Origin of the sequence: Streptomyces nymphaeiformis (genome assembly GCF_014203895.1) — a bacterium.
GTDB lineage: Bacteria > Actinomycetota > Actinomycetes > Streptomycetales > Streptomycetaceae > Streptomyces > Streptomyces nymphaeiformis.
The window spans coordinates 334078-447979 of the sequence record NZ_JACHJY010000007.1 but is presented as its reverse complement, the minus strand read 5'-3'; the positions used below and the strand labels follow the sequence as shown (position 1 = coordinate 447979).

At 69.7% G+C, this 113902-nt stretch carries 114 protein-coding genes and 6 pseudogenes (2 of these 120 running past the window's edge); 40 read left to right on the top strand and 80 right to left on the bottom strand.

All coding sequences use genetic code 11. From position 1 onward, the window contains the following. Nucleotides 1-45: pseudogene (locus tag GGE06_RS25510) on the top strand (IS5/IS1182 family transposase); its annotated part reaches 112 nt to the left of the window's first position; the annotation flags it as partial. Here the strand turns inward: GGE06_RS25510 and GGE06_RS25505 are convergent. From GGE06_RS25505 to GGE06_RS25485, 5 genes are all read right to left on the bottom strand, one after another. After that, a complete protein-coding gene (locus GGE06_RS25505) occupies nt 43-1233 on the bottom strand; it encodes an IS110 family RNA-guided transposase (RefSeq protein ID WP_312883290.1) in 1191 nt (396 codons plus the stop codon). The pseudogene GGE06_RS25510 and the gene GGE06_RS25505 sit on opposite strands and share 3 nt — an antisense overlap. A 491-nt stretch (nt 1234-1724) precedes the next feature. Beyond that, nucleotides 1725-2789: a Wadjet anti-phage system protein JetD domain-containing protein gene (locus GGE06_RS25500; protein WP_221518485.1), complete on the bottom strand. Its 1065-nt coding sequence runs from the start codon at nt 2787-2789 to the stop codon at nt 1725-1727. Then, entirely contained in the window at nt 2786-7243 is a 4458-nt protein-coding gene (locus tag GGE06_RS25495; RefSeq protein ID WP_184931860.1) for a coiled-coil domain-containing protein, read from the bottom strand. Before GGE06_RS25495 ends, GGE06_RS25500 begins: the two co-directional genes overlap by 4 nt. 28 nt (nt 7244-7271) lie before the next feature. Next, nucleotides 7272-8087, bottom strand: coding sequence for a hypothetical protein (locus tag GGE06_RS25490; RefSeq protein ID WP_184931859.1), 816 nt, complete (start codon nt 8085-8087; stop codon nt 7272-7274). Further along, nucleotides 8084-9637: a CBS domain-containing protein gene (locus tag GGE06_RS25485; RefSeq protein ID WP_184931858.1), complete on the bottom strand. Its 1554-nt coding sequence runs from the start codon at nt 9635-9637 to the stop codon at nt 8084-8086. Before GGE06_RS25485 ends, GGE06_RS25490 begins: the two co-directional genes overlap by 4 nt. 451 nt (nt 9638-10088) lie before the next feature. Here GGE06_RS25485 and GGE06_RS25480 point away from each other — a divergent pair, with 451 nt between their 5' ends. Next, a complete protein-coding gene (locus tag GGE06_RS25480) occupies nt 10089-10973 on the top strand; it encodes a DUF5655 domain-containing protein (protein WP_184931857.1) in 885 nt (294 codons plus the stop codon). A 412-nt stretch (nt 10974-11385) separates the two neighbouring features. Here GGE06_RS25480 and GGE06_RS25475 read toward each other — a convergent pair whose 3' ends face one another. Next, entirely contained in the window at nt 11386-12492 is a 1107-nt protein-coding gene (locus tag GGE06_RS25475; RefSeq protein ID WP_184931856.1) for a DUF3800 domain-containing protein, read from the bottom strand. Between the two features lie 525 nt (nt 12493-13017). Between GGE06_RS25475 and GGE06_RS25470 the strand changes: the two genes are divergently transcribed. Next, complete coding sequence (locus GGE06_RS25470) at nt 13018-15540, top strand: hypothetical protein (RefSeq protein WP_184931855.1); 2523 nt, start codon at nt 13018-13020, stop codon at nt 15538-15540. Between the two features lie 140 nt (nt 15541-15680). Here GGE06_RS25470 and GGE06_RS42760 read toward each other — a convergent pair. Then, nucleotides 15681-15875: pseudogene (locus GGE06_RS42760) on the bottom strand (DnaB-like helicase N-terminal domain-containing protein); the annotation flags it as partial. A gap of 62 nt (nt 15876-15937) precedes the next feature. On the opposite strand from GGE06_RS42760, the gene GGE06_RS25460 reads away from it, so the two are divergent. Continuing rightward, nucleotides 15938-16318 (top strand): hypothetical protein, encoded by a 381-nt coding sequence (locus GGE06_RS25460; protein ID WP_184931853.1) that lies wholly within the window; start codon nt 15938-15940, stop codon nt 16316-16318. Nucleotides 16319-16339: 21 nt separating this feature from the next. On the opposite strand, the gene GGE06_RS25455 is transcribed toward GGE06_RS25460, so the two are convergent. The 29 genes and pseudogenes from GGE06_RS25455 to GGE06_RS25320 all read right to left on the bottom strand — a co-directional run bounded on the left by GGE06_RS25455 (nt 16340) and on the right by GGE06_RS25320 (nt 40604). Beyond that, the gene (locus tag GGE06_RS25455) at nt 16340-16660 is read right to left on the bottom strand and encodes a hypothetical protein (RefSeq protein ID WP_184931852.1); all 321 of its coding nucleotides are present in this window, start codon (nt 16658-16660) and stop codon (nt 16340-16342) included. 104 nt (nt 16661-16764) lie between these two features. Further along, nucleotides 16765-17091: a DUF6087 family protein gene (locus tag GGE06_RS25450; protein ID WP_184931851.1), complete on the bottom strand. Its 327-nt coding sequence runs from the start codon at nt 17089-17091 to the stop codon at nt 16765-16767. 772 nt (nt 17092-17863) lie between these two features. Further along, nucleotides 17864-19156, bottom strand: a complete 1293-nt coding sequence (locus GGE06_RS25445; protein WP_184931850.1) for a DUF317 domain-containing protein — start codon at nt 19154-19156, stop codon at nt 17864-17866. 14 nt (nt 19157-19170) lie between these two features. Further along, nucleotides 19171-20303, bottom strand: a pseudogene (locus GGE06_RS25440) (DnaB-like helicase N-terminal domain-containing protein). Next, a complete protein-coding gene (locus GGE06_RS25435; protein ID WP_184931849.1) occupies nt 20303-21592 on the bottom strand; it encodes a DNA cytosine methyltransferase in 1290 nt (429 codons plus the stop codon). The pseudogene GGE06_RS25440 and the gene GGE06_RS25435 overlap by 1 nt, the downstream one beginning before the upstream one ends. After that, a complete protein-coding gene (locus tag GGE06_RS25430; protein ID WP_246532737.1) occupies nt 21589-21930 on the bottom strand; it encodes a hypothetical protein in 342 nt (113 codons plus the stop codon). Before GGE06_RS25430 ends, GGE06_RS25435 begins: the two co-directional genes overlap by 4 nt. Before the next feature lie 504 nt (nt 21931-22434). Continuing rightward, a complete protein-coding gene (locus GGE06_RS25425) occupies nt 22435-23247 on the bottom strand; it encodes a hypothetical protein (RefSeq protein ID WP_184931848.1) in 813 nt (270 codons plus the stop codon). A 98-nt stretch (nt 23248-23345) separates the two neighbouring features. Further along, nucleotides 23346-24128, bottom strand: a complete 783-nt coding sequence (locus GGE06_RS25420) for a hypothetical protein (RefSeq protein WP_184931847.1) — start codon at nt 24126-24128, stop codon at nt 23346-23348. Between the two features lie 50 nt (nt 24129-24178). After that, nucleotides 24179-24412: a hypothetical protein gene (locus GGE06_RS25415; RefSeq protein WP_184931846.1), complete on the bottom strand. Its 234-nt coding sequence runs from the start codon at nt 24410-24412 to the stop codon at nt 24179-24181. Between the two features lie 176 nt (nt 24413-24588). Then, on the bottom strand, nt 24589-26382 hold the full coding sequence (locus GGE06_RS25410) for a type IV secretory system conjugative DNA transfer family protein (protein ID WP_184931845.1): 1794 nt from the start codon (nt 26380-26382) through the stop codon (nt 24589-24591). 46 nt (nt 26383-26428) lie between these two features. Next, nucleotides 26429-27181 carry an SPDY domain-containing protein gene (locus GGE06_RS25405; protein WP_312883289.1) on the bottom strand — a complete coding sequence of 251 codons (753 nt, stop codon included), beginning with the start codon at nt 27179-27181 and terminating at the stop codon, nt 26429-26431. Then, a complete protein-coding gene (locus GGE06_RS42755; RefSeq protein ID WP_246532736.1) occupies nt 27178-27708 on the bottom strand; it encodes a hypothetical protein in 531 nt (176 codons plus the stop codon). The genes GGE06_RS25405 and GGE06_RS42755 overlap by 4 nt, the downstream gene beginning before the upstream one ends. A 90-nt stretch (nt 27709-27798) precedes the next feature. Continuing rightward, nucleotides 27799-28626: an SPDY domain-containing protein gene (locus GGE06_RS25400; RefSeq protein WP_184931843.1), complete on the bottom strand. Its 828-nt coding sequence runs from the start codon at nt 28624-28626 to the stop codon at nt 27799-27801. Nucleotides 28627-28655: 29 nt separating this feature from the next. Further along, entirely contained in the window at nt 28656-29456 is an 801-nt protein-coding gene (locus tag GGE06_RS25395) for an SPDY domain-containing protein (RefSeq protein ID WP_184931842.1), read from the bottom strand. Continuing rightward, nucleotides 29453-29836 (bottom strand): hypothetical protein, encoded by a 384-nt coding sequence (locus GGE06_RS25390; protein WP_184931841.1) that lies wholly within the window; start codon nt 29834-29836, stop codon nt 29453-29455. The genes GGE06_RS25395 and GGE06_RS25390 overlap by 4 nt, the downstream gene beginning before the upstream one ends. A gap of 275 nt (nt 29837-30111) precedes the next feature. Then, nucleotides 30112-30519, bottom strand: coding sequence for a hypothetical protein (locus tag GGE06_RS25385; protein ID WP_184931840.1), 408 nt, complete (start codon nt 30517-30519; stop codon nt 30112-30114). Between the two features lie 16 nt (nt 30520-30535). Next, complete coding sequence (locus GGE06_RS25380; RefSeq protein ID WP_184931839.1) at nt 30536-31177, bottom strand: hypothetical protein; 642 nt, start codon at nt 31175-31177, stop codon at nt 30536-30538. Next, entirely contained in the window at nt 31174-31932 is a 759-nt protein-coding gene (locus GGE06_RS25375; protein WP_184931957.1) for a hypothetical protein, read from the bottom strand. Before GGE06_RS25375 ends, GGE06_RS25380 begins: the two co-directional genes overlap by 4 nt. A gap of 23 nt (nt 31933-31955) precedes the next feature. After that, complete coding sequence (locus GGE06_RS25370) at nt 31956-32651, bottom strand: hypothetical protein (RefSeq protein WP_184931838.1); 696 nt, start codon at nt 32649-32651, stop codon at nt 31956-31958. A 13-nt stretch (nt 32652-32664) separates the two neighbouring features. Next, nucleotides 32665-33507 (bottom strand): relaxase/mobilization nuclease, encoded by an 843-nt coding sequence (locus GGE06_RS25365; RefSeq protein ID WP_184931837.1) that lies wholly within the window; start codon nt 33505-33507, stop codon nt 32665-32667. Further along, entirely contained in the window at nt 33504-33929 is a 426-nt protein-coding gene (locus GGE06_RS25360) for a hypothetical protein (protein ID WP_184931836.1), read from the bottom strand. Before GGE06_RS25360 ends, GGE06_RS25365 begins: the two co-directional genes overlap by 4 nt. 99 nt (nt 33930-34028) lie before the next feature. Beyond that, the gene (locus GGE06_RS25355) at nt 34029-34526 is read right to left on the bottom strand and encodes a hypothetical protein (protein WP_184931835.1); all 498 of its coding nucleotides are present in this window, start codon (nt 34524-34526) and stop codon (nt 34029-34031) included. Nucleotides 34527-34570: 44 nt separating this feature from the next. Then, nucleotides 34571-35842, bottom strand: coding sequence for an MFS transporter (locus tag GGE06_RS25350; protein WP_246532735.1), 1272 nt, complete (start codon nt 35840-35842; stop codon nt 34571-34573). A gap of 30 nt (nt 35843-35872) precedes the next feature. Further along, on the bottom strand, nt 35873-36976 hold the full coding sequence (locus GGE06_RS25345) for a hypothetical protein (protein WP_184931834.1): 1104 nt from the start codon (nt 36974-36976) through the stop codon (nt 35873-35875). A gap of 89 nt (nt 36977-37065) precedes the next feature. Then, the gene (locus tag GGE06_RS25340; RefSeq protein ID WP_184931833.1) at nt 37066-37410 is read right to left on the bottom strand and encodes a hypothetical protein; all 345 of its coding nucleotides are present in this window, start codon (nt 37408-37410) and stop codon (nt 37066-37068) included. Next, nucleotides 37407-37784: a hypothetical protein gene (locus tag GGE06_RS25335; protein WP_312883299.1), complete on the bottom strand. Its 378-nt coding sequence runs from the start codon at nt 37782-37784 to the stop codon at nt 37407-37409. Before GGE06_RS25335 ends, GGE06_RS25340 begins: the two co-directional genes overlap by 4 nt. Further along, on the bottom strand, nt 37715-39004 hold the full coding sequence (locus GGE06_RS43800; RefSeq protein WP_312883300.1) for a hypothetical protein: 1290 nt from the start codon (nt 39002-39004) through the stop codon (nt 37715-37717). Before GGE06_RS43800 ends, GGE06_RS25335 begins: the two co-directional genes overlap by 70 nt. Further along, nucleotides 38997-39740 carry a glycosyltransferase family 2 protein gene (locus tag GGE06_RS25325; protein WP_184931955.1) on the bottom strand — a complete coding sequence of 248 codons (744 nt, stop codon included), beginning with the start codon at nt 39738-39740 and terminating at the stop codon, nt 38997-38999. The genes GGE06_RS43800 and GGE06_RS25325 overlap by 8 nt, the downstream gene beginning before the upstream one ends. 84 nt (nt 39741-39824) lie before the next feature. Then, entirely contained in the window at nt 39825-40604 is a 780-nt protein-coding gene (locus GGE06_RS25320) for a hypothetical protein (protein WP_184931831.1), read from the bottom strand. Nucleotides 40605-40935: 331 nt separating this feature from the next. On the opposite strand from GGE06_RS25320, the pseudogene GGE06_RS42750 reads away from it, so the two are divergent. Together GGE06_RS42750 and GGE06_RS25315 are read left to right on the top strand one after the other, a co-directional pair. Next, nucleotides 40936-41305: pseudogene (locus GGE06_RS42750) on the top strand (transposase); the annotation flags it as partial. 318 nt (nt 41306-41623) lie between these two features. Continuing rightward, complete coding sequence (locus tag GGE06_RS25315) at nt 41624-43981, top strand: hypothetical protein (RefSeq protein ID WP_184931830.1); 2358 nt, start codon at nt 41624-41626, stop codon at nt 43979-43981. 4 nt (nt 43982-43985) lie between these two features. Here GGE06_RS25315 and GGE06_RS42745 read toward each other — a convergent pair. The 9 genes and pseudogenes from GGE06_RS42745 to GGE06_RS25275 form a co-directional block, all read right to left on the bottom strand. Then, a pseudogene (locus GGE06_RS42745) lies at nt 43986-44448 on the bottom strand (transposase); the annotation flags it as partial. A 328-nt stretch (nt 44449-44776) separates the two neighbouring features. Then, nucleotides 44777-45265, bottom strand: coding sequence for a hypothetical protein (locus GGE06_RS25310; RefSeq protein WP_184931829.1), 489 nt, complete (start codon nt 45263-45265; stop codon nt 44777-44779). 114 nt (nt 45266-45379) lie between these two features. Then, nucleotides 45380-46894 carry a VirB4 family type IV secretion system protein gene (locus GGE06_RS25305; protein WP_184931828.1) on the bottom strand — a complete coding sequence of 505 codons (1515 nt, stop codon included), beginning with the start codon at nt 46892-46894 and terminating at the stop codon, nt 45380-45382. A 28-nt stretch (nt 46895-46922) separates the two neighbouring features. Continuing rightward, a complete protein-coding gene (locus GGE06_RS25300) occupies nt 46923-47384 on the bottom strand; it encodes a DUF6238 family protein (protein ID WP_184931827.1) in 462 nt (153 codons plus the stop codon). Between the two features lie 94 nt (nt 47385-47478). Then, nucleotides 47479-48951 carry an SCO6880 family protein gene (locus GGE06_RS25295; RefSeq protein ID WP_184931826.1) on the bottom strand — a complete coding sequence of 491 codons (1473 nt, stop codon included), beginning with the start codon at nt 48949-48951 and terminating at the stop codon, nt 47479-47481. A gap of 81 nt (nt 48952-49032) precedes the next feature. Beyond that, on the bottom strand, nt 49033-50412 hold the full coding sequence (locus GGE06_RS25290) for an SCO6881 family protein (RefSeq protein ID WP_184931825.1): 1380 nt from the start codon (nt 50410-50412) through the stop codon (nt 49033-49035). A gap of 36 nt (nt 50413-50448) precedes the next feature. Next, nucleotides 50449-51141, bottom strand: coding sequence for a hypothetical protein (locus tag GGE06_RS25285; protein ID WP_184931824.1), 693 nt, complete (start codon nt 51139-51141; stop codon nt 50449-50451). Continuing rightward, a complete protein-coding gene (locus tag GGE06_RS25280; RefSeq protein ID WP_184931823.1) occupies nt 51141-51455 on the bottom strand; it encodes a DUF6112 family protein in 315 nt (104 codons plus the stop codon). Before GGE06_RS25280 ends, GGE06_RS25285 begins: the two co-directional genes overlap by 1 nt. Before the next feature lie 102 nt (nt 51456-51557). Then, a complete protein-coding gene (locus GGE06_RS25275; protein ID WP_184931822.1) occupies nt 51558-52670 on the bottom strand; it encodes a C40 family peptidase in 1113 nt (370 codons plus the stop codon). Between the two features lie 514 nt (nt 52671-53184). Between GGE06_RS25275 and GGE06_RS25270 the strand changes: the two genes are divergently transcribed. The 19 genes from GGE06_RS25270 to GGE06_RS25180 all read left to right on the top strand — a co-directional run bounded on the left by GGE06_RS25270 (nt 53185) and on the right by GGE06_RS25180 (nt 67910). Next, nucleotides 53185-53940, top strand: coding sequence for a DNA-methyltransferase (locus GGE06_RS25270; protein ID WP_184931821.1), 756 nt, complete (start codon nt 53185-53187; stop codon nt 53938-53940). A gap of 234 nt (nt 53941-54174) precedes the next feature. Then, entirely contained in the window at nt 54175-54726 is a 552-nt protein-coding gene (locus tag GGE06_RS25265) for a DUF4913 domain-containing protein (RefSeq protein ID WP_246532771.1), read from the top strand. Further along, on the top strand, nt 54723-55202 hold the full coding sequence (locus GGE06_RS25260) for a hypothetical protein (RefSeq protein WP_184931819.1): 480 nt from the start codon (nt 54723-54725) through the stop codon (nt 55200-55202). Before GGE06_RS25265 ends, GGE06_RS25260 begins: the two co-directional genes overlap by 4 nt. 18 nt (nt 55203-55220) lie before the next feature. Continuing rightward, nucleotides 55221-55922 carry a hypothetical protein gene (locus GGE06_RS25255; RefSeq protein WP_184931818.1) on the top strand — a complete coding sequence of 234 codons (702 nt, stop codon included), beginning with the start codon at nt 55221-55223 and terminating at the stop codon, nt 55920-55922. A gap of 17 nt (nt 55923-55939) precedes the next feature. Next, complete coding sequence (locus tag GGE06_RS25250; protein ID WP_184931817.1) at nt 55940-56689, top strand: hypothetical protein; 750 nt, start codon at nt 55940-55942, stop codon at nt 56687-56689. A gap of 182 nt (nt 56690-56871) precedes the next feature. Continuing rightward, nucleotides 56872-57186 (top strand): SH3 domain-containing protein, encoded by a 315-nt coding sequence (locus GGE06_RS25245; protein ID WP_184931954.1) that lies wholly within the window; start codon nt 56872-56874, stop codon nt 57184-57186. Nucleotides 57187-57291: 105 nt separating this feature from the next. Further along, on the top strand, nt 57292-57771 hold the full coding sequence (locus GGE06_RS25240) for a hypothetical protein (RefSeq protein ID WP_184931816.1): 480 nt from the start codon (nt 57292-57294) through the stop codon (nt 57769-57771). A gap of 23 nt (nt 57772-57794) precedes the next feature. Beyond that, a complete protein-coding gene (locus GGE06_RS25235) occupies nt 57795-58214 on the top strand; it encodes a hypothetical protein (protein WP_184931953.1) in 420 nt (139 codons plus the stop codon). Nucleotides 58215-58224: 10 nt separating this feature from the next. Continuing rightward, nucleotides 58225-58638 carry a hypothetical protein gene (locus GGE06_RS25230; RefSeq protein WP_184931815.1) on the top strand — a complete coding sequence of 138 codons (414 nt, stop codon included), beginning with the start codon at nt 58225-58227 and terminating at the stop codon, nt 58636-58638. A gap of 41 nt (nt 58639-58679) precedes the next feature. Beyond that, entirely contained in the window at nt 58680-59477 is a 798-nt protein-coding gene (locus tag GGE06_RS25225; RefSeq protein ID WP_184931814.1) for a winged helix-turn-helix transcriptional regulator, read from the top strand. After that, nucleotides 59474-59992, top strand: coding sequence for a regulator (locus GGE06_RS25220; RefSeq protein ID WP_184931813.1), 519 nt, complete (start codon nt 59474-59476; stop codon nt 59990-59992). Before GGE06_RS25225 ends, GGE06_RS25220 begins: the two co-directional genes overlap by 4 nt. Further along, entirely contained in the window at nt 59989-61224 is a 1236-nt protein-coding gene (locus GGE06_RS25215; protein WP_184931812.1) for an MFS transporter, read from the top strand. The genes GGE06_RS25220 and GGE06_RS25215 overlap by 4 nt, the downstream gene beginning before the upstream one ends. A 35-nt stretch (nt 61225-61259) precedes the next feature. After that, nucleotides 61260-61562 (top strand): hypothetical protein, encoded by a 303-nt coding sequence (locus tag GGE06_RS25210; protein WP_184931811.1) that lies wholly within the window; start codon nt 61260-61262, stop codon nt 61560-61562. Between the two features lie 42 nt (nt 61563-61604). Continuing rightward, nucleotides 61605-62834, top strand: a complete 1230-nt coding sequence (locus GGE06_RS25205) for an ATP-grasp domain-containing protein (protein WP_184931810.1) — start codon at nt 61605-61607, stop codon at nt 62832-62834. Continuing rightward, complete coding sequence (locus GGE06_RS25200) at nt 62831-63703, top strand: SPDY domain-containing protein (protein ID WP_184931809.1); 873 nt, start codon at nt 62831-62833, stop codon at nt 63701-63703. The genes GGE06_RS25205 and GGE06_RS25200 overlap by 4 nt, the downstream gene beginning before the upstream one ends. A 30-nt stretch (nt 63704-63733) precedes the next feature. Further along, a complete protein-coding gene (locus tag GGE06_RS25195; RefSeq protein WP_184931808.1) occupies nt 63734-64222 on the top strand; it encodes a hypothetical protein in 489 nt (162 codons plus the stop codon). A 55-nt stretch (nt 64223-64277) separates the two neighbouring features. After that, the gene (locus tag GGE06_RS25190) at nt 64278-65069 is read left to right on the top strand and encodes an SPDY domain-containing protein (RefSeq protein WP_184931807.1); all 792 of its coding nucleotides are present in this window, start codon (nt 64278-64280) and stop codon (nt 65067-65069) included. Between the two features lie 77 nt (nt 65070-65146). After that, nucleotides 65147-66817, top strand: coding sequence for an MSCRAMM family protein (locus GGE06_RS25185; RefSeq protein WP_312883287.1), 1671 nt, complete (start codon nt 65147-65149; stop codon nt 66815-66817). Nucleotides 66818-66866: 49 nt separating this feature from the next. Next, entirely contained in the window at nt 66867-67910 is a 1044-nt protein-coding gene (locus tag GGE06_RS25180) for an MSCRAMM family protein (RefSeq protein WP_184931805.1), read from the top strand. A gap of 220 nt (nt 67911-68130) precedes the next feature. On the opposite strand, the gene GGE06_RS25175 is transcribed toward GGE06_RS25180, so the two are convergent. Beyond that, nucleotides 68131-68517 (bottom strand): hypothetical protein, encoded by a 387-nt coding sequence (locus GGE06_RS25175; protein ID WP_184931804.1) that lies wholly within the window; start codon nt 68515-68517, stop codon nt 68131-68133. A gap of 270 nt (nt 68518-68787) precedes the next feature. Here GGE06_RS25175 and GGE06_RS25170 point away from each other — a divergent pair, with 270 nt between their 5' ends. Then, complete coding sequence (locus tag GGE06_RS25170; protein WP_184931803.1) at nt 68788-70494, top strand: hypothetical protein; 1707 nt, start codon at nt 68788-68790, stop codon at nt 70492-70494. Nucleotides 70495-70923: 429 nt separating this feature from the next. Here GGE06_RS25170 and GGE06_RS25165 read toward each other — a convergent pair whose 3' ends face one another. The 6 genes and pseudogenes from GGE06_RS25165 to GGE06_RS25145 all read right to left on the bottom strand — a co-directional run bounded on the left by GGE06_RS25165 (nt 70924) and on the right by GGE06_RS25145 (nt 74212). Further along, nucleotides 70924-71070, bottom strand: a complete 147-nt coding sequence (locus GGE06_RS25165; RefSeq protein WP_184931802.1) for a hypothetical protein — start codon at nt 71068-71070, stop codon at nt 70924-70926. Nucleotides 71071-71100: 30 nt separating this feature from the next. Next, entirely contained in the window at nt 71101-71718 is a 618-nt protein-coding gene (locus GGE06_RS25160) for a hypothetical protein (protein WP_184931801.1), read from the bottom strand. A gap of 141 nt (nt 71719-71859) precedes the next feature. Then, nucleotides 71860-72228 (bottom strand): hypothetical protein, encoded by a 369-nt coding sequence (locus GGE06_RS25155; RefSeq protein ID WP_184931800.1) that lies wholly within the window; start codon nt 72226-72228, stop codon nt 71860-71862. A 64-nt stretch (nt 72229-72292) separates the two neighbouring features. After that, on the bottom strand, nt 72293-73015 hold the full coding sequence (locus GGE06_RS25150) for a hypothetical protein (protein WP_184931799.1): 723 nt from the start codon (nt 73013-73015) through the stop codon (nt 72293-72295). Between the two features lie 162 nt (nt 73016-73177). After that, a pseudogene (locus tag GGE06_RS44260) lies at nt 73178-73330 on the bottom strand (zinc finger domain-containing protein); the annotation flags it as partial. Nucleotides 73331-73471: 141 nt separating this feature from the next. Then, a complete protein-coding gene (locus GGE06_RS25145) occupies nt 73472-74212 on the bottom strand; it encodes a hypothetical protein (protein WP_184931798.1) in 741 nt (246 codons plus the stop codon). A 487-nt stretch (nt 74213-74699) separates the two neighbouring features. Here GGE06_RS25145 and GGE06_RS25140 point away from each other — a divergent pair, with 487 nt between their 5' ends. From GGE06_RS25140 to GGE06_RS25130, 3 genes are all read left to right on the top strand, one after another. Beyond that, a complete protein-coding gene (locus tag GGE06_RS25140) occupies nt 74700-75047 on the top strand; it encodes an SPDY domain-containing protein (protein ID WP_184931952.1) in 348 nt (115 codons plus the stop codon). Nucleotides 75048-75146: 99 nt separating this feature from the next. Further along, nucleotides 75147-75437: a hypothetical protein gene (locus tag GGE06_RS25135; RefSeq protein ID WP_184931797.1), complete on the top strand. Its 291-nt coding sequence runs from the start codon at nt 75147-75149 to the stop codon at nt 75435-75437. Between the two features lie 15 nt (nt 75438-75452). Next, the gene (locus GGE06_RS25130; RefSeq protein WP_184931796.1) at nt 75453-76265 is read left to right on the top strand and encodes an SPDY domain-containing protein; all 813 of its coding nucleotides are present in this window, start codon (nt 75453-75455) and stop codon (nt 76263-76265) included. A 231-nt stretch (nt 76266-76496) separates the two neighbouring features. On the opposite strand, the gene GGE06_RS25125 is transcribed toward GGE06_RS25130, so the two are convergent. The 3 genes from GGE06_RS25125 to GGE06_RS25115 all read right to left on the bottom strand — a co-directional run bounded on the left by GGE06_RS25125 (nt 76497) and on the right by GGE06_RS25115 (nt 79624). Continuing rightward, on the bottom strand, nt 76497-77192 hold the full coding sequence (locus GGE06_RS25125) for a hypothetical protein (RefSeq protein ID WP_184931795.1): 696 nt from the start codon (nt 77190-77192) through the stop codon (nt 76497-76499). Between the two features lie 79 nt (nt 77193-77271). After that, nucleotides 77272-77715 carry a hypothetical protein gene (locus GGE06_RS25120; RefSeq protein WP_184931794.1) on the bottom strand — a complete coding sequence of 148 codons (444 nt, stop codon included), beginning with the start codon at nt 77713-77715 and terminating at the stop codon, nt 77272-77274. 166 nt (nt 77716-77881) lie between these two features. Continuing rightward, nucleotides 77882-79624, bottom strand: coding sequence for a relaxase/mobilization nuclease domain-containing protein (locus GGE06_RS25115; protein WP_184931793.1), 1743 nt, complete (start codon nt 79622-79624; stop codon nt 77882-77884). Here GGE06_RS25115 and GGE06_RS25110 point away from each other — a divergent pair. Continuing rightward, nucleotides 79592-80194 carry a hypothetical protein gene (locus GGE06_RS25110; protein ID WP_184931792.1) on the top strand — a complete coding sequence of 201 codons (603 nt, stop codon included), beginning with the start codon at nt 79592-79594 and terminating at the stop codon, nt 80192-80194. The two genes, GGE06_RS25115 and GGE06_RS25110, sit on opposite strands and share 33 nt — an antisense overlap. A gap of 9 nt (nt 80195-80203) precedes the next feature. Here the strand turns inward: GGE06_RS25110 and GGE06_RS25105 are convergent, their stop codons facing one another. Then, entirely contained in the window at nt 80204-80629 is a 426-nt protein-coding gene (locus tag GGE06_RS25105; protein ID WP_312883286.1) for a plasmid mobilization protein, read from the bottom strand. Between the two features lie 236 nt (nt 80630-80865). Here GGE06_RS25105 and GGE06_RS43795 point away from each other — a divergent pair, with 236 nt between their 5' ends. After that, complete coding sequence (locus GGE06_RS43795; RefSeq protein ID WP_184931790.1) at nt 80866-81048, top strand: hypothetical protein; 183 nt, start codon at nt 80866-80868, stop codon at nt 81046-81048. Nucleotides 81049-81156: 108 nt separating this feature from the next. Here the strand turns inward: GGE06_RS43795 and GGE06_RS25095 are convergent, their stop codons facing one another. From GGE06_RS25095 to GGE06_RS25075, 5 genes are all read right to left on the bottom strand, one after another. After that, nucleotides 81157-81348: a hypothetical protein gene (locus GGE06_RS25095; protein WP_184931789.1), complete on the bottom strand. Its 192-nt coding sequence runs from the start codon at nt 81346-81348 to the stop codon at nt 81157-81159. Next, complete coding sequence (locus tag GGE06_RS25090; protein ID WP_184931788.1) at nt 81345-83063, bottom strand: hypothetical protein; 1719 nt, start codon at nt 83061-83063, stop codon at nt 81345-81347. Before GGE06_RS25090 ends, GGE06_RS25095 begins: the two co-directional genes overlap by 4 nt. After that, nucleotides 83060-83701, bottom strand: coding sequence for a WhiB family transcriptional regulator (locus tag GGE06_RS25085; protein ID WP_184931787.1), 642 nt, complete (start codon nt 83699-83701; stop codon nt 83060-83062). The genes GGE06_RS25090 and GGE06_RS25085 overlap by 4 nt, the downstream gene beginning before the upstream one ends. Nucleotides 83702-83853: 152 nt before the next feature. Beyond that, nucleotides 83854-84561, bottom strand: coding sequence for a zinc finger domain-containing protein (locus GGE06_RS25080; RefSeq protein ID WP_184931786.1), 708 nt, complete (start codon nt 84559-84561; stop codon nt 83854-83856). A gap of 2 nt (nt 84562-84563) precedes the next feature. After that, on the bottom strand, nt 84564-85448 hold the full coding sequence (locus GGE06_RS25075) for a helix-turn-helix domain-containing protein (protein ID WP_184931785.1): 885 nt from the start codon (nt 85446-85448) through the stop codon (nt 84564-84566). An 836-nt stretch (nt 85449-86284) separates the two neighbouring features. Here GGE06_RS25075 and GGE06_RS25070 point away from each other — a divergent pair. Beyond that, on the top strand, nt 86285-87226 hold the full coding sequence (locus tag GGE06_RS25070; RefSeq protein ID WP_312883285.1) for a quinone oxidoreductase family protein: 942 nt from the start codon (nt 86285-86287) through the stop codon (nt 87224-87226). 86 nt (nt 87227-87312) lie between these two features. Here GGE06_RS25070 and GGE06_RS25065 read toward each other — a convergent pair whose 3' ends face one another. Then, entirely contained in the window at nt 87313-88590 is a 1278-nt protein-coding gene (locus GGE06_RS25065) for a helix-turn-helix transcriptional regulator (protein ID WP_184931784.1), read from the bottom strand. A gap of 270 nt (nt 88591-88860) precedes the next feature. Here GGE06_RS25065 and GGE06_RS25060 point away from each other — a divergent pair, with 270 nt between their 5' ends. Together GGE06_RS25060 and GGE06_RS25055 are read left to right on the top strand one after the other, a co-directional pair. Continuing rightward, a complete protein-coding gene (locus GGE06_RS25060; protein ID WP_184931783.1) occupies nt 88861-89667 on the top strand; it encodes a helix-turn-helix domain-containing protein in 807 nt (268 codons plus the stop codon). 21 nt (nt 89668-89688) lie between these two features. Next, entirely contained in the window at nt 89689-90036 is a 348-nt protein-coding gene (locus GGE06_RS25055; protein ID WP_184931782.1) for a hypothetical protein, read from the top strand. Here the strand turns inward: GGE06_RS25055 and GGE06_RS25050 are convergent. The 16 genes from GGE06_RS25050 to GGE06_RS24975 all read right to left on the bottom strand — a co-directional run bounded on the left by GGE06_RS25050 (nt 90022) and on the right by GGE06_RS24975 (nt 105733). After that, entirely contained in the window at nt 90022-90387 is a 366-nt protein-coding gene (locus GGE06_RS25050; protein WP_184931781.1) for a MazG-like family protein, read from the bottom strand. The genes GGE06_RS25055 and GGE06_RS25050 overlap by 15 nt on opposite strands. Nucleotides 90388-90458: 71 nt before the next feature. Continuing rightward, the gene (locus tag GGE06_RS25045) at nt 90459-91145 is read right to left on the bottom strand and encodes a class I SAM-dependent methyltransferase (protein ID WP_246532732.1); all 687 of its coding nucleotides are present in this window, start codon (nt 91143-91145) and stop codon (nt 90459-90461) included. A gap of 94 nt (nt 91146-91239) precedes the next feature. After that, complete coding sequence (locus tag GGE06_RS25040; RefSeq protein ID WP_376773590.1) at nt 91240-92928, bottom strand: ATP-binding cassette domain-containing protein; 1689 nt, start codon at nt 92926-92928, stop codon at nt 91240-91242. A 417-nt stretch (nt 92929-93345) separates the two neighbouring features. Next, on the bottom strand, nt 93346-94116 hold the full coding sequence (locus tag GGE06_RS25035; protein WP_184931778.1) for a 3-deoxy-manno-octulosonate cytidylyltransferase: 771 nt from the start codon (nt 94114-94116) through the stop codon (nt 93346-93348). 22 nt (nt 94117-94138) lie between these two features. Further along, complete coding sequence (locus GGE06_RS25030) at nt 94139-95224, bottom strand: NAD-dependent epimerase/dehydratase family protein (protein WP_312883283.1); 1086 nt, start codon at nt 95222-95224, stop codon at nt 94139-94141. Nucleotides 95225-95256: 32 nt separating this feature from the next. Then, a complete protein-coding gene (locus tag GGE06_RS25025; RefSeq protein WP_184931777.1) occupies nt 95257-96093 on the bottom strand; it encodes a phosphotransferase in 837 nt (278 codons plus the stop codon). Beyond that, nucleotides 96090-96746 carry a histidine phosphatase family protein gene (locus GGE06_RS25020; protein ID WP_184931776.1) on the bottom strand — a complete coding sequence of 219 codons (657 nt, stop codon included), beginning with the start codon at nt 96744-96746 and terminating at the stop codon, nt 96090-96092. Before GGE06_RS25020 ends, GGE06_RS25025 begins: the two co-directional genes overlap by 4 nt. Then, nucleotides 96743-97504 (bottom strand): phosphotransferase, encoded by a 762-nt coding sequence (locus GGE06_RS25015; RefSeq protein WP_184931775.1) that lies wholly within the window; start codon nt 97502-97504, stop codon nt 96743-96745. The genes GGE06_RS25020 and GGE06_RS25015 overlap by 4 nt, the downstream gene beginning before the upstream one ends. Further along, nucleotides 97501-98346 (bottom strand): class I SAM-dependent methyltransferase, encoded by an 846-nt coding sequence (locus GGE06_RS25010; protein WP_184931774.1) that lies wholly within the window; start codon nt 98344-98346, stop codon nt 97501-97503. The genes GGE06_RS25015 and GGE06_RS25010 overlap by 4 nt, the downstream gene beginning before the upstream one ends. A 31-nt stretch (nt 98347-98377) precedes the next feature. Further along, nucleotides 98378-98890, bottom strand: coding sequence for a P-loop NTPase family protein (locus GGE06_RS25005; protein WP_184931773.1), 513 nt, complete (start codon nt 98888-98890; stop codon nt 98378-98380). 96 nt (nt 98891-98986) lie between these two features. Beyond that, nucleotides 98987-100039: a glycosyltransferase family protein gene (locus GGE06_RS25000; protein ID WP_184931772.1), complete on the bottom strand. Its 1053-nt coding sequence runs from the start codon at nt 100037-100039 to the stop codon at nt 98987-98989. Then, a complete protein-coding gene (locus GGE06_RS24995; protein WP_184931771.1) occupies nt 100036-101754 on the bottom strand; it encodes a carbamoyltransferase family protein in 1719 nt (572 codons plus the stop codon). The genes GGE06_RS25000 and GGE06_RS24995 overlap by 4 nt, the downstream gene beginning before the upstream one ends. A gap of 8 nt (nt 101755-101762) precedes the next feature. Beyond that, nucleotides 101763-102719, bottom strand: coding sequence for a thymidylate synthase (locus GGE06_RS24990; RefSeq protein ID WP_184931770.1), 957 nt, complete (start codon nt 102717-102719; stop codon nt 101763-101765). Next, the gene (locus GGE06_RS24985; protein WP_184931769.1) at nt 102716-104527 is read right to left on the bottom strand and encodes a glycosyltransferase family protein; all 1812 of its coding nucleotides are present in this window, start codon (nt 104525-104527) and stop codon (nt 102716-102718) included. Before GGE06_RS24985 ends, GGE06_RS24990 begins: the two co-directional genes overlap by 4 nt. Next, entirely contained in the window at nt 104524-105192 is a 669-nt protein-coding gene (locus GGE06_RS24980) for an HAD family hydrolase (RefSeq protein ID WP_184931768.1), read from the bottom strand. Before GGE06_RS24980 ends, GGE06_RS24985 begins: the two co-directional genes overlap by 4 nt. Nucleotides 105193-105214: 22 nt before the next feature. Next, on the bottom strand, nt 105215-105733 hold the full coding sequence (locus tag GGE06_RS24975; protein ID WP_184931767.1) for an ATP-binding protein: 519 nt from the start codon (nt 105731-105733) through the stop codon (nt 105215-105217). 542 nt (nt 105734-106275) lie between these two features. On the opposite strand from GGE06_RS24975, the gene GGE06_RS24970 reads away from it, so the two are divergent. The 4 genes from GGE06_RS24970 (at nt 106276) to GGE06_RS44255 (ending at nt 109953) form a co-directional block, all read left to right on the top strand. Then, nucleotides 106276-107391: a helix-turn-helix domain-containing protein gene (locus GGE06_RS24970; RefSeq protein ID WP_184931766.1), complete on the top strand. Its 1116-nt coding sequence runs from the start codon at nt 106276-106278 to the stop codon at nt 107389-107391. Between the two features lie 16 nt (nt 107392-107407). Further along, on the top strand, nt 107408-108076 hold the full coding sequence (locus tag GGE06_RS24965; protein WP_184931765.1) for a YdcF family protein: 669 nt from the start codon (nt 107408-107410) through the stop codon (nt 108074-108076). 16 nt (nt 108077-108092) lie between these two features. Further along, nucleotides 108093-108809: a WbqC family protein gene (locus GGE06_RS24960; RefSeq protein WP_246532731.1), complete on the top strand. Its 717-nt coding sequence runs from the start codon at nt 108093-108095 to the stop codon at nt 108807-108809. A gap of 80 nt (nt 108810-108889) precedes the next feature. Beyond that, a protein-coding gene (locus GGE06_RS44255; protein WP_446696915.1) for an IS630 family transposase occupies nt 108890-109953 on the top strand; the annotation gives its coding sequence in 2 pieces (ribosomal slippage) (nt 108890-109337 and nt 109337-109953; 1065 coding nt in all). Between the two features lie 17 nt (nt 109954-109970). On the opposite strand, the gene GGE06_RS24945 is transcribed toward GGE06_RS44255, so the two are convergent. Both GGE06_RS24945 and GGE06_RS24940 read right to left on the bottom strand, forming a co-directional pair. Continuing rightward, on the bottom strand, nt 109971-110384 hold the full coding sequence (locus GGE06_RS24945) for a hypothetical protein (RefSeq protein ID WP_184931761.1): 414 nt from the start codon (nt 110382-110384) through the stop codon (nt 109971-109973). A 246-nt stretch (nt 110385-110630) separates the two neighbouring features. Next, entirely contained in the window at nt 110631-111992 is a 1362-nt protein-coding gene (locus GGE06_RS24940) for a hypothetical protein (RefSeq protein WP_184931760.1), read from the bottom strand. Between the two features lie 758 nt (nt 111993-112750). Between GGE06_RS24940 and GGE06_RS42735 the strand changes: the two genes are divergently transcribed. Together GGE06_RS42735 and GGE06_RS24935 are read left to right on the top strand one after the other, a co-directional pair. Beyond that, nucleotides 112751-112948, top strand: coding sequence for a helix-turn-helix transcriptional regulator (locus tag GGE06_RS42735; RefSeq protein WP_246532729.1), 198 nt, complete (start codon nt 112751-112753; stop codon nt 112946-112948). Continuing rightward, a protein-coding gene (locus GGE06_RS24935) for a site-specific integrase (RefSeq protein WP_184931759.1) crosses the window boundary here: on the top strand, nt 112939-113902 show its 5' portion. The gene runs 431 nt beyond the window's last position; only the first 964 of its 1395 coding nucleotides appear in the window; the start codon lies at nt 112939-112941; the stop codon falls past the right edge of the window. The genes GGE06_RS42735 and GGE06_RS24935 overlap by 10 nt, the downstream gene beginning before the upstream one ends.

Genomic DNA, 113902 nt, shown 5'->3' with positions numbered 1-113902 from the left:
TTCCGAGGATCGCGCAGCAGCCCCAACCTCCTAATGATGTTGTCAAGCCGCAGCAGTGACGGGGAGGTCGCTTTGGTAGCACTGTCCGTCACGGATGAGGGCCCACAGGACGTTCACGCGTCGGCGGGCCAGGGCGAGCACGGCCTGGATGTGCCGCGTACCTTCGGCGCGTTTGCGTTCGTAGAACCGGCGCGACGCGTCGCAGTTGCGGATGCTGATGAGTGCGGAGGTGTAGAAGACGCGCTGCAGTCCGCGGTGGTAGCGCCTGGGCCGGTGAAGGTTGCCGCTGATGTTGCCGGAGTCCCGGGGAACCGGGGCGACTCCGGCAAGGCTGGCCAGGCGGTCGGCGGTGCCGTAGCGGGTCATGTCACCGGCGGTGGCGGCGAGGAACTCGGCGCCCAGCAGGGGGCCGATGCCGGGCATGCTGGAGATCACTTCGGCGAGTCCGTGGTCGCGAAACCGGGCCGCAATGAGCTTGTCGATCTCGGCGATCTGCTCGTTGAGGCTCATCACCTCCCTGGCCAGGGTGTGGATCACCTGCGCGGTGATCTTCTCCCCGGGGACGGCGGTGTGCTGTCGCTCGGCCGCTTCGAGGGCGGCCTCGGCCAGGGCTTCGGGGTTGCGGACCTTGCGGTTGCGCAGCCAGGTCACCAGCCGTTTCCCGCCGGTCCGGCGCAGGGCGGCGGGGGTCTGGTAACCGCTCAGCAGGATCAGCGGCCCTGCGTTGCCCAGGTCGAGAGTCCGTTCCAAGGCCGGGAAGATGCCGGCGAGTTGGCCGCGGAGGCGGTTGATCCGGCGGGTGCGGTCGGCGTTCAGGTCGCTCCGGCGGCTGGTGAGGACCCGCAGCTCAATGGCGTGCTCGTCGTCCGGCCGCAGGACCGTCAGGTCCCGGCGCATCCGGGCCTGGTCGGCGATGACGGTGGCGTCCTTGGCGTCGGTCTTGCCCATGCCCCGGTAGCCGGCCGAAGCCCGATTGACCGCCAGGCCGGGTATGTAGACGAGGTGCTGGCCGTGGTTGAGCAGCACGCTGATCCACAGTGCGGCCATGCCGTCGGCGACATCGACCGCCCAGACCACGTCCTCGTCGAGGGCCAGCACATCGGTGAGCAGGCCCAGGAGCTCCGGCTCGTCGTTCAGGACACGCCGCGACAGCAGTCGTTCGCCCTCGGTGTTCAGGACCACGCAGTGGTGATGGGTCTTTCCAATGTCCGTACCTGCCCAGATCTGGGCCACCAGTTCCTCCGGTCGTTCGATGACGCTCTGTCCTCCCGGACGACCTCGCCGGCGTGGTCCTACTCAGCGATCCGCCTGCAGGCGTTCGCAGCTCCTAATCAGCGGCCGAGTCGTCGTGAGACACCGGGCGGCCAGGTTAGGGGAACCATCGAGGGCAACCGCATGAAAGCCATACCTGGTGTCTCTGGGCCTCTGGACCTTACGACGGCCCGTCCAACCCACGAACAAGGTAGGACCGCATGACCGTCATCACCAAAGCTGTCCTCACCTTGGAGAGGCAGCGCTGAAAACGCTCACTGATCGTTTCAGAATGAGTTCGGTGCAGGGTCTTGGCGGCGGCGTAGTGTTGCGTCTCGGATGATCTTGTGCTTGATGGCCTGTGGGAATGCACCGTTCCCGCTGCTGCCGCCTCGCCCGCCGAGGCGTCACCCGTGCCCCGGACGCCTGCCGGCGGACGCCTGCCTGGAGATACTCGCGGTCTCCCGATGAACTCAAGGGCACCACGTGGCGTCGCTGGCCAACTGGTTACGGTTGGTGGCTTCCTGTGCAATGCGGCGGCCCGACAGCAGTACCTCATGAGTCCTCTGTCGCAGTCTGGGCGGCAGCCACGCCGTAAGCGTGTGGGCCCGCTCATCGGAAACCATCTGACCCGGGGCTGAGGCGTGGCTCAGGAGGAGGTCGTACAACGCGGAGGCGGGTTCGACCGAGGGCAGCCCGCACTGCGTGGCTGTTACTGAGGCACGGGCGGGAATCGACAGCCCTTCAGCGTCCAGGTCGCCGTAGTAGACGATCCGTTGGATTCCACGGATCTCTTTGACCGTTTCGATGGAGGCTTCGAAGGCTCGTCCGGAGCCGAAGGCCACGGCTTTGGCGCGCCCGGGATTCCGGGTGAGCAGGTCTCGGAGCGTGGAGTAGGTGTCGCTGTTCTCGGCGACCAGGAGGGTGTCTCCGTCGCCGAGAAGTCGGTAGGCGAGGGGCGGTGGTTCGCGAAAGGTGCCGAGCTGTTCCAGGGTAAGGCGGCCGGGGGCGAAGAGCGCACCGGAGAGGAGACCATCGAGGCGCTTCTCGTCCTGGAAGATTTCGTACGAGCGCTCGCGCAGGGGGATCGGTACGCGATGTTCCGGACGATTGCTGGTGTCGCGGAACCATCGGTTGATGAGGGCCAGGTCTTCGTGGTGAGCGGACGTGAGGTACGCCGTGTGGGCCCAGTCGAGTTCAGGGCGGTAGGAGCGCCGTGTGGCGGAAGAAGCGGGCCTGCGGGGGGCGACTGCGGGCAACCGGATCTGCTCGGGCAGGGCGGGACGGCCTGCGTCCCATTTGTGCCTCTGGCCGTGCGGGAGTCGCAGGGTGCCGGCGTCGGAGAGTTCTTCGAGCAGGGTGGCCAATGCGGTGCGGGAGTCCTCACCGCGGGCGGTGCCGGGGAGGGCCGCGGTGAAGGCTTCCATCACCATGGCGCGCGGCACGATGGCCTTCTCGGCGCGAGCGTGCAGTGCAGCACTGAGGCGGGCGGCGCCTGGTGAGAGGCGAGGCAGCTGCTCGGGGGTGGGCGTCGTCATCGGTCCGTATCCCCCTTGGTGTACAGGCGTGCGGAGCTGAGGTATCCGTTTGCTTCGGGCCCGTGGGTGTCCGGGGCGGTCCGAGGGGTGGGGATGAGGGCGTTACGGACGCGGTCGTCGAGGCGGATGCGGGAGAGGCCGGTGCGGGCTTCGGCGTCGTTGCGCAGCTGGATGGTGGCGGGGAATCGGGCCGTGACGGATTCGTCGCTCAGGCCGGTGGTGTAGATGAGCTGGATGCCGAGGGCTGCCGCCATCTGGGTCTGGATGTCGACAAGGTAAGGGGCGTTGGCGCGGCCGATGGGATTGTCCAGGAGGAGCAGTCCGCCGTGGCGGGTGCGGCTGCGGGGGCCGGGGGAAGTGCGCAGCGCGGCGAGGGCGCAGTAGAGCAGGATGGCGCCAGTTAGTTCCTGGCCACCGGAGAAGATCTTGCTCATCTTCTCGACGGGCACGCGTTCGATCCGTTGGGTGGCGTTCGGTTTCATGACCTCGGCGGTGAAGCGGGGAACGGCTGCGTGCAGGCAGCGCATAACCACCTCAGTGCCTTTGAGTTTGCGGGTGCGCGGGTTGGCGGCGAGGTTGTCGATGGTTTCGCGCATATGGGCGGTGAGCACGGACGGTTCGGGCTTCCTGTAGCGGATGGTGAGGAAGCGCTGCCCTGCCCAGGGCGTGGGACCGTCGGGGAAGAGGGAGAACCGGCTTGCTTGGTCCACTTGCTGGAGAAGTTCGGTGACGAAGCCGCTGAGCTGGGACACAAGGGCCTCGCGCGCCTTGCTCATGCCTTCGAGCTGGGTTGTCAGGGCTGCGGCAGCGTGGTGCAAAGCCGTAGTCCACTCTCGGGCGGCGGCGGGGATGTGCCGCCGGTCGAGAGCCGAGATCTGGTTGCGCAGAGGGATGTCGAGTTGTTCGAAGCGGACGTCGCCAGCCTGGTCCTTGAGCAAGGACACGCTGTCTTCGACGCGGCGCTCGGTGCTAGTGAGCTTGCTCCGGGCGTCTTCGTAGCGGGCGGTGGCTTGCCGTACGGCGGGTTCGGCCGCATCGGCGGTGCCTTCGTAGGGGTCCGCCGCGGGTTGAATGCCGAGCTGTTCGATCGTGGCATCCAAGCGTGCTAGGACGTGACCGAAGGCGTCGAGTTCGAGAGTGTGCTGGCTCTGCTGCCTGCGGGCCGCGTTGTACTCCTCGCCGACGCCGCGTTCGGCCTGCTGGGCCTCCGCCTGGGCGTGTTCGGCGCGGGCGGTCAGGTCGTAAGCCTCTACGAGGGAGCGTGGGGTCCACTCGGCGAGGTCTTGAGCGCTGATGGCTTGTGCTGCGGTGGCGAGCGTGCGGTGTCGTTCCTTGAGACGGCTCTCCTTGTCCCGAAGGCGCCGTAGCTGGTCCTGGAGGCTGATGATCTGTTGGCCTAGATCGCGCTGTACGGCGTCGCGCTGGACGTCATCCGCCGCGGCGGGAGAACGGCTGTATTCCTGGGCGAAGGGCTTGACCCGGTCAGGGACCTGCGCCCATTCGTCCTGGCAGGCGCGCAGGGCGTCATCTGCTTCCTTGGCACGCTGACGCTGGTCTTCTCCGATGTCCACACTGCGCAGGTCCTCGACTGCCTGCTCGTAGCGGTGCTGGAGGACGGTGAGCGCTTCGCAGGGCGCTCCCTTGGTGTGCTGAGCCTGCTCGGCCTCGGGCGTGGCGGTGACCTTCTTTCGCGCCTGGGCGTGGCTCTGGGCCTGCTGGACGGCGGCTTCCACCGCCTGGGTCATGCGTGCGATGTCGCTGTGGGCGGTCTCCTCTTTCTCGCCCAGCTCCTCGAGTTCGCGCTGACGCTGCTGAGCTTCTTCCTCGAGCGCAGTGATCCGGTCGCGCGCCTGGCTGGCTTTTGCCTCGGCTTCTGTGAGGCGGCGCATCGCCTGCGCGGCCTCAGCGGCCTCGCGGTGAGCCGTTTCCTGTTGTGTGTAGACTTCCTCGGCAGCGGTGACGGCATCGTCATGCTGTGCGGCGCTGGCACGCGCGACCTCAAGGCTGGCCTGGGATGCCTGCGCTGCCGTCCGGAGCTCCTGGAGCTGTTCGAGCCGGACCTCTACGCTCACGGGGCCGATCTCGTCCAGCCAGTACGTGATCTTGTTGCCCAGGTCGCGGGTTACACCGATGCGTTCACCGAGCTCATCCAGTGCCTGCGCGGAGGCCGCCAGGCGTGCTTCAACCTCGGCTCGTTCGAGTGCCGCAGCCTGTTCGTCATGCAGGGCCGGGGTCGGCTCGGGCACCATCCGGCCGCCTGTGTCGGGTACCGGCGTCAGCATCCGTTCCCCGGTTCCTACCGCGACGGCCGCCGCGGGCAGGGGACGGCTGTGCTCCAGATGACGCTGCGCCTGATCCAGCGCTGCGGGGCCGCCGCCTACGATGATGCCGCCGACCAGGTCCGGGTGGTCGTTGATGAGGCGCTGGTGATCGTCCGGCGGGACGTTGTCGCGCAGCCACTGCCAGCCGGGGACGGCGTCGATGCCCTGGGCACAGAGGTCGGCACACAGGGTGCGGACCTCCTTGGTGGCGGGCAGGAGGCCGTCGCTGGTGTCCAGGGCGGCGAGGAGTTCTTCATCGGCGCTGTGCTGGAGCTGTGTCCGCCTGAGCGCACCGTCCAGAGCGGAGATCTTCCGCTCGATCAAGCTCTGCAGGGCTGCGCAGTGGTCGGCGAGCCAGGTCAGGGCATCGCCGTCTTGTAGGTCTTCGAGGCCGAGCTCAAGCAGTTCCGCAGTCACGGGGTGGCGGCGCACGGACTCGGAGCGGAGGCGTAGCCGGTCGGTCTCAGCTTCGGCCGCTTCTGCTGCGCGGCGGTCATCGAGAGCCCGCTCCTGCAGTGCAGGCAGCTGCTGATATGCCTGTGTCTGGCGGCTGCGGGCCTCATCCTGTGCCTTCTTGGCCTCTACACGGAGCTGGCCGTGGTGATCAGCTTCGCCGTCCATCCGGGAGGCGGCGTCCGCGGCGCTTTCGCCGGGTTGCACCTGTTCTTCGTCCCGTGCGGTGCGCAGCTGCTTTTCGAAGTCCTGCACCTGACGGCGCAACTGGCGCTGCTCTCCCTCAGCCGTACCGGCATGCCTGTGGAGCGAGTCGCTTCGCTCGCGCCACTGCTGGATCTTGCTGCGAGACTCGGAGATCTCCCTCTCCAGATTGCCGGCCACGGCGCGCGCCTGCGTTTCAGCCGCCGCATAGCCAGCCCGCAGCACTGCCGCGGCGGTATCACACGCCTGCACATAGGGGGCGGCTGTTTCCTCGGCTTCGGAGAGGGACCGCTGCATGCGGCTGTGGCGCTCCTGAGCAGCCGCGTGACGCACAGCGACCGGGACACTGCGCCAGCCCGCAAGGCGGTCTTCCAGCCGTTGCGTTGTCGCGGTGCCTCGCTTCTGTTCCTCAGCTGATTCGTCCAGCTCGATACCGCAAGTGGCCCAACGCACATGCGCCATACGTGCATTGGTGAAGTCCAGTTCATTCTTGGCTGCTTCATGTGCCTGGTACGCAGCATTAACGGTGCCTGTGGTGGCCTGTGCCGCGGCGGTGAGGATCTGATGCCGACGCATCAGCCCTGCGGCAAGTGCGGTGAGGCTGACCTTGGCCTGCCCAGCCTCGCGCTGCTGGTTGGTGTGTTCGTGGTACCGCTCGGCCACACGGGCGCAGATCTCCTCCATGGTCAGCGCGAACTCCCGCTCCTTGACCAGTTTCTCGCGCTGGTCGTGGGCGCTGGCATAGGTCTCGAAGGTACTGCCGAGGCTGGTGTACTTGTCGTCGTCGTTGGCCTTCTCCAGGAGCCACTGGACGAACGCTGCCGCACTGGAGGTGGTGAACGCCTCGGCCGCCCCGCTCTCGGTGGCATTCATCTTGCGCTGGACGTCGAAGAGGCCAGGTTCGAGACCCAGACCGGCCTGATGTTTCTCCCACTTCTCCTGCCCGTCCACGATCTGAAGTTCCAACGCCTCGACCGTGGCCTGCAGTTCGCTCAGCTCGTTGTAGTAGTGGTCGAACGGCAGCCAGTGACCATCACGGTGGAAAGGGAGATCGTCCGCGGACAGGGCGGCACCTGGGTGGAAGCTGTAGAAGCGGCGCTTGAGCTTGCCATCGCCCTCGGGCGCGAGGATCTGCGCGGTGACCAAGAGCCTCCCAGTCCGGGCATCAGCCCACTCCAGGACGATATGGGAGGGCTGAGCCGGAGAAACGACGAAGCTCCGCAGCTCCTCCGGGTCATGGTGACGCAGCGGGATTGTGGTGCAGGTGATGCCGGTCAGCAGCACACCCTTGCCGCCGCCGTTCTGGAGCATGACCAGACTGGCCGGCGAGGGCCGCTGCGTGACGTGTCCGGGCGTCGGCATCAGGGATGCTGTCTCAACCAGGGGGCCCACGCCAGAGAAGTCCAGGTTCACGTCTTCGTAGCGGGCATCGAGCGGCCCGAAGTTGCGCAGGAGGATGCGGTTCAACTCGTACATGGAGAGGGGTCCTTACATCGCGATGGCGTCAGGTGGCTGGGGCGGAGTCCAGGAGCATGCCGTGGTCGGTAGCGTCAGGCTGCTTCGGAGCCTCGGATGGGAGTGGCGCATCGTGATGCGGCAAGGCAGCCATGCCCAGGGCGGCCAATTCCTGGAGCATTTCCCGGGCTGCCTGGTCACGAATGTGCAGCCTGTACAGGACGTTGGTGGCGTAGGTGCCGCCCTCTTCCTCACTGGTCGCGCGGACGAATCCGCGCTGCTCGAGATGCGCGAACGCCCTCCTCACCAGCGCGTAGGTCGCCGAGCGAGGAGTCCTGTCCTTGTCCGTACGACCGGTGGGGTTTCGACGCAGGTAGGCCCGCCACAATCCCTCCAGCCCGGGGCTGCCGGCTGGCGGGTCAGTGTCCTCGTCGGCGGCTGCAGCACGGCGCTCAAGGACGGTCGCATAGGCCCTGACGTCTTCGTCGACCTTCTGCATCGATACCCGGGCGACGTGCTCGTCGTCGTCCAAGTCCTCCGGACGAGGGAAGGCTCGCGACGCGATGGCCAGGTGGGCGAGCAGGTATAGCGGCCGGTTCTCCGCATTCGGCACGAGGTCGCTGATCGAGACGGCGAAGGCCGTCTCGGTCGTGGTTGCCAGGACCAGCCCCGCCTGCGGGTGCACCTCCCGGACCGTGAGGTCAAAACCCTGCGCGACCTTCCGCACCAGCTGGGCGAAGTCCGGTTCCGTTTCGAACCGCCGCACGAGGTGGGCGTACTCTCCAGAACGTGCTGGGGACTTGCCGCGTGTCATAGCCAGAGCCACCATCCGGGCTGCTGCGGCAACATCGTCGTACTGCGTCATGCACTCGGCTCCAGATCGTCGCTCGTGGTGCGGGGAACAAACTCTGGTGAATGGGGCGGTTGCGTGTTCGGGGCCGCATCAACGCTGTCGGAGACCGGTTTACCCACGGCCGGCAACAGCAGGAAGTCGCTTCCACCGAAAACCGGGTCGTCCAACTCAGTCCCGTCATCCACGACAACGACGGCTTCCCTACCGCGCGCCAGCTCGGCGACGGGGATATGCCGAAAACGATGCGCGGTCTCCATAGCCAGCAGATGGTCAGTGTCGTCACCTGGCCCTCTGCCGTCGCCCCACTGACGGGCACGCTCGAGCAGCCGAGACAGCCGCACGCCCTCCCCGGGGACACCCGAAAGCAGCCTGTCCACCCATGCATGCTGCGCGTCGTCGAACCTCGGTGGATCGGACGTGTTTTCCCAGTCGTCCGATGCACCCACTGCGACCAGCTCAACCTCGGCCGGTTCCGGCATCCGCGTGAGGGCCTCGAAGTAGTCCGGCAGGTACATAACCCTCGGGCGGACGGGACCCAGCACCCCGCGCACGAACGTCTCCAGGGGCCGCTCGCTGTCCTCGATGCTGAGCTCGAGCGTCGGCTCCAGGAGCTGGCTGCGCAGATGCACCCGTGTATGGACCACGGGTGGTACGAAGATCTGCCGGTCCTGCTGGCGCCGGAACTCAGGAACCACCCTGAGCAGCATGTCGATGAGCATCAAGTGCCGCTGTAGACAATCCTCGATCAGCGCATCCAGTGCTTCTAGCTGTTGCCGCTTGTGTTCCTCTTCCGTGACCTCGAGCAGTTGCGCCACCTGTGCCTTCAGCTGAGTCTCCGCCCGAGACCTCTCCTCAACGTGCTCTTGCGCCTCCTCCAGCGGGCCCTCAAGATCCGCTTCCCAGTCGACGGCCCGAACGTTGCGTTTCATCTCCTCCATGCGGTCCAGCAGCTCCTTCGCGTACCGGATGCTCTGGACATGGGCGGCGCGGGCGGCCTGCCATGCCTCACCGATCCGCGCGCGCTTTAGCAACGCGGCTAACTTGGCCTCCGCCGCGATCTGCTCGGACGCGATGTCCACATCGACCGCATGGACGAGCACCGTGATGGCCGCATCAGTAACGGTCAGCGCAGCCTGCCCGGCTTCGTCCGGCACGTCTTTGAGGATCTGGAACGGAAACTCCCTGACGACGAAGCCGTCGCCCGTCACGCTGCCGATCTTGTGCCGAAAGCACCGGTCGTGTCTCTCGGTGTTGATCAGGCGTTCCACCAGCCAGCGCGCGACTTCCCGATACTCGGTACCCGCCCGCCCGGGAACCTGGAGCGCCGCAGACTCAGCTACCCGTTCCACGACGGCTTCCTGTCGAACTGCCGTCCGCGCCCCTATCCGCAGCGTCACGAAGTCAATCGCCGCCAGGGCGAGTTCGGCCAGCCGGTACCCCTCCCAGCCTCGCTCCCGCTTCGCCGGACTGTCGTCGAGCGCCAATAGCGGCCGCACCACGGCCAGCGCCTTCATCCGCGACGTGATGCTCTCGTACGCCGCAGATGACTCGCCAAAGAACACTGAGAGCCCTCCCAACACCATTCCCTCGACAGGGAATTCACGCTAGGACACGGCACTGACAATGCCTCGAAATCGAACGTGAAAGCGATCTATTTCGGCCGGAGGTCCGGCATCCTTCCTTTCCGTGTCGGATTCACTCGGCAACGGCTTGCTGTGGGGTGGGTGCGGTAACTGGCTCTCGGAGTTGTGCGAGGTGCGCCAAGTACTTAGAAGGCGCCTGCTCTATCCACTGAGCTACGGGAGCTGACCTGCGAAAACCCAGGGCTCAGGCGCTCGTCCCGGCGGCCTGTGGGGCGTATGTGGAGGCAGCAGACCCCTGGGGAGCCGTGGGACGCGAGCGCCCCGCCGGGCCGTACGTAGGGTCTCACGGAATCTTCACGGCTCCGAAGGCCCATACGGAAACAATTCGATCACCGTCCGGCGTTGCATCCCCGTAATCGGAGAGAGGACGGTGTCGGGGCTGAGGCTGTTCAACACGAAAGACGAAGTGACCGAGGTCATGTCGCGCCTGGCTGAGGTCGAGGCAGATGTGCAGGGTCTCGTCGAGGCTCACATGGAGACGCTGCTGGGGGTCCGGTTCCTGGCGAGCGAGTACACCACCGGGCCGGTGCACGGTGGCCGGATCGACTCGCTGGGACTGGACGAGAACGGATCGCCGGTCATCGTCGAGTACAAGCGAGGGGTCGACGCCGGCGTCATCAACCAGGGCCTGTTCTATCTCAGCTGGCTGGTGGACCACCGAGCCGAGTTCGAGCACCTGGTCCGCGACCGGCTCGGGGCTACGGCCGCGTCCCAGGTGCTCTGGAGCGGCCCGCGCCTGATCTGCATCGCTGGCGACTTCACCCGCTACGACGTGCACGCCGTGCGCGAGCACCGGCGTTCGATCGACCTGGTCCGCTACCGAATCTTCGGCAGCGAACTGGTCGGGCTTGAGACCGTGGCGTCAGTCAGCGGCGGCGTGCCGGTGGCCCGCCGAGCGCGTCGGCAGGCGGTTGCCCAAGCGGTCAACGTCCAGGGTACGTCGATGATGGAGCTGGTGAGCGCGGTCGACGAGGCACTGCTCGGGCTCGGGGACGGGGTGAACCGCGTCGAGCGCAAGACGTATCGGGCGTACCAGCGGCTGCGAAACTTCGCCTGCGTGTGTCCGCCGCAGCGGAGCAAGCTCCTGGTCTACCTGAAGGTCGACCCGAAGGAGATCGACCTTGTGCCGGGCTTCACGCGGGATGTCTCCGGTCTCGGTCACCACGGGACGGGTGACCTGGAGGTGCAACTGCGTACGCCGAAGGACGTGGAGCGGGCACAGGATCTGTTCCACGCGAGCTACGCGGCTGCGTGATCGCAAGCCGGCCTCCGGGACGTGTGCGATTCGCGGTTGCTCTGTGATCGTCGGGAGATGCCTTTCGATGGGCGGGCAGGGCGTGGCGGTGGACTATCAATGGTGCGCGGGATCGCCGGTTTGGGTAACCGGCGATCCCGCGCTATGTTGCGCCGCTTAGAACCTGCTGACCACCGCCGGCCTCTACTGGCTCACTCGCACCGGCCCTGCGGCCGTGGACTTCTACTGGGAACAGGCGCACGCCGAGAACACCGGCTGGGCAGGAGCCTCCGACGGCCGCAGGGCTCGTCCCTCTTCTACCGCAACCCCCTGGGCCGCAAGGTCCTCGGACCCCCGTCCGGCGCCGACACCGTCTCCTTCCACGAGCACGCCGAAGGCGGCAACCTTCTCGCCCGGAGTTGCCCTGCTGGTGCTACCTGGCCCGCCGCATGCGACGGGCTTCGAGCCTGGCGAGTTGGAGGCCCGGGTTGTCGTAGGGCATCAACGAACTCTGTTCGACCAAGGGCACGATGACCGGCCACAGCCCCTCGGCGGCGGGGGAGGGGTTGCCTACGTGGCGTTCGGTCACGGCCGCTGCGGCCCCCGCCAGCAGGTCGGCCAGCTGTAGGGACGGGTGGTCGGCGGAAGAGCCGCGGAGCACGGTCTTCACAGGAGCACCCCTCTCGCGGGTCAGGAGGGTCATGCCTATTGGACTGGTGGCGTACTGCAGCACGGTGCGCAGGGCGTCGTCGGTAAATACGCGCTGTTCATCGGTGAGGACACTGACGAGCCCGAGGTGGTTTCCCCATCGGCGGGCTGTCTGAGTCACCGCTGGGATAAGCATTTCCAGCGACGGGAACGGGGAGTCCTCTTGGTGGAGGGCCGCCGCGTACGGCCGGGTGGAGCGCACCTGGGCCAGCACCTCAGTTACCGGCCGCCGCCGCGAGGCGCCCCATGCCTGGTCGACCGCTGCGAAGAACGCCTCCAGTGCGGCTTCCTCCCGTCCCAGGGCGCGCTGGGAAGCCAGGGCCACGAACGCGGACATCAGCGCATCGAACAGCGCGTCCGGAAGGGCACGCGGTCCCTGGAGCGCCAGTGTCCGAGCCATGGCGCGTGCCTTGCCTCCGGCGTACAGGTTCCGCCCTTCGGCGTGCGCCTTCTCCTCCAGCAGCAGATCGATCGCCTTCGCTGCCACGGCGTACTCCTTGTCGACCACGTACACCGAGCAGCGGTCGTGCAGTGCACCGGCCGGACCCCACAGATTCTTCAGCAGGGACCACCGCTCCTCACGGCCCTTGAACAGGTGGAACTTCAGCTCCCGGGCCTGCTGGATCCGCGCCTGCTCCCGGAGGGCGCTGATCACTGGGGCCGCCTCGGCGTCGTCGATGGCGACGGACGCGAAGACAAGGAAGCGGCGCTGCCGACCGACGAGCTGCTCACCATCCCACCCGGACTCGTCGCAGGCGATCCAGCGCCCTCCGCCGGCGCTGTCCGAGGTCGGCTCGTTCTGGTTGAGCTGGGTGTACTTCTCTCCGGTCAAGGTCACGACGTCATTGTCCCTGCGCCACTCCGGACACCGGAGTGGCCCCGCACACGTACTGCGTGGTCGGCGGGGAGACGGCAGCCCGGCAGGAGACGTGCGCCCCTGACGGTCCTGCCCCTCGATACCCAGCCAATACCTCAACTCGGTCTGCGCTGGGGCTTCATGCGGGTAGGCCCACCCGATCTGGTGAACCCTGCCGTTTCGGTTCGCCGGGCCGCCGATGCCGGTGCCAGATTTCGTGGTGCACGTCGGTGGCCCATCACCGGTGTCCGCCTCATGCCGCTTCCGGCGGAGCAGGAGCAAGCTGCGAGATTCCCAAGCGCCCCCATGGCGCTGTCGGGTTGATCGTTCTTCGGGCGTTGGCAGGTGGACCGTACGGGGCAGGGAGTTCCGCGCACCTCAGTTCACGGGTGCCGGTTCACACCTTGCCGGCACGAGGCTTCGGCGCTCGGGCGCGTGTCACGCTCCCGAGACGCGGGGGCTTTGTGCTCGCCCGGCACGGCCGGGTGGAAGGACGACACCATGGCCACGAAACGGCCTGACGGCATCTACCCCTACATCGGCACCCCCATCTGGGGTGAGCGCCTTGCGGACGCCGTCGAGAACACCTGCGCGGACCTGGAGGTAGTACCGCCTCCCCGGCAGGCGATCACCGAGGGTCTCGCCACCGCTCTCCCGGACACCGAGATCAAGAACCTGATCTCCACCCAGCGCGGCAGGAAGGTTCTCAAGCCGACAGCCCACCGGCTCGTGCAGGCCGGCGCCGACCAGGTGCTGTTGCTGATGTGCGACGTCCACGGCGCCGCGGTTGCCCCGTGGCACCTCAACGACCGCACCGTCCCCGCCTGGTCGCCGCCCGTCCCGGAGGCCAACCAGCGCGTCGAGGACCTCGTCGCCGCCGAGGTGGCGCTGGAAGAGGCCCAGAAGGCCGCGAAGTCCGCCGAGAAGGAGGTGGAGGCTTGCCGTCGCGCGCCGGGAGACGAGTCGTACACCGCGCAGGCGCTGGCGGCGGCCACGCAGAAGCACCAGGAGGCCCTTCGCCTCGTGAACGAGCTTGAGGACAGGCGTCAGGTCCTCCTCGCCGCCCTGGGCAACCGAAGGCCGCGCCCGGTGGTCCGCTCCGCGGAGGAGGAGGGGGAGCCGAAGGCGGCGCTCGTCCTGGCGGAGCAGCCGTACGCGGTGGCCGTCCACCTGCAGCGCTACGCCGCCGCGAGCCTGGAGCGTGCCGGCAGGACCCGCGGGTACGACCTGGTGGAGTCCCTGGTGGACGCGGGCCAGCTCTCCAAGGGCATGAACGTCCTTCAGCAGTGGCAGATCACCAACTCCGACGGCACGGTGTCGAAGCCGTGGCGGCTGGCCGCCGTGACCGGCAACAACCGGGCGCTGGCTCGTCTGGACGTCTTCCGCGTACGTCCGGAGCACCTGGTGACGGGAATGCCCCAGTCCCTGGTGTCCCTGCCGAAGGAGAAGACCGACCCCGGGCTGCTGCTGCTGAGTCTGCGGGAAATCCTGAACCGGATCTCCACCCGGCTCAACCAGGACGCTGCCAAGCCGGAAACGGAGCTGACCGACCCGTCGCTGCGGGCGGGGAAGATCGCCACGGTGTCCGCGGAGATCGTGATCGGCTGCAGCAGGCCGGAGGCGCTGGAACACGTCCTGCGGACGCTGAACGTCAACGACCACCTGCGCGGCATCCAGCCCTACGACGAGGACGCGCGTCTGATCGCCCTGTTCGCGACGCTCGTCGACTCCTATGCCAAGGAGTCGGTCCTGGACGCGGCCCTCGCCGAGGCGTTCCCCAACGCCCGCGGTGCGGACCTTCTCGACCTGGCCGGGGTGCGCGACGCGCTGACCGCCAACGGGCCGCTCGATCCGCTCGAACCGCTCGTCCCCGCAGGCGAGGAGGTCTCCCCCGTCGTGCTGCGCGACATCGCGGTGCGGGCCATCACCGCGCTCGTGTTTCCCGAGATCCCGCCCGAGAACACGCCGAAGTCGAGCAGGCGGACCGTCCGCGACACGGGGCGGTTCTGGCCGATCGTGCGGGGAGCACTGCAGGAGCCGGCGTGGAGCCAGATCCGGGCGAAGACGGCCGAGGCGCGCACGCGGCTGTGGTCCGCGGCTGTCGCGCAGCTGTTCCTGCACCGGGGCAACATCCTCTCCGCGCTGGGCTTCTTCGGTACGTCGGAGACCCAGAAGGGCGCCGGGCCGGACCCCCGGCCGCTCAAGGAGCTGTTCCTCGGGGCGGAGGCCGGTGACGCCGGTGCCTGGGCCGCCCTGGTCCAGCGGATGGCGCCTGTGCTGATCCACGCGCCGCAGCCGTTCATCACGCCTGGCCAGGGCAGTGAGGCGAACGACGGGCGCAAGGGCGTGCGCCGCACCCCCAGCAGTGCCCTCGCCGCCCTCACCCTGGCGTACACGCAGAACAACGTCCCGGGCATCAGCCGGGCCCTTCTCCTGGCGTTCGCGAAGGCCGTGCTGAAGCACCCGGACGCGACGCAGCCCCCCGAGGCGCAGGACGGCACGCCCCTGGTCTGCTACGGCGAGCAGCACTGGAGCGAGGAGGACCGGACGCCGATCACCGCGGGCATGGTGATCGCCCCGGACGTCGAGGGCCGGCCCACCGGCTACGTCGCCGACAAGGCGTGGTTCGACGGGATGTTCCCCGTGGAGCTCGGCCGCCCGGCTCCGGCCGGAGGGGACGCCGGCACCTCCACGGGCGCCGGGAACAGTGCGGGTGCCGGCGACGGCAGCACCTCGCGCGAGGAGGTGCCGGTCGACCCCCGCGACCAGCTGGCCGCCCTGCGGCAGCAGCTGTCCGCCCGCGTGGAACTCGTCGAGGGGAGCTACCAGCGGGCCGTGGACTCCGCCCACACGCTGATGACGGACTTCGAGGAGGCGCGCCGTCTGCGGGCCCAGCTCGGAGAAGGTCGGCTGCCGGCCGAGCAGCGGATCGAGTGGATGGAGAAGCTGTCGAAGGCGCGGGACGCGGCCCGGGCCAGCGTGACGTCGCTCGACCAGGTGGAGACGCTGATCCTGCAGATCTGACCGGCGTGGAAGGTCTGATCTCTTCAGTAAGCGGGCTCGCACGTACTTGGTATGTGCGGGCCCGCTGTTGTTCGAGGCCAGCACCGTCGCGCTGGGAGGCGAGGGCGACCGGTCTGCTCAGCGATGCCGGGACCGCTGAGCGGGTGGGCGGTGGCGGTCGCGAGCAGCAACTGCTTCTCCTCCGCCGCCTCGGTGTGGTCGGGCACGACTGCCGGCGGGGGCGCTGGGGTGCGGGGCAGGACGCCGGCGCGGGGCGGGAAGCGCGCGCCGATGTCGTCCACGGCCACGGCGAGCACTGCCTGGACGGGCTCCGGCAGGGAAGCGTCGTGGACCGTCTGGTCTGACCAGAGCCCCGGCCCCCCGCGGGGGCCGGGGCTCTTCTCGTATGCTCCGGCGCATGCGACGCACCTTCGTACCGCTCGCCCTCGCCGCTCTCGTGCTCGCCGGCTGCACCACAGAGGAAGACAAGACCGCGAGGTACTGGGACGGCTATCGGTTCGGCGAGCAGACGGCGACGGACTACGCGGAGCGCGTCATCGACACCAACTTCACGTACTGCACGACCGGCGGGGAGGTGGCTGCCCGGCAGGACATGTGCACCCGCCCTGGCGGCCCCGACACCCGATATCCCGTCTCCGTGGGACAACGGGAGTGCGCAGACAAGCTGCCCGACGGCCTGGACGGCGACGAGCGCGAAGCCTGGAACAAGGGCTGCATCACCGGCATGATCCTCGGTGTGCCCGACGTCGTGACGTACAGGGCCGACCCTCGGAAGTGACCCTCAGGGCAGCCGAGTTTGCTAGTGGCGGCTGACAGACGGCTGCGGCAAGGCTTCTACAGCAGGCTCCGCTTCCCAGGCGCTCTGGAGTCGCTTGCCCATCTCCTCCTCCAGCTCTTCCAGCCGCGCGAGCAGTGGCTGCTCTTGCTTGGACAAGTTCCCGGTCTTCATCTTCGTCCGCAGCTCGTCTGCGGCTTCAGACAGGACACCCAGGCAGGTCTGGGCGGCATCGTCGAAGCCGAGTTCCCACTCCTTGCGGTAAGTGGCCCGCACGCTCTCCTTGGCCACCATGCCGATCTCGCGCAACACCCGCTTGCCCATCGACATATTGTCCGTCGACATGCTGTTCCGTCCCCTGTCCCCGAATTTCATACCGAACCCCTTGAAGGTACTGCCCGGATGGGCCAGTTCGAGATCAAACCCCCTGCGCCCGGGCGCTGTGCCGCTTACCGATCCCGCTCTTCTGCCGCGGTCGGCTTTCGGTGCCGACCTCGCCCCCTGCCCAGCGCGGGCCGGTCCCACTCGGCAGGCTTCTCCTGTACGGGCGGCGGCGGGTACAAGACGGCTTGCGCGGCGGCAAGGCTCTCGACGACGCCGATCACCGCCCAGTCCGTGCCGGTCCACTCCTCGATCGCTCGTGGTGCGCCGGGGTCGACGTGGGCCCCGCGGTGGGGACCCTCGCCGAGCGGCACCGCGCGCCGCTTGCCCTTCGAGGCGGCCTGGCGTGCGTCGCGTCGGCGAGCCCACTCCTCCAGCGGTTCGTCATCCTGCATCCAGGCATCGTGACTGAGGGACAGGCTGGCCGGCCACCCTGTCCCTCGTACGAGTGATGGCCCCCTTCGGGGCGCCCGGGGGCTGCTACGCTCGGTGCGCCCTGCGAGTTGGCGGGGCGGGCCGTGCGCAGGCCCGCGTGGTCGGCTCCGCTGACGCGCTTGGACAAGGTGCTCGGCACCAGCGCATTCAGACCCCCCTCTGGATGCCCTGGAGCTGCCATGCCTGCCGACCACGCCCGTAAGGGCCCCGTACGCCGCCGCCAGGCGACCACCGGAGAGTCGTACACCGAAGCCGCCAAGGCCCTGCGCCGCTCGTACAACCTCCCCGTCTGGGACCCGTGGGTGGCTCCCCGCTGCGAGGAGGACGACCCGATCCCCGGGCACGACTCGTGGGTCTCAGGCCCCTGCCCGGAGGGATGCCCGGCACGGGAGCGTCCGGACTACATCGCCTACCTGGAGACCCTGCCTCCAGCAGAGCGACTGCCACGTCCAGCGCCTGCGCGGGAGCCGTACGTCTGCCCTGGCCAGCCGTCGTGCATCGACGACATGTGCCCCTGCAACTACATCCACATCGTGATGTGTTCCAGGTGCGAGTGGGTGTACGCCGTGTGGCCCGAGGGCGATGCGGCATGTCCGGGATGTCGCCCGCTACCGGGCTGACAGCGGTACGGGAGCGGCCACTATCGGCGGTCGACGCAGCAGTACCCACACGGCCTCTCGGCTGACGCGAAGATCGTGAACAGCAGCCCCTAGGTGTGTTGCCCGGGGCCGGTTACCGACCGCGGACGCGCTGGGCGGGCGCGGTTGCGGGAAGCCCGCGGGCGGGTGCCGGGAGCGGCTTCGGGCTCAGCCGTGTGGGTGACGGAATCAGGTCGGCGGCGGTGCCGGCGAGCTGGGCCAGAAGGTCGTAGGGAACGCCGGCGGACAGACGGATGGTCCACGCCGCGCGGTCGAGGTCCTCCCCGCCGTACAGCGTCCATCGGTCCGCCACGGCATGCGGGGTGGACTCGAAGACGATGCTCCGGTCAGGTGCGGCCCAGGTGGTGCTGGCGGGGTGGCTCGCCGGGTGCCAGGCGGCGCCGTGGAGGACGTCGTCCGGGTGGCCTGCGGTGGTGAGCGTCGGGGCGTCGAGGTGCTGCAGGATCGTGTGGATGAGGGGGACGGGAGTGCCGGCGGTGAGGGTGGCGTGCCAGAGGCGCTCGCCGACCGGGCCGTCGTACTCGGCGACCGTCCAGGCGACGTCAGTGCGGTGACGTGCTTCGTGGTCGAACTCGACCCGTACGGTCAGGGATTCGTGGGAGGCGATGGTCGTCTCGTCGGAGGGACGGTACCTCTCCCATTGGCGGTCTTCGTAGAAGAGGGCGGCGAGGAACGCCTCGTGCTCGCCGGGTTCCGCGACCGGAGGCTCGGTCGCGGGCGCGGAGGTTGCCTCGGCGGTGGACGGGGTCGTGCCCGTGAGGAGTCGGCGGACGGCCTGTTCGAGGTCGGTGAGCGGGGCGGGGCCGGGGCGGACGGCGACGGAGTACAGCCGGTGGAACTCGGCGACGGCCTCGGCTTCGGTATCGTACGAGGTGGAGATCTGCCGGAGGTGGTCCTCCCCGTGGAGGTGGATGTGCCGGCGCACGCCGGTGGTGTAGGAGCCGACGGCGACGGTGGTGTGGCCGTCGTCGGCGTGCAGGTGAATGGTCAGGTGGCCGGTAGCGATGTCGTCGTGGATGCGCTGGGCCGCGGCGCCGACCTCGCGGATCTCCGCGCGGGAGCACCAGGGCATGGAGTAGTTCGCCCAGGTCCACTCGGTGTCGATCTCCTCCTGGAGGGCGGGGTCGATCTCGGTGATGAACCCGGACAGCCGGAGCTGTTCGGCGGCGCGGGCGGTGTAGTGGGGCTCTTCGAGGTCGATGCGCGCCAGGACCATCGTGGCCGGGCCGGTGCTGCGGAAGCCGTGGTCGTACAGGTGGGAGCGGGCGGCGTCGGCCGTGGGGCCCGTCGTGGTGGCGATGACGGCGGGCTGGTGGTCGGGGTGGAGGGCGAAGTGGACGTGGGCGTTGGCGGAGGCGTACGGCATCGGGCCTTCGGAGGTTAGGGGGTTCGCCCGGTGGTGGGGCGCGCGGACGGCGGCGAGGCGACGGGGGCACGGCGCGTCGAGGGGCCGGGGCGTGTGGTGGGCGCGGCCCGCGCTCGCTCGGGCAGCGGGCGGCCGGTGGCATGCTGCCAGCGGGTACGGACGGCGCCGATGTCGGCGAGGGCCCGGCGGGCACCGGCGACGAGCTGGAAAGGTGTGTTCAGCGGGTCGTCGGAGTACGCCTGTATGCGACGGGCGGCGTGGTCCACCGTGGTCAGGAGCGAGCGTGTGAGGACGCGTTGGCTCCAGTGTTCGACGGAGCCTGCGGGCTCGGCGAGAAGACGCAGTACGTCGCTCGGCTCGCGTCCGTCGTGGAGGAGGCCGCGCTGCTGGCTTCCCACAGGACGGTGACGGGGTCGACGGGCTCGTGGCGGCGGACGAGGGTGGTGAGGCACTGCCACAGGCCGGCGTGCAGGGGCTGGGTGAAGTCTTCGGCCAGAAGCCACCGTACGGACTCGATGTCGGCGGGGCGGGCGGTGGCGGTCGCGAGCAGCAACTGCTCCTCCTCCGTCGCCTCGGTGTGGTCGGGCACGATGGCCGGCGGGGAGGCGGGGGCGCGGGGCAGGGCGCCGGCGCGTGGAGGGAAGCGTGTGGCGATGTCGTCCACGACGGCGGCGAGCACGTCGGCCTCGGCGAGCACTGTCGGGACGGGGTGCGCGAGGGTGTCGTCGTGGGCAGTCTGGAGGAGGTGCTCGGCGGCGGCGCGTAGCCGACGGCGGGCGTGTTCGGCCTCGACCATCCGTGCGTAGGCCGCCGCGTGCCTCGGCCAGAGACAGACCTGGATGAGGGTGTGCAGGTAGGAGGCGGTCAAGCTGCGTGCCTGCTCACGACCCGAGGCGAGCACCTTGTTCAGCCACGTGATGTTCCTCGCGTGCTCGTCCGGGTCGGGAGGCGGCAGGGCGTTGATCGCGGCGAACACGGCGGCGTGCGCGGCGGTGGAGAACGAGTCGGCGCAGATCCCGGTCACGTCGCCGAGACGTCGCGGATCGAGAAGAAGGGCGCCGAGGAGGACTTGCTCGACATGGAACACCGGCTGCGGCGCCGGGATCGTGTCGAGATCGTCCTCGTCTGGATCGAGGTTGTGGGGCATCAAGCGGCCAGGGTGAAGTCGTTGGGGTCGAGGGTGACACCGAGGTGCGGGGCGAGGAGGTGGCCGGCGAGCAAGGGCGGAACCGCGTTGCCGATCTGCGAGAACTGCTGGCCCTTGTTCCCGGCCCACGGGTAGTCGCCGGGGAAGGTCTGCAGCAGGCCGGCCTCGCGAGCGGTGATCCGGATCGGCTCCGGCACCGAGGGCACCTCGCCGTCCTGCGCCGACGTCGGGACCGGTTCGGCGACCCAGGTGCACTCGTTGGCACGGTGCCCGAAGAACAGCGTGCCTGCCGGCTCCTCGATGGACCGGACAGTCGCGTTGGCCTGGTTGTTGCTGCGCAGAGACCACGACCAGCGATGCGCCTCGGAGGTGAACGTCGGCGCCGGGGCGGTGGCGGCACGGTTCTCGCGGGTGCCGTGCCGGGCCGCCCACCCTGCGCCTTCGCGAAGGGAGTTCAGGACCACTCCGTCCGGACGCGGCATCCAGGTGCCGCGCTCCCGCGCGTCGGTGAGGGTCTTGCGGGAGCCCGACGGGAACGGTTCAGGCCCGCCGCCCGGCCCGCCGCCGGCGCAGACCGTCGGGACGGGACGGTCGGTCGCTCCCCAACCGAGGGCCTCGGCCATGGACACCCAGCGGGCGCGACCCGGCCCGAAGAGGCTCTCGGGCTCGGCGACCTGGGCGTGGGTCGGCGCCGGAGGTTCGGCGGTACGGACGCGGGAGGCGAGCAGGATCGCCCGCCGCCGGGTCTGAGGCACCCCGTAGTCCGCAGAGTTGAGGATGCCGCACCACACGGAGAAGCCCCAGGACCTCAGGATCTGCGCGTACTGCTTCCACAGCGGCAGCACGTCAGGGACCTCTTCCATGGCCACCCACTCCGGCTCACCGACGGCGTTCAGGGCATGCAGGTAGCGCATCGGCTCGGCCGCGAGCAGGGAGCGTTCATCGCGACAGGCGACCAGGAGCTTGGTGCGGGTGTCGAGGCCGGCGGCGAGATCGGCAACCGCCTGGTGGACGAGTGGCTGGTCCACCAGGCCGAGGCGCTTGCCCGCCATGGACCATGCCTGACAAGGCGGCGAAGCGATGAACCCCCGGACCCTGCCGGCGAAGATCCACGCCGGGTACGTCGCCACATCCGTGCGGATCGTCAGCAGACCGGCCGCCGCCCTCGTCTTGCAGGCCCATTCGTCCCACTCCAGCCCGACGTCGCGGATCCCGAAGCGGTGCAGGGGGACACTCCAGCCGCCGGGGCCGGCGAACAGGTCGAGCACGAGCCCCTTCGGCAGTATCACGACGCGAGACCGAAGTCGTCCTGCTCGGCGTCACCGCGGCAGCTCCAGGGGGAGCAGCCGTTCACCACGCCCAGCTCGGCGGCCTCGGCTTCGGCGTCGTCGAGGGCGGCGCGTTCGGCCCTGGTGACGTGGTCGATCGGGGCCTCGCCGAGCGGGACGCGCGATCGGTGCAGGAACGCCTCGCCCAGCAGGGTGTTCCCGGTCGCGTTGGCGCGGGCGATGCCCTTGAGGATGGCCGCGTCGAACTCGACGACGTCCTCCCACTCCGAGGGCGAGGTATCGCGGATTTTTCGCCACTGGGAATTTCCGTGATCGACGCGGGCGGAGACGCTGTCCACGGCCGGGATCGCAGGTGCTGGCGGCAGGGTCCGCAGCTGAAACCGGAGGCGGTCGACCTGGCCGGCCATGTCGTAGAGGGCGAGTGCATGAGTGAGGTTGGACAGGACGGTCTCCTTGTGTGGGTGCCTCGGTCGGCCTATGGGCAGGCAGGGAGCGTCAGCGACTGCGGCGCGGGCCCGGGAGCGGCACGGGGTGGTGTATGCGGCGCGTGGCCAGAGCGGCGGCGGCCTCACGGGCGTCGGCCACGGCGGCGGTGTAACGGGGCAGGACGCGATCGGTGATCCGCCAGGCGGCGCGGGCCGAATCGAGCGGGACGGCGAGGGCGGCGCGGGTATGTGGTCGGTGATGTCTTCGTGCAGACCGCGGGGGACGGACGGACGAAGGTAGTGGGCGGTGGGATGGCGAGCCGGGCCGGCTTCCCTGGCCGTCGCGCCGGGACGGAGGCTGCGGTGCGCCCGGATGCGCGGGAGGCTGGCGGAGCGGCTTCTTCGCGGGCAGGGGCGTCACCGTCGCGTACGCGCGGGCGGTGTGATGCCCTTCGTCTTGACCGGTGCTGGCGTGGTGCGTACGAGGTCGCGGTTTTGTGCCGGACGCGCCGACAGGAGGGCTTGGGTGCCGGCGGTCGTGAGCCGTACGCCGTATCGGTCCTGCTGGACGAGCTGGGTGAGGCTGATCAGTCCCTTGTCCAGAAGGGCGTCGATGGTGGTCCCCCTCATGTACGCGTACAGAGGGGCGATGACTTCTCGGGTGCCCGCGGCGCTCTCGTGGACGACGGCCTCACCGCGGGCGAACACGGCGAGGCCCCTGCGCTGGGCTTCGCTGACCTTGATGGTAGGTGTGCTGGTGTCGAGGTTCTCCCGCGCCGCCCGTTCCTGGGCGTAGAGGTAGCCGTCGTGCCGCAGCAGGGCGCCGCTGACGTCCTGGACGGCCACTGGCGTTCGGTACAGGTGCGCGCGCGACTGCTTCAGCAACTGGTCGGCCGAGGCGGTGTCGCCGTGGGCGAGGGCGGAGACGGCGTCCGACGCGCGCGTGGCGGCGTTCGAGGTGGCCTCGGCGAGTCGACGGAGGACGGTGATCGCTTCCTGGCCGTCGACGGTGGTCGCCGCGTCGGAGAGTGATGCCTGGGCCAGAAGTTTGCCGGTGTGCAGCGAGGTCCGGTACAGGGCGCTGCCCGTACGGATGGTGTCCGCCAGCCGCTGTGGTGCCTCGCCCGGCTGCCGCGTGAGGTCGTCCAGCAAGTCGCCGCACTTCAGCAGGTACTGGGTCAGGGTCCACAGGTCTTCATCGATCGGGCCGGGAGTGAACGGGTGTGTCAAGAAGCGGGACTCCTTGGAGAAGAGAAGACGAGGGAATCGCGAGCACCGGCCCTGCCGCCGGGCGGCGCGACGCAGGCGCCGGCGCGGCGGTCCTTGGATCAGCGAAGTCGGGTTCGGGCGGGCTGCGCCGCGGGCGCGGCAAGCCGGTTCGAGGCGGGGGCGGGGGGACGGCCGAGCCGAGAGGCGAGCGCCACGCGGCCGGCGTCGGTCAGGTACAAGCGCACCGAGAGCGACGTGTCCAGCGGGTGGGGCGCGCGGGTGACCCAGTTCCGCGCCTCCAGGGAGCGGACCGTGGCCATGGACAGCCGGTCCAACCGCAGCCAGGCTTCTTCGACCGTTCGGGCGTCCACGCTGACGTAGCCCTGGGCGACGGCCAGGAGGCACCGGTACTGGGAGGACGACATCACAGCGGCAGGCTCGGCGCCGTGCTGGGCACGCACCGCGCCCGCGAGGTCGGCGGCGGCACCGACGAGGTCGGGTGCTCCCAGGGCGGTCAGGGTCCTGGCCGCATCCACGTGCCGCCCCGCCTCGATGAGCGTGTCCTGGACGTGCTTCGTACGGCCACCGGGCCGCTGCGCCATCTCCTCAGCGGAGAGGGTGCGCAGGAGGCTCTCGGTGATCCGCAGGTCGTCGGCGGCTGTCGCGGCCTGCGTGGCGAGCAGCGTCATCCGGATGTACACGTCGTGGGCGACGGGAGTGAGGGGCAGGCGGATCCGTACGGCGGCCTTCTGGACGTCCTGGACGTACCAGGAGATGGCGCCCGCCCGCGTGGCGAGGGCCTCGGCGATCTCCCGCGAGAGGTGCTCTCCGACGCGCAGGAGTCGCAGGTCGTCATGGAAGCTGGCGAACTCCTCGGCCAGGGCGAGGAGACGAGCAGGCATCGGGATCTCCTGTGACTGCGGACTGACGGGGTGTTCGTGCTCGGACGGCGTCACAGGCCCCGCCCCGACTTGGTCGTTCGCGTGACGGTCGGGGAAGCGACCGGGGGCATGCGGGTGCCGGGCTGGGCGAGGAGGTGGTGGTCGCGGGCGGTGGCCAGTGGATCAGCTTCTGTGGGCAGGCCGAAGAGCGTGGCGGGGATCGCTTGGGCGAAGGCCGTGATCGGACCGCGGCAGGAGCGGGGACCGTCGCCGGCCACCGCCTGCCGACGGGCGGCGAAGTTCACGGTCGCGTCACGGGGTGCGGCGCCGGGACGGATCCGGCCGGTGAGCGCACAGGCGACGTCATGCGCGGTCGGGGTGCTGGGAGACGTGGGAGAACCTCCGTTCAGGAACGTCCTGTTCGTGGGACCGGTGTGCGCGGACAGGGCCGGGGCCCGTCAGCGGCAGGGGAAGAGGACCGTTACGCGGCCTGCTCGAAGTCGCCCTTGGAAGGTCGCTGTTTGGCGACGGCGCGGGCGGTGATGGCCTGCGAGGCGCGGGCGGAGGCGGCGGCGAGCTCGTCGGCACCGGGCTCGGCGTACCAGGGGCGCAGGTCAAGCATGGCGACGCGCATGCCGGTGGCCAGGCACAACGCGCTGCCCTTGGGCAGGGCGCGGATGGCGTCGGCGGGCAGGATCCGTTCCTGCCGCATGCTGATCGAGGTGGACTTGCCGGACTCGGAGACCGACGTGCTGGTCGTCTCGATGTCGTGGTCGCCGATCATCCTGCTCAGCTTGTCGGCGAAGTCCGGGTCGTCGATGCCGGAGCCGATCACCTTCACCGTGGCCGCCGACCACATCGCGTCCATGCCCGCGTCACCCCACACTTTCTGGCCCTGGCGGTAGGACTGCAGGATCGTGATCGGGATGATCCCGCGCGACCCGAGGTGGGAGTACAGGTCGGGCAAGTCCGAGATCTTGCAGACGTTGGCGGCCTCGTCGAGGATCGCGAGCATCGGCGGATCCAGCCGGCCGCCGGCCCGCTCGGCCTGAGCGGTCGCCGCCCGCATCACGGAGTCCGCGCACGCCGCGATCAGCGCGCTCGCGCCGCCTCCGCCGTCCTTCGACAACAGGAACAGAGTGTCCGTGGAGGTCACGAAGTCGGCCGGCCGAAACTCTGCGACGTCCTTCTGCGGGGTGACCCAGGCGGCGATCTCGTTGTTGAGAAGGGCGGCGGCGTACTGGCGGGCGGTCTCGTAGATGCCGTCCCGCGTCTCGGGCGGGCCCTCGACGGTGCCCTTGAGCTGGGCTGCGACCGCGGCGAAGCCGTGATCGCGGAGGATGTCGAGCGGGGTGCGGTCGGCCGGGAAGGCCAGCCACTGCATGATGTCGGTGATCGGCCGCTCGTCCAGGGCTGCGGCCAGGAGCAACTGGGACAGGATGTTGCTGCCGGCCTTCGACCAGAAGTCGCCCTGCTGGGAGGCATCGACGCTCGCTGCGAGGAAGTGTCCGGCGAGCCGTCCGGCGCCGTCGAGGGTCTTGGCGTCGGCGAGCGGGTTCCACCACATGGTCCGCTCCGCGTGGGCGATCTGCTGCGGGTCCATCGACCACACCCGTCCCACGGCGGCGCGCGCGTCGAGGCACGCGGTGTAGGCGTCGCCGGCCGCCTTGTTCGAGGTCAGCAGGACCGGTCCGGGCGCGGCGAGGATGGAAGGGATCGCCAAGCTGGTGGTCTTGCCGGAGCGCGGGGCCATGATCGCGACGGCGACGTCCTCGAAGCCCATGCGGACCTCGTGACGGGTCCCGGCGAGGTTGCCGAGGAGGACGCCGGCGTCGCGCGGCTCGATGTGCTTGGCGGCCTTCAGGCTCGGCCGCAGCGAGCGCGCCTTGGATTCGATGGCCTTGGCGAGCAGCGGCTCGATGTCGCGGGCCTTGGCCATCCCGTCGATCTTCTTCTTCCGGCCACCACCTCGGTTCTTGTATCGCAGCCACACGGCTCCGCCAACGGCGGCGAGCAGCAGCGTCACCAGCACGGGGATGACGCGGGTGGTCAGGAGCAGAGATGTTTCTCCGGCCTGCGGCCACAGCTGTTCGGGGCGCAGGAGAGCATCGGCCGGCCGGTAGGGCGCCCAGGTGCCGGTGCCGGTGGCCCAGGCGGTGAGGTTGCCGCCGAGCCAGGCGATGGAGGCGAGGGGGAGGCCGACGGCGAAGGCGCCGAGGAGGACCTTCAGGGCTATGTCGTAGCCGTCGGAACTGGAGGAGGGAGCGGAGCGCAAGCGGTGGTTCCTTGAACGGTGTGGACCCTGGTGGGGCGAGGAAGCGTCAGCGGGCGCGGCGGGGCGCCGACGGCGGGGTGGGAGGCGCGGGCGGTGGCGGGCTGGCGCGGCGGGCGGCGAGACGCTCGATCCGCTCCGGCAGCGCGCGGGCGACACTCTCGGCCGGCCACTCCTGCCAGTGCAGGGTGATCCTTCGGCGGGAGAGACCGACCGTCTGCTCGTGGGAGCGCTGTACCGGCTCCGGATCGGCGAGCGCCTGCATGAACGCGGCCACGAGAACTCGGGGTGTGCCGCTGCTGAACCAGGCTTTCCACACGGGGTCGTCCTCGTCGAGGCTGGCCGTGATGCGCCAGTTGCGGCTGCCGGAGAGATTGAAGTGCTCGCCCCTCACCCGGCCGTCCGGCGAGCGGAACTCCCCGTTGCGAATGGAGTCCCATCCGGCATCCCACAGCGGCTGGTAGGGGGCGGATATCGCCCGCGCGTTGTAGCCGGGGTCGGTGAGCGCGTCGGTGACCGAGGCGATCAGCTCGACGGGCGTCCCGCCGTCGAAGGAGGCGTTCCAGACCGATCCGGTGCGGCCGTCGCGATGCGAGAGGTGCCACCACGGCTCGTTCGGATGGGGCTCGAGGCGGAGCATCGACTTCTGGTCAGGGCTGGTCAGGATGACCCGGGGCATGAGCGGGTCGTGGCCGTGGCTCCACCCGGCGCCGGCGTGCAGGGCCGCGGTGATCCAGGCCGGGTCGCCGGGGCCGGCGAGGTAGCGGGGGGAGATGAGTGCCTGCTCGACCTTGACGCTCACCCGCGCCTCCCCGCCGGGCGTCGCACCGGCGACGCCGCCGGGGCCGGTACGGCACCCAAGATGCGTGTCGGCGCCTTGAGGGCGACGGCGTGGATGCCGAGGAGGGCCCGGCCCTGGGTGGCCCAGGTGTCCAGGGAATCCCATGCCTCCTCGTTGCGCTCGGCAAGAGAGTCGACGAACTCCTCCTGCGACACCGGCGGCAAGTCCCGCCGGGCTTCGCGGACTTCGGCATGCCCGCGCTGGAGCGTCTTCAGCTTCTCCAGGGCGCGGGCGAGCTCGGCGACCTGCCACGCCCATCGGGGCTCGATGTCATCGGCGTTGATGTGCTGGAGCTGGACGGCGGCCGTGGCGAGCAGCTCCCGGGCCGAGGGGCGGACCTCCTGGAACGCTCTCCAGGTCTCGGAGTCCCGCTGGACCATGCGCCAGCCGTACGACACCTCGTCGTACGGCCAGCCGTCGGCGTCGGTGTGCTTGTCGGAGTAGGCGTCCCAGGCGGCGAGGATCGCCTCGTTCTCGACCAGGAACACCTCCAGCCGCCTCAGCAGGAGGGCGTGCGGGTCGGACGGGAAGGTGGTGGACGGTGTGGTCAGGGTGCTTCCTTGTGTCGAAGGCGGTGGTCAGCGGCTACGTGCGGGCGACGCGACGACGGGAGTGTTCGGCGCCGGCCTGGCCGCGGCCGGCGGCGTGGTGGGACGGTGCTGGCGAGCCTCGGCGAGACGCTGTTGGTGCGCGGTCACGATCTGTTCGCCGATCACGTTTTCCCGGCCCACGGTCAGGTGCGGGCTTTCGTCGATGGTGAAGCGCGGGCGCGGCACGGGTGCCGGGTCGGACAGGGCGGTGGCGACGGCGCCGAGCACATGGCCGGGCGTTCGGATGTCCAACGAGGCCCGCCACAACAGCCCCTCGGGCCCGTGCGGTCCGTGGTGGCGGGCGACCTCGATCTCCCAGCCGCAACGGCCCATGGAGGGCGAGATCCGCTGCTCGACCATCGCGGTGCGGTCGGGCGACATGATCTGGTGACCGCCGAGTTCATCGGTGGTGTGCTCCCAGCCGCGTGTGGTGAGGATGGCCGTGAAGTTTTCCCGGGCGGTCTCCTCCGGTTCGGGGAGCAGGAGGGTGTCGGTGAGTCCGGCGACGATCTCCACCGGCGTGGAGCCGCTGAACGCGGCGTACCAGTTGCTGGGGCCGAATCCGCTGTGGACCGTCCACCAGTTGCGCGCGTACTGGGCGGAGGGCTTGAAGACCAGCTCGTGCTGCTGGTCGGGGCTCTGCATGCGGATGACCGGATGCAGCGGGTCGCAGGGCGTGCTCCAGCCGGCGGCGCACAGAGCGTGTGTGACGTGCCGTGGATCGCCGGGGCCGGCGAGGTAGCGCGGGGAGACCGGCGAGCCGAGCTTGCTCGCGTACTCGTTGGCGAAGGCGTCGAGCTGACGCCAGGTGATCACGGTGGTCCTCCAACTGGCTAAGAACCGGGTCAGCGGCGGGTCCGGGTGCCGCTGGCGGGGGTGTAAGGGCGGGGGGTGGCGCGCGGCCGGGCACTCTGGGCGCTGTTACGGGCCCAGGTGGCGGCCCGGGCGGCCGTGATTCGGGCCTGCTGCCACGCGCTGAGCTGGGAGGGCTTGACGGAGACCGACCAGGTACGGATCTGCGCGCTCGGTGGAACGTGTCCGCGCGGACGCATCACGGGGTCGGGGTTGGCGAGTTCGGCCGAGAAGGCTTGCACCAGGTGCATCGGCGTGCTTGGCGAGAAGTTCGCGGTCCAGCCGTTGCCCTGCCTGTCCTTCGCCCCGGTCCACCACATCGCCTCGCCGTCGGGGCCCTGGTGATACTGCATCCACGCGCTGCCGTCGGGGCTGGTCGCGGTGTAGTGCTTGCCCTCGAAGCGCGTGTGCCAGTTCTGCTCCTGCAGTGGTGCCCAGACGTTGGGGGCGTGCGCGGAGCGCGGACGGGTGAGGGCGTCGGTGAGGCCGGCGACGATCTCCACTGGGGTCTGCCGGCCCAGGTGTGCCGCCCACTCGTCGTTTTGGCCGGTCGCGGCACCGTGGATGGTCCATCCGCCGGGTTGGACGTAGGGGTCGTAGGAGATGCAGACGGTGCCGCCCGGGCTCCCCATGGCCAGGGGGCCGCCGGTCTTGGAGTGGTCGCGCCATCCTGAGGCGCGCAGGAATTCGGAGATGTGCCGGACGTCACCACCGCCGGCGAGGCTGCGGGGATAAACGAGGTAGTGCTGTTCGGCCTGTTCGTCCGGTCCCCAGCCCCGCCACGTCCTCTTCATCGATGCCGCCGGATGACGAGTGGGGCGGGGGACGGCGGCTTTGTCGCCTGGGCGGCAGGCCGGTTGCTGATGTGATGGAGGGGCTCGCAGTGTTCGTCCAGGTCTCCTCCGATGGCGTCGAGTTCGTTGGTGGCCCGGCCGAGGGCGAGCCACACCTCGGCCGGCAGGACGCCCCGCTCGGCCTGCGTCTTCGCGAACGTGCTGCTGACGGACATGAGGCCGGTGACGCGGTCGAGTAGTCCGCCGTCCGGGTCGAGTACATGAGCGATGACCTGCACCGCTTCGTGGGGAGGGAGCTGGGCGACGTGGTCGGTCAGCCGGCCGAGCTGTCGGGCGATCTCGTCGGCCAGACGCACGGGGTAGGGGGCGGGGTGGGACATGCTCCTCCGGGTCGGTGGGCGGTCAGTGGTGCTGGTGGCCGACGCGCTGGGTCTCGGCGAGGACCGCCTCCGGACGGGCGCCGGCCAGCGGGGAGACCTGGTCGGGGCCGGTCGGGATGCAGGGCGCGCAGGTAGCGGCGGAACAGGGCTGTCGCGAGGCGGGGCTTGAGCAGGGAGGTGATCGGTGTGGGCGTACGGGGGGCTACGGGTTTCTCCGAAGGTCGAGCGGGGCGGGGCAGGCGGCCCCAGCCGAGGCCGGGGCCGCCCGAACGGTCTTACGGGGTGCGCCGGGCTGGTGCGGGGCGCGAGGAGCAGGGGGCCGGTGCCGGGTTCCGCGGTGAGGCGTGGGTCGTGCGGGCGCGGGCCTCGTGCGCGGCCTGCTGGAAGGCGGCTTCGTCGAAGACTTCCGGAGTGCAGTTGACCTTGTACCCGGCCAGGCGCAGGGCCGGGATGGCTCGGGTCGCCAGGCGCCTTTGCTCGTCCGCAGCGAGGTCGTCGGGCACGGTGTGCCAGATGTAGAGGGGCGCACTGGTGGGGTACTCGTGTCGCTTCAGCCCGAGCTGTTCCAGCAGGTCGTGGAGTGCGGCGGGAGCACCAGTGGGGGTGTCGGCGTGGATGGTGGTGGTCAACGGCTTGACGTAGAGCTCCACGTCCGTGCCGTATTCGTCGGCCAGATTGGCCACGGATCTCCTTTCTGGGTCAGCGGCGGCGGGCGACCGGGGACTGGGCGGGGCCCGGCGGCAGTGACGGGGCGGCCGGCTCTCGCGGAGTGCCGCCGACGTGGTCGCGGGCGAGTCGGATGAGGTACGCAGCGTGGGACAGCGAGTCCGTGGTGTCCCCGAGCCGTGCGACGGGGTCGGCTTCCTCGCCATGGGCGTCTTGGCGGATCGCGGCGTTCCAGGCCCTGACCACGACTTCCCGGACGAGGGGAAGCAGCCCGTGGACCGGGGCGGCGATCTCGGTCAGGACCTCGGCCACCTCACTACTGGTCTTGGCGGCGAAGGTCCGTTCGGCGAGCTGGGCGAGGTAGCGCAGGGCCGCGTCCCGATCGCCGTCCGGTGTCGCCAGCGTGTTCAGGGCGGGGTCGAGGTGAACGCTGTGGCCCGCGGTGAGCAGGGCGTGTGAGGCGGCGGTCGCCTTCAGGCGCTGTTCCTCGAAGGGCAGTGTGTGGGGGAGCCGGTGGTAGTCACCGCGGGGCCCGGGGGCGGAGAGGAAGCCGGTTCGCTGAAGGATGTCCGCCGCCCGGTCGATCCCGCCGATGGCGACGACCAGACCGGTGCGGGGGTCCTGGGTGATGGTCACGTACTCCAGCACCCAGAAATCGGGCTCCTTCTGGCTCATCGAGCCCGGGCGGCCGGGGCTCGGGTGCCGGCCGGAACGGGTGGCACGGACGCCGGAGCCGAGGTGGGCACGGTCCGGCTGGCCGGGTGCTGGAGCGCCGTGCCGATGCCGAGCGCTTCGAGCTGCGGTCCGATCGCGCGCAGGGCACGGGCCTGCGCCTGGGTGTCATCCATGCCGAGGCGGTAGATGCCGCTGTGAGGGTCCTGGATGAAGCCGTTTGCTTCCAGGACGGCACCGGCCCGGTCGCCGACGGGGGCGGTGGCGACGCTGCCGTCCGGCTGCCAGGTCAGGACGAGACGGTCGGGCTGGGAGGGCTGGATGCCGCCCAGGGCGTTGTCCCGGACCTGGGCGAGGGCACTGTCGTAACGGGCAAGGAGGTCGCCGGCGACCTGCTCGGCACTCAGGAACGGGTCGTCCGCCAGGGCGATGCCGTTGGGCTCGGGGACGGCGCGGTACGCCTCGTCGGGCAGGGCGCGCGGGGCGACGGCGGCGACGAGGAAGCCGTCGCGCTCGTCATGCCGCTCAAGGAGGACGAGCTGGGCTCCGTCCGAGCGGCTCAGGACGGCTGCCTGCCGCAGAGGATGCTCGGTGAGGGAGGCGGCGACCAGGTCCAGGTCCCAGATGCGATCAGCGAGTTCGGCGAGATCGTCCTTGGCATCCGGCGGGACGTAGGAGCTGGTCCAGATGTCGGGGAGTTCTCCGGCGAGGACGTCGGCGTACGAGGCGAGGCGCTCGGAGATGTCGTGGTCGTGCATGGTGTCCTTGGGCGAGGTGAGGGTCAGCGGCGCAGGCCGGCGGCGACCGGGGGCGGCGGGGCCGGCAGCGTGCGCGGCGGGGGCGGGCAGGCGCACACGGCGGAGCGTTCGCGTTCGGTGGCGGGGACCTCTTCGGTGCAGGTGCTGCGGCCGGGGTGAGGGGCGTGCCGGTCGGCGAGCGCATTGCGGGTGTGGGTGAGGTCGCTGCGGAGGACGAGGAGGTGCTCGTCGGCGAGGTAGCGCAGCCGCCGGGCGGTGTACGGGTCGGACGCCTGGCCGAGCCCGTCATGGAAGTCGGCGCTGGCAACCAGCACCTCGCCCAGAGCGGTGAGGATGCCGTCGTGGGCGGCGGTCAGCTCGGTCAGAGCATCGGCCACTTCGTCGGTGGTGGTGGCTTCGCGGATCCTCTGGGCGAGGTGAGTGAGGGAGGCGCCCAGCGGCAGGTAACTGGCCGGACGGGAGTCGGAGTCGAAGTCCTCGTGACAGTCGACGTGGTACCCGGCGGCGCGAAGCCGTGCGACGGCGTCGCTGGCGAGGCGGTTCTCGTCTGGTTCGGCCAGGCCGGTGGGGGCGCGGTGGTAGGTCTCGTGGAGACGGACGACGGCGACGAACCCGGCGCGCTGGAGGATGCTGTGCGCTTCGGGGTCCCCGCCGCGCGCGAGGACTTCGTCGGAGTGCGGGTCGCGGCGGATGTCCAGGAAGCGGTCGGCAAGGGGCAAAGAGACGTTTCTCCTACAAGGCTCGATGGGCAGGAAGCCGGGCCGCTGGCGGTGCGGCGGCAACCCGGGGCTTGGCCAGGTCAGCGGCGGTGGTGTCCAGCTCCTGCTGGATGCCGTGGAGACGGTGGGCGATCAGCTCCAGGCGGTGCGCGGCATCGACACCGGCGGCGCCGGGAAGGCGGGCGATGCGATGTGCGGCGTGCTCGACGAGTCCGCGGACCGTGGCCAGCGGTCCGGCCTGCTCGTCGGCGAGCTGCGCGAGCACACTCGCGAGCTGGGACGACACCGCCGGTACTGGCCGGGAGGCGACCCGAGCCGTGGAGGCGGTGCGCACCGGGATCAGGCCCAGGTCCTTTTCGACGCGACGGGCCTCGCCCGTGAGACGCCGCAGGACATCGGCGGGCGGCGCGTGCCACGCGCCGTCGAGGTGGATCAGGTTGGCGATCAGGTCGAGGCGCCCGGGCCGGGCCTGGACGGCGATCCACTGGCAGCCGTGTCCCTTGCCCGGGATCTCGACGCCGGCGGCGCGTACGAACCGGTGGGCGACCTCACCCCACTCCGGGCCGGTCAGCGGCCGGTCGTCGGGGTGGAGTCGGACATCGAGGTGGAGGATCGCCCGCCGATCGCCGTCCGGGCCGGCGGCGAACGGATGCTCCAGGAGGGCCTCGTCGAGGTGATCGGCCCACCGGGCGAGCGTCCAGGTCTTCCTCGGTTCCAGGGCATAGTCATCCAGGCCCGGCCAATGGGCTACGACGCTGCGTTCCGGAAGCCGCTCGTTCGGCGCTATGGGTCGCCCCAGGGCTTCGGCGAGCGCATCGTACGGGGTGTCGGACTGCTCGTGGAGACGCGGGATCACCGGCCGGCCCGGACGTCGGCGACGTGCACCAGCTGGCCCACGGCGGTGGTGGTGTACCAGCCGCAGTCGATCAGGGCGTCGTCGCCGGGGTACTTCGGCAGGAGGGCGTCCTCCATGGCCCGCAGGTGGATCAGGCAGTCCGGGCAGCGGCGCGAGAGGTGCACGAGGTACCTGGGGTGGGCGGTGATGTAGGACTGCTGCCCGCCGGTCGCGTCACGCAGGCGCCAGCCGTCCTCGTCGGTCGGCAGATGCCAGGACGGCGCGACCACGCGCATCGCGTCGCCCCACAGCTCGCCACCGGCCACCCCCTTCAGGACGACGACCGTGTCACCGGCCTGGAAGTGGGCGTGGGTGACGTCCCGGTCGGGAGTGAGCGGGTCCGGAGTGAGCGCGACCACGGGATCAGGCGGGAGCTGGGACATGCGTTTCCTTCCACGCGGAGCGGATGCGGTGGGAGGAACAATGGTCCGGAGGATCGCCGGTTTGGCTAACCGGCGATCGTCGGCTATGTTCCGCCCCCGTCAGCGGAACGGGTTCTCCGTCCCGCAGTCGTCCTCGTCGGCGGCGTCGAGGAGTTCGAGCAGGTCAGAGCCCTCCGCGTCGCGCTGGTCGATCCACCATCCGGCGCGGGTGATCGAGCAGGCCTTGTCTTCCAGCTCCGCCCAGTCCGCCTCGTCCCACGACCCCTCGACGACCAGGGCGGTGTGCGCGGAGAGCATCAGCTGGTGACGGGATCGCTCGCCCCATCCCAGAGCCTTCTCCGGTCCCTCCAGCTGCGGCATGTCGAACTGCTTCGCCCACGCGGCGGCAGCCTCCTGCTCCGCGGCTCGCTTGGCCGCGATCCACTCCTCCTTGGACTCTGTGTCGGCGTCGCGGGCCGCCTTCCAGCAGTCGGTGCAGTCCCGGCTGGCGAGCCAGCGGGCGAAGCCGGCCCGCCGGTCGGCGGGGCGGTCGGACAGGTCATGAATGACCTGGTGGGAGCACGCGTGCTCGACAGTCCACTTCGTACGGACGGCCATAGATGGTTCTCCTCAAAACGGTGGGAAGGTGGGGGCGCCCTGGATCAGGGCGTCTTGTGCCGGCCTCCGGGCGGGCGACGGTGCCGGCCGCGGCGGCTCAGGCATCCGGGGGGACCGAGGCGTCGGCGGGCGGCGAGCAGGACGACGAGTGCGAAGGCCGCGCCGACGGCAGGGAGCGCCGCGGTGGTGAGGGGCTGCTCGGCGAGGCGTCCGGCCAGGGCGGTGCCGGCGGACTGCCCCACGCCGATCGACAGGATCAGCCACGCGTACGCCTCGCTCGTGCGGCCCGCGGGGGTCAGGGAGTCGGTGGTCACGTAGGCGCACGCGACCACGACGGTCAGGAACACTCCGGGGACGGCGACCGCGGCGGTGGCCGCGTACCGGCCCGGGAGAGCAACGAGCGGGAGCCAACCGGCCAGGAAGAAGGTTCCGCCGCCGATCAGTCGATTTCTGGTGGTGCCTCTCCAGCGGCGTCGTCCGTAGAGGAGGCCGCCGAGGAAGCTGCCGGTCGAGAACGCGGCGGGCAGGATCCCGGAGAGCAGCTCCTGCTCGTGGTGCCTGGCCATGGCGATCGCCCAGACGTTCATGGCCCCGATCGCGAACCCGATCCCGGCGAGGGACACGAACAGCAGCATCAGGCCGGGGCCGGCCAGACGGTGCGCCATCCCTGCTGGTGCCTGTGCGGACGGCGCCGGGCGCCAGCACCGGGACGGCGGAGCGAAGGCGACCACGGCGGTGCCGGTAAGGCCGAGGACGGCGGTGACGGCGAGCGCGACGGCCGGGTCGTACGTGGAGGCGAGCGCGGCGACGAGCAGGGGGCCGGCGATGTACAGCAGGCCCTGGGTGCCGGTGTCGAGGGCGAGCGCGGCGTGCCGCAGCCGGTGGTCGGGCAGCACGCTCGGCCACAGTGCCCGGAGCCCTGCCTCCAAAGCAGGCGTGGTCAGGCCGCCGGCGACGACGATGGCCGTGGCCAGACCTGGTCCGCCGTACAGTCCGGCCAGGGGAAGTGTTGCCAGGAGGGCCGAGTTGAGCAGGGCGGCCGGAAGATGCACCGCGGTCTGGCCGTAGCGGTCCATGAGGCGTCCCTTGACCGGCTGGGCCAGCGCGGACGCGAGCCCGTACAGGGCGCTGAGCAGCCCGCCGAAGGCGATGCTGCCGCCGCTCGTAGTGGCCCACAGGACGATGGCGACGGGCGCCATGCCGTTGGGGAGGCGGCCGGTGAGGGTGCCGCCGAGCAGGCGGGCGACGTACGGGCTGCCCAGCACCGCGCCGTAGGTGATGCGCGGTGCCGGGGCCGGGGGTGCGGTCGGGGACAAGAAGGACTTTCTCTCGAAGGAGGCGACGCCTCAGCGGTGGCGGGCGGCCGTGCTGGTGCGAGGCGGCGGCGTGGGCGGTGCGGTGTCCACGGCAGGGCCGGGGCGGAAGCGCGGCACGGGAGTGCGGTGCGGCGGCAGGACGGCGACGGTCGCGCCGAGGTCCTCGGCCGCCTCCTCGACTTCGCGGGTGAGGAACTCGATCTGCCGGCCGAGCGCGGCGAGCCGGGCGGCGATCTGCCGGCCCTGCACGGTCTCCAGCGCACCGGCGAACTGGGCGCCGGTCTTCAGGAGTTCCTGGAGGCGGACCATCGGGCCCGCGTCGTGACCGCGCTGGGTGGCGCCGAGGAGTGCGTTGGACGCGTCACCGGCGTGCTGGGACTCGACGACGTTCCGGATGAGTTCCTGCAGCGACACCTCGGGCGCGGGCTCGGCCCGGTTGAACTCGGAGGCGTCGGCCCGCAGTACACCGGGCGGAACGGGGGCGGGCAGCATCTGGCCGGCTTCGTATTCGTGGGCGTAGTGGCCGATCACCTGCCAGCCCGGTGCGTCCGGGTCGCCTCTCAGCGCGACCACCGTCGAGTCGTCGTCCTCGACCAGGTAGGCGAGGGTGATCGGCTGGCCGTCGGCGGCGTACCAGGACTCGGTGAGCTCCAGCTCGCCCCGCTTCTGCGCGGCCCGGGCCCGCTCGGTCCACATCTGCCGCTCTTCGACGGTCAGCGGGGCCTTGTGGTGCTGGCGCTGGTCGAGGTCGGCCAGGTGGCTGGCGATGAAGCCGTGGTCCGCCCAGGCGGTGAGGTGTGGCCACAGGGCGTTGTGCTGGGCGCGTTCGCCTGCGGGGCCGGGCGTGGTCGGCTGGTCGAGTACCCGGCGGATCGCTGCGGTGGAGGCGGCGAGACCGTCCAGCACGGTCCGCCATCCGGCCTGGTGCCGGGCGGGCGGCAGTTCGTCGAGCGCACGGCGGGCGGTATCGAGCAGGGCTTCGGCGCACGGCGCGAGATACGTGGTGTACGCCTCGACGGCGGCCTGGTCACGGTGGGCACGTATTTCTGCCGCGGCGTCCGGTCGGACGGTGCGGCCGTAGCGGTCGCGGGTCATGTCCAGCGCGGACTCGGTCTCGCGGCCGATCATCGCCATCCGCAACCGGAAGTTACGAGCCTGGGCGCTGAGGGCGGCGACGCCGGTTGTACGGGTGTCGGGGATCTGCTTCTCCAGGTTGGTGTGGGTCAGCGGGCGGCCCGGCGGCCGGGAGGAGCTTGTGCGGTCATGGCCGGCGGGCGTGCGGGCCTGGTGGGGGCGGTGGCTGCGGCGGTGTCGCGATGCAGGTCGGGTGCAAGGCGCACCGGGTAGCGGGCAACGGCGAGCATCTCGGCCGCCCAGGTCGCGTGCTCGTTCTCCCAGCCGCGTCCCATGTCGAACGGCAGCCGGATCCAGTGCCCGCTCAGGGAGGGCTCGAACAGGAAGCCGGCGCGACGCAGGACGTCTCCGGCGAACGAGTCGACGGGGCCGTCGACTTCGACCTCGCCGCCTCGTCCACGGGCGATGCGGATCTGCCCGGTTTCGGGGGTCACCGTGACCGTCCGGCTGCGGCGGAGGCGGTCAGGTGGACAGTGTGGGCGTAGGCGGGCTTCGGCGGGATCGGCCGCGCCGAGGGCAGGGTGGTGGTCGGCGGCTGGGCGCGCTGCGGTGACCGGCCGGCGGCGGCCTGGGCGACTCGGTTGCGGCGCTCTGCCAAGCCGTTGGACCGGGCGGGGCGTGGCGGGCTGGCCGAGGCGGCGGGGTCAAGGGCGACGTCGGCGTGCACGGTGTACCCGTGGCGGCGCAGGTCGTGAACGGCCTGGCGGGTGCGGCGCGGGCCGTCGCGCTCGGGCTCGGTCAACCGAAACAGCCTCGGTTGATCGGGGACGGGCTCGAACTGCTCCCGCACGAGGTACCACTGGGCCAGGTGTGCCGGAAGGGAGGAGTTGAAAGCGGCAACGAAGCCGTGCTGCTCGTGGGTGCCGAAAGCGAAGTGGGTGCCAGGATCCAAAGAGGGAAGCTCCTTACGGTGGTGATGCCGCAGGCCGGCGGCGGGGAGCGGGGCGGCCCGGCGGAAGAGCACGCGACGGCGCGGAGACAGCCGGGGCGGAGGGCCTGTGCGAGGCCGCGGCCCGTACCTGGCGCAGGAACAGTTCCCTGTACGTCAGCCACGTGCTGATGGCCGTCCATGTCCGGCTGCGGCGCTCTCGCGGGTTGAGCGGGGTGCCGCCGTCCAGGGTCTCGGCGTGAGCAAGGGAGTCGGCCAGCCGCGCGAGAGCATGCGTGTCGCCGGGCTCGACAAATGGCGGCGGGCCGGCATTTGTCGAGCAGAGCGGGCGCGTGCTGCATGACGCTGAGGAATTCGGGCCAGGCTTTGTCCAGGAACGTTTCGATGGAGTCATCGAGTGCGTCAGCTCCGAGCGGGGAGGCGTCGCTGTACCTGCCGGAGATGACCTTGGTCGTCCAGGCGTCGTGCTCGGTGTGGATGCGGTCGAGCGCCTCGGTGACGGTCGCGGTCCGGCGGTCGTGGACGGCCCGATCGTAGGCGGGGAGGAACCGCTCCGTGATCGCCTTCGCCGCGCGGCCGGGAAAGGGCGGCAGGATGATGCTCGCTGGGGCGTGCCGGTCGCCGTGCCCCTCGCCGAATGGCTTAGGCGGGAGGGCGCCGAGCAGGTAGTCGTGTTGATGGCCGGGGCGTTCGGCGAGCAGCAGGGTCGTCCCCGACACGGATTCGGTGAGGGTGGCGGCGTACAGGATGCGGGTGCTTTGCACGGCGCGGGTGAGTTCGCCGCTGTCCCACAGCCACGCCGCGAGGTCCTCCTGCCATACGGGGTGGGAGTAGATCTCGACCGCCGCGTCCCATCGCCCGGGCAGAAGGCGGGCGATGTCGCGAGCGGCGTCGCCGATGTAGGGTCGGCTGCTGGTGGACACGCTGGTGCGGTGCCGTTCGGCACAGCGGATGAGACCGGCCACCGCAGCACGGGCGGCAGCTTCGTCGCCGCCCGGCAGGCGGTAGGTGCCGGCCTCGTCCCGGCGGCAGCCGGACTCTTCCAGTGCGGTGTGGGCCCACCGGTACTGCTCGCCGCCGGCGATGGCGACGATGCCGGCATCCCGGCCGTAGGTGAGGACGATGTGCGCGTCAGCCACGGGCGGCGGTCTTACGTGAGTGCAGGGCGGTGCGCAGGCTGAGGCCGTAGCTGTGTGCGTGCTCGCGGGCCGCCGCCTCCAGCTGGTCGTACGACGTCTGCTGCGTCATCTGCCCCGGGTGCTTGCGGTACCGGTACACCGGCAGGCGCAGCAGGATCCCCGGGGCGAGGGTGGTGACGCCGACGGCCGCCATGTAGTCCTCGCCCTGGACGAGGCCGCCCATCGGGGCCGCGCGCACGAGGTCGGTGCGGGCGAGGATCGTGGTCGGCCCGATCGGGATCGTGTCCTGCGGCCGTGCCCAGTAGTTCATGACGTCGCCGGCCTCGTGCCGGCCGGGCGGCAGCGGGCAGCGCCACAGGCGTGTCGAGCCGTCGGGGTGAAGGTCCACGCTCCACCCGGCGCACCAGCCGACCCCGGTCGATTCCAGGGTGGACAGCCGTGCGGCCATGGCGTCGTCGGTGAACTCGTCGTCATCGTCAGCCCAGTTCACGTACTTGGTGCGGACGTGGGTGAGCGCGAGGTTGCGGGCGCAGGCGGCGCCGACCGGGCGGGGCAGGGCGAGTGTGCGGATGCGCGGGTCGGCCGCGAGAGGGCCGGGCAGCCGGTTCGGGTCGGCGCCGTCGAGGGCGATCACTGCCTCCCAGGGCACGGACTGCCGGGTGAGGCTGGCGTGCATGGCGGTCAGGTAGTCCAGGCGGTCTTCACGCAGGCGGGTGGCGATGACGACCGTGATCAGGGGGGTGGGCAGGGCAGACTCCGGTAAGCGGGGCGGGGCGAGTTTCTGGCGGGTGAGGTTCGGGGCTACCTGCCTGGCGCCGGTCTACCGGTGGAGCGCGGTGGCAGCGGCGTTGGTCGGCGCGGGAACGGGCAGGCGGGCGGGCGTGGTGGTCGGTGTGGTGCTGTGGCGGAGGTTCACGCCGATGCCCTTCTGGGCGAGGTGGTGGACCAGGGATTGCAGGGGGAGAGCGAGGCCGTCGTGGCGGTACGGGGAGGGCAGCAGGAACGCGGCCTGGTGCGGGTCGTAGTGGAACCCGTGGGTGTAGAAGGCTGTCCGGGCGTCTTCGGGGACGCTCTTGTAGGGAGCGCCGAGTGCGCCGTCCTCGGACCAGGTCAGAGTGACGACGTCGGCCACCTGCGGTGGTCCGGGGCGGTGCGGGGGGTCGGGCTGGACGGCCGCGTTGCGCAGCACGGTGTCCAGGGCGTGCTGGTAGCGGGGCAGCAGGTGAAGGACGACCTGGGCGGCTGCGCGCGCGGGCTCGTTGGGGACGGCGATGCCGTTCGGCTCCTCGACGCCGGTGAAGTGATGCGGCTTGATACGGGGGCCGACGGGTTCGAGCGGTGCCACGACGAACTGGTGCCGGTACAAGGGCCGGTCGGTGATGTAGAGCTGTCGTCCGTCTGGGTGGGAAAGGACTGCGTGGCGGCTGAGGACGTACTGGCTGACGATGTGGTCGACGTGGCCGGCGTCCCAGAGACCCTCGGCTGCAACGAACTGCGCGCCGTACGCGCCGTGTTCTTCGTACTCGCTGGTCCAGCGGCCGGGCAGCCGGTCGGCCAGGGCGGCGGCGAAAGTGGAGAGATCCGTGCGTGAGGTGAGCATGTGCTCCCTGGAGGACGAGGGGAGGGGACGCTTCTAGCGACGGGAACGCGGGGGGCCGGACGGGGCCGAAGGACCCGGGGGAGACGGGCGGGAAGCGGCCGTCCGGTCGGCCTGTTCCTCGCCTGGGCCCACGGCGGGCGGGTCGTAGTGGGCTCGCAGGTTCTCCCAGTCCGCCCGGGCGACCTGCATCAGAGCGGACCGGATACTGCGGCCAGCTTCACGCAGGAGGTGTGCGGCCTTAGTCCGTGTCCTATGTGGTGAGGCGTCGCTGGCCTCGGTGTTGGGGCGGGGTACGTGGATTTGGATCGTTCCGGACGGGATGCGGTAGGTCATGGAACGGCTGATCCCTCCGCCGAGACTGCGGCTGCGGGGCGGTGAAACACAGGACACGCCTGAGACGGTGTTCGCCTCGATCATCTATGTCCTGGTCAGCGGGTGCACTTGGCGGGCTCTGCCACCCAGCTTTGGGATGTCGAGAGTCGAGGGCTCACCGCTGGCTGGCTTTGTTCACGGAATGTGTGGCAGAGCCACTACTCGTGAACAAAGCCAGCCGGTTCCTGATCTGGTTACGGGGCCAGCTGCACGAGGAGGCCCGCCCGATGACGCGGGCCTCCTCGATCTCTCCCGCGCCTTCCCCTTATCTGCCCATGATCGCGCTAAAAGGGGGTGAACTAACAGGTCCGAGCCTCGTGGACCGGGGGAGCGGGGTACCGGGTGTGAGTTAGCGGTGCGAGTTAACGACCAGACCGCCCGACTTGCCTGCTTGCCGTTCCGCATCAGACTAGTAGGTGAGGGCTAGATCTAGAGGATCAGCTATGTCTTCTCGACTTGAGCGACATCCTATTGCTGACCGATCGCCACTCCCCATGCCTCACGCGAGGCGGGCTTGGCTGTTGTCTATCGCCGTGCTTCTCTCCCTAGTCGCTGTCTTGCGTGCAGCCGGCCATGCAGGGACACCCCCACCGCAATCATGGAGCGTAACTTCCTGGATTATGCAAGTATTTTACGGTGCAGCTCGCATGGTTACGACTGGAAAGGATGGGGCGCCTCTGGCGGAGCGCCTCGCCTGCCTGGCCCTGCTACTTCTCTTCTTCATCTCTTTGCGACGAGCAATGCTCGCGTCCAGCGCCTACAAACCCGGACCAGTGGCCGTACGGAAGTTGACGGCATCCACTGCGGCAAGCAAGGAGCGGTTGGAGGATCTCACCGCACAGTTGCGCAAGCAACTATCTGAAACAAATCTATATCCACCCACGACTCTACCTGCTGATGCCCCTGGGGAGAATTTTCTGGATCTCTTGGGGGACGTAGATGTTGATCCCAAAAAGCTGGGCACGAGTTTGCTCCGACTTTTCAGCCGGCTTCGGCCAAAAATCTCCTACACCGTCGCAGGTGTTCTGCGCGAGCGACCACAAGATCCGCGCTTTGGTGTCACTGTCACTGTCACTTCATATGCGCTCGGTGGTAGCCGGACGGAGACCCTTTGGGAGACCACCTGGGAGCAGGCGGTTGACGCAGCTGCCTATTTAGTGATGGCGACACTAGTGCCGGTTACTAGGGCTAGCAGGACTCCGCCATGGCGTGAATGGCGCGGACGCAACCTCAAGCCGGAGTTGTTCGCCGCTTATCAAAAGGCGAAGCAGTTCAGTCAGGATCGAAGATTCGATGAGGCTCTCGATCGATATTATGCGGCATTGCGGCTCGATCCGACTAATCTATTCCTGCGTTCTCAGCTTGCCAGCACGCAAGAGAAGATGTGGCTGCACCTTGACGCACTTGAAACTTATTACGGCGCCCTTCTGCTTGACGGACTGAATAGCAAACAACGGGACAAGCGGTTGGCGAGGCCAGCCTGGAAACGGATCCGGCTGCGCTACAGGTGGTGGCATAGCGGACTCCTAACAGTACGTTACCGATACGCTGTTGTTCTCGGTATGTCGGAGCGCACCGCGGAACAATGGTGCAGAGGCGACACTAGTGAATGCCCTCGGCGTGCGCGTGTTCGGCAGGAAATCCGAGAAATGATGACGCCAGCTCTTATAGATCGGTACTGGCGCACCTTGGTAGGAAAGTACCCCCCAATTCCCGGCCCACTCCGTCCAATCGCCGCAGGCGAGGCTAAGGGATGGCTAAAAGCGCAACTCAACAGACGCAACGAGCAGGTAGTGCGAGTAATATTTCAGCTCGCCTGTTCGGAGGAGTTGCGCCAACTTGCAAAGGACTACCCGTGGGGGGTTCGGCTCTGGATATTTCGACCTCATCACAAGCAGAACCTGACCGGACCATCACTTCGGATAAACCGCGATGTCTGGGCACCACTCCGGTTGGCTTGGGCTGACCACGGCACTTCAATGGTTCCGGATAGCGCGAAGAAGATGGCATGGCCAACCGTGCCGGAGGATCTCGAAAGGAAAATTAAAGGTGCGAGATTTTGGTGGCACTGGCCCTGGACTCCATGGCAGGACAGCTATAACGCGGCCTGCACGTACGCAGTGGCAATGCAGGGCCATCTGCCGGGAAATTTGAATCGCGAGGATCTGGCCCGTAAGGCAGTGGGTCAACTGGAAAACGCTGCCAGGTCGCGACAGCGAGATTTTCTTTCTATCAAGCGATCGTGGCTCTTGATAGAGGATCCGGACCTGGAAGAATTGCGCCAAGAGGATTGCTTTATTCATTTTGAGCGAAAAGCCTATCCACATTTCGCCCCTGATCACCACAGGCCCAATCGACCCATGTATACAGAGATTACGGCGTATGATCAGCAGCTACTCGTAGGGTGTGCCCACGTTATGGAGCACACCTGGCGCATGCGGCGTAGCCCCTCTGGGGTAGAGAAATACGTTCTCAGGGAATGGCTAGTAAATGAAAAAAGAGTGTGGGAGTGCGTCTATCGAATCACTGCCGATAGAGGGCGCAACTGGCCCGATCGGGAGAATTTGCTACAGGTCATCCAAAATACTTCCGATCCTGCACTACTCGCGAAATATGACCTGCCGTCCCAACTGCCGGAACTCGACGACTTGCTTGACGACGCTGCATGGTCCAACCCGGGGAATGCGAAAGGGTACATCGAGAGGAAGAAGGAAGCGATTGTTCGTCGCTTTGAGGGAATAAGCTCCGATGTGAGTGAAGATTCTCTATACTCGCCTATACATCTCAGCGGTCAGTGGATTTCAGCAATGCGACGTGATGGCGCTTTTATGCAGACCGTGGACGAGTCAGCTGTACAGCGTCTCTGTGCTGGCTTCGAGGCAGCTTGGATGGCAGTTAGTGAGGAGCTAGACCCTGACGAAGCGGACTACGCTCTGACGGCCGCACTACTTGATCTTCCGGAACCAACCCATTGGAAAACGGGCCGTATGGCTGACGGTAGTTAGGCCATGTCCTGGCGGCCGAGACGCCGACCGGGAGCGGCAGCCCTTTCGCGTCCGACAGGACGTGCGTCTTGGACCCTGCGCCCCCCGGTCCACAGGGCGCGGACCCGTGAGTTCGCCCCCCTTTCTTAGCGAGATCACGGGCGGATACGGGGATGGCGCGGGAGAGGCCGAGGAGGCCCGCGTGGTCGAGGCGGTCTAGGACCTCCACGTGCAGCCGCCTCTCAAACGCCGGCTCGTGACCAGGTCAGAAACCGGCGGTGAGCCGTCACCTTTCGACATCCCAAAGCTGGGTGGCAGAGCCCGCCAAGTGCACCCGCTGACCAGGACATAGATGATCGAGGCGAACACCGTCTCAGGCGTGTCTTGTGTTTCACTGCCCCGCAGCCGCAGTCTCGGCGGAGGGACAGCCGTTCCATGACCTACCGCATCCCGTCCGGAACGATCCAAATCCACGTACCCCGCCCCAACACCGAGGCCAGCGACGCCTCACCACATAGGACACGGTCTTAGGCGTGTGACGGTGCTCGTGGCCGGCCCAGAGGGCGAGGGCCACGAAGTGGCTGGCGATGTGATCGAGCAGGGGTGCGGTGGCTCCGAAGAGCTGGTGGGTAACGGCGCTGACCTCGGCGGGTGTCTCCGCCTCGGCCAGCGCCGTGAGGTACGGATTCAGGTCGGGGAGCGGCAACGGCTCGTCCGGGAGCGGGTGCGCGGCCAGGAAGGGTTCGGCGTCCCGGCGGGCCCATCGGTGGAGAGCGTCAGGTGCCGCATCGCCGTTGTGCGGTTCGGAGCCAGGTATCACCGGTGGTCACCGCACTGGGTCGGGTCCCGGTTGAAGTCGCGTTCCCCATGGCCGGCGAAGCCCGTGATGTGCTTGGTGACGAGAAAGTACAGGGCTACGGAACCGACGAGGAGGAGGGGCGCGCAAGCGGACAGGCATATGGCTGCCGGGCCTTGCGGGACCCCAAGGCCACCGGAGACGAGGACCGCGACGGCGCGCACGGCGATGACGGGGGCCAGCAGCGGCCAGAAGCCATCCCCTTCGAACGGGACGGAGCGCAGCCCGATGATGGCGGCGACGGTCAGGGCGATCAGCCCGTCGACGGCAGCCAGGAACAACAGGGAGACAAGCGGGGGAAGTGCGGGGTCATTGAACCTGGGCAGGAAGTCGAAGGCGGCCAGCAACCCGAGCGCGATGAGCCCGGCGATTTTGATGTGCTCCCATGAGGCGGTCTGGCGCCTGGAGCAGGGCGAGGCCGAGGCAGAGGGGACTGCCGAAGTGGGCATGCGATGCCTCCGAAAAGGTCTTCGGACGTGCGGCGTTGAGCCGCGCACCTGAGAACGATGGATGAGCTGACCAGGGGCGTGAGTGCTGGTCGGCCGGCGTGAACGCGCGGAGGGTCAGTGCATTCGGGCGTCGGTGTCGAAGAGCGCCAGCTCGTGACTGTGCAAGAGATGTTGAACGATGAAGGATCGTCCGGCGACCTTCCACAGGCCCCGCCCGCGGTTCAGGTGCGCGATGGCGTCCATCTCGACCGAGGTGAGGCCGAGCAGGGAGGCTGCGGCCTGGAGCTGGTCGTTTTCCTGGCGGTAGATGATGCGGGTGGAGCAGTCGGCAAGGAGGCCCTCGGCGAGCGCGCGGCCCTGTGATCCGGCGTCGCCGGCGGTGAGCAGGTCGGACAGGCGGTGGATCACCAGGAGGTTGGCGATTCCGAGGCCGCGGGAGAGCTTCCACTGGGCCTGCATCCGCTGCAGCAGGCCGACGTGGCGCATCAGGCGCCATGCCTCGTCGTACACGATCCAGCGTCGCCCGCCGGACGGATCGGACAGGGCGGACTCCATCCAGGCGGAGGCGCAGGTCATCGCCAACACCAGCGCGGTGTCGTCTCCGGAGCCGCCGAGCCGGGAGAGGTCGATGGTGAGCATCGGCGCGTTCGGGTCGAAGGCGACGGTGGAGGGGGCGTCGAACATGCCGGCGAGGTCGCCGTGAACCAGGCGCCGCATCGCGTGTGCCAGGTCGCGGGCGGCGTCGCCGAGCTGCCCGGACATGATCCCGGCGGCCTCGTCGAGTGCCCGGGGATCGTTGAGGGTCGCGGCGACGTCACCCAGGAGCGGGGTGCGGGCGGTGGCGGCAGCGTGGCTGACGACGGCGTCCAGGGCGATGTCCAGGGCGGTGTGCTCCATGGGCATCAGGTCCCGGCCCAGGACGGTCCGGGCGAGGGAGCCGAGCAGGAGCAGGCGTCGTTTGCGGATCTCGCCGACCCAGTCGGCCTCCGAGACGCTCTCTGGGCGCGGGGCCGCGTCGAGCGGGTTCAGACGGCCGGGCAGTCCGGGACCGAGGGCCACGGACCGTCCGCCGAGGGCTTCTGCCACCGGTGTCCACTCGCCCTTCGGGTCACACGGGACGTAGACGCGGTATCCGAAGGCGATCGAACGCAGCGCGAAGGACTTGGCCAGCGCGCTCTTGCCCTGGCCGATGACGCCGGCCAGGAGGAGGTTCGGGTTGGTGAAGCCCTCGACCTTGCCGTACAGCGCGAACGGGTCGAAGACGAACGACGCCTCGGCGTGGACGTCGCGCCCGATGTAGATGCCTTCCGTGCCGAGCCCGCCTTCGGCGAGGAACGGATACGCGCCGGCGGCCACAGCGGTGGTCATGCGGTGGGCGGGGAGTCTGAGTCGGTTGTGGCGGGCGGAGGCAGGGCCGGGGCGTCCGCCCGGAGGGTAGAGCGGGGCCGGTGTCTCGTGGTCGGCCGATGTGGTCTCGGCCTGGTGGGCGCTGGCTTCCGCGCGGGCCTTGGCGGCGGCTTCGGCGAGCTGTCGGCGAGCGGCCTTTCGGCTGGCCCGGTCGGTTCCGTGGGGGGTGAACAGAGGAGACGCGGAGGCGCGGCGGGCGCGGCGGGCGGGCCGGTGACTCATCGGAGGCCCTCGTTTCTGCGGGTCGTACTCATCGCGCGCAGGCCGTGGTGTGCGCGCGGAGGTCGGTGGGGGTGGTCTTGCGCCGGACGACGTGGCCGGCGGCGAGGTGGCGCTGGCAGATGGTCAGCACGGGCGGTCCCTCGGGCAGCCGTTCCGGACGGCACGTGCTCGACTCGGTGCCCGCCGTCGTGCTGCTGGGCAGCAGGTGGAAGGCGGCGTGGACTTCGCTGGCGGCCTGCCACAGGTGGGTGTGAGCGGTGGCCAGGTGACGGCCGGCTGCCGGGTGCGGTGGCCGGGTGGTCTCGGCGAGCCGGTCGAGGAGCTGGTGCACGGTGGTGAGGTGGGCGTGGAGCACGTCGAGGTGCAGGCGGTCCGCCGGCGGGGGCGGGCTAGTGTCCGACGGTGCCAGCGCGCGGGTGTGGTGGCGTACTCCGGCGTTCGCGGCGCGGAGATAGGGGTGGGCGTCGGCCGGGTGGGCGGGGGAGATCAAAGGTGGTGGTCCTTCCTGCCGGAAGGCAGGGGTGGCGACGGAGGTTCCGCCGCAGACGATCGGAGGGGGCCAGCAGGACCGGGGCGGGCCTGGGTCACAGGGCGGTCCGGGCGAGCGGGAGCGCGCTGAGGGCGAAGGCGTCCGGCTGCTGGTAGTTGAGTCGGCGCAGGTCGACGCCCGAGGTGACGGCGTGGGTTTCGATCTGCGCGCAGGCGGCGTCCAGGAGGGCGTCGGTCTCGGCTGTGACGGTGATCAGACCCGTGAGGGCCACGTCGGCGTGACCGGCGATGAGCTGGCGTTCGCGGGTTTTGACGTCGGCGTACTCGACGGAGTCTTCCTCGCTGTCGACCTGTCCCCGGCGGGCTCGTTCGTTGGCGTCGGCGATGATCGCGGCCTTCTTCCGCTGGACGTCCCGCAGCGCGGACTCGAGCCCCTGCGGCACGTATATAAGGGAGAGGCTGCGCCGCACGCCGGCCGTGAACATCAGCCCGTGCAGGAATCCGGCCCCGATCTCGGTGCGCGGCCAGTTCTCCACCCAGTACGTCGCATGCCGTGCGCTGTCGGTGGCGATGCGGTCGTACTCCTCGACCTGGACGACGGGCCCGGCGGCGGCCGGGTCGGCCTCGGCGCGGCCCGTCTCGGACCACTGCTGGCGTGCGCCGAGGGCCTTCGGGTCGTAGGCGGTGCGGATAACGGCTGCGATCTCCCGCGAGCTGAGCCATCTGGTGACCTGGAGGCCGGCGGTGCGGGCGGCCTGGGCGATGGAGGCGGTGGTCTGCTCCATGACGGTGAACGCTCCGGGCAAGCCTCCGCCTGCCTGAGCGATGAGCCGCTTGGCGGCCTTGAGGTCGAGGGAGATGGCGAGGTAGGTCTCGTGCGGGGCTGCGGCGGGGCCGGCCGAGGCGACCAGCTCGGAGTAGATCTGGCCTGCGACCGGGGCCTGGGGCTGCCCGTTCTGGGTCCAGTGGCGGGTGAGGGTGTCGCCGCTGTCGGGGACGGTGCGTTCCAGGACCTGCACGGTGGCGATGTGCCCGCTGCGGGCGATGCTCGCCAGTGCGCGTCCCCAGCTGGTCACGTTGTGATTCTGGGTGGCGGGGTCGAGGAGGGCGAAGGCCCGGCTGCTGACGCGGGCGATGGCGGTCAGCGTCTGCTGGTGGGGGTCGTGCACGGCCGCGGCGCCGTTGGCGGAGTCGCCGGGGGTGACCACCTTGAGGGAGGCGGCGCTGCCGGGCAGGTGCAGGACGCCGTCCTGCCGGGGGCGGGTGACGGGTCGGGCGAGCCAGAGAGTCTGGCCGGTGCGGCGGCGGTGCGCGTGGCGAGCGACGATCGGCATCCAGTCGATGAGGGAGCGGCCGTGCCGGCGGATCGCGACGAGCGCACCGGAGGCCGCCCACAGGGGAGCCAGGGTGACGGCGCCGAGCAGCCCGGTGGAGACCACCGTCATCAGCAGCAGGGCCAGGGTGGCGGAGAGGAGGACCAGTTGGGGCAGGGAGAGGCCGAGGAGGATGCCGCGGCGGGACCGGTGCGGGAACTTCACCGTGACCGGGGCGACGGAGAGATCAGTCAAGGGACGGGTCCTGGGGACGCGGGTGGAACCCGGGGGCGGGAGGTGGCGTGCACGTCCCGCCCCCGGTAGTCGGGCAGGGGATCAGAGGCCGGCCGGAGGCGGCGGCGGTGAGGCCGGTCCGCCGGACGTGGCGTTCTGTGAGCCGAAGGACGGGGATGCGCCCTGCGGCGGTGGGGTCGTGGTCGGCGGAGTGGACTGCCATCCGCCGCCCTGGCCGGACGCGGGGTTCGTTCCGGAACCGCCCTGCCCCGGGCTGCCGCCCACCTGGCCGCTGGTGTCGGCGGACACGCTCGTCGGTGCGGGCTGGACGGCCTTCTCCAGACCGGACTTGATGGCATCACCACCGGGCGAGACGCCCGTTCCGCCGCTCGACGAGCCTTCCTTGCCTTCTCCACCTGCGCCGGTCGGGTGGGAGGCGATGTCGCCGGGGAAGCCACCGCCACCAGCCGCGGACGGGCCCTGCGGGGCGGCGCTCACTCCGGCTGCCGCACCGCCGGTTCCGGCGGTGGCCGCCGCTGCGGCGGCCTTCCGGGCGGCCTTCTCGGCATGGGCCTTGGCGATCTGGGCTCCGGCGCCGCCGGCCCGGTGGATGGACTCGCCGTCGGTGCCCTCGGCCGCCCAGTGCACGAACTTGAAAAGGGCGTACGGGCAAAGCAGTACGAGAACCATGATGACGATGCCGGCCATGACGTCGGCGAGGGCGGCCACACCGTCCTTGGCCTCCGTCCGGCCCATGGCGGCGATGCCGAGCACGAAGATCACGGTCATCAGCAGCTTGCTGACCACGAGGGTGGCGGTGGCCTCGATCCAGCCCCGACGCCAGCGCCGAGCGACCTCCCAGCCGCCTCCGGCGGATGCGAAGATCGCCAGGGTGACCATGACCAGGATGCCCACCTTGCGGACCATCATGACGCACCAGTAGAGGATCGCGCCGATCGCGGCACCGAGGCCGGCGACGACCGGTACGAGCCAGCCCAGTCCGGCGAGGGCGCCGATCTGGTTGACCTTCACGATGCGGCGCACGGCTGAGGCGATGTCCAGCTGCGCGGTCTTGAACAGGCCGTCGGAGATCGCGTCGACGACTTCGACGGCGACCGTGGTGAAGGCGATGGCGCAGAAGGCGAACAGGACGCCGCCCATGGTGCCGGTGAATGCCTGGGTGAGGGCTTGTCCGTCGCGGCGCACGGCGGCCCGGACCAGCTGTGCGCAGAACGTCGCGACCAGCAGGACCAGGCCCAGCGGCAGCAGCGTCTCGTAGTTGTCGCGGAACCATCCGGCGTTCAGGTCCACCTTGGTGGTGGTGTCGACGGCCTCGGCGGCCAGGTCGGCGGCAGCGGCGGCCAGCTCGCCTGCCGACTTCGCCATCCAGTCGCCGATCGCCTTGCCGGGGTTGGAGGCGAAGTCCACCGCGTCGCCGACGGCGCACAGCTTGTCTGCCAGGGGGAAGTCACAGAAACCCACGAGGAGTTACTCCTCCTTTCTTGTCTCAGGCGCGGGTCACTGCGTGACGCTCGGAGCGATGGCGGCAAGAGAGCAGTCGTGGCTGGGGCGGCACTGCACGGCGAGGGTCACGGCGCGCTCCTCGGCCCCGGCGCCGCCCTTCTTCCAGGCGATCTGCTGCTTGCCGTTGACGGTGACGACGTAGATGTACGCCTTCGTGATCGCGGAGGGGTCCTCGGCCAGGGCATGCTTGAACGCTCCGGGGTAGTGGCCTTCGAGGGCCGTTCCGGTGGCGTGCTGGTCCTGGTCGGCCATCCGCGACCACAGCACCGGATCGGGCACCTGCCCGACGACGGAGGCCCAGTCTGCGTACTTGGCCTCGCTGGTCATCCACGCCCGCATACCGGCGAGTTGGTGGTCGCGGCTGGTGGTCCGGGTGTCGTAGGACCACAGTATCTGGGCCGCGGCCTTGGCGTAGGCGACCGGCTCGGCGATCCGCGGAGGATGGGGAACGGACCCGGATCCGGCCGCGGGCTTCGGGGCGGCCTCGGAGGAGGACGTGCTCGGCGCCGGGACCGGAGCGGCGGTGTCCGGGGCCTGCTGGCCGTTGTTGCCGCCGGACAGCCAGGCGACGACCGTGGCGACAGCCAGCAGGACGGCGACGACGGACGCGACGATCGCGATGCGCCGGTTGGCGGACCAGTCGGCGCCGTACGAGGACAGCGAAAGGGAGGGGGATCGTTTCTGCATCACTGGACCTGCGACCCGAGGGCCGAGAAGAAGCTCACGATGCCGTTGGCGGCGCCGAGGCCGAGGGCGGCGCCGGCCGCAACGACCGCGCCCTTCTTGCCGTTGGCCTCGGCCTGGTGGCCACCGGTGTGGTGGCCCCAGGCCCACACGCCGAGCGAGACGGCGAGAGCGCCGACGACGGCGATGATCCCGAACATGTTGATCGAGTTGACGACGTTCTTCAGCACGGCGAGGCCAGGCAGGCCGCCGCCCTTGGGCGAGATCCCGGGGTCGAAGGCGAGCTGGAGGACGTGGTCTGCGAGAGGGAGAGGCATGGCTGTAGCGGGGCTCCTTGCGTGCGCAGGCTGAGCGGGCCCGGGCGGAGGTGAGGAAGAAGGGGAGGAGGAGCGCGCGAGCGGCGCGAGAAGGGGCCGGCGTCAGAGGACGCGGCGGGCGGCGAGGACGTCCCAGTCCTTGAGCGGCGTGATCCGGACGGGCCTGCCGGTGCGCGGGGCCTCGATCACGAGCCCCTCGCCCATGTACATGCCGACATGTTCCGGACGGGCCGCGGTACCGCGACTGAAGATCAGGTCGCCAGGCTTGAGTGCCTTGACGGAAACGGCCTTGCCTTCGTTGACCTGCGTGTACGTGGTGCGAGTGAGCTGGATGCCGGCCTTGGCGTACGCCTGCTGCATCAGCGAGCTGCAGTCGCAGCGGCCCATCGGGTCACGGCCGTGCGGGGCCGTGCACGAGCCGCCCCACTGGTACATCGTGCCGAGCTGGTGCATCGCCCAGTCGATCGCCGTTCGGGCGCGAGGGTCGGCGTCCTTCGGGATCGAGTAGCTCTTCGGGACGGCACCCTCGGGGATCGGCCCGTACTGGGACCCGTCCTGCGTGCTACAGCTCGAGGAGGCGGTGTCACCGGTCTCGTCGCCGGCGCCGTCCGAGTTACCGGGGAAGGTGGCGGCGATGGCCTTCTGCAGGGCGGTCGCCAACGGCTCCCACTGCGCGTACGCGTCCGGGAAGCCGGACTTCTGGACGGCTTGGGCGGCCTGGGCGACGGTCATCTGCTGCCAGCCGTCCACGGCGAGAAGAGCCTTGTAGAAGCGCTCGCTCGCGTAGACCGGGTCACGGATCTGCTGGGCGGTGCCCCAGCCCTGGGAGGGCCGCTGCTGGAACAGGCCCAGGCTGTCCCTGTCGCCGTAGTTGAGGTTGCGCAGCCGGCTCTCCTGCATCGCCGTGGCGAGCGCGATGATCTGCCCCTTCTCCGGGACGTCGAGGCTGATGCCGGTGGCCACGATCGTCTGGGCGTGGGGGATCTGCTCGGTCGGCAGGTCCAGGCCCTCGACGCGGACATCCTCGCCGGACGCCCCGTCGAGAATCTTGGTGACCTGGTCGGCGACCTTGCCGGCGTCGATGTCCGTCAGGCAGTTGCCGACGGAGCCGGTGGCCTGCACGGCTTCGGCGGAGGCGGCCAGCGTCATGCCGGTGCCGGCGATCAGGAGCGGGGAGAGGAAGACGGCGCCGATACCGGCGGCGAGCGCCTTCAACCGGTTCGGATGGCTCGCGGATCAGCGGTTTCGGGCAGGGGTGGGTAGCGAGACGTCATGGACGTGTCCTTCGGGGTGCGGTGTCCGGCGTGCCGCGCGCGCGAGGCGTGTCGGAAGGGCGCGGCAGCCGGGGTGGGCGATCGGTACGAGCCGGCGCGGGCGAGTTGCCGCTCGCTCCATGCGGCCGGGCCGTCAGCTAGGTGGGCCGGGGCAGAGGGAACCTCCGTGAGGAAGGGCAGGGGAGGAGCCAGCGGCGGTGTGCGCCGGGCGGTTCAAAAACAGTAGGCGCGAATTGGCGGCTGACCAAAAAGTAGCGCGGAAGGTGCCGGAATTCGGCACCTCGGCCATGCACTTCTTGGTCGTCGGCGTTTTCGCCTCTACAGTTTTTGGACTCCCCTCGCCCTCCTCGGTCTGCGGCCCTGGGCTTCTGCATGCCCACCTTCGGCCCGCGAGGACTCCTTTCGCGCGACGGGCAGTTCCCTCTGTGCTTCCACACCCGAATTGGGGTTCCTCTTTGCCTTTTTCCCTGCACCACGGTGATGCCCTCAGCGTTCTTGCCGGTCTGCCGGACGACTGCGTCGACTCCGTCATCACCGACCCGCCGTACAACAGCGGCGGGCGGACCGCGAAGGAGCGCACTACCCGCTCCGCCAAGGCGAAGTACACCTCCGCCGATGCCCAGCACGCCCTGCCGGACTTCACCGGCGAGAACATGGACCAGCGGTCGTACGGATTCTGGCTGACGCAGATCATGACCGAATCCCACCGCCTGACGAAGGAGGGCGGCACCGCTCTGCTGTTCACCGACTGGCGCCAACTCCCGGTCACCACGGACGCGATTCAGGCGGCCGGCTGGCTGTGGCGTGGGGTGCTTGCCTGGCACAAGCCGCAGGCCAGGCCGCAGAAGGGCCGGTTTACGCAGAACTGTGAGTTCATCGTCTGGGCGTCGAAGGGGGCGATCGACGGCTCCCGGAACCCTGTCTACCTGCCGGGCATGTACAGCGCCTCGCAGCCCTCGGGAGCGAAGCGCCAGCACATCACCCAGAAGCCCGTCGAGGTGATGCGCGAACTGGTCAAGATCGCCCCGCTGGGCGGCACGGTGCTCGACTTCTGTGCCGGATCCGGCTCCACCGGCGTCGCCGCCCTGCTGGAGGGCCGCGACTTCATCGGGGTTGAGAAGACCGCGCACTATGCGTCGATCGCGGCCGACCGGCTTACCGAGACGGTCCGCGAGACCCTGACGCAGGACGACGTGGTTCTCGCCGTCTAGAGCTTCAACTGCGCTGCCCTTGGCGGCAATCGGCTCTCTTTTCCAGTCCCTTGCGGTTTCACGCCGGAGCGTGCTCGTCACTCGCCGGCCGGTCTGTGTGCCGCCATCCGTGTCTCATTGGAGGCCGTACTTTTCATGCCCGAATCCACAGAACCCGCGGACGGCGGGATGCTGGAGCCGGTTCGCATTCCGGATCCGCAGCTGGAGGGAATCGAGGCGAGCGTCCGGCGGCTCATGGAGCAGTCGGCGCAGCAGGCCCGGCAGCTCGACCATCTCTCCTCCGCTCCGGGCCCGGACCGATCGCCGTTCGCTGAGTTCGGCATGCCCGGGTTCGGCGGGCGGCCTCCCGCCGCTCCGCCGGAGCCTCGCCCGATTCTGGAACTCGCAGGGGAGGAGCGCGAGGACGAACTGGACGCCTTGTCAGACTGGGTGGACGACTTCCTCCTCCCGGTCTACGGGTCGGAGGTCACCACCGCGGCGCCCTGGTGCCTGCAGTGGCAGGAGCACGACGACGTCGTGGCCTGGCTGCATGCCCTGTGGCTCGCCTACCAGCAGCATAAGGAACCCGACGCTGGCCTGGCCGGGATGTTCGTGTGGCACCGGGACTTCCTCACCCACGCCATCGCGGCGATCCGCGCGCCCGGCGGCCCGCTGTCGGCCTGCATGACCTCTCCGGACCGGCCCGCGCACCGCCTGCTGCCCGGCCCGCCGCCGTCCGCCCGTACGGAAACGGCGAGCGCAGCGCAGCCGGCCGGTTCCGCGGAGCTGGACGAGTCGGCGTCATGAGCGCGGGACAGCCGGCCTTCGGCCTGAGCTTCGACCCCCGTGCTCTAACCGACCTCCTGCAGGCGCCTGGCGATATTCGCGATCTCACCCTCGCCTACCTCCAGGAAGTTGTGAACGCCGAGCGTTTCGGACTGCGCCTGACCGGAGACCTGGAGGGCTACCGCAAGCTGTTCGTGGACGCACGCAAGGACTGGCGCGTCGTCTACGGGCTCCGCCCCGCGCCCGCGGAGTCCACACATCAGCGGGAGATCCACGTCGTCGCGGTCCGGCCGCGCGCGGGCAACGACGTCTACGACGAGGTCGGCCGCCGCCTGGGGATGACGCGCCGGCCGCTCAGCGCCCGCATCCACGCGGCACGCTCCCGCTCCCCGCAGCTCACCACCCGCGCCCCCGTCCCCCGTCCCGGTCCGCCGCTCTCCGGCATGCCGGGCCTGCCCCGCCCTGCGCAGAACCCCGCGCACCAACACACCCGCTGAACCCGTGGAGCGTCGCCTATGCCCCCTGAGCCCGCGCCGGCGGCAGCTCGGCGTGCGGTTTCTCCGCTCGACCACCGCATCGAAGCCGTCACCGGTCATGACGTCGACACGCTATGGGCCTTTCGCGACCGCGGTGTCCTCGACGAACCGCACGCCCGTCTGGTCGACCAGCACCGCGAGCTGGCCAAGGCCCAGACCAGCGTCACGTTCCACCTCAAGCTCCTCAACCGCCTCTCCAGCGGCGAGTTCCCCGTCGACACCGCCTGGTTCGAGCGCGTCGACCGTGCCGTGGACCAGATGGAGGAGGCCGCCGACGCACGTGACGCCGCCGCCCGCAAGGTGCTCGCGGCCCTGGAACCCATCGAGGTCGCCACAGCAGCACCGGTCCGCGGGGAAGGAACGCTCACGACCGAAGACCAGGCGGCACTGCTCGCCATCGCCGGCGGAGCCAAGCTCTACGAGCACCTGCTGACCGGCCGGCTGTCCGTGACCGTCGCCTCCGGCACCCGCATCCCTTATGCCGAGGTGCGGAAGCTGGAGGACGCCGGCCTGATCGTCCGGGACGCGAGCCACCCCTTGCACGCTGGCCAGCCGGTCGCTCTGACCGACGCCGGCCGCGCCGCGCTGTTCGCCGCCCGCCGGCCGCCTACCACCACGCAGGTGCCGAAGCCCCCGGCCCGGCCTGGGGCATGGCCGTCCACCCTGGGGCGGCGGCGCTGAATCCCACCGAAAGGCTCTTGTTGTCCTCCACCGATCCGGCGCCCGCCCGGAAGTCCATCCCCGTCGTTGATTTCGACCTGGACGACTTCGACGCCGACGAAGAGGTCCTCCTCGACTTTGATCGCCAGGTCGGCGTCGGCCGGGACATGCTCACTCCGCTCGCCGAGCACCACTCCGCCGATGGCGTGCACAGCTATTACGTGTTGTTCGACGGATCCGTCACCTGGGGAATCCCCGGTATGCCGCAGCTGATGGCCCTGCACCTGCAACGGGACCGGGACAAAAGGACGTTCACCTTCGAGGGGGAACGGCTGCCGCTGCCGGCGATGGCGCAGTCCTGGCTCATCCACCGTGGCTGCCCGCCCGACGCCATCGGCCTCAACCCCGAGCTGGGGCCACCGGCGGCGGACGAGGCGACGCGCGCACTGGAACGCCGTCTCTCCGGCGACGGCGACCACTACGCCATGGGCTACTCCTACACCCGCGACGACCCGGACGACATGCTCACCGTCGTGGCGCTGCGCGCCTTGGACGAGCGGGCCCCCAGTCCGTTCCGCGTCCTGGTCGAAGAGGTCGACACCGACGCGTGGACCCACACCCTGCGCGAGGGTGGCTTCGACACCAAGGACGAGGCCCTGCGTTGGTGCGACGACCGGCTCACCGGTAAGGCCGCGCCCCTCCCGCCGGTCCGCCCGGCAGCCGCAGCCACCCGCCCGACGGGCTTGCCCAAGGCCCCTGCCCCACACCCTCCCGGCCGCTCGCGCTGAGCACCACCGCCGACGAAAGCGGCGAAACATAGCCGACGATCGCCGGTTAGCCAAACCGGCGATTCTCCGGACTCTTATTGCAGCCGCCGGGACGACGCCCGCAGCGGCCACCCACGCCATCCCTATGCCTTTACGGAGGTCTTTTCCGCATGCGCTCCACCCGAATTGCCATCACCGCGGCGATGCTCGGCGCCATCACCCTGCCGGTGCTGTCCGCCACCACCGCCAGCGCGGCACCCGCCGCCGCGCCTACGGCCCTCGCGAGCAGCTGTTACGACCTGCCGCCGCTGCCGTACGAGGTGCACACCGCGGCCGTCACCATCCGGTCGAAGGCCGCCACGAACTCCACCGCTCGCGGCATCCTCTACCGCAGCCACAAGTTCACCGTGCACAAGAAGAGCGGTAACTGGCTCTACATCACGGACAGGACAACGGGCGTTAAGGGCTGGGTCTCCGGCACGTACGTCTATCGAGACGTCCGCATGTGCCTCGACTGAGAGCCGCCCCGCGCCCTTACCGCCCCACCGGCTGAGCCTCCGGGACGCCCGCAAACTCCCCGCCTTCCCCTCCGGTACCGCCCTTCCGGAAAGGAAACCTTCCCCTTGTCTGACGACATACCCGACGTCGGTGAAGACGTCGTGGGCGTGCTCACCGCACGGATCGAAGCCCACTTCGGAATGGGCATGGACCACTTGAAGGCCGTGGTCACCGACGATCCGGCCGCGAACCCTGACGTCACCGACGTCGTCAAGTGGCACGGTCTGCTTCTCGACGCCCAGGCGGTGCTCGACCGCGCGGAGGACGACCTGCTCGCCGCGCTGGAGACCCAGCCCAGCGAAGTCGACGACCCGACGATGGACCTCGCCCACCGCGTGAACGCGGCCGTCACCGCCCGCGACGGCCGGGCCCTGGTCGTGCGGTGGCTCCTCGACCCGGACGCTCCAGGGAAGAAAGGTCTCGCCACCGAACGCCTGGCCCGCCTCCGTTCCCGAACAGGGCCGGCGGTGCCGACCAGCCCGGCACGCCGGCCTGCGGGAGTACCCGTGCCGGCGGTGGCCCGAGCGGGAAGGGCCGCCCGGTGAGCGTGCGATTCAAGACCAGCACCATGGACGGCGAGCTGCAAGAGGTCTTCGGCGCCCCGGTCCCCGAGCTGTATGAGGCGGCTGCCGGCCCCGATGCTTCTCCCGCGCTCGCCCGGGCCATGGAGTTGCGCTCCTTCCTCGCCCTGACCGAGGAACAGGTCGCCCGCGTCCGTGACCGCGTCCACGCGGACATGCGACCGGACCGCGACATGGGCGAGCTGTCGGCGGACCAGCTCCGCTTCGACGCACAGTGGCTGGAGGCGGCGCTCGAAGCCCGCGACGGCTACTGCACCGCGCTCGGCGAGCTGCTGCGCACCATGCCCTCGCCCGCCCAGCGGCCCCGGCCCGTCCGCATGACCCGGCTCAGGGCCACCACCACCCTGGCCCCGTCCTCCGCCCCGGCACCTCCGCATGCCGGGGCGGCCCGGCCCCGCCGACCGTGAAAGCCCCCGCTTGCCCCACCCCACGTCCACCGAGATAGCCGGACGGATCGAGGACCTGTACGGCGCGCCGCTCGCCGACCTCGAAGCCCACGCCCGAGACCAGCCGCCTGGGATGCTCGCCGCCCTGCTCGGCATGCACACCGACCTCGCCCTCGCCGAGCGCAGCATCGCCTTCCACCGCGATCAGCTCGCCCGGCTCCTGAACCCGCAACGGCAGATCGACCGGCACGAGGTCTCCCACCTCCTCGACGGGTCCCGCCGGCTCGCCGAAGCCGTCGCCGCCCGCGACGCACAGACCAAGTCGGCCTTCGCCGTTCTGCAGAGCCTGACCCGTACCTCGGCCCCGGCACCCTCACCGCCGGCCTCCGCGTCGCCCGTACCGGCTCCGCCCCGTCCGGCCCCAAGCGCGACGCGAAGCCGCTGACCCGCAGGCCAATCCCTCTTCACTTCCCAGGAGTTCCTCCCTTGGCCATCACCGCTCTGCCTCCCGACACCGACGCCGACATCGCCCGGGTCACCGAGGCCCTCGCCATGATCACTCCGCGCTGGAACGTCAGGATCATGCTGGCGCTCTCCGGTCCGCCGCTGCGCTACAGCGAGCTGGCGGCCCGGGTGCCCTGGCTGCAGAACGGCCAGCTCCACCCCAAGCTCAAGTCGCTGTGCGACGCAGGGCTCGTCGAGCGAACCGAACACACCGCGCGGCACGTCACCTACGGCCACACCGACCGTGGTGCCGCCCTGCTGCCGGTGCTGCCGGTGATCGTCGCCTGGGCCGAGGAGCACCTGGAGAAGCCGGACCGTCCACTGCCCGCGATCGAGCAGGTTGAGGACAGCCTCATCCTGTTCACCCGGCGTCACGCCGCCGCCCTGCTGTGGGTGCTCAAGCAGCGCGGAGAGTCGAGCGGCCGAACCCTGGCCAGGATCGTCATGCCGAGCAGCGACTGGACCAACGTCTACCCGCCGCTGCGGCAGCTGGTGGCCGACGGCCTGGTCGACACCGACGGGATCGGCCGGCCCTACCGGCTGTCCGCTGCGGGCGATGGCCTGGGGCCCGTTCTCGGAGCCCTGTCAGCGTGGTCCGCCGGTCAGCCCCTCAGCAAGGCCGGCCAGCATCCGGTCTGGGGGCATCCCCAGGTCACGCCCGCGCCGAAGGGATGGGTCAGCAACCAGGCCCGGCCGACGTGGCGCAACCGCGACCTCTTCTCCCACGCCACGCCCGCCCGCCCGGTGGCGGCCGTCGCGGCGGGAGGTCCGCGCCGATGACCACCCTGTTCAACTCCGCCGAACTGGACAAGGCCATCGTGCTGCTGGCCTCGCCGCCGCTGGTGCGGCTCATCACCGAGATCGACGACAACGGGGCGATACCGCCGCGACGGCTGGCCGGCATCCTCCACGACCTGTCCCCGCACCACCTGCGCTGTGCCGTCGAGACGGGCCGCGGCCATGGTCTCGTCCGGTCCGTTCCCGGCGTCGGCCTGGAACTCACCGAGACCGGTTCGGCCCTGGCCGACCTCTACGACGCGACCGCCCGATGGGCCCGCTGCCACAACTGTCCGGAGCCGGTCAGTGATTTCGGCAGCCGCGTCCGGCACACCTTCGATCTCCTGGCGGCCTCGCTCGCGACCGAGCAGGCAGAGGGCTGCGCTTCCCCGAGTACCGGGTCCTTGTCCGGCTCCGGGCGCGAGAGGGACCTCGATGTTCTCCGCGCCCTGCTGATCCAGTGGCTGACCAGTAATCCGCAGGTCACCGCGCTGCCCGAGCCTGAGCCGATCGCGTGAGCGCAACGGTCATGCCCCGGCACGCGCGCCATACCGCCGGGCTGATGGGCGGCATCTACCTGCCGCGCACGGCGGACGCCCTGGCGTTCGCCATGTCCACCTACGGCATCCCGCTCCTGGTCCTGGCCACCACACGATCCGCCACGCTGACCGGCGCCGCGTTCGCGCTGGAGTGGATCCCGAGGCTGGCGGCGTTCGGGTGGGCCGGGTCGGTCGTCGACCGGCGCGGAGCATCCGTCGTCTTCCACCTCGCCTCGCTGGGGCGGGCGCTGGCCCTCGCCGCTGGCGCGGTCCTCTTCTACCTTCATCCGTCCGGCATCGTGGCGAGCGTGACCGTGATGGCGCTCGCGGCGGCCACTGGCGTGCTCACGGAGTTCAGTTACATCGCGGCCGAGACCGCGGGGGCTGCTGCCGGCCGCCGAGCCGGTGCACGCGCCCACCGGGTCCAGGCCGTTTTGCTCGGGATCGACCAGACCGCGACCCTGGCCGGCCCCGCGCTCGCCGGACTGCTCCTGCTCACCGGCCCGCCGCAGATGCTCGCGGTGATCACCGCGCTCTCGCTGCTCGCCGCGCTGCTCGCCCTGCGCACACCCCCTTCGCCCGTCGCCCCGGCCCGTGCGCCCAAGGGGCAGTCCGGCGCTGGCCTGCTCACCGGATGGCGCACCATCCGCTCCCTGCCCGTGCTTGGCTGGCTCGTGACCGGGCTGACCTTGTCCAACCTGGCCACGGGCCTCCTCCAAGCGGCCGGCCCCGTGATCGTCGTCCAGCACTTCGGGCAGTCGACCACCGCCGTCGGCCTGGTCTGGTCCGCCGCCGCCGGAGCGACGCTTCTGGCCGTCACCATCTGCCGGTTCGCGATCGACCGCCTGGGGCTGTGGCCGGTCGGCGCCGCCTGCGCCGCCCTCGCCTCGCTCTCCTGTCTCGCCGCCGCCCAGGCCCCCGACTACCGCTCCTACCTGATCCTCGTCGCCCTCCTCATGGCGGGCGAAGGCGGCATGACGGTGGTCCTGCGCACCCTGCGCTCCCGCCTCATCCCGCCGGAGAAGTTCGGCAGCACCCTGTCGGTGACCATCCTCATCCTCCTGCTGCCCTTCCCCGTCGCCGGCGTGCTCACCGCGCTCACCCCGCCCGAGGCACTCGGCCACGTCATCACCGCCTGCGCCGCCCTGCAGGCACTCGGGCTGTTCTGTGCCTTCGCCTGCCTGCGCACCGATCCCGCCCTGCACTCCTGACCGCGCCACGCATTCCCCAGCCTGTGGAGACCCCCTTGCCCGCTGTCGCTCTCGGCCCGAACCCTGCGCATGGTCGCACCATCACCGAGCAGTTCCACGCCTTCGACGCACACAACCCGCACGTGTACCGCGCCCTGGAACGCCTGGTCGCGCGCCGCCTCGCCGCCGGCGCCACCCGCGTCGGCGTGAAGGACCTCTTCGAGGACCTGCGCCGCCAGCTCCCGCACGGCGTCGCCGGACTGAACAACAACTTCACCGCCCTCTACGCCCGCCGCCTGGTCGACGACCACCCCCGCTGGGCCAGCGCGTTCGAGCTGCGCCGCCGCCGCGCCGCCTGACCTACCCCGTCCCGCCCTCCACCGATACGGAGAACCGTCTTCTTGTCCGCTCGCCCCCGCCTCCTCGTCGTCTCGCCAGGCGATGAGATCTACCGCGGCTACTGCCTCAAGCAGGTGGCCGCCGCGTACGACGTCGTCCTGCTCACCGGCACCGAGCCGTCGTGGGAGAAGCCGTACATCGTCGACCACGCCGTCGCCGACCTCGACAACACCAACGACCTGCTCGCCGCCGGCCGTGCCCTCGCCGAGCGCCACGAACTCGCCGGCGTGGTCACCTGGACGGAGTGGCACCTCGTACCCACCGCCCGCCTCGCCCGCGCGCTCGAACTGCCGACGAACTCCGTCGAGGTGATGCGGGCCTGCCGCAACAAGGCCACCGCCCGCACCCTGTTCGCCCGCCACGGCGTGCCCTCGGCCGCCTCGATGAAGGCACGGTCCCTGGTGGAGGCCGGGTTGGCGACGATGACCATCGGCTACCCCGCCGTACTCAAGCCCGCCGCGTTCGCCGGAAGTATCGGCGTGATCCGCATCGACCGGCCCGAGCAGCTGCCCGACGCCTTCGACTTCGCCTCGGCCGGTGCCGGCCAGAGCCGTGAGGACACCGCGGTCCTGGTCGAGGAGTACCTCGACGGCCCGGAGATCTCGGTCGAGTGCGTCACCCACCGTGGGGAGACCACCGCCGTCGCCGTCACCCGCAAGAGCCTCGGCCCGGCCCCGTACTTCGAGGAGACCGGCCACACCGTCGACCGCGACGACCCGCTCCTCGTCCAGGTCGCGCCGGTCGCCGGCGCCGCGATCAAGGCCCTGGGCATCACCGACGGCGTCCAGCACGTCGAGATGCGCCTGGTCGACGGCCGCCCCCGCCTGATCGAGGTCAACGCACGCATCGGCGGCGACGTGATCGGCCACCTCGTCGGCCTCGCCACCGGCATCGACCTGCCCAAGGCCGCAGCCGACCTCGCCTGCGGCCGTACCCCCGACCTCACCCCGACCCGGCACGAGACCGCAGGCATCCGCATGCTCTACCCGGCCGCCTCCGGCACCCTCACCCAGCGCCACATCAATCAGGAATTCGCCGTCCACACCCCCTGGCTCCGCCAGGTGCAGTGGACCCGCCAGCTCGGCGAGCCGATCCTCCTGCCGCCCCACGGAGACCTGTTCACCGCCCGAGCCGGGTTCTACATCGTCACCGGCCGCGACACCACCGAGGTCAACGAGCGCCTCGACACCGCCGCCCACGAGATCACCGTCACCACCCAGGCGGTCCGATGAGCCCCGCGCCCGACCCGCGCTCCGACATCGACGGCGACGTCTACGTCTCCCCGCGCCATCTCGCCGGCTCCCTCGCGATCGGCGACCCCGCACTCGCCCCGCTTCTCGCCCTCGGCTGGGACCTGGAGCACGACGACCTCGGCAACGTCTACGTCAATTCCCCGGACCGCAAGATCCGCCTCGGCTTCCTCCCCGAAGGCGAGGACGACGGCCTGTGGCGGATCAACGCCTACAAGGACCCGTTCGGCCCGCCCGCGTGGGGCGTGTGCTTCAACGACTCCACCCCGACCGAGTTCGTGACCGCCTTCACCACCGCCCTCGCCGAAGCATACGAACAGGGCCCCGACGCCTACCTCACACGCCCCGTGGCCGACAGCGCGGAGCACAACCCGTTCCACGCCGTCGTCGTGCTCGTCAACCGCGGCTGGCAGCTCGACCGCCCCGAGCCCGACACATTCGCGGTCAAGGCCCCCGACGGGCTCGCCGCACTCCACTTCACCACCGGTCACCTCGCCCCGGAGGGCGAGCTGGCCACGCGCGCGGCCCGCTGGGAGATCTGGGCAGGCACCTCCCTCGACCGGCCCCTCTGGTACGCCACCGCCAGCACCGACACCCCCGTCGCCCTGCTCAAGGCCGTCACCGAGTGCGTCTCTGACCCGGCCCCGCTGCCGCGCTGGCGTCAGGACACCCACAGCTATGTCGAGGGCATGGCCCAGCTCACCCCCATCCTCCCGCCAAGCCCGCCGGCCCCGACCCCGCTCGACGTGAAGAGGGCCGTCTCATCCCGCCGCCCGGCCACGCTCCCCGCCGCCAGCGTCCCGCGCTGGAGCACCACCAGCCGCCCGCCCCTGCCCGGTCCGCGCCGCTGACACCAGCTCGACCTCGACCGGAGACGCCTCGTGTCCCTGCATGCCCCCGAGTTCTTCGCCGAACTGTGCCTCCCCTTCCCCGACAGCACCGTCGTGGGCAACACGTACTACGCCACCCCCGTCGCCGGCGCACCGCTGCGGCTGCGGATCGACTTCAGCCGCACCATCCACGCCGACACGTACGGTGGCCTGCGCCTGGCGGTCGTCCACCCGGACCGAGGCGAGATCGACGCGGTGGCGCTCGACTTCGTGGACCACGGCACCTTTCACCGCCGCGACGAGGCTCGCAACACCTTGGTGAACAGCAAGCACTACGGCACGTTCGCCACGTATCGCCGGCCTGGAAAGCCACCGTGGGAGGGTGCCGTCACCACCGGGTTGCGTGACGCCATCGAGCATTACGCCGCCGTCTGGTTCCCCGGTGTGTGGGACGAGTCCGCGCCGCCGCGCACCCAGGGCCGTACCGCTCACAGGACCCCCGCCCCGGCAGTCGCCCGCAGCGGTGGCCGTGCCCGGTGAGCCGACTCTCTCCATCCCCGTGCCGAGGGCGCTCGGCCTCTCCAGGAGCCACTTCGTGTCGTCCGACCCGTTCCAGAATCTCGACCCCGCCCAGAGTGTGAAGGTCCTTCCGCGCCACCTGGCAGGACCCGGCCCAGCCAGTCCCCGTACCGCCTGGCCCTTCCCCTTCGACAAGGACTGGTCACTGCACCAGCCCGAAGAGGGAACAGCCTTCGCCACCAGCCCCTGCCTGCGGCTGTGGACGCACCTCGCCCTCGAACCCGACAAGCCCTGCAAGGGAACGTGGACCATCGCCGCCAACCGTGTCCCGTTCGGCCCGGTGGCCTGGCAGATCACCCTCGACGCCACCACACCGGTCGAGCTGCTGCACGATCTCCACACGGAACTGCTCGACCTCTACCTGGAAGACCGGCACAGCGACCGCGACTGGCTGTACGAGGACGAGACCGCGCCGTACGAGGCGTACGCGCCGCTGTTCGCCCGCGGCTGGAGCCACAGCGTCAAGACGGAGGGCACCCAGACCTTCCTGGCGCCGGACGGGCGCGGGGGCGTACTGCACCGCTACGCCACCACGGGATCTGACGGTCCGACCTGGCGGGCCTGGGGCGGATACCCGAGCGAACCTCACTGGCAGGCGCGCTTCTCATTCGGTACGCCCACCACGCTCGTCGCGGCCTTCACCGCCTCGCTGATCTCCACCGAGCCGGTCCACCGCACCGCCCAGGACGTCCCCTTCCACACCCGCCGTCACCTCTACGTTGCCGCACCAGCGCCAGCCAAGCAGACGACAGGCCCTCTGCCCGTCGCCCCGCCTCCCAAGGGCGTCGGCCTCGGCCGATCTCTCTGAATCCTCCCTCTCACTCGCACCAAGGAGCCTTTCTCGTGCATGCCCGTACCGTTAGCGGTGCCCTCCGAACCCTGGCCGTGGCCACCGCCGCTGGCGTGGCCGGCACCCTGGCCTGGACTCCCGCCCAGGCAGCCCCCGCTCCCATCTCCCTGGGCCCCGGCTACACGATCCCCGACTCCGAAGGCAACGCCGACGCCTCCCACATCGGCGCCTACGGCCCGCCCGGCCCGGCCGTCCACGGAGATGCCGAGACGTACTGCGCCGACCCTGAGCGCAAGGGCCCGGCCGACGCCGACGGCTACGGCGCCCCGCGGCCGGTGACGTCTTGGACGTCGTCGGTGACCGGCAAGGCCGTGCCCAAGGAGCGTCTCGCCCAGGCGGCGTACGTGATCGGGCGGTACGGGCAGACCCGCGACAACGCGCAGGCGGCAGCCGTCGATGCTGTCGTGTACGAGTACCTGGCTGGCGGCACATACGCCCTCGACGGCGCCCGCGGCAAGCAGCGCCTGGCCTACCCGGTCGTCTCACCCACCGCCCGCACCCTCGCCCAGGGCTACCTCGCCGAGGCCAAGCGGCTCGCTGGCCCCTACACCCTCACGATCACCCCCTCGGTGAAGACCACCGCCACCGGGACGAAGCTCACCGTCGCCGTGAAGGTCACCACGAGCGCGGGCGCCCCCGTGCCGAAGGTGAGCGTCGCGCTGGCCGAGGCCGGCTCCGGCACGGCTTCCGGCAAGGTCGTCACGGACAGCGCCGGCACCGCGAGCTGGTCGTTCACCGCGAAGACTGCGGGCACCGCCAGCGTCACCGCGAAGGCCGACGGCCTGCCCGCCACCGACCTGCAGGTCCTCACCCCGAAGAATCCTGCGGCCCAGCGCATGCTCCTCGCCGGCGGCACCACCAGCGCGACGGACGCGGCCACCGTCACGGTGGACGAGGCGACCGGCGGCGTCACCATCCGGAAGAAGGACCCCGAGGGCAGCCGCCTGGTCGGCGCCGCCTTCGAGCTCCTGGACAAGGACGGGAAGAAGGTCGCCGCGGGCAAGACCGACGAGCACGGTGTCGTCGCCTTCGACCAGCTCCGGGCCGGCACCTACCGCCTGCGCGAGACCTCCTCCGGCCGCCCTATCCACGACCTCGTGCCTGAGCAAACCATCACCATCACCGCCGGACGCACCGCGCAGGCCAACCCGATCGACCTGATCGACCCGTTCAAGAAGGCCGATCTGTCGGTGAAGAAGATCGACAAGAACACCGGTCGGGCGCTCGCGGGCGCGGTCATCGCCATCCGGGCCGACGAGAAGGACAAGACTGGCAAGCACATCCCCGGCAAGGTCGTCACCACGCTGACCACCGGCACGAACGGCACCGCCGAGACCGACCTCGACGTCACCCTCAAGGCCGGCACCCGCTACTGGGCCGCCGAGACCACCGCCCCCGACGGCTACCAGCTCGACACCACGCCCGTCGCGTTCACCGCGAAGCCCGGCGCCGACGTTACGGTCACCCTCGCCGACCAGCCTGTCCCGACCACCCCGCCGCCGACCCCGAGCACCACGCCGCCGGCCCCGCCCACGACGCCCCCGGTCCCGCCGAGCACGCCCCCGGCACCGCCGTCCGGCTCCCTCGCCCACACCGGCGCGGACACCACACCGTGGCTGATCGCCGGCGCGACCGCTCTGCTCGCCAGCGGCTCGGGCCTTTACCTGTTCAGCCGCCGCCGGCGCACGAGCGACACGGCCAGCTGATCGTCGAGCGCACCCTCCCCGTACCGACCGTCCGCCCGGAGTTCCCGCCATGAAGCACCACCAGATCCTGCCCGTGCTCGCCCTGACCACCGCAGCCGTGCTCGCCACGCCCGCTGCCGCCGTCGCCGCCCCGTCCCCCGAACCGACTCCCTCAGCGACGGCCGCCCACGCCGAGACACCGACCCCCGAGGCGGGCAGCGTCGAGATCACCAAGAAAGACCCCGCCGGGGACGTGCTCTCCGGCGCCGCGTTCCTGCTGCTCGACTCCGCCGGCCAGGAGGTCGGGGGCGGGAAGACGGACGCCCAGGGGAAGCTCACCTTCCCCGACCTCGCGCCGGGCGTCTACCGACTCAAGGAGACGGCCTCCGGCAGCCCGCTCCACGAGGTCGTGGCCGACCAGGACGTCATCGTCACACCGAGCGCGACCACCCGGCTGACCATCACCGACCCCTTCAAGGCCACCAAGGTCCTCCTGCAGGCCAAGGACAACAAGACCGGCAAGCTCCTGCCCGGCGCCACCGTGAACATCGGCTGTGGCGAAGCGACCCTGCTGACCCTCGCCACCGGGCCGAAGGGCACCACCACTGGTGAACTGCCGGTGACCAGCAAGAAGGCCGAGTGCTGGGTCAAGCAGGTCAAGGCACCCGCGGGCTACGACGTCTACAAGCCCTCGAAGAGCTTCTCCGTCACGCCTGGGGCGCCGGTGACCGTGACCGTCACCAACGCCAAGACCGCCATCCCGCCGAAGCCCACCCCCTCGGACAAGCCGACGCACAAGCCCGCCGGCACGCCGCCCGCTCCTACGGTCGAGCCGAGCAGCAGCCAGATCGGCGGACCGAAGACCACGCCGACGCGTGCAAAACCGTCGGAGGCCAACTTCTCGTCCGCCGCCTCATCGTCCAACGCATCCGCGGCCCCGGCCGATGGCTCCGCCCTGGCGGCCTCGGCAGGAGCCCTTGCCTACACTGGGGCCGACTCCAACGCCTGGCTCCTCGCGATCGGCGGGCTCCTGATTGCGGCTGGCGGCGGGGCCCTGATCGCGGTGCGACGGAAGAAGGCGGAGGACGAGGAGGAGACCCCGGCGACCAACTGATCGGGGGAACAGCCACGAGTTCCGCACCAGCAAGTCCGGCCTAGCAGTCCGCTCGCCCCAGCTCGGAGGCCCCGGGAACCACCACGGTTCCCGGGGCCTCCGGCACATCCGGGAGGCCGCGTCCGATGCGCTCCGCTAAGAACTCAGACGCTCATGACGGCCACCGGAGCGAGAGCACCAGCTGCCCAAACGAGTCGACTGGCGGACGGTTCGGTGCCAGTCACGGAGTGACAGACGCCGCAGACGACTCGTCCGCCTCCCAGGGCAGGACGACCTGCTGGGGCATCCGCGACAGCGTCTGCACCAGGTCGGAGCGATGCAAGGAGTGGCCGGACGCCAGGAGCAGCCGGACGTAGGCGTCCAGTACCCGAAGTAGTTCCTCCGGCACCCCGCGCGCGGCCGGAGCCTCCCAGACGCCGACGAGCACCCTATCCGCCCCCTCCCCGGTCACGCGGAAGAACGAGTGTCGGTCCCAAGAAGCCATGCGCTGCAGGGTGCCTCGGTCGCTCCGGCCGTTCCGGCCCATCAGGCGGTTGCCCGCCAGCTCCAAGGCCCGGACCACCGCCATCTCGGACACCGCGACCACTGCTGCCGTCGGCTGAGCCATGCTCTCCCCTAACTGTGCATTTCTCGCGCCCGGCCGCGGCTTCACGGCCCAGGGCGGGCGAAGTGCTGTAGCGCCGTGTGGATCTTCCCGAAGAAGGAGCACCGCACGTCTCTGGCAGTCTGCCAAGTAGTGGGCCACCTAAGAAAATACGAGGAAGTGCCGAGATTTCGGCCACTACGCTGTGCCCGGTGCCAGCTGGACCGTGATGCGGGCGTTTGCCGCCTCCCCCGGGTCGGGACGGCGTTCGGAGAGCCTCTCGGAGAGGGAGTCATGACCATGATCGACAGTGCGACGCTGGCCGCCTTCGACGCGGCGTCCCAGGGTTTCGTGTTCCACTTCGACATCTCCGACAAGCTGGGCGCCGCGTCGAAGGACGCCGCCGGAGGATTGGACGAAGAGCACGTTGAAGCGCTCCGTACTGGGTTCCTCTTCTTCCTGCGCGATGGCACCTTCGTCGGCCAGTACGTAGGGGGTGGGCCGCAGCCGTGGCCTCGTGAGTTGTCTCAGATCAGCAGCCGGACGATCGACATCTGGGCCGCGTACGCCGAAGTGGCCGAACACCCCGGTGCCCGTGGCCACCTTCACGACCTTCTGCACGTCGTCAGCTCCGGCCGTCCCAAGATCGAGCACCTTCGTGCGGCAGTGGATTCCTACGTCGAGTCGGCGGACTGGTTCGAGGCGGCCCCCCAGGTGTCGGGAGGCAGGCTCCTTGCGGCGCGCTCGCTAGTGCGCGCGTTCGAGCTCGCCCTCTCGGTCAACCTGCCTGCTGCCGCGGATATCGCCGCGACCATGGACGCCCGGGCCATGGCGGAGATGGACAGGGGTGACGAGGGCCCCGGGGTAGTGGGAACCCTGCTCAACTCGCTCGTGAAGAGGTCCAAGTGGCATGGCCACGCCTTGCCCATCGCGGAGCGGGCGGCCGAGCATTACCGGCGTGATCCACACGTCCGTGTCTCCTTCCTGCGTGACCTTGCGGCGGTCACCAAGGGCGACTCGGGCGGTGTCGAGCGCATTAACCGAGCCATCGCCTCCACCTACACCGACGCGGCCGAACGGCTCACCGGCATCGCAAAGTTGATGATGTTTACCGATGCCGCCGTACATGCCCGCGACAAGGGTCTCAGCGACCTGCACGCGGATATCCGTATGAAGCAACAGGCGTTGACCCGCGAGGACCTGGAGTTCCAGAAGGTACGCTTCGACACCGGTATGCCGGAGGAACTCCTCGATGCCGCTGGTGCGCACATCGGCGAGGCCAAGGACCTGGAGGACGCGCTGCGGCGCATCGCCGACTACCCGCCGCCTCCGCCGGCCGCATTGGCGACCGAGGGCGACGAACAGGGGTTGCAGCCCTCCTTTTTCCGTCTTGACACGGTCCGGATCAACACGGCCGGACCGGTGCTCGTCCACAACACGGGACGGCAGGACTCCCCAGGGCACGATCAGCGCGTCATCCACCTCGAACTGACCGGTGTCCTGATCAGATATCAGCTGGATGTGCTGTGGGAGCGCTTCGAGCCCAGCATCCGGGAGATGACGACCGCACTCACCAGCCCGGTCGTTCTTCCCGCCGAGCGCGCCAGACTGCTGGCCCGCGCCTTCCGGCTGTACTGGGAGTACGACGAGATCGCTTTGTTCGTCGCCGTACCCCTGGTTGAGGGCATCCTGCGCCGCTACCTCAAGCGGCACATTCCGGTGATCAACCTGGCTAAGGGAGAAGCCGCCGGCGGTGTCGGCCTGCTGGGCGGACTCTTGCGCTCCCTGGACGATAAGCCGGACCTGGCCGGAAGCTCATGGGCCGGGAGCTTCCTGTTGCTGCTCGCCGAACCGGATGCGGGGCCGAATGTCCGGAACACCATCGCGCACGATCTGTGGGAGTCGTTTCCCCCGCGCCACCAGACGGCGATGGTCCTGCTGGCCGCGTTGGTCTTCCTTCGCGCGGCGTCGGCCGGTTCGACCGGTGAGGCAGAAGGGTGAGGCCGCTTCGGTCAACTGGGACTCTGTGTAGAGCACGCTGAACTTCCAGGGTTTGTAGGGACGATGGCCGAGTGAGCTCGTAGGCGGAGTGGGTGCCGCCTTGTAGGGTCTCGTGGCTCGTGGCATGACGCAGCGTGCTGACCGGTAGGTTCTGGGGGCAGTTTCAGAGCACGTGTCGGCACTCTGTCTCAGATCCGCGGCACTTCCTCAGGCACGAGGCGGCAGCACCGTGTCGAGCACGGCCATAGGAGTCGACGACGTCTTCACCACCGGCTCCCAGTTCCACAACGTCGGCAAGTTCCTGAGGGAAACCGGCAAGGCGAAGGAATTACGAGGACTGGTCCTCGCTCGCGTTCCAGGCTGACGACTGCGGAGCCCGCCCCATGTGCCCGGGAGAGTACGGGGCGGGCTCCACTGTTGACCAGCGGATCACCGGGGCGGTTCGGGGGCAGTGGCGATCCACACGGCGGCGGCCTCGGCGAACTCCTTGCGGTACCGGCCCAAGTCTCCAAGGGCTTCGCCGTGCCGGTCCCGCAGGTGCCGGCGCGTCTCCCGCACGTGACTGCCTTCGATCATCCCCCGCACGTCCAGACCGGTCTTGGCCCGCTAGTGCTCGGCTTCGGCGCGGATGCTGCCCGAGTGGCGATCGTCACCGTCGACATCCACCGCCGCCCGGCCGTCGCGGTAGGCGGCGTGCTGATCGGCATACACGCTCATCACGAACGCGAGAGCGTCCTGCATGTCGGCGGTGTAGGGCTTGCCGGTGCGGTAGTCGATGGGGTCCACGCCACCCACGTCCTTCCGCAGCTCGGCCAGGTCGGCCGCTTCGTGCGCTGCGGCGGCCTCCAGCTCATCGAACAGCTTCTCCGCCGGGACCTGCGCCAGGGAGGAGCGGCTGTCCTGGGCGGCGCGCAGCGCCCGTACGCACTGGCGGGCCTGTTCCCGGACGGCCACCGTCGCCGCCTGGTTGCCGTAGGTCAGGACCACGATCCCGAGCTTCGCCGTCCGGGCAGCATCCACGGTCTTCTGGGTGGGCTTGCGACGGGCCTCGTCCACGGCCGCCAGGAAGGCGGTCACCGCGGCGGTACGCGGGCCGGTGTGGGCGGTGTGCAGCGCGGTCAACGCGGTGCGCTTCATCCCCGCCACCGCGACCCACACGGACGCGAAGGCGGTGATGAGCGCGGCGCCTATGGGCGCCATCTTGAACCAGTCATCGGGCGTCATACAGGCCAGCGTTCCCAGAACGGCGCCTGGCTGTGCGGGACTTGAGCCACTCCAGAGGGTTCCATGTCGTCACTGCTCGGGGCCGGTCTCCGGAAGCGCGGGTGCCGCATCGCACCGAAGGAGGCAGACCCACACGTGCCCCTAGTGCCCGAGGTAGGACCGCGGACGGGCTACCCCCTCGTCCCGCAACCGCCGTAACGCGTCGAGCTCCGCCTCCTGGCCCGCCGCGAACATCAGCGCCTCCCGGTCGAGAACCGCCATCGCGACATCGATGTCCGTCTCCACGACGGCCACCACCATCGAGGACGCCAGCATCACCAGCCCCTGCATCAGCGCCTCGGCGTTGACCACCTTCAGGGCCACGACGAGCAACTCGTCCGGGGCGCCGGCGAGGACGCACTCGTCACAGAGCTCGCCGTCGAGCCCGCACCGGCACAGTATCCGCCGCGTCTGCGCCCGGACGACCGCGACTTCCCAGTGCTTGCCCCGGTACAACATGTTCTGGCCCATGCGCTGACCAACGAGCAGCTCCGGCAGCGGGTATCCCTCCATGCAGCCCGAAATCAGTGGAACGTCACCACAGGTACGGGCCGGTATCAGCGCCGGGATCACGACCTTCGTATGCCGGCTTCGGACGGTGGCGCAGCGCTGCACGGGCGAGAGCGTCAGGACGTACATCGATCACGGCAACCCCGTCCAGTACGGGAACCGGTCCCTTGCCGTGCCGCACCCAGACCGGCAGAGCACCGGCATCGGCCGCGAACCGCAGTTTCCTCACCGCGTCCTGGTTCGGCTGCGAATCGATCTCGATGACGATGTCTGGTCGTTCAAGAGAACTGGACAGCAGCGCGACGTCAGAACGTCCGTAATTGCTGCTGCTCTCGGACGTCATAACGGGAATGGTGACCTCGCATCTGCCGTTCGGATAGTCGAGGTGGTCCTGGAGGGCCTCCAGCGCCGAGGTGAGCGCCCGAGTCATCCGGCGCGTGGGGTTCTCGCTCTGCGACCAGTACGAGCGTTCCCGGAAGTCGGCGATTCGATCCGGGGTGAGCCACTCCCGGACGCGACCGGCCACCTCCCGCAGGGCATTGGGATTTTGATGCCGGGGCGAAGATCGGGTGATCAGGTGGTGCCAGCCTCGCGCCCAGACCGCCCCCTGAACGGACACACCCCGGAGAAGGCCCCCGTCGATGATCCGCTGCTTCGCCCACGCAGGATTCCCCAGAAGAGCGGCTTCGAGCCGTAGCTCCTCCACGCGCCTGGCAACGGGGTCGGTCTCACCGAATACTCGCTCCATGGCGAGATGGTGGGCCACGATCCGGACGGCGTGCCTGCGCCAGGCCCCAGCGAACGCCGAGGGCACGTTCTGGGGCAGGTCGACGGGAGCGATCAGATCCGCCGCTTCACCGGCTGCATCCTCGGCGGCGGCGCGCAGTTGCTCGTGCTGCTCTCTCTGCGCCCTGAGTGCTGCCGCTCGGGCTTCGTCAGCGCGCGCCTTGTGGGGCCTGGCCGGTGTTCCACTGCGCGTACGACAGGCTTCCCTCTCCGTGGCCCGGCAGGAGGGGCAGGGAACGCCGCGAGGACTCGCATCTCCCGACGGATATCTGGTCATCCCGGCAGGCTAGATGCACACACTGACAGTGCCCCAGCCACTGGCGCACGGGAACGGAAGGCGCCCGCAGACCTCTCCGAGGAGCAGAAGCGCCTCTGCGTCAGGGCTCACACGTGCGGAAGGCCCTGACGCTGCCGGAGGTCAGCTCCGAGGGAAGCGCTCGAACACGTCGTACTCGGCGTCCCCGGGGCGCCACACGGCCTCGATCCGGTCGCCCGGGACGTCGGCCTCGTAGTCGATCAGGCAGCCGACGCTCTCCAGGCCCAGGTAGCTGCCCACGAAGGGGTAGATCAGCTCGGTGGTCAGGACCGCGACCTTCGAATCCGAGACGTCGAGCAGCGGCACGACGAGCGCCGGCTGCCCGAGCTTCTTGACGCGGTCGCTCGCCAAGTCCTCCCAGGCCCCGCTGCTGTACTGGGCCTCGCCGCCCCAGAGACTGAGCTGGTCCCCGACGATTCGGCGGTCATGCAGGGCCTGACGGTTCCCGACGACGCACACCTTTCCCAGGCGGTATTCCACGTAGGGGTCGGTCTCGAAGGCATCGGACTCGGTGAGGGTGCGGTGCTCCTTCTCGGTGATCACTTGGGAGGCGAGAGCTTTGTCCCGGCGGGCCTGGAGGAGCTGCGGGGTAAGGCGGAGCAGGCCACTGCTTCTGATGTCGTCCACCTCGTAGTCGAGGAGGCGCGTTGCGTGGAAGGTGCGCACCAGTCGGCCCGCGAGCAGTTCCCGCAGCCCGGGATCGAAGGCGCCGAGATCGCCGTCCTCGCGCAACTTGTCGTACGTCTTGATCCCTCGCACCAGATCGGCCGCGGTCTTCACCCAGGAAGTCAGCTCTGCTGGCCACTCGCCCGGCCGGTCTATTTCGATGATCTCCGCGCTCATGCGCGAACCCAACCACAGAGAATGGCCGTGCGGTAGGCAGGTACGTGACGTGAGGGCTAGTCGACGGACCAGGGCCGGAGGCCAGTCAGTTGTTGGTGTCGACGTTTGCGAGCCCTCCGGAGGGATGTGCATCTAACGATCGAGGGTCCGTCCGGTTCAGCCGCCAGCCACCATGCCACCGTTCCGAGTACTTGCCGAACGGCGGGTCACGGCGACGGTGAACGTGCCGCCTCCTGATGCCCATGTCGGGATGAGGGCTCGGGTGGGCCCAGGTGCACATATCAGCGCGGGGTCATATGTGGTCCGGGAATGCAGCTGCCACTGAGAATATGGCGCGGTCCTTGGGAGCCCACACGCCTAACGACGGCCTAGTTCGCTGGGGGCAGACAGGAAGGACCGCGGAAAGACTGGCCAACGCGGGCAGGGGCATGTCAACGTAGACGATCTCGCAAGAAACCCCAGGTCAAAGAGGTGATAGCCCGTGACCATGGCTTCCGTGAGCCCTGGATTCTCCACGAACGTAAAAGCACTTCGGCTTCGCGAGTGGCAACTCGGTCCCGGCCAGCCCACGCTCGTCATGGACCTGTTCTCCGCGGAGGACTTCCACCTCGTCGTGGACGACCGCGCGGACGTGCACGTCAGCTCGAAGGACGGCCGGTTCTACCTTGGCTGGTTCCCGCTCGGCCGCCCCGGCACCAACGGGGAGGGATGGAAGATCGCCGTCACCGGTACGGACAAGGTGCGCGGCTATTCTCTGTCGTTCGACACCGAGACGCCGGCCGAGATCGTGGCCGCCGCCGTGGCGCGCGTGCTGGAGACCTCGCGTCGTGTGTGACAGAGGAAGCGTCCCCCTGGAGCCCCTCGCTCCGAGGCGGCTGGCGGAACCGCCGGCCGGTTCCACCGCTCATCGCTTTCCTCACCCAGGAGGTACTTCATGACGTCCCCGGAGATGACCGTCGGCGACCTCGCCGACCTGTTGTCCCGCTGCGACCGTGATGCTCCGGTCCGCCAGGCCATGAACCCGTTTTTTCCGACGGCCCACCGGCTGGCGCAGGTCGTGCAGTCCGTGGATCAGACCGGCCAGACCGTCGTCTACCTCGCCGAGGGACGTGCCGAGAACACCCAGCTCGGTCACCTGCCCCCGGAGGTCGCCGTCGCCCTGACCTGGCAGGAACCCGTCCAGGCACCCTCACGCCGCCCTCGCCGCAGTGCCGGCGGCAAGTAGAACCGCATCGAGCCCTTGGAGGCGCCCCTGTACCCCGACTTTCCGCTCGTCCCGTCCACGCCGCACGGCGGACAGCCCGCGTTCTGGGTCGGCCCCCGGCACCTGGCCGGTGACGACAAGCGCCTCTATGACACCGTCGCCGACACGCTCTCCGGCCTGGGCTGGTCGAGCCTGACGATCGTCCGCGGTCGCGACGAGCCGGACGAGGACCGCCAGGTCCTGCGCAGCACCGTCCTGCACATCAGCCCTGACACCCTCCGGTGGGCCCAATGGTGTCTGCCGGACGAGCCGTTCTATCTGGGGGAGCTGCCGATCGCCTGGCAGATCTCCGCCCGTCCGGGCACGAGCAGTCCGCTCGCTGGGTGGTCGGCCTACTTCACCCCCGATGTACCTGGCGAGGCCGTGGCCGACTTCCTCGTCGCGCTCGACGCCCGGGACCAGCCCGTCGTGCCGTTCACCGGCCCGGAGGTGGTCCTCGACGCGGTCGCCGCACACGGCTGGCTCCGCGACATCGACCAGCCCGAGGCGGCAGGGACGGACCCGACCTTCACCTCGCACATCAGCCTCGGTGAGGTACCGCCCCTTATCCAGGACGGCGACCCGCGTGCGCTGACCACCAGCGCCGACGAGGCGGGACCGGCAGGGTGGCAGGCATGGGCCGAGCCCGCGCTCGGCGCACCGTGCCTGTGGGTGGCGTCGTTCGGCAGCAGCGTTCCGCACGACCTTGTCGCCGCCTTCGCCTCTTCCCTCAGTTCGACCGCACCGGTCCTGCGACGGGTCCTGCCCGAGGCCACCCAGGAGCGGCTCCTGCGCGCGCCGGCCATCTAACGCCTGGCGGCCCCTCTTGCCCGACGGATACAGCCCGGCCTCCCTATGGGAGAGCCGGGCTCCTTGCTGTTCGGGCCGGTACCCACCTGCACACGATGCTGCCCCGCGTCGTCGAGGCCGACGCAGCATGTTGGTGCCGGCCCAAGCGGCACGCACTGACGGTCCGGTGGACGCGCGGATGCCCCCGACCCGCCCAGGGGGGAGTCGGGGGCATCTGAGTATCGGGACCGGTCAGCTCGTCGCAGTGGCCTTGGCGAGGGCCTTGTCGAGGTGGCGGTCGACGAGGGCAGGCGAGCCGGAGACGATCAGTAGCAGACTGCCGTCGCGGATCGCGGTCTGCTTCACCACGGTGCTCCGCCCTCCGGTGGAGAACGTCAGGAGCTGGCTCCACCGCTCGTCGCCGAGCCCATGGGGTGCGGTCAGCTTCTGCGAGGCGATGTCGATCGGGGTTCCGCCCGCGACGACCTGATAGGTCGGGCGGCCGGTCATGGCGTCGAAGATCCGGCCGATGCCGTCGGACAGCTTGTTCGCGCTGTCGCTGTACAGCTCCTCGGAGATCTCGGAGGTGCTGTCGGCGTAGGTGAAGGTGGCCTTCGCCTTGCGGGGGAAGGTGAGCGTGCCGCCGGTGGCCGCTTCGCCGCCCAGCTCGTCCAGGGCGGGGCATCCGATGACGGTGACGTCGTCGTGCTGGTTGGGGCGTTCCGGCTTACGCGCGTAGCCGCTGCCGAGATCGCTCTCGTCGAGCAGGCGCGTCTTCAGGATGGCCGAAGACAGCGGGGCGGCGTTCCGGTCGGCCTGGGCCGGCTGCCCGGCGGGGGAGGAGGTGGTGGTGTCGGGCTTCGTGTCGGGGGCGCCGCTGGTGCAGGCGGGTACGGCGAGGAGGGCGGCGGTGATGCCGAGGGCGGTGGTGGCGACGCGAACGCGCATGACGGTACTGACCCCTTGGTGCTTGGAGACGGGTGGTCAGTGGGGGCCCGCGGGCCCGGTGGGGTTGTAGGGGTGGGGGTCAGTGGCCGAGGTGGCGCAGGCAGTCTTCGAACGTGGCGTGCGTCGCGTCCGCCGGCCCGGCGCTCCGGTTGTACCAGGCGGTGTCGAGGCGGGTCTCCTGCTGCTGGTGGCCGGCCCGGCAGCGCAGCCAGATCTCGTCGCGGGTGGAGAGGACGAGCCAGTCCCGGTACGCGCCGCACTCGGTGCAGGCGACCATCTCGCCGTCGAGGACGAGCGGCTGCCCCCAGGGCATCATGCGGCCGTCGAGCTGGTCGTGGCTGGGAACCCGCAGTTCCGGCGGAAGGAAGTCGTCCACCACGGCGACGGGCTCACCGCGCTCGGGCTCGTCCGACGGCTTTCCGATGCCCGGCGGGACCTGGTCCTGCAGCCGTGCCGACATCTCGAAGAATCGGCGCTGCGCCTCGCTGGGCTCCGACGCCCGGCGGCGTATCCGGTGGAACATTCTGACGTCCTCCTTTGCCTCGTCCTGCTCGCGTCATGATCGTGCCCCACGCCTCCGGGAGCTTCAATTCACGAAGTCCACAGTGGCCTTCGAGGAGGGCAGGACGGTGGCGGTGTCCCTGTTCCTGACGGTGCGCGGACACCGCACACGGTCCTGGCTGGAGGGCTTACCGGGTCTTTCCGGCGGCGCCCTCTCCGCCGCGCCGTCGGCCAGGCGCAGAGGGCCGGGCCGCCGCATTGCGGGGCGTGGGCAGGCCGTCTGTTGTGCCGTACGCGGGCAGTTCCGAGGCGTCGGCGGGTAGGTCGGCCATCCTTCGCACCCGCCACACCAGCACGTCGCTGACCGACTCCGCGGTGTCGAGTTCGCGGCGCTCGACCGCGTCGGACAACAGGGCGGCGGGGTCGTGGCCGGCAGCTTCGGCGTCCGCGATGGTGGCGGCCAAGGCGTACCACCCGGGCTCGGCGAGGATCTGCTCGGCCAGTCCGGGCAGCGCCTCGCGCAGCACCACGGTCTGGCGCTGGAGCAGGGGTCGGTTCAGGTGCCGGCCGCGCTGGTAGAGCGCGCCCAGGGGGTGGGCAGCGGCCTCCTGGTAGGCGGAGCGCAGGTGCTCGGCGGCCTGGCGGGCGGCGGCGGCCTGCTGCGCGTGGCCCTTCTTCGCGTGCCAGTGCGCGGCGGCGGTGATCAGGAAGAACAGCATGTCGATCGCCATTGCGGTGCTCGCGCCGTCCTCACCGCGGCCGAGGGCCAGGCCGCCGTGGACCAGGTCGCGGGCGGCTTGACGCAGGGCCCGGTCGTGTCCGTGTACGGCGCGGACGTGGGAGCGAGAGGCCCGTTCGAAGGCCGTTGCGGCGTCGCGCAGTTCGCGGCGGGTGTGGGCGGCGGACGTCTTCGCGAGGGCGTCGAGGATCTCGCCGGCCGCGGCGATGTGGGCGGCGGCGTCCGCGTCGTCGCCGTGCTCGACGACGAGCACGGCTTTCCAGGCTGCCGATGCCGTCCTGCGGCGGGCAGTGGCCGGGGCGTTCGCTCCCGTACGGACTGCGGCTTCCTGCCGGAGGCCCGGATTGTTCGGGGCGTCACCGGACCAGCGCTCCCGGATGCGGGGCAGCGAGAGGTCGGGGGCGAGGCGCGCGCCGGGGTAGAACACCGGCTCATCGTCCCGGTTCCGGTCGTCGGGCAAGGCGACCTTGTATCCGAGGAGGTCGCCGGAGGGCGCGGCGCGTTTGCGGATCAGCAGGCCGGCGCCGGCGAGCCGGTCGAAGAACTCCTCCTCGCTCCTCGCGCCGGCCACCGCACGCCGCACCGTCTCGCGCAGTTCCTCACGAGCCGTGCGTTCGCGGCCCTGACGGGCGGCCTTGTGGCGCTCGGCGCTGGTGGGGCGCTTCGCGGCTGTTCCGTCCCCCTTGTTGAGCCGGTGCAGGCCCAGTTCCACTTCGAGGGCGCGGGCCTGCGCCTGGACGCGGGCGGCGTCGTTGTCGAGGTCCGGCTTGTAGCCGTCCTCGCGGACCAGGGTGGCAACGATGTGGATGTGGTCATCAGCGTGCCGGACCGCTGCCCATCGGCAGCCCGCACCCGTCCTCGGATCGTCGATGCCGGCAGCGGCGACCATACGACGGGCTATGTCACCCCACTCCTCGTCGGTCAGGATGCGGTCCTCGGCACCGTTGCGCACGGACAGATGCCACACGTGCTTCTTCGGACGCTGGGTCTGGTCGATGTTCTCGACGGGCTGGTCGAGGAGCTGCTGGAGCTGCTGGAGAGTCGCGGTGGAGTCGCGGCCGGGGTCGGGAGCGTTGTGGTCCCAGGAAGCGACCAGGTGCGGGTCGGTGTGCTCCTCGAACTTGCCAGGCCCGTATAGGTAGTAGAGGAGCCCGATGGTGTGCTGCCCACGCTTCTGGATCCGGGGGATCATGCTGTTGCCTTTGACTGGTTGATCAACTGGGATGGCCGCGGGGAAGACGGCGTTCCATGCGCCGAGGACGGGAAGTCTCGACGCATGAGCTGGATACCGCCTCTCGCCGCACTGCTCGGAGTCCTGCTCGGAGCGGTCGCCACGGCGCTAGCGGATCGTCGGCGATGGCGACGTGAGGCGGTCGCGCGGCTGCTGGAACTGCGTACGACGCTGTACGCCGAGTATCTGGTCGCGATGGAGGAAACGGGAAGGGACCTCCTGCGCGTGCTGCGAACCACCGCGGTCGAGGAACGGGAAGCGGCGGCCGAGGCCGCGTTTGCCGCCTTCAACCTTGGTGCTGCGCGACAGCGGATACACGTCTTGGCCCCGCTCGACGTGGTTCGGGCGGCTGACGAGATCTTCCGGGGGCTGCGACGTGCGTGCGACTACGTGGCGGCTGCGGACCCAGGTGACATCGCAGGTCTTCTCGCGATAAAGAACGAGGTCGGAGTGGTACGCGACCGGTTCCAGGAAGCCGTGCGGCGCGATGTCCGCAGCCTGCTGGCCGGCAGCGCCTCGTGGTCGGCATGAGCTGCTCGATCAGTCCTGTTCGAGCATCCGGTCGGTGACCGCCTGCACGCGAGCGACTGCCCGCTGCACAGCCGACACGACCGCGTCGAGTTCCGCCGGCTGCCCGCCGCTGTTGATGGCGCGGGCGACCTGGTTCAAGTTGTTGCCGACTTGCCCGAGATGACGGCGGGCGGCGAACAGCTCGGCTATCAGATCTCGGTGGCCCGCGATGACGGCAGCGGTGTTCTCGGCGTCCTCGGCCGCAGCGAGCCCGGCCCGCACGAGGTAGGCGGGCAGGCTCTTGCGGGAAGCACGTGCCGCGGTGGTCAGACGGGTCCACTCGTCATCGCTGAGACGGACGTTGCAGATGCGGGCGCGCTTGTTCTTCTGGGGGGAGCGCTTACGAGCGAGGGGGCTCGCAGCGGCGCTCGTGCGGCTTCGTGGCGGCTCCTTCACCCCTGGCTGCGATCCGCCCTCGGTCGCCGCCTGACGGTCCAGCGCCCCCCGGTGCTGGACCGCTCCCGCCACCCCGGGGGCGGGAGATGGCCAAGCTGCCTTGCCCAACGGGGAAGAGTAGCTTGGCCGATAACTTGCTCGCCCCGAGACCGGGTTGTGGTCGAGAGCAGGTTCCGGGGTGGTGCCATTCTGTGCCGAGTGCGTCATCGGGATTCGGGCCTTGTGGAACGGATGCGGTGCTGGATGGCGGCGGCCAGTTCGAGGACGTCGGCCGGTCCCGCAAGGACGCGGACAGGGCCGTCGGGACGGCCCTGGACGAGCCACTGGCCGGCGGGTGCGAGAACAGCGGCGTGTACGTGCCGTCGGCGGACCAGGACGTCCGCCCAGGCGCCGGCCTCGGCGACCGTGGGCTCGGATGACCGAGGAGAAGGCGGAATCACGGCGTACCTCCGTAAGCGGGGCGGTGGCCCGGCGTGAAGCCGGGCCACCCATGGCGGATAGGGGTGCTGAGCTGGGGCTTTGCAGGCTCAACCGCACTCGGGGCAGCGCCCGACATGGCCGCTGAGGGCCCGGGCCATCCGCTGCTTCGCCGATGCGGCCTGCTTCGCGCTGGACTTCGCCGCCGGACTGCCCTCGTGCCGCTTGGAGTGGGCGAGCATGAAGCCGATCTCCCGCTCGTACTGCGTACGGATGGTGGTGAAGTAGTGGCAGGTCCTCATCGGGCGGTGCTCCTTGTCGTCGTGGTGTCGATGCTCCGCAGCTCCTGGAGGACGAGGCTCAGCCGGTCGTTCCGGCCACCCTTCAGGCCCTCGCGGCGGAGGATCTCCCGAAGCTGGACTCGGGTGATGGCCGGGTTGCCGTCCCGTTCGAGCAGGGCGGGGACGTGAGGGAGGACCTGCTGGACGAGCTGGTCCACCGGCTGCTCCGACTCGCGCGACGGGCGCTGTGCCTGCGGGGTGCGGGGGCGACTGCCGCGCTGCCCCTTGCCCTTGGCCCTGGTCTTCGAGCTCGTCTTCCGCCGGAGGGGGACCTTGTGTCCCCGGTCCCCGGTGGGCCCGGTCCCCGTGTCGGGGTCGGTCGGTCTCCGGTCCCCGGTGGGCTCGGTCCCCGTGTCGGTCCCCGGTCCCCGGTCCCCGGTGGGCTCGGTCCCCGTGTCGGTCCCCGGTCCCCGGTCCCCGGTGGGCCCGGTCCCCGTGTCGGGGTGGGTCGGTCCCCGGTCCCCGGTGGGCCCGGTCCCCGACTCGGCGCCCTTCGGTCCCCGATGCGAATCACGCGCCTGAGCAGGCACTTCGACAGCAGGGCAGTCGGTCCCCGCGCCGCCGGCGGTCCCCTCGCCGGGGTCCGGTTCGACGGGGACGGTCCCCGGGATGGCGCTCACGTCTGGGGTCCTGGTCCCCGTGTCATCGCCCTCGGTCCCCGCGACTGCTGGTGCGCTGACGTCCCAGTTCTCAGTCCCCGGTCCCCCCGGGACGCCGGGTCCCCGGTTCCCGTCCTTTGGCTCGCTGGGACCGTGGGGACCGGCTACGGGGACCGGTGCTTCCGGCGTCTGCTGCGCGGTGACCGTGGCAGCCGCGATGGTGGTAAGCCCCGGGGACCAGGGAGAGGGGAGCGGGACCGTGGCGAGGGCGAGCGCGTGCCGGCGGGCGGCGAGCTGGTCGAGCAGCTGCGTGCGCTGGAGGGGGTCGGTGCCGACCGAGGCCCTGGCGACCGCCTTCGACAGCCGTCGGACGAGCCGCCGGCCTCGCCAGCTCTCCCGCCGCTCGGGGGCGCGCTCGGCGAGGCGGGCGGCCAGGTCGACCGCGCGGGCGGTGGCCCGGTCGCGGGTGATCTGCGCGGCGTCGCGGTCGCGGGCGGCGATGCCGAGGCGGGACAGCAGCCGTTCGCGCACCTCCCGCCCCAGGACGGCGAGCAGCCCGTGGGAGGCAGCGCCAGGGGTGTGAAGACGCAGCTCGATTCCCATGGCGAGGTGCCACAGCATGGCCGCCATGACCGGGCCGACGAAGGCCCGGACGGTGCCACCGACCGGACCGCTCTCGGCGTAGGCGGGGATCACCTGCACTCCGGTGATCACCCAGACCAGGGTGCCGGGCAGGCCCGGGGCGCCCTGCGTGGCCAGGTTCTGCCGCGCCATCAGCGCGGTCGCGAAGAGCGCCAGTTCGGCGGCGGCGAACATCCCGGCACGCTCGGCGGTGCCAGCCATGTCGAGGTAGTCGGCCGCGAAGCGCCAGCTCGTGTCGGCGCTGTAGGCGGTGCAGCCGAGGGCGGCGAGGGCGGCGACCTTGACCGCCGGACCGCCGACGCGCTTCTGCGGGCGGGCTCCTCGGCGCCGGATCGTCCAGGCGACCAGCACCAGGGCGAAGGCGGCGGGGACGCCGGCGACGAGGAAGACAGGGAGGTCCGGAGCGGCACGCAGGGACAGGACGGGGTGGGTCATGCGGCCTTTCCGAAAGAGGCGGGCGTCGAGGGCGACGCTGCCTGGCGGGACACCGGCTGTCGGGTGCCGGGCTTGGTGGTCACGGGGCGGCCCGCTGCTGGAGCGGTCTTCTGCCGCTTCTTCTTGGGCCGAGGAGCACCCTGGCGGCGGTCGCGGTCGAGCACCTTGTTGGCCGCCTGCCGGAGCAGGTCACGGGCGTGCTTGCGGCTGATCTGCAGGCCGACGGCGAGCCGGTCGGGCCGCCAGCCCCGGACATAGGCGTGGTCGACGACGGCCTGGCGCTCGGCCTCGGTCAGGTGGACGTCGCGGCCCTGGAAGAACGCGATCACGCGCCGGTAGTCGAGGCGCTGGGGCAGTCCGTCGTGCCACGGGCGGCGCTCGGCCTCGGTGAGCCCGCCCCAGATGCCCTCCTTGAGGACGTTCTCCAGCGCGTAGTTGAGGCAGTCGCTGCGCACGGGGCACCAGCCGCACAGCTCCTTCGCCTCGGCGATGGCTTCGTGGTCCCGGGGGAGGGGGAAGAAGACGGCGTCGGCGTCCTCGACGTCCATGCCGTGACAGGCTCCGCGGGTGTGCCAGCTGGTGTCTGCGATGCCGCGCAGGCCGGTGGCCGGAGCGTCGTGGGTGGTGATGTGGCGCAAGAGGGTTCTCCGATGTGCTGCCGCGCCGTCGGGCCAGGGCGGTGCTCGGCGGGCGTGGCGTCGGGTGCGGGCTGAGGCGCGGGAGCGTGCGCCGCAGCCGAGGAGGGACGGTGGTGGTCGGCGGTGCGGGGTGCACCAGCCATGGACGCCGGTCAGACCATGGCCGGCTGCTGGACCTGCTGGGCCTGCTGTACGGCGGCGAGGTCGAGGCGGCCGGGGTGAGGGATGGCACGCGGGGCTGTTCCGCGTACCCCGTCGTCGGGACCGATCCGGCGCCGGCGGCAGGGCTCACCGGGCTGTGCCAGGCACCAGCCGCAGCGCACGCCGAGAGGGTCGGGCTGGCCCTGTGCGACGGCGGCCTCGCGTGCGGCTCGGGCGGGCCGGTAGGGCGCGAGGGCGGCTCGGGCGGCGGGCGGTATGCAGGAGCCGATCTCCCGCAGCCGGGCCTCCAGCTTCGAGTCGATCCCGCCGCGCCCGCTGGTGATCGCCCGAGCCTGCGCGGGCTGCGCGAGGCCGGAGGCGACGGCGCGGCGGGCGCTGGCCAGTTCGGCGGTCCAGGCGGCCTGGTCGTCCGGGTCGACGGACGGCGTGGGGTCGGAGTGTCTCGCCAGGCGGTCGCGCCGGTAGCTCTCCCAGGGACGGGCGACGTCCGCGGGCAGGATCTGGTACGGCGAGGTGCGGATGTGCTGGCGGGCGGTGACGCGGGCGTCCCAGCCGTGCGGGGTGGCCATCGGCACGTCGCCGAGCAGTTCGTGCCACTGGGCCAGCTGGTCTCGGGCCTCGCCCTGATCGGTGCGGATGGTGCGGGGGTCGAGCCGGCCGATGTAGGCCAGCAGGGCGGCGGTTTCGCGGCGGTCCACGGTCAGCCCTCCGTTCCGGTCGGCTCGTCGAGGGCGGCGAGAAGGGCGGCGGTGTGTGCCTCGGCCCGCGTCATACCAGCGGGGGCGGCGGAGGCTCCGCCGGGCACGGCGTAGAGGTTCGGGCGACTTGGGGCGTGCTCCCGGGCGATCCAGGAGCGCCAGTCGGTGGCCCAGGCATCCGCCGGCCTCGGCTTGAAGGCCGCCCGGTGGGCACGCCACTTCGCGTCGGCCGTTCGCAGGCCCTCCTGGCCGAGGCGGTCGAGGTGTCCCTGCTCGCGGGCCCAGGCGTGGGTGGCGGGGTCAACCCGCCACTCGGCAGCCGAGAGGACGTCAGCACCACTGCTGTACCTACGGTTCAAATCCGGTTCACTACGGTTCTGTGTGCCGGTTTCCGGTACACCGCTGTGCCGGTTTCCGGTACGTCGGGGTGCTGGTTTCCGCCGGGACCTGCCGGTTTCCGGTACTGCCGGATTCCGGTCCCTCGCGGGGGATTCCGGTACCTCACGCGGCCGGATTCCGTACCGCCGCAGAACCGAGACCCGCAGGGTGGGGGCGGCCTCGTGCTCGCCCGCCGGCGCCTGATCGGCGTCCTCGTCCTGTGCGGTCTCTGCGACGGCCTGGGCGGCGAGGGGCAGGCGGTAGACCGTGCTGCGCTGCGGGCCGGTGAGGTCGTCGAGCTGCTCCAGCTCGCCGGCGTGGACCAGGCGGTCGATGGCCTCGCGCACCGTGGAGACGGACGCGCGCGTGCGCTTGGCCAGGCTGGACAGCGAGGCCCAGGAGACGCACTGCTCGTCGGCCACCCGGTCGGCGATCGACAGCAGGACCAGTCGTGCGGTCCCCCGGCTGGAGCTGTGCTCCCAGACCCACTCGCGGGCTTCGCTGCTCATCGGCCGCTCCCGGTGACGGGGCGGAGCCGGCGGTTCGCCGGGGCAGGGGAGGCGGGCTCCGTCGCGGTACATGAACGCGCCGGGGCGGAGGTGGCTGCCGCGCAGGCCAGGCGGAAGGGCCTATTGCGCCGGGCAGGAGGCATGCGATACTCCTCGTTGCAGTGTTGCCACGCTGATGCGCCCCTCGGAAGGACTCAGCGTGGTGATGGTGGGCAAACCCCGCCCTTGCCGGGGCGAACATGCCACTTAGCGTTCGGCGTCTGGGAGTTCCCGCTCCCGGGCGCCGTCGCTGTTACGCGGACCTACACGGTCTGGTCGATCTGCCGCGCTCCTTACGTCCGACGTGCCGGGCACCGTGCCCGGGGGGCGACGAACATACGCACGGACCCGCGTCAAGATCCAGACTTGGTTCTTAAACTCTGTAGAACTTGTTGCCCCATCAGATGCAGGCGCCGAAGGCGCAGCTTGCACCGCAGAGAGATCGTTTCCTTGCGGGGCAGTGACGACGCCCGTCATTCGCCCTGGGGAGTGGCCTCTCCCAGACTCCGCCACCTTTTGCCTGGGATTCGTGCCCTGACGGGCTGCGCGATGGGCGCTGTCCGGTGTGCGGGCCACCACAAATTGCGCCACGTGCAATTCGACGGAAGTGATGCGGCTCACTGTGAGGGTTGTTTCCTGTCCGTAGGGCTCTAAGAATTGAGGTGGAATTTATGCCTGCCGAGCCCTGTGCGTCAAGGGTGGTTTAATGTCTCCGGAATTTGCGCGTGGCGCAATTCTTTCAAATTGCGCGTGACGCAATTTCGTCGAATGATCTTGAAGTGTTGAGAGGCGAGAAAGTGCGAGCTGTCACCATGTCCAGCCACGGCGGCCCGGAGGTCCTCCGGCTCACGGAGATCCCTGAACCGGAGCCGACGGCCGGACACCACAGGGTCGAGGTCCTCCAGGCAGGGGTGAACTACGCGGACCTGCATGTGCGAGAAGGGGACTACCTGGCCGGTGTCACGCTCCCGTACGTCCCCGGCAACGAAGTGATGGGCTACAGCGACGGGCGGCGGGTGGTGGCACTGACGCGCGGCGGAGGGTACGCGCAGGTCGCCCTGGCCCACCACCGCTCCACGATCCCGGTCCCGGACGACATCGACGATGCCACGGCGATCTCGTTGACTCTCCAGGGCAACTCGGCCTGGCACCTGCTGCACACCGTGCTACGCATCAACCCGGGGGAGGCTGTGATCGTGCCCGCAGCTGCCGGCGGCGTCGGGTCCCTAGCAGTGCAGCTCGCCAAGCGGGCCGGAGCCCGCGTGGTGGCTCTGGCTGGCACGGACGCCAAGCGAGCTCTGGCCCTCGGCCTCGGGGCAGATGCCGTCGTCGACAGCAACTCGACAAGCCTCGCCGCAGACCTGCAAGAGGCGACCCATGGCACAGCCGCCGCGGCGCTGGAGATGACGGGCGGCGACACCCTCCACGCGACCCTGGAAGCGCTGGCGCCCATGGGCCGGATGGCGGTCTACGGAAGCGTCAGCGGCGTCGAGACCACCGTCGCCACCCGCGACCTCATGGCCACCGGCAAGACGGTCAGCGGATTCTGGCTCCCCCTGCTGTTCGGGCACCGGACCGCGCTGCGCGACTCCATGACCGACCTCTTCCAGGCCGTACGGGACGGGGAACTCGCCGTCCCGGCGCCCGCCGTGTACCCGCTCACCGAAGCGGCTCGCGCGCACGAGGACATCGCGGCCCGCCGAACCACCGGCAAGGTCGTACTCGACCCCGCTGCCTGACTCGACTCAGTATCCGGCGCGGCTCGGACATCGGTGCTCCGCCCCCACGAGGGGAGGGGCGAGGCCCCAGCCCGAGTCTACTGCCATCAATCGACCGGCTCGCCCAGGCGTTCGCGCAGGTCGCGCAGGACCGCCAGGCGATCCGACAGCTCGGCGATCATCGTGTCGAGCTCGCTGCCGGCCTCTCCCGCAGAGGCCGGCAGCGTCGTACGCAGGAGCTGCTGGTACTCGCGCACCACGCCTGGGCGGGACGACTGCGGGGCGAGGCGGTTGAGCGTCGCCTCCACGGAGACCGTATTCACCCGCCACCCGCCTCCGTCCTGCCGATACGCCCACACCACGGCTCGGTCCTGTGGGTTGAGGGTGAGGCGGCAACCGGGTCCGGCCAGCGCGCTCAGCTCCGGCAGGCCGATCGCCCCGCTGCCCGCGAGTGCTGCCGCGTCCTCCGCTGAATCAGCCCACCCAGCCTGCGCCCAAGAGGCGTCCCCGATCGCCTCGGAACCTGCGGCTCCACCCTCTGACAGCGCGTCCGGCTGTTGTACGGACCCGGGGAGGAGCTCTTGCTCGCTGCCGAGCCACGTGATGACTACCGCCCGCAGTTCCGGGTGGCCGGCCGGGAAGAGGAGGTGCGAGACGACCTCGACCTCCTGGAAGTCGAACCGCGGCAGACGCATGCGGAACCGGTTGCCGTCGCGATGGGCAACCACGTGAGGGCTCTCGTCCCACAGCCGGCGGCAGTCCGCATCCTCGTAGACCTCGCGCAGCAGAGAGGTCATGAAGCGGTCGGCCTTGTGGCGTGCCAGGAACATCCGGATCATGGCCAGGTACACGCGCGCGTGATCCTCCCAGCCGACGTATTGCTCGCGAGCGTCCGGGTGGAGCAGGGCCCAGCGCATCAGGTTGGCACCCGGCTCAAGGACCCAGGGGTACCAGTCCGCCATCGCCCGGTTATAGGCGATCAAGGACCAGCGGGCATCGGTCACGTAGGCGGGGTGGGGCATCTGCTGGTCCAGCAAGAACTGGAGCGTGCGCAGCTCCGGAGGCTCCTCCCTCGGCTTGGCGCGGCCGATCAGGGCACCGCCCGGGGTGTAGTACAGGAGCGTCTGACGCTCGTCGGGCCCCAGGTGCAGCCGCGTGACCAGCTTCTCGACGGCGTCATGCGGGAGGCGGGGCACCGCGCCCCGTTCCAGCTGTCCGTACCACTTCTCGGACATGCCGATGGCGTGCGCCACCTCTGCCTGAGGGATGGCGCGACCGCGTCCCTCCTTCAGCCCCGCTGCGCGGCGCCAGGCCCTGAGCAGACCGGCCAGCCCCATCAGCTCTTCCGGGCCGAGTTCTCCCTCATCGCTATCGCCGAGACCCATGCGGCACCAGCTCCCATCACGTGCCGCCAGCTTGAGGCAGCTCGAAGGAGGCGACAACTCGAGTCACGTCGGCAAGGGCCGCGGCCCTTCTCCTGCCGATTCCTCTGACGCGCAGCCCGGACCGGTAGTCCTGTTCCGGTAGTCGTGTTCCGGTACTCCAGTTCCGATTCGGCCCTGAGAACGTGTGCAAGCCGGGGACGGAGACGGCTTTCCGCCCCTGAACGTTGCACGTCGGGCACCAATCATCCCGCTATTAGTTCTGGATTCAACATGGCATCCGAGCGCCCCAAGGGGAGCAGCCACGCAGAGCGAGTGATCCGGGTTATGCAGGCATTCGCCGAGCTCCCGGGAGACACGCATTCTCTGAAAGCCATTTCCGAGCACACGGAATTGGATCCTGCGGTGGTGCACCGCATTCTCGCGGCCCAGGTCGCCGCCAAATGGGTTGAGCGCGTAGGCCGCGGCAAGTACCGGCTCGGCAGCCACGCCGCCCGCGCCGGGATGCAGGCGATGGCCGGCATGTATGACGGCATGGACCAGCACGAGATCCTCGTCGACCTGCAAGCGGACTGCGGCGGCCTCGTCCTCTTCTACAGCCTCGCCTCTGTCGGCGCGCGCCGCGTCTGCACCGACTACGCGATCGGCAACTACTGCCCGGACGACTTCGGCATGACCGCGTACGACATCTTCACCGCCGGCTGCTCCCTGCGCACCGGCGCCTCCGGACGCACCCTGCTCGCCTACGTTCCCGAGAGCCTCCGCGAGATCGCGCTCGCCGAACCCATCCCTGAAACCGCCGGCCCGGGCGCACTCAGCAACGACGACCTTCTCGCGACCCTCGACGGAATCCGAATGCGGGGCTACGCCGTCGGACGCCAGGAATGCCTGCCCGGCTGGGACTCCGTAGCGGCCCCGGCCCTCTGGGGCGACACGGCACTCGGCGTCGTCCTGCTCCTCAAACCCCTGAGTGACATCCCGAACGACATCACCGATTACATCGACCAGGTCCTCGGCGCAGCACAGCTGATCAGCCTGGCGGCCACCCAAGGGGCTCGCAACCCCCAGCTCGTTGCTTGACCCCAAGAAAGACAGGACACCATGACCTTCATCGCTCACGTCCAGACGGCAGACGAGGCCAGCGAGCTGGTCGCTGACCTCGTCGGCGGCAATGTTCGCGACCTCGATGCGCTGGCTCATCACCTGGGCTCTGTTCGACTCACTCTCGACCTGGAACACAAGGAGATCTGGTGGGCGGCACCCGAGCGCGATCGATGGACTGTTGAGACGACAACACCCGGCCAATGCCTCGACCTCATCCGCGATCGGGCCGACCCGGCCTGGGTTTTGGAGCCGACGGCACGCGCTGACTACCAGAGCATCCTCGCGGTACTCCTTCCGCCTGTGGACGTCGTGGGGCGGCAGGCGCCCGTATCAGGGTGTCTCTGACGGCTGTCCGGGACCGGTGGGGACGGTCAGAAGGAACTTCCCAGCTTTGTCAGCCAGCTGCCGGTGCAGGTACTCCGCGGCGTCGTTCGGCCGCATCCGGTACAGGGCGACCAGACCGGTGATGACCACGTCCGCGACCTCGGAGTGGACGTCGCTCCAGTCGTGACTGTCTCCCTTCCGAGGGTTGGTGCCACGCGCGCCGATCATGGCCTGGGACGCCTCACCGGTCTCCTCGGCGATCTTCAGGACCTGCAGGGTCCACTGTTCCTGCGGGGTGAGGCCGCGTCGCTCGTCGTGGTCGTTGAAGCGACGCGCGAGGCTTTCGATGGTCTTCCAGGTGGTGTCGTGCACGAGGTCGTCTCCTCGATCGCGTACGGGTGCAGGGCGTAGGTGATGACTGGCGTATGAGGCAGGCGCCATCGTCAGGCTGGGTGGCGGGCGCGGACGAGTGTGCAGGACAGTGGGCTGTCCTGGTCGGGTCCGCTGAGGACGTCGATCGCGTCGGCGAGCAGGCTGTGCTCGACGAGGAGGTCTTCCCAGAGGGTGGGGGTGAGCACCCACATCTGAACGGTCAAGGGCTCGCCTCCCGCGAGTGGGAGAGTCTCCGGCCTCGCGGCGACGGAGCTGGAGGGGCCGTCACCGGTGAAGGTGGTGTGCAGGGCGGAGAAGACCAGACGGCCACCGGGCCGGAGCGCCCGCGCGACGGCGGGCAGGATCCGGTGTGGATCGATGTACGGAATGCCGTGGATGGAGTAGATGACGTCGTATGGTTCCGCCCTCGTCAGGTGCTCGACCGCGTCCGCATGGATCAACCGAAGGCCGGTCTGGCCCTGGTAGCGGGCGACGGCTCGCTCGTGCTGCGTGCGAGCGCCCTCGACAGCATTGACGCGGATGCCCCTGCGCGCGAGGTGGGCGGGGAACTTGCCGATCCCGGAGCAGAGGTCCAGGACGCGACGACCGGCGAGGTCACCGAGTAGCTCCTCGCCTGGGCCATGGTCGGGCCAGTATCCCCACGCCAGCCGCTGGACATCGGGAATGTCGGTGCCGCGGGCCAGATGGTGTGTGCCGTAGGCGTTCCAGGCGTTGAGCGTCCGGCGTTCGATGTCCAACAAATCTTCTCCAGAGGTGGCTTGGGGGACGAAGAACGTAGCGGCGGACATGGTCGGTGCCTGGCCCGCCGTACGAGGAAGCGCGAGGCGAAGGTCAGCGGTCCTGGGAAAGGGCGAGGAGTTCGGCGAAGGTGCCGCCGGCGTGGACGAGGTCGTCGTAGCGGCCCTGTTCGGTGATGCGGCCGTGTTCCATGACCACGATGTGGTCGGCGATCTTGGTGTTCTCCAGGCGGTGGGTGATGACGATGGTGATGCGGTCGGCGGCGATGGCCTTGATCTGCTCGAAGATCTGGTGCTCGCCGCGCGGGTCCATCTGGGAGGTGGGCTCGTCCAGGATCAGCAGGCCGGGTCGGCGGTAGAGGGCTCGGGAGCAGGCGAGGCGCTGCCACTGGCCGCCGGAGAGTTCCGCGCCGCCGAAGATCTCGCGCGCGAGGAGGGTGTCGAGGCCGGCGGGCAGGTCTTCGACGGCCTCGCGCATGCCGACGGCGTCGACGGCGTCCCAGACGGGGGCGTCGTCGTGGGTGCGGGGCTGGCCGAGGGTCACGTTCTCGCGGACTCGCAGGGGCCATTGGGCGAAGATCTGGGGAACGAGGCCGGTTTGCCGCCAGATGGTGGCCGGGTCGGTGTCGGCGAGGTAGATGCCGGTGATGAGACGGGTGAGCGTCGACTTGCCGGAGCCGTTGACGCCGACGATCGCGAGGATCTCACCGCGACGTAGGTTGAGGGACACGCCGTTGACGGCCGGGGTGTCTTTGCCGGGGTACTGGTAGACGACCTCCTCCAGGCGGATCTCTTCCGTGTCACGGTCGATCGCGCTGTTTCCGCGTTTGGGGGCGTGGGCCTCGGCGTCGTCGAGGAAGGCTTGCATGTCGGTCAGGTACAGGCTGGTGTGGAAGAGGGCGGCACCGTTGAGGATCACCTGGGAGAGCGCGGCGAGTGTGGTCTGCACGGCGACGACGGCCGTCGCGGCGAGCGCGACACCGATCTGTCCGGTGGCGGCGAGCCATGCCAGCGCACCCCACGTCGCGAGCAGGAAGGCGCCGGCGGCCACGGAGGAGACGAGGGAGATCCGCAGCGTGCGCGGGGCCGCGGCCAGGTTCCGACGGTCGCAGCGGTCGGACAGGGAGCGGTGCCAGAACAGCAGGTAGTCGGTCATCGAGTTGGCACGGACCTCGTCGCCGTACTTGGGGTTCGTCGACCACCAGCGCATCATGCCGCGCACGTTGCGGTCGGCGATGTTCGCGTAGTGGATCTCGTAGTCGACACGGGCGGTGAGCACCGCGCCGACGCCGGCCGGGAGCACGGCGAGCAGCAACAGCGGCAGCAGCAGCGGGTTGAGTACGCTGAGCGCCCCCGCGGCCGTGACCATCCTGACCAGCGCCGACAGGAACCGCTGCGCGTCGCTGACCATCACGTGGGTGCGGATGACGCCCATCTCCGCGGCTTCCTGGCGGTCGGAGAAGCCGTCCATGGCGTACGCCGACGCCTCGACGCGGCAGACCGCTGCGACCAGAGCGGTGTCCGCCTCGGTGGTGAGCCGCGGAGTGATGAGACGCTCGGCGTAGGTGGCCACGGCGGCCGCCACACGGGTCAGTGCGGCGGCAGCGCTGGCCACGACCAGGGCCGGCAGGGCTTCGTAGAGTCGGTCGGCCACGCTTCCCGCCCCGAGGAGCGGACGCATCGCGCCAGCTGTGGCTGCCAGCAGCACCGCGGCCGCGGCACCGGTGACCACGGGACAGGCCAGGAGGAGCAGGACGGCCCGGCGGTCGATGCGCCAGGACATGGCGACGATGCGGTGGAGCACCCTCGGGACCTGGCCGCAGAGCTTGCGGAAGGAGGCTTCGCCGAGGGGGTCTACCGAGTACTCCCCGGTGTACTGGATCTCCGCCGGCGGAGGGGGAGGAACCAGCTCGTCCTGCTGGAACACGCGTGTTTCTGGTGCGCTCAACTGCGGTCCTCCAACACTGGTGTTCCTGGCTTCCGTGACGACACCGAGGTCAACGACGTGGCCTCGATATCGAACACGCGTATTTGAGACGAGGCCCGAAGCCCGAAACTGAGCGCTCGACGTCGCATGTAGGGCGCACGGACCCTTGTTCGGCATGGGGGCCGAGGGATCCGTCCATGGCCGACATGCCGAGCTTCGATGCACATGTGACGGGCGGGTTTTCGGGCTCCCGCCCTTGGTTGCAGCGGGCGGTCAGTTAATCGGGCGAGAGCGAAGGAGCGAGCCTGCTCTCGCGAGGTCTTCCGGTGTGTCGACGGCCAGGCCGTCGTCGATGACAGGAAGCATTCGTACGCCATGGCCGTGTTCCACGAAGCGCAGCATTTCCACGCCTTCGGTTCGCTCCAGCGGCCCTTGAGGGAGCCGTCGGAACAGGTTGAGGGCCGCTCCCGTGAAGCCGTAAAGACCCAGCTGGCGTCGGTACCTCGGTCGGTCTCCTCGTGGGTACGGGATCGGCTGGCGGGAGAACACCAGCGCGTTCTCTTCGGCGTCGACGACGACTTTCACGACGTTGTGGTCCAGGACCGCGCCGACGTCGTCCAACACCGTGTACGCGTTCACGGCGAGCGTTCCCGGTGCGAGGTGTTCCAGGGCTTCGGAGACTGCGTCGATCGCGGCAGGGGAGATGAACGGCTCGTCGCCCTGGACGTTGATGTATGCGTCTGCCGGCAGATGCGCCGCGCACTCCGCTACGCGGTCTGTACCGGTGAGGTGCTGCCCAGTGCGCATGGACTCGATGCCCAGCTCGTGGCACGCCCTCTCGATGCGCTCGTCATCAGTGGCGACCACCACGCCGTCGAGACGCTCCGCCTCCAGGCAGCGCTGGTGGACGTGCCAGAGAAGCGGCTTACCCCCGAGCTGTGCGAGGGGCTTTCCCGGGAAACGGGAGGCTCCCCAACGGCAGGGGATGACCGCCACATGATGGCGACGTGCGGTATGCGGTGGTGCGGTCGTGGTGGCGGCCACGGCGTACTCCCGTCGGTGGGTGTCAGGAATGGGTGGGGCGAGGGAGGAGGGCCAGATCGGCCAGGGCGGCCAGCGGGGCGGAGCCGTCGAACGAGCGCAACCCGTGGCTCCGCGGCTCTTCGGCGTGCAGCTCGGCGGCCAGAGCCCTCATGTGGGCACGCATGCCGTTGTGAAGGTCGACCTGGGGCTGCCAGCCCAGGACCTCCTGGGCGCGGCTGCGGTTGGCACGGGTGGTGAGGACGTCGCCGCTGCGCGGGTGCTCCTGGTGAACCTGGACCTCGCGCCCGGTGAGGCTGCGCGCGATGTTGATCACTTCGAGCAGGGAGGCGCCCGAACCACCGCCCACGTTGATCACGCCTTGCGCAGTCGGGACGGTGGCCGCGGTGATGGTGGCGGAGACCGCGTCGTCGACGTACGTGAAGTCCCGGCGCTGGTGACCGTCGCCGTACAGACGGAGCGGTTGACCGGTCAGGGCTGCCGTGAGGGCACGGTGTGTGTACATGTCCGGCCGCTGCCGGGGGCCGTAGACGGTGAAGTACCGCAGGGCGACGACGCTGGTCGGGCAGTGGGCCTGTGTGGAGTGCGCGAGGCAGAGCTGCTCCTCGGCGAGCTTCGTGACCGCGTACGGGGACGCGGGCTGGGGCCGGTCGGTCTCCACGCTCGCACCGCCGTCCGTGGCGCCGTAGACGCTGGAGGACGAAGCCACCACGAGCCGGGGAACGCCCATGCGGGCGACGGCGTCCATGACGCGATGGGTCCCGAGGATGTTCGAGGCGACGTAGTCGCTGAACTTCGGCCCCCAGGAAGGGCGTACCCCGGGGATGCCGGCCAGGTGGAAGACGGCGTTCGCGTCTACCAGAAGCGGCTCGATCGCACAGCTGAGGAGGTCGGCGGTGACGTGCATGTATCCCGGGATCCCCTGCAGGGCGGCGAGGTTGGCCGCGGCCGTGGGGTCGGTGGCCGGGTCGCGCCGGTCGACGCCGATGACGATGGCGCCGGCTTGGACGAGGGCATGTGCGAGGTGGGAGCCGATGAAGCCTGCGGCGCCGGTGACGACGGCCCGACGCGGGACGGTGGTGGTCAGGTGGGCGGGCGAGTTCTGTGACACGGAGATCTCCAGAAGGTGGGGAAGGGCGATGTTCAGGAGAGGCGGGCCAGTACGGTGCGGCCGTGGGCGCTGAGGGCGAGGTCGTCCTGCTCGTGTCCACGTACCAGTGCAGTGACGGCCTCGATCGCGCCGAAGGACTCCAGCAGCCGCTGTTCGGTGTCGTCCAGCGGCTGTCCGTACCCGGCGAAGAAGGCCGTGCGGAGGTTGGGTGCTGCCTGCCAGCGGCGGAACTCGAGCCGGGCGAAGTCGCGGATGCGGGCGTCGCGGCGCATGTGCTCGAAGTCGCACAGCCCGAAGACGTCGCCGAGGAGCCAGTTCCGGGGCTGGTAGTCGAGGTGGCATACTGCGCCGTCCATGAGCGTGTTCGTCAGGACGTCGGCACTGTGGCTCAGGCCGTCGCGTTCGACCGCGGAGATGAGGCCGGCCCGGTCCGCACGGGCGATCCAGTCGCGCAGCCGCTGGGCGAGGTGCGTGCTGACGGCTCCGCTGGGCGGCGCTGAGGTGGCGCGGTGCAGCTTCCCGAGCACACGTCCGGCCTCGTAATGGAGCTGCTCCTCCTCGGGCGATCCTGGTGCGAGTGCATCCGCCCGTACGCCGGGAACGGCGGTGAGCAGCAGTGTGCACGTCATGTCCTGCTGACCCACGATGCGGGGGACATGGCCGACCAGGTAGGTTCCCCAGGCGAGATATGCCTGGAGCTCGCGGACGTACCGGTCGCGTTCGCTGTGCTGCTTGGCGAAGAACTCGTTGCCCTCGGCGTCGACCAGGCGCAGGACTCGGGGCGGGAGCATGGGGTCGTGCACGATCCGAACCGCTCCGAGCGCGCCACGGGCCAGGTTCAGACGCGGGTCGTCGAACAGCGTGATCACGAGGCGGCCTCCTGCGCTAAGGCGGCCAGGTGCTCGGTGTCGTTGTGGCGGTCGAGCATCCACCGCCCCTGCCCGAGGCGGTTGAGGTGGTGCTGCCAGCGGGTGATGGACCCATGGGAGACCGTGAATCCGGCCGGTGAGCCGAGCGGGATTCCCAGGAGGAGGGTGTGCGCGGCGATCACGGTCTCGCCGTGCGCGGCGAACAGGACGCGCTCGCCCTGATGCTGGGCGATGAGCTCTCGCAGGAAGCGGCCGGCCCGTTCCAGGTAGCCGTTCCAGGTGTCGGATCCGGCAGCCCATGGCTCGTTGGGATGGGCGTGCGGCCCGCCGTCGGCGGAGGTCTTCACCTCGGTCCAGGGCTGGCCGTCGGCGGCGCCGTGGACGGGACCGTCGAGACGGTCGTCCGTGCGCATCGGGAGCCGGAGGGCCTGGCTGATGATCTCGGCGGTCTGGCGCAGGCGGATGCGCGGGCCGGCGTACAGCGCGTCGAACGGCTTGGCGCGGTGCTCGGCGGCGAGGCGGAGCGAGACCTGCTCGACCTGGGCGTACCCCCGGTTGGTCAGCCCGGTGCAGGTGCGCGGGCCGCCGACCAGGCCGTCGATATTGCACTGGGCCTCGCCGTGGCGGATGAAGACGAGTTCGGTGGTGATCATGCGGAACCTCGGGTGCAGGGTCGGGCCGTCCAGCTGTCGCGGTAGCCGTTGCGTCCGGCGTACGGAGCGTTGAGGACGGCGTGCAGGGCGAGGAAGTCGTCGAGCCGCTCGCGATCCGTGGTGCCGAGCCGGGGGGCGTGGCGTTCGGCGGCTTCGTTGTAGGCGTGCAGGGCGGAGTCGATGGCTGGGGCTGGCAGCGGCCCGTTCGTCATGGCCAGCGTCGTGATCAGCTTCGCCAGGTCGTACGCCATCGGTGCGAGCGTCAGGTCGTCGGTGTCGACCGTGTAGACGTCGCCGACCTCGGTGATGATGAAGTTCCGTGGGTTGCTGTCCTTGTAGAAGGCGGTCGGTCCCTCGGCGGTCTTCTCCAGCAGCGTCAGCATCGCGTGGAGAGCGACCCGGTCCGGCAGGTACCCCTGTTCCAGTCTTCTTCGGAGGGCGGTCTGCCGGGGACCGATGTAGTCGCCGAAGACGATGCCGTCCCGGAAACGGTGCGGCGTGTTCAAAGAGGCCGACCGGAGGTCGGTGGTCCAGGCGACGCCGTGGGCGTCGCCCAGCAGCTCGGCCAGGGTCAGAAGGTCCTCGGGCCAGGCCGGACGGCCGTCGATCCACTCGTACGTCAGACTCGTCGGTCCGACCACGGTCAGTGCCGGCAGACGCAGCGGCCGTGCGTGTTCGGTGAGCCAGGCGTGGTGACGGGCGGCCGCAGCCACCTGGGCAGCGGTCTCGTACCGTTTGGTGAAATGGCGGAGTCTCACAGCCTGCCTCCCCGCGACCGGGTCACGACGAACGTGACGAGGGACGTGGTGGTGAGTGGACTGTCCGGAAGGGACTGGTGCAGGTTTGCGGCCAGCTTGCTCGGATTGCCGTACAGACCGGGAGCGAGGTCGTACTTCGGGTTGGTGGCCAGGTACTCCGCCACGTGGTTGTGGCCGTCGAAGGTGAAGCTGTGCTCTTCGTGCTCCACGGCGAGTACGTCGAGCGACGCGGTGGCCAGGTCGGCGAGATTGCCGCTGTGTGCCGAGATGTACAGGCTCTCGTGCTGCTCGGCTCGCGGGTCGAGGCCGGCGGCAGCGACCAGCTGGTCCATCTCCCGGTAGCTGTCGAGCCGCTTCGTGACGAGCACAGCCAGGCCGCCGGGAGCGAGCGCCCGACCGATCTCCGCGACTACGCTCTGCGGATTCGGCGAGTGGTAGAGGCAGAACGCGGCAACGATGACATCGCACGACTTGGCGGGCACGGGGAGGTGGTGGAAGTCGCCGTGGTGGAAGGTCACCAGGAGGTCGGGCAGCTGCCGGGCGCGCTGGCGGGCCTGTTCGACCAGGGCGGGGGCGGCGTCGAGGCCGGCGACGCGCTGGGGCTGGAGTTCCCGAGCGAGGGTCAGGCTGCTCGTTCCGCGACCGCAGCCGAGGTCGAGAGCCAGGCCGAGCTGGTCCGGATGCTCGTGATGGGAACGCACCAGTCCGACGATGGTCTCCGGTACGGGGCGTCCGGCGGTCTTTGCTCGCATCAAGGCGTTGGAGCGGCCGGCCAGTCGGGAGGCGTGCCCGTACAGCTCTGCCTGGCGCGTCGGGTCCAGGAAAGGGTTGGTGCCGCTCATGCTGCGCCCTTCCCTCGGAGGCGCGGGAGGCTCAGCGGTGCTCGGCGGCGACCTTTCGCAGCCAGCGGCGCGTCTGCCGGCGGCTGGACAGCAGCACCACCTCGGCACGGTCCGAGGCGAATTCCTCGATCTTGGTCATGACCCGCGGGCGCATCTTGCGGCGGTACGTCGCCACGTACTTGACCACGCCCCAGTGGATGCGGTTGTGCACCCCGTTGCCCTTGTGCCCGGCCCCGTGCCGGATCTGCCGGGAGAAGATCCCATACAGCGAGGCCACGGTCGAGACGTCCATGAGGACCACGGTGTCGCAGGCTTCGAGTCGGGTCTGCAGGGTCGAGTTGTAGTTTCCGTCGATCACCCACCTCGGCTGCGCGACCAGCTCCCGTTGCAGGGCGGCGAACTTCTCCATGGGCAGCTCGTGCCACTCGTCGTCGTAGAACGCGGCGTCCAGGTGCGTCACCGGGGCGTCGAGGATCCTGCCCAGCTCGCGAGCCACGTACGACTTGCCGCTGCCTCCGCAGCCGACGATGGCGACCTTCTTCATGATGCTCCAGCGTAGTGGTGCTCGGGTGCGGGGTCGGGCCGGCCGCCCGGGCACGTTCGGATGATCCAGACGCGGTGGCCTGGCTGCTCAGCTGCATCAGGCCGCCCCGCGTTCGATCGCGACGGTGCCGGCGGCCGTGTCCAGGACGGCTTCCAACACGTCGACCTGTCGGCTCAGCCGGAACAGGTCGAGGCGGTCCAGACAGGCCGCGATCAAGTCCGCGTGCTGCTGGGTGCCGGCGATCCGCTGGAGGTGGGTCAGCCGCTCGATCGCCTCATCACCAGAGCTGACGATCAGCTCCTTGGGCACGAAGCGGTCGGCATGGACGATGTCGGCAGGGGCGAGTGGGAGGCAGCCGGCGAGCACGGCCTCGAAGATCCGCTGCGTCATCTGTCCGACGGCCGCGTACGTCTCGGGCAGCATGAGGATGGTCGCCAGCGACCTGCCGTACACGCCATGGACCGCCTCGAAGGGGAGCCTGCCGAGGAACCGGACGTGCGGCCAGCGGCCGGTCTTGGTCCACTTGCCTCCGACCAGGTGGTCGAAGCACGCCGCGGCCGGTGCGAAGAAGCGGTCGAAGTGCTCGTCGCGGTCGTACTGATTGCCGACGTACCCGAGGACGAGGTCACGCTGCCTCTTGGCGAGCGCGACCGGATCCGCCGCGGTGAGTAGGCGGTCGTCGACGGGGAAGAGCAGGCGTTGTGCCCCAGGCGTCGGTTTGAGGGCGGCCTCGCAGACGGTGGCATGGGGGACGCGTCGCCACACGCTCTCGGACCGGAGCTTGCGGTCCTTGTCCCAGATCACGGTCGGCGTCTTCCTGCGCACGGTGTACCGGGTGACCAGTTCGGTCTGGCGATGCAGGTCGCACGTGTGGCCTTCGGCGCCGCACCGTGTGGTGTTGCGTCCGTTGATCGCCCAGCGCCACTCCAGGAACAGAGCGTCGATGTCCGGGCTGCCGCTGTGGAAGGCGTAGGCGTTGCCCAGGCCGTCGCCGGCCTCGATCAAGTCGCGGTTGGCCTGGAGGAAGACGATTTCGTGGCCGCGGTCGAGGAGGGCGTCGATCAGGGGGCGGCGGTGGCTGCGGCCCCCGTCCGGTGTGTCGGTGATCCCGTTGCCGAGGAAACCCCAGAAGCTGTATCCGATCCTCACTTGGTGATCCACCGTCCCTCCAGCAGCAGGGCGTCCAACCCCGAGTTGGCCAGGCAGTCGAGGGCCATCTCCGGCGTTCCGCAGATCGGCTTGCCCATGACGTTGAGCGAGGTGTTGATCAGCACTGGAATGCCCGTGCGCCGGGCGAAGGCGCTGAGGACCTCGTGGATGAACGGGTTCTGCGCGTGGGTGACGGTCTGGAGACGGGAGGTGCCGTTGGCGTGCACGATGGCCGGCACCAGTTCGCGCGCCTTGTCGGTCACGCCGGAGGCCATCGACATGTACGGCGCCTCCTGGCCGAGAGTGAAGAACTCAGAAGCGCGCTCGGCGAGCACCATAGGGGCGAAGGGACGGAACGGCTCCCGGAACTTCACGGTGGCATTCAGCCGCTCGATGACGCCCGGCTCCCGAGGGGAAGCGAGGATCGAGCGGTTGCCGAGGGCACGAGGGCCGGCCTCGACGCGCCCCTGGAAGAGCCCGACGACCAGACCGCTTGCGAGCTGCTCGGCGAGGAACTCGGCGGCCTCGGCGCCCAGCGCTTTCTCCTGGAGCCCGGGCCACGGCGTGAGGTCGAGAGACGTGCCCTGGAAGGACGGGCCGAGGTAGCAGGCCCGGGTGACGCCGGACATGGGCTGTGGGGCGCGGCTGTCGTGGTGTACGGCGATGGCGGCGCCGATCGCGGTGCCGGCGTCGCCGGGGGCGGGCGGCACGAAGACCTCGTCGAACACGCCGGCCTCGATGATGCGGCCGATGCTCACGCAGTTCGTGGCGACGCCGCCTCCGACGCACAGGCGTCGGGAGCCGGTGACGGTCCGCGCTCGACGAGCGAGGTGCAGCATCACCTGCTCGGTGCGTTCCTGGAGGGCTGCGGCCAAGTCCCGGTGCACGTCGCGCAGCGGCTCGCTCGGGTGCCGTTTGGGGCACGTCGCGTCGATGAACCGCCGGGCTGTCCTCGGGTAGCCCGAAGTCAGCACCCGTGGGGGAAAGTAGAGCGGGTCGACGGTGAAGCCCGTGGGGGTGACGCGGACGGCTCGGGCGAAGAGTTCCCGGAACCGCCCGGGGTTGCCGAGCGCGGCGAGCGCCATCAGGGTGCCCTCCTCGTCACCGCGACGCCACCCGAGGTGCTCGGTGACAGCGCCGTACACGTACCCGAGAGAGGCGGGATCGTTGATCGTCTCCAAGGTGCGGGTGCGTGGACGAAGCGTGTCGTGCCCGTGGGCGATGGTCGTCGTCTGCCGCTCGCCGAGGCTGTCGACGACGAGCACGGCGGACTCGTTCCACCCGGAGGCCGCGAAAGCCGTCAGCTGATGAGCCCGGTGATGCAGGACGGGGGAGACACGTGCGGCGGGGAACCGCCGGCCGAGGTCGCGGACACGGAGCTGGGTGCGCATCGCCACCTTGGCGAAGCCACGGGCTCGCGGCACCGCCCGGTCACGCGTGGTCGGTGACAAAGCCAGACGCAGCGCGGCTGGGGATTCGAGCAGGTAGCGGGCGGGCCGGAAGTTGTAGGCCACGACGTCGACGTCGGTGGCGGACAGCCCGGCCTCGCCGAGCAGCCACTCGACGGCGTGGCGCGGGTAGTCCTTGGTGTGTTTCTTCTGGGACAGCCGCTCCTCCTCGACGAAGCCGACGAGCTGCCCGTCGACGAGCAGCGCGGCGGCGGAGTCGTGGGTGTACGAGCACAGGCCGAGAATGACCGAGGGCGCCTGGTCCACGGACGCCGTCACCGCGCACCGGCCGAGGCATGTGTGGATGAGGTCATGGCGCGACGGTTCAGCTTGTCGTACCAGGCGCTCATGGCCTGGCCGAGTGGCCCGTCGATCTTGCCGGCCAGGGCCGTCGCCTGCTCCCGTCGGCTGCCCTTCCAGAGCTGGTAGCTGCGCAGGGTCTCGGACATGGTGTCCCAGCCGGCGTGCCCGGTCACGTCCCCCGTCTTGACCTGATGGAGGAGGGCGTCGAATCCCTCCCACGGGGTGGTGAGGTCCGGCATGTCGACGCTCGTGACGATCGAGGTCAACTCATCAGCCTGGTCGAGGTGGTTCTCGTAGATGTGCAGGGAGCCGACGTGGTGGTGGAAGTCGCCCAGCTCGGCGCCGATCCAGCCGGCCACCAGCTCGTGCAGGACCGTGTAGAAGAACAGGTCGTATGGCATGCCGATCCACACGTCCTGGCCGCGCATCGTCGTCGACATGTGCAGGCGGTCGTCACGCAGGTAGAAGCGGAAGCCGAGTGTGCAGGGCACGTCCTTGTGCCCGGCGGCGTCCCGGGCCGGGTCGTAGAGCTGGATCAGGGCTCGGCGGGAGTCCGGGTCCTGCTTGAGGATCTCTACGACGCGGGCGAGCTGGTCCACCGTGCCCGACCACTTTCGCATCCGCGGGCCGTAGGCGCCGCGCAGGACTCCGTCGTCGGCGTACTGCCGGAGCTTCGTGTTGTAGTCGAAGATCCAGGGCTCGTCCGACCCGGAGAGGATCCAAACGGTCTCGGCCACCGCGAACGCGGGGTTCACGATCCTGGACGGCGGCGCGTACAGCAGGCGGGCCCGCGGCCGGGTGAGCCGCATGTGGACGTCGAGGACCTCACGAGTGGCCATGCCGCGCGGGCTGATGCTCTCGCCGGACTTGGCCAGGGCGACGGCACCGACGAAGAGCTCGGCGATGCTGTCGGCGGTCAGGGATGTCATCGGGAGGGGACTCCTTCGTTTCGGAGGTGTTCGAGCTGATGGCCGGATGCGCGGCTGGCGATGAGTTGCGCGACCAAGGCGGCGCTGTCGCCGCCCCAGCGGCACACCGCGTCCGTCGAGCCGGGTTCGGCAGCCGCGTGCGGCGTGCGGGGTGTGGAGAGTGCGTCGGTGACGTCCTCGGCGGTGGTGCAGCGTCGCGCGAGGCCGTGATCGGCTAGCCCGAGCGTGCGTTCGTGGGCGGTGCCGATCTCCAGGACCGGCACGCCCAAGAGGGCGGCCTCGATTCCGCACGTCGAATAGGCGCTCGCTACGACGTCGGCGCCGACGAGACAACCTCGGGCCCCTACTTGCGGATCGGCGACGGCCACGAGGGGCCTTCCGTCCCGCTGCATGAGCGAGGCGAAGACCTCCGGGCTCTGTGCCGGGTGCGGGGCGATGACCAGTCCCCATTCGCCCTCGGTCTTCCACATCCCGTCCAGGAGGAGGTCGGCGTGGGCCTTGAGCCGGTCGGGACCGAAGGGCTGGCAGGCCCAGACCAGGATCCGGTCGGGGCTCCGCCCGGATCCGGGGACCAGCAGCTTCTCGAGGTACTGCCTCTGGGCTTCCCGCCCGATGCCGGCGAGGACGTCGAAGCGGGGCTGCCCCAGCACGTGGACCTCGGCGTCCGGGTGGCGCGCCCACGCCTTGGCGAGCGGGGCGTCACGATCGCCCATGACGACGATGTCCCGGCTGTGCAGCGCGGGCCACGCGACCGACTCCGCAGTCCAGGCTCCGTGCTGCACATGGACCGTGTTCACGCCGTTGAGATCGGCCAGGTGGACGGCGAGCGCGCCAACGGGGCTGGTGTCGTTGCTGACGAGCAGCGTGTGCGGGCGAGAGGCCTCCAGGACCCCGCTCAGCCAGGTCTCCAGACGGACCACGGAGCGCCATGACGGCTGGGTGCATCCACCGCTCGTCTCCAGCAGGACGGCCAGGAGACGGACCAGACGCGAGAGCCGGACGACGTGTTCCTTCACCTGGACGACGTGCTCGTCGTCCCATAGCTGCAGGCGCTCCACGGCTCCGGACAGGGCGAAGAGTCCAGGTGGAGGCGTAACGAGCCTGATGCCCTCGACGGCTGGGGTGTCGCAGCGTTGCGCCGGGTCCGTGGCGAGATCGACGAGGAGACTCGTCCGGCCACCACCTGTCAGGTCTTCGAGTACCGGCAGCAGAGTGGCCGCATGGCGGGACGACCACGAGAGCGCGACGACGTCGGTGCGTGGCAGGGCCGACGGGGGAGGGCTTGGCACTCGGGTGTCGACGCGCGCCGGCTGCAGGTTGCTCAGCTGTGCCGTACGGAAGGGGTTGTACAACGCGGTTGCCCCGAGCAGATACGCGATGCCGGACCACGTGATGGTGTAGGCGCGGTACTCCCGGGAACTGCTCTTGCGAAGCCCGACGAGTCCCTCGTGCGGAGCGATCTTCAGCGGGCCGGGCGCCTTCGTGAACGGCTCCCAGGCGCTGAGGGCCATCAGCTTGCGTACGACGTGAGCCACCAGGCGACGGACCGGTACGTGCTGCACGTACAGCCACCCGGCCCCGCCCGGCGTAGTCCTGAGATACGCCCCGTACCACTGGAGCGCATCCATGACATGCTCGACGAGGGCTTCCTGCTCCTGTGCGTTCAGAGGCAGAGCCTCCATCTCGCTGGTCGTGATCCGGGCGGACGTCAGAGTCGTGAGCGTGCCTTCGCCGACCAATGCCCATGCGGACTGTCCGTCGGCGTCGGTCCGCGCCAGACCGTGGACATGGCGAGGGGGCGTGGTCACAGCAGGCTCCCTTCGAGGAAGGGGCCCGGGGAGAGGAGCCTCAGCAGGTCCTTAGGGGACTCGGCGACCGCGGGCGAGGGGGCACCCGGGCATCCGTATCCCCAGCCGGCGTGGACGTACGGGACGCCGGCGCGGCGGGCGGCTTCCTGGTCGACCGCCATGTCGCCCACGTACACGGTGTCGGCGGGATCGACACCCAGGTCGGTGAGGGCGAGGAGGACCGGGTCCGGAGCGGGCTTGCCGCGCCCACCCCCGTTCGGCGTGCGCACCGTGGAGAACGGGCAGCCGAGGGTCGTCAGGAGCGGGGCTGCCCGCTCCAACGGCTTGGACGTGACGACGCCGAGGAGCCAGCCGGCGGCGACGAAGGCGTGCAGGACCTCCACGGCGCCGTCGAACTCGCGAGCGAGGTGGGACGCGGCGATCGACGCCTCGTCGTACGTACGGTGCAACTGCTCGGACTCGGTGAATCCGAGCCGTTCCATGATGTCGGCGAAGGGCCGGCCGAGGTGGCGCTCGTACTCCTCGAACGGTACGTCGAGACCGTGCTCGTTCAGGACTTGCTGCCATGCGCGCTCCATGACCGGACGGGTGTCGAGGAGCACGCCGTCGAGGTCGAGGAGCAGCGCCTTCGGAGGTAAAAGCGAGGGCGGGAGCAGGGTGGACATGAGGTGTCTCCGGTGAAGGGGATCAGGGGGTGAGGGAGGTTTCGGGACGTTTCACGAAGGCGATGACCCGCTTGCCGCTTCCGTCCTGCTTGGGACATGCGGTCCAGGCGTCGGCCACGGCGGACACCAGGAGCAGGCCACGTCCACCTGTCGCGTAGGGGGAGGCGATCCGCGGGACGGGGGGCTCCGGGGAGTTGTCCTCCACCTCGATACCCACGACGCCGGCCTGGAGGGCGAGCGTCAGAGTGATCTCGTCCTGGTGCTGGCGACGCTTGGCTTCCTCAACGCCGTCGTGGTGCGCGAGACGGCCGTGGCGTTCGGCGTTCGTCGCGAGCTCGCTCACGATCAGCACGACGTGGTCCAGCAGGTCCTCCGCGCCCCAAGCGGTCAGAACGTCGCGGGTGAAGCAGCGCGCTGTGCCCGGGGCCGTGTCGTCGGCTGCGAGCGTCAGGCTCTTCTGGTGCTGCGGGGCGTCAAGGATGCTGCCCAGACCGTCGATGCGGCGGCTGTCCAGCAGGAGGAGTTCCCGGTCGAGGTTCATGGCGTGGTGCTCCCCGAGGCCGGCGTCGAGGTCGATTCGTCAGCTACAGCCGGTCGGGCCCCTCGTACGAGCAGAATCTCCGTGCCGGCTTCGTGCAGCCGCTGTCGGCGGTCAGCCGCTATGGCCCTGGGGCCCAAGTGGGACGGGGCGGGGAAGACGACGCCGTACGGGCGAGTGGCCGCGACGGCATCGAGCATGCCCACGAAAGCGCCCGACGTTGCCGCGCACCGCTCCATGTACACACCGCCCAGCGTCAGTTCGTGGCGGCGGCAGTAGTCGGTGATGGTCTTGGCGAGAGCCTGCTGCCGGCTCGCAGACACCCCGACGAGCCGCAGAAATCCGAAGACGATCGGGCCCGTGACGTTCCGCTGTTCCGTAAGGGGCTCCATGGTCGTGACCACCCATCGGATCGGGGGAGGGGGGACACTCCGAGCCTGGTCGCCGCCCCGCGATCCGGGAATCCACGCCTGTCCCACTTCTGTCCCACAACCGCCCCTGGTGCGGTCGCCACGTGCTTCGATGGCATCGGAAAGGAGTGGCACGTGGCGACCGTTCACGAATGGACCGGCCTGGAGGCGCTTGCCCTGCGCAAAGCACTCCGGCTGAGCGTGCGCCGCTACTCCGAGCACCTGGGCATCGCGGTCAACACCATCAGCAACTGGGAGAAGTACCGGGAGAAGCGGCGCCCCAACACCGAGAGCCAGGCCATCCTCGACACAGCGCTGGCCCGGTCCGATGCCGCAACCCATCTGAGATTCGAGACGGAGCTCGCGAAGCTCTCCGAGGGAGAAGTGGGACGACTCGCCGGCGAAACGGCGCGCCGCGTCACCATCCCTCGACCTCGGGCCTGGGAGTACGAGTCCTGGACGGACGACCTCGAACGTGCGGTCGTCGCGCTGTCCCACCAGAACTTCGCGTTCGCCGACGACCTGCTTCGGCGATGGTCGTCCAGCTACCAGCCCTCGGAGCTGGACGAGCGAGGCACCTACCTCCTCGCCCGCTCCGTCGCCCTGCAAGGCGATCTCAAGCGGGACCAAGGGGCAGTCGTAGGCCCGCTCTCCGCCCAACGCTGCTATGCCAACGCCCGCTCTCTCTATACCGAGTTGGGAATTCCGCGGCGTGTGGCGCAGCTCGACCTTTCTCTCGCGGTCGTCACCGAGATGTCCGGAGCGCTGGAGACCGCGGCCCGACAGTACGAGGACCTCGCGATCGACGAGCGGTTATCCCCGCGGGACCGTGCCCGCGCGCGACTCTGGGTGGGCACGGCGCTCAGCAAGGACGGCAACCACGACTACGCGGTTCGGGTGATGGAGGAAGCCATCCGCGAGTTCGAGGGCCTTGCCGAGCAGGACGACTGGTCCGTCGCGCAGCAGAAGCTAGCCCTGGCCCACCGCGGAGCCGGCAATCTCGACGCGGCCCTGCGCCTCATCGACGTGGCTCGCAGTACAGGCATCACCGACGCGCCCGTGCAGCGGGTACGGCTGGACACCGCGTACGGGCACATCCTCCTGTCCGACCGCGCGACCCTGGATGATGGGTTACGCGTCCTCGACGACGCTGCCAAGCGGGCGGCCCAGTACGGCCTGACCCACCAGCTCCGCAGCATCACGGACATCCGGAGGACGGCCGATGGGCCAACCAGCCCTTCACCACGTTGACCAGGGAGACGAGCGAGTGACCGACAACCAGCCGGCCATCAACGACGAGCAGATCCGCAATGCCAAGCTGGTCTGGGACTACCACCAAATGGGTCACGACCTGCGCCCCGTCGACGTCGCCATCGGCCTCGGCAGCCATGACCTCGGCGTCGCAGCCTTCTCCGCAGAGCTGTACCGGGCCGGGCTGTTCCCCACCCTGGTGTTCACCGGAGGCAACAGCCCCACCACCGCCAAGGTCTTCCCCCGAGGCGAAGCCGTCCACTTCCGCGAGCACGCACTCACCCTCGGCGTGCCTGACAGCGCGATCCTGGTGGAACCGAACGCCGGCAACACCGGGCAGAACATCGAGCTGTCCCGAGAGCTCCTCGCCTCCGCCGGCCTCACCCCCAAGTCGGCGCTCCTCGTCTCAAAGCCATACATGGAGCGGCGCTCCTTCGCCACCGCCCGCAAGCTGTGGCCTGACGTCGAGGTGCTGTGCGCCTCTGAACCGATGGAGTTCGACGACTACCTGAAGAGCATCGGCGACGAGAAGCTCGTCATCGACATGCTCGTCGGCGACCTCCAGCGCATCATCGAGTATCCGAAGCAGGGCTTCGCGATCGAGCAGGACGTCCCGGAGAACGTGCATGCCGCATACGAAGACCTCATCCGCTCCGGCTTCACCAGCAGGCTCATCGGCGCGTGAAGCAGCACCGGGGGGATTGGTAGCGATTCACCAGCCCAACCTCTTCCCTCGGCTGAGCACCCTCGCGAAGCTCTTCGCGGCGGACTGCTGGATTGTCCTCGACGACGTCCAGTTCGCCCGCCGCGACTTCCAGCACCGCGCCCGACTCGGCAGCATGTCCTGCCCGGACCGGCGCCAGTGGCTCTCGATCCCGACCCACCTACCCCACGGGCGGTCCACCCTCATCAAGGACGCAGTTGTGGCCGACCCGGACCTGGCTCGTCGCCGCCTCACGTACATGCTGGCGCAGTATTACGCGAAGAGCCCCGACTGGCCGAAGTTCCGGGGTGGGCTGGACGCTGTGCTTCATGGGCTTGAGACCGCGAAAACGGCTGATCTTGCCGAGGAGTCCACAAGGCTGTTGCTCAGGCTCCTGGGGTGGAGGGGGCGCATCCAGCGGAGCAGTTGCTTGGCAGCCCGGTCGGAGCGCTCAGAGCGGCTCGCAGACCTCTCCGCTGCCACCGGCGCGCGCGGCTACCTGTGCGGAACCGGTGGCATGCGCTACCTGGTGACCGCGCCGTTCGAAGCCCATGGAGTGAGCATCGTGCCCTTCGTAACCTCGAACACCGGCGTTTGGAGGGACGCGCGCGAAATGAGCTCCTTGCGGCCGCTTATGGCCGCAGGGATTGCAGCCGTAGCTGACGCCGTACGAACCGTCGCGGCAGGCCATCAGCAGACCATGGGCTCGGCGTAGGCACTGCTACTGAACTTGATTGGGTGATGTCGGGGATGTTTGCCTGACGTCGGCCTGTCGGCTGAGGTAGCTGTGGGGCTGTGAGGTACGCGCAGGGCGGCGGGCTGACCGACGCCGAGAGAGCCGCGCGGGAGCGGATCCGGCTGCAGGCCGTGGAACGCTTCGAGGGCGCGGAGAAGAACCGGGAAATCGCTGCCGCGCTGCGAGTGAGCGAGCGGTCGGTGGAGCGGTGGCGCCGGGCTTGGCGCGAGCGAGGCGAGGCCGGGATCCTGTCGAAGGGATCGCCCGGACGTCCCAGGCTCAGCTCCGTTCAGATCGCGCGGCTGGAGCGGGAGTTGGAGCGTGGACCACTGCTCCACGGCTGGGCCGATCAGCGGTGGACGATGGCGCGAGTCAAGACGCTGATCGGTCGACTGTTCCACGTTTCCTACACGGTGGAAGGCACGTGGCGGCTACTGAAGCGGCACGGCTGGTCATGGCAGCAGCCCACCCGCCGGGCGATCGAGCGCGACGATGCGGCGGTTGACCTGTGGAAGAAAGAGGTCTGGCCACGGGTAAGAGCTGTGCGGCGGCGTGCAACGGCTGGATCGTCTTCGAGGATGAAGCCGGCCAGTCGATGACGCCGCCGCGCTCTCGCACCTGGGGACGGATCGGCCGAACCCCGGTCGTCCGGGTTCGCGGCCGAGGCTCCGGACGGGTGTCGATGGCGGGTATGACCTGCTACAAGCCGGGCGAGCGGTCCCGGCTGATCTACGCCATCCGCGAGTACCGAGGGCGCAAGGGCGAGCCGAAGGGCTTCGGCTGGCGGGACCTCCGCGACCTCTTGGTGCGTGCCCGCATCCAGCTCGGCGGACCGATCGTGCTGGTCTGGGACAACGTCCGCCTCCACCTGACCGCCGGGATGCGGGAGTTCATCGCCGCGAATGCCGCCTGGCTCACCGTGTTCCAACTCCCCACCTACGCGCCAGACCTGAACCCGCAGGAGGGCATTTGGTCGCTGGTCAAACGCGACATCGGCAACCTCGCCGCAGCCGACCTGGGCCAGATCACCAGGCCCGTGAAGCGCAGGCTCAAGCAGATCCAGTACCGCCCGGATCTCGTCGACAGCTGCCTTGCGGGCACCGGCCTCATCACGGACGACTGACCGGCGCTGCGGATTCGTCAGTCGCCGTAGTACCGGTCGTAGGAGGCGGAGCGCTCCTCCACTGAGAAGCCCTCGAATTCACCGTCTGCCTCGAGCTCGCGCAGTCGATCCAGAGCCGCTGCCGCAGCAGGTGCACAGTTGGCCGAGAGGTGGGCCTTCGTCGCGTCGAGCCCGTGCCCGAGTAGGAATTCGATGTCGATCGAGCACGCTGCGTCGAAGCTGGCTTGCTTCGCACTCCAGATCAGGAGCACGTCGTCGACGTCGCCGCTGTTGAACAGATAGAAGCAGCAGAGCCTCATCAGCTCGGTGTCGCCCTCGCCCTGGGAGCGTCGCTCACGCGCCGTGTGCTCCCGGAGGAGTGTACGGATCTCGTCGAGGTCCGCGTCGACGGGACGCAGCCCATAGCGGCGCCAGCATTCCTCGACATCCATCACTGGTCTCCCTGATCGTCCGGCCCGGCCCGGTGCCTATCGGCCCCACCCATCGCCGTTCGGTCGGACGACGGCCCTCTGCCGGTCACAGTATGCACACCGAGGGCCGGCCCATGTGGGTCGGCGGTCACCGGCGCAGGTGACCGATGGCGCACGCCACCCGACATCACCCAATCAAGTTGAGTAGTCCGACGCTGCGCGAATCTGGGGACCACGTTTGGGACCCCAGACCCCAGCATGTCGTCTTCACCCCGTCTTGCCGCCTCGGCCCGCTCGCGGCGTCCACAGCGCGGAATCCCGGCGCGGTGTCGACGAGTCGGTCAGCAGCGATGCCACGCCCTGGGGAACACCAAGCCTCCCCAGGGCCCAGTCGAGCGCATCAGCTTCGGCATCGCACATTCTGGCTATCAGGTCGGTTTGTTCAGGTAGGAGGATTCGCCGGGGGATCACGATCGTCTCCCGGACCCGGTCGAGGGGAAGCCCCCGCTGGAAACCCTGTGCGGCGGGGCGAAGCGCGTCGTCGTCGGGCGGAAGCGGCAGGCGCCGGCGGGCTGCATTCGAGACGACGATCCCGGCAACATGGACGTACTCCGCCAGCAGTGGCCCCAACAGGTCTGCGAGTGCATCGGTCTTGGCGGCGAGCGGCATCCCCGCGAAGGGCGTTGGGAAGTGGAAGAGGCCGCTGTGGTCCTCCACCCAGATCCACGCGGTGCCCGCCCCCGCCGTCTTGGCGCACTTGGCACGCACCTTGCCCAGGAGCCGCCTGCCCTGGTCGCTCTCCACCGTGTCACCGGTCAGAGTGGTGCCCTGGGGCGCCGTGCCAGGGTGGACGGTCAGCCGCCTGCCGGCGTTGCTGAGGAGATCGACCGCGGCCCCCGAGGCAGCGCACTGTTGGGCGGCCTCCTCGGTCCGCTTTTTCCATACCTCGAAGGCGTCGCTGTTGAGGAGTTCGGGGAGGTCGCCTTCCCAGTAGATGTCACGGCCCCTGTCCAGAGTGAAGAGGTGAGCCTGGAGGTTCTGGCGGAACCTCTCGTAGTCCTGGCTCTTCTGGTCCTCGGCGAGGGTGACGACCTCGATGAAGACGGGGCCGACACGGACGTCGCCGGGACCACCGCTGGCTTTCGCCGGCTCCAGCTCGACCGGGAGTCTGCAGGCCGCCCCCATGAGCGCGAGCCGGGCCTGTGTCTGGGAGTGCAGGAACCGGGACAGGGTGACGTCGCGGCGTGCATCCCGCTTGACCGAGGCAATGCCGGGCACCCCGGCTTTTTCCAGATAGGCGTACGCGGCCCACCACCGCACCGCCTCCACCCATGCTCCCGGCGCGGCTCCGTTCATGAACTGGAGCACCGGGGCGTGTCGGCCCAGACCGACGAAGGTGTCGCTGGCCTGACCCCGGGCGGGGGAGGGGACCACGGCCTTGGGCAGCCAGCGGCTGTCGAAGAACGCGGTGAGGCCGGCCACTGCGCGTGCGGTCACCTCGTGACCTGCGGGGGAGAGATAGTCGGCGCCCTCCGGACAACCGAACCACGCCTCCCAGTCGATCGCCCTGAGGCCCTGGTCGATCGCCCGCCATATCTCTATGTCACGAGGGTGCATGCCCGTGATCATGATGCATCCGCAGACGAGGATGCGGGGGTTTTCCCGAACGTCCGACGCTTCCGCCCAGCCCGCCCTGGACGAGTCCCCCGTCCGGTCCACACCACAGCAATAGCGGACAGCCACCGCGGATCGCACGACGGCGACCCTCGCGTGTCTATTTGCGGGGCAGTTCCTCTCGCGCCCAGAGTTGTCGACTTCCCGGCGGATTGATAGTGGGCATTCGCTCACGGCAGACGAGAGTTGGCGGCAAAAGACTGGAACCTCGGCTGGGACCATGTCAATGTACAACGTCCCGAAAATGCAAGGTCGGACGAGGAGCTGCTCGACGGGAAGGGCGGAGAGATGGCAATCCCAGCCTAGTTCGATTGGCGGTCTGGAGCAGTTCCTGTTTAGGAGGTTCGTGTGTCTGATCCCGCCATTCGATCTGCTCGCTTCACGTCCCCTGTCCTCTTTGTTCTCGGCGGATTGAACGCATGGTCCGGAAAAACGTCTGGTGGCTAAGGAACGGTCACTGTCGACTGTGCGTCTGCGCCTGCGCGGCTGGCCTATTTGGTGATCCAAGGTGTTGCGAGCTCATGGGCGCGGGGCGCGCAACATAGCCCACGATCGCCGGTTGGCCAAACCGGCGATCCTCACGACCATTGATGTTCGTCCGCATCGGCCGTGCTTGGTAGTGGAGCTGGCGGACGCACTGTCCCGGGACTACGCAGTGCTTCCTTGTAATTTGCGCCTGTGTAGCCCTTCCTGTCCCCGACTGAAAGGAAGAAATGGCTCGTCCCCCTGCGCTGAAGCTCGCTGAGGTCCTGGCGGAGATCCGCATGAGTACCTCGGCGTTCTACCGTCTGCGTGCCCGCAACCAGGCTCCTCGAATGATCAAGCTGCCGAACGGCGAACTCCGCTGCCGTCGTGCCGACCTCGACGCCTGGTGGCAGGCGTGCGAAAGGGATACGCCTGAATGGCGATGAGTTACAAGGTCCGCTTCTGGGACATCCGGGAGCGGCCGAAGCGTCGCAAGCCGTTCGAGGTCCGATGGACGGTCAACGGCCGCGAGCGGTCGGAGTCCTTTATTACCAAGGGGCTGGCCGAGAGCCGGCGAGCGAAGCTCATGACGGCCGCGCGTGACGGTGAGGCGTTCGACGAGCAGACTGGTCTGCCGGCTTCCGAGATCCGCGCCATTAGGCAGCGGACAACCTGGTACGACCTGGCTCATGCCTACATCGATGAGCGATGGGATCGAACGCCTGGCAACACCCGTCGTACCCTCGCTGATGCACTTGCCACCATCACGCCCGCGCTGGTGAGGCGCGAAGCGCGTTACTCGGAGCCGAGGGTTCTGCGGCGCGCGCTGTATTCATGGGCGTTCAACAAGCGAGCCTGGGAGAGTGAGCCGTCCGCCGAATGGCAGCATGCCCTCGACTGGATGAAGCGGCACTCACTGCCCGTCAGTGAGCTGATGGAACCAGACGTCGTGCGCAGGGCGTTGGACGCGCTCGGCCGGAAGATCGACGGAGAGTCCGCCGCGGCGAAGACCGCCCTGCGGAAGCGATCGGCCTTCAGCGAGGTCCTCGGAACTGCCGTCGACAAGGGATACTTCACGGAGAATCCGCTCGCAAGGGTCAAGTGGCAGGCTCCTGGGGTGAGCGAGGAAGTGGACCCGGCCTGCGTGCCGAACCCGACCCAGGTTGCTCGCCTGCTGACCGCTGTTGGCGAACAACAGGGTCGCGGCCCGCACCTTGAGGCGTTCTTCGGCTGCATGTACTACGCGGCCATGCGTCCGGCGGAGGTCATCCACCTGCAGATCTCACAGTGCCATCTGCCGAAGAGCGGCTGGGGCATGCTCAACCTGAGCGGAGGTGTCGTCACGGCCGGCAAGGAGTGGACGGACGATGGTGAGGTCCACGAAGTGCACTCCTTGAAGC

What these genes read in the sequence shown, in the direction of transcription:
- GGE06_RS25500 (WP_221518485.1), bottom strand. Translation starts at nt 2,789, where the DNA reads ATGACGACGCCCACCCCCGAGCAGCTGCCTCGCCTCTCACCAGGCGCC.
- GGE06_RS25495 (WP_184931860.1), bottom strand. Translation starts at nt 7,243, where the DNA reads ATGTACGAGTTGAACCGCATCCTCCTGCGCAACTTCGGGCCGCTCGAT.
- GGE06_RS25490 (WP_184931859.1), bottom strand. Translation starts at nt 8,087, where the DNA reads ATGACGCAGTACGACGATGTTGCCGCAGCAGCCCGGATGGTGGCTCTG.
- GGE06_RS25470 (WP_184931855.1), top strand. Translation starts at nt 13,018, where the DNA reads ATGGCCACGAAACGGCCTGACGGCATCTACCCCTACATCGGCACCCCC.
- GGE06_RS25460 (WP_184931853.1), top strand. Translation starts at nt 15,938, where the DNA reads ATGCGACGCACCTTCGTACCGCTCGCCCTCGCCGCTCTCGTGCTCGCC.
- GGE06_RS25455 (WP_184931852.1), bottom strand. Translation starts at nt 16,660, where the DNA reads ATGTCGACGGACAATATGTCGATGGGCAAGCGGGTGTTGCGCGAGATC.
- GGE06_RS25450 (WP_184931851.1), bottom strand. Translation starts at nt 17,091, where the DNA reads ATGCAGGATGACGAACCGCTGGAGGAGTGGGCTCGCCGACGCGACGCA.
- GGE06_RS25445 (WP_184931850.1), bottom strand. Translation starts at nt 19,156, where the DNA reads ATGCCGTACGCCTCCGCCAACGCCCACGTCCACTTCGCCCTCCACCCC.
- GGE06_RS25420 (WP_184931847.1), bottom strand. Translation starts at nt 24,128, where the DNA reads ATGCCTGCTCGTCTCCTCGCCCTGGCCGAGGAGTTCGCCAGCTTCCAT.
- GGE06_RS25395 (WP_184931842.1), bottom strand. Translation starts at nt 29,456, where the DNA reads ATGAAGAGGACGTGGCGGGGCTGGGGACCGGACGAACAGGCCGAACAG.
- GGE06_RS25390 (WP_184931841.1), bottom strand. Translation starts at nt 29,836, where the DNA reads ATGTCCCACCCCGCCCCCTACCCCGTGCGTCTGGCCGACGAGATCGCC.
- GGE06_RS25380 (WP_184931839.1), bottom strand. Translation starts at nt 31,177, where the DNA reads ATGAGCCAGAAGGAGCCCGATTTCTGGGTGCTGGAGTACGTGACCATC.
- GGE06_RS25375 (WP_184931957.1), bottom strand. Translation starts at nt 31,932, where the DNA reads ATGCACGACCACGACATCTCCGAGCGCCTCGCCTCGTACGCCGACGTC.
- GGE06_RS25360 (WP_184931836.1), bottom strand. Translation starts at nt 33,929, where the DNA reads ATGTCCCAGCTCCCGCCTGATCCCGTGGTCGCGCTCACTCCGGACCCG.
- GGE06_RS25355 (WP_184931835.1), bottom strand. Translation starts at nt 34,526, where the DNA reads ATGGCCGTCCGTACGAAGTGGACTGTCGAGCACGCGTGCTCCCACCAG.
- GGE06_RS25345 (WP_184931834.1), bottom strand. Translation starts at nt 36,976, where the DNA reads ATGGCGATGATCGGCCGCGAGACCGAGTCCGCGCTGGACATGACCCGC.
- GGE06_RS25320 (WP_184931831.1), bottom strand. Translation starts at nt 40,604, where the DNA reads ATGCTCACCTCACGCACGGATCTCTCCACTTTCGCCGCCGCCCTGGCC.
- GGE06_RS25315 (WP_184931830.1), top strand. Translation starts at nt 41,624, where the DNA reads ATGGTTACGACTGGAAAGGATGGGGCGCCTCTGGCGGAGCGCCTCGCC.
- GGE06_RS25310 (WP_184931829.1), bottom strand. Translation starts at nt 45,265, where the DNA reads ATGCCCACTTCGGCAGTCCCCTCTGCCTCGGCCTCGCCCTGCTCCAGG.
- GGE06_RS25305 (WP_184931828.1), bottom strand. Translation starts at nt 46,894, where the DNA reads ATGAGTCACCGGCCCGCCCGCCGCGCCCGCCGCGCCTCCGCGTCTCCT.
- GGE06_RS25285 (WP_184931824.1), bottom strand. Translation starts at nt 51,141, where the DNA reads ATGCAGAAACGATCCCCCTCCCTTTCGCTGTCCTCGTACGGCGCCGAC.
- GGE06_RS25280 (WP_184931823.1), bottom strand. Translation starts at nt 51,455, where the DNA reads ATGCCTCTCCCTCTCGCAGACCACGTCCTCCAGCTCGCCTTCGACCCC.
- GGE06_RS25265 (WP_246532771.1), top strand. Translation starts at nt 54,175, where the DNA reads ATGGAGCAGTCGGCGCAGCAGGCCCGGCAGCTCGACCATCTCTCCTCC.
- GGE06_RS25260 (WP_184931819.1), top strand. Translation starts at nt 54,723, where the DNA reads ATGAGCGCGGGACAGCCGGCCTTCGGCCTGAGCTTCGACCCCCGTGCT.
- GGE06_RS25255 (WP_184931818.1), top strand. Translation starts at nt 55,221, where the DNA reads ATGCCCCCTGAGCCCGCGCCGGCGGCAGCTCGGCGTGCGGTTTCTCCG.
- GGE06_RS25245 (WP_184931954.1), top strand. Translation starts at nt 56,872, where the DNA reads ATGCTCGGCGCCATCACCCTGCCGGTGCTGTCCGCCACCACCGCCAGC.
- GGE06_RS25235 (WP_184931953.1), top strand. Translation starts at nt 57,795, where the DNA reads ATGGACGGCGAGCTGCAAGAGGTCTTCGGCGCCCCGGTCCCCGAGCTG.
- GGE06_RS25220 (WP_184931813.1), top strand. Translation starts at nt 59,474, where the DNA reads ATGACCACCCTGTTCAACTCCGCCGAACTGGACAAGGCCATCGTGCTG.
- GGE06_RS25200 (WP_184931809.1), top strand. Translation starts at nt 62,831, where the DNA reads ATGAGCCCCGCGCCCGACCCGCGCTCCGACATCGACGGCGACGTCTAC.
- GGE06_RS25180 (WP_184931805.1), top strand. Translation starts at nt 66,867, where the DNA reads ATGAAGCACCACCAGATCCTGCCCGTGCTCGCCCTGACCACCGCAGCC.
- GGE06_RS25175 (WP_184931804.1), bottom strand. Translation starts at nt 68,517, where the DNA reads ATGGCTCAGCCGACGGCAGCAGTGGTCGCGGTGTCCGAGATGGCGGTG.
- GGE06_RS25170 (WP_184931803.1), top strand. Translation starts at nt 68,788, where the DNA reads ATGACCATGATCGACAGTGCGACGCTGGCCGCCTTCGACGCGGCGTCC.
- GGE06_RS25165 (WP_184931802.1), bottom strand. Translation starts at nt 71,070, where the DNA reads ATGATCGAAGGCAGTCACGTGCGGGAGACGCGCCGGCACCTGCGGGAC.
- GGE06_RS25160 (WP_184931801.1), bottom strand. Translation starts at nt 71,718, where the DNA reads ATGACGCCCGATGACTGGTTCAAGATGGCGCCCATAGGCGCCGCGCTC.
- GGE06_RS25155 (WP_184931800.1), bottom strand. Translation starts at nt 72,228, where the DNA reads ATGGGCCAGAACATGTTGTACCGGGGCAAGCACTGGGAAGTCGCGGTC.
- GGE06_RS25150 (WP_184931799.1), bottom strand. Translation starts at nt 73,015, where the DNA reads ATGGAGCGAGTATTCGGTGAGACCGACCCCGTTGCCAGGCGCGTGGAG.
- GGE06_RS25145 (WP_184931798.1), bottom strand. Translation starts at nt 74,212, where the DNA reads ATGAGCGCGGAGATCATCGAAATAGACCGGCCGGGCGAGTGGCCAGCA.
- GGE06_RS25140 (WP_184931952.1), top strand. Translation starts at nt 74,700, where the DNA reads ATGGCTTCCGTGAGCCCTGGATTCTCCACGAACGTAAAAGCACTTCGG.
- GGE06_RS25135 (WP_184931797.1), top strand. Translation starts at nt 75,147, where the DNA reads ATGACGTCCCCGGAGATGACCGTCGGCGACCTCGCCGACCTGTTGTCC.
- GGE06_RS25125 (WP_184931795.1), bottom strand. Translation starts at nt 77,192, where the DNA reads ATGCGCGTTCGCGTCGCCACCACCGCCCTCGGCATCACCGCCGCCCTC.
- GGE06_RS25120 (WP_184931794.1), bottom strand. Translation starts at nt 77,715, where the DNA reads ATGTTCCACCGGATACGCCGCCGGGCGTCGGAGCCCAGCGAGGCGCAG.
- GGE06_RS25115 (WP_184931793.1), bottom strand. Translation starts at nt 79,624, where the DNA reads ATGATCCCCCGGATCCAGAAGCGTGGGCAGCACACCATCGGGCTCCTC.
- GGE06_RS25095 (WP_184931789.1), bottom strand. Translation starts at nt 81,348, where the DNA reads ATGAGGACCTGCCACTACTTCACCACCATCCGTACGCAGTACGAGCGG.
- GGE06_RS25090 (WP_184931788.1), bottom strand. Translation starts at nt 83,063, where the DNA reads ATGACCCACCCCGTCCTGTCCCTGCGTGCCGCTCCGGACCTCCCTGTC.
- GGE06_RS25075 (WP_184931785.1), bottom strand. Translation starts at nt 85,448, where the DNA reads ATGAGCAGCGAAGCCCGCGAGTGGGTCTGGGAGCACAGCTCCAGCCGG.
- GGE06_RS25065 (WP_184931784.1), bottom strand. Translation starts at nt 88,590, where the DNA reads ATGGGTCTCGGCGATAGCGATGAGGGAGAACTCGGCCCGGAAGAGCTG.
- GGE06_RS25060 (WP_184931783.1), top strand. Translation starts at nt 88,861, where the DNA reads ATGGCATCCGAGCGCCCCAAGGGGAGCAGCCACGCAGAGCGAGTGATC.
- GGE06_RS25055 (WP_184931782.1), top strand. Translation starts at nt 89,689, where the DNA reads ATGACCTTCATCGCTCACGTCCAGACGGCAGACGAGGCCAGCGAGCTG.
- GGE06_RS25040 (WP_376773590.1), bottom strand. Translation starts at nt 92,928, where the DNA reads ATGTCCTGGCGCATCGACCGCCGGGCCGTCCTGCTCCTCCTGGCCTGT.
- GGE06_RS25020 (WP_184931776.1), bottom strand. Translation starts at nt 96,746, where the DNA reads ATGATCACCACCGAACTCGTCTTCATCCGCCACGGCGAGGCCCAGTGC.
- GGE06_RS25010 (WP_184931774.1), bottom strand. Translation starts at nt 98,346, where the DNA reads ATGAGCGGCACCAACCCTTTCCTGGACCCGACGCGCCAGGCAGAGCTG.
- GGE06_RS25005 (WP_184931773.1), bottom strand. Translation starts at nt 98,890, where the DNA reads ATGAAGAAGGTCGCCATCGTCGGCTGCGGAGGCAGCGGCAAGTCGTAC.
- GGE06_RS24990 (WP_184931770.1), bottom strand. Translation starts at nt 102,719, where the DNA reads ATGACATCCCTGACCGCCGACAGCATCGCCGAGCTCTTCGTCGGTGCC.
- GGE06_RS24980 (WP_184931768.1), bottom strand. Translation starts at nt 105,192, where the DNA reads ATGTCCACCCTGCTCCCGCCCTCGCTTTTACCTCCGAAGGCGCTGCTC.
- GGE06_RS24975 (WP_184931767.1), bottom strand. Translation starts at nt 105,733, where the DNA reads ATGAACCTCGACCGGGAACTCCTCCTGCTGGACAGCCGCCGCATCGAC.
- GGE06_RS24945 (WP_184931761.1), bottom strand. Translation starts at nt 110,384, where the DNA reads ATGGATGTCGAGGAATGCTGGCGCCGCTATGGGCTGCGTCCCGTCGAC.
- GGE06_RS24940 (WP_184931760.1), bottom strand. Translation starts at nt 111,992, where the DNA reads ATGATCACGGGCATGCACCCTCGTGACATAGAGATATGGCGGGCGATC.
- GGE06_RS42735 (WP_246532729.1), top strand. Translation starts at nt 112,751, where the DNA reads ATGGCTCGTCCCCCTGCGCTGAAGCTCGCTGAGGTCCTGGCGGAGATC.